Origin of the sequence: Methylobacterium sp. Leaf93 (assembly GCF_001422345.1) — a bacterium.
GTDB lineage: Bacteria > Pseudomonadota > Alphaproteobacteria > Rhizobiales > Beijerinckiaceae > Methylobacterium > Methylobacterium bullatum.
Window position 1 is genome coordinate 1 of the sequence record NZ_LMMS01000026.1, and the last position, 112957, is coordinate 112957.

The 112957-nt window shown below is 67.3% G+C and carries 104 protein-coding genes and 1 pseudogene; 47 read left to right on the plus strand and 58 right to left on the minus strand.

All coding sequences use genetic code 11. The features are described 5' to 3' along the window. Positions 1–142: 142 nt before the first annotated feature. From dxs to ASF26_RS13750, 7 genes are all read left to right on the plus strand, one after another. Positions 143–2082 (plus strand): 1-deoxy-D-xylulose-5-phosphate synthase (gene dxs, locus ASF26_RS13720; protein ID WP_244475935.1); only part of this gene is annotated, 1940 nt, incomplete at its 3' end. A 274-nt stretch (positions 2083–2356) separates the two neighbouring features. Continuing rightward, the gene (gene hpnA, locus ASF26_RS13725) at positions 2357–3397 is read left to right on the plus strand and encodes a hopanoid-associated sugar epimerase (RefSeq protein ID WP_056254956.1); all 1041 of its coding nucleotides are present in this window, start codon (positions 2357–2359) and stop codon (positions 3395–3397) included. Further along, positions 3394–4308: a squalene synthase HpnC gene (gene hpnC / locus ASF26_RS13730; protein ID WP_056254959.1), complete on the plus strand. Its 915-nt coding sequence runs from the start codon at positions 3394–3396 to the stop codon at positions 4306–4308. The genes hpnA and hpnC overlap by 4 nt, the downstream gene beginning before the upstream one ends. After that, positions 4305–5159: a presqualene diphosphate synthase HpnD gene (gene hpnD, locus ASF26_RS13735; protein ID WP_056254962.1), complete on the plus strand. Its 855-nt coding sequence runs from the start codon at positions 4305–4307 to the stop codon at positions 5157–5159. Before hpnC ends, hpnD begins: the two co-directional genes overlap by 4 nt. Beyond that, positions 5159–6475, plus strand: coding sequence for a hydroxysqualene dehydroxylase HpnE (gene hpnE, locus ASF26_RS13740; RefSeq protein WP_056254965.1), 1317 nt, complete (start codon positions 5159–5161; stop codon positions 6473–6475). Before hpnD ends, hpnE begins: the two co-directional genes overlap by 1 nt. A 38-nt stretch (positions 6476–6513) precedes the next feature. Continuing rightward, positions 6514–8511 carry a squalene--hopene cyclase gene (gene shc, locus ASF26_RS13745; protein WP_056146495.1) on the plus strand — a complete coding sequence of 666 codons (1998 nt, stop codon included), beginning with the start codon at positions 6514–6516 and terminating at the stop codon, positions 8509–8511. Positions 8512–8657: 146 nt separating this feature from the next. Continuing rightward, complete coding sequence (locus ASF26_RS13750; RefSeq protein ID WP_056254969.1) at positions 8658–9338, plus strand: phosphorylase; 681 nt, start codon at positions 8658–8660, stop codon at positions 9336–9338. Positions 9339–9433: 95 nt separating this feature from the next. Here ASF26_RS13750 and hpnH read toward each other — a convergent pair whose 3' ends face one another. Beyond that, entirely contained in the window at positions 9434–10597 is a 1164-nt protein-coding gene (gene hpnH, locus ASF26_RS13755; protein ID WP_018044393.1) for an adenosyl-hopene transferase HpnH, read from the minus strand. Positions 10598–11201: 604 nt separating this feature from the next. Here hpnH and ASF26_RS13760 point away from each other — a divergent pair. Then, complete coding sequence (locus ASF26_RS13760) at positions 11202–13868, plus strand: MMPL family transporter (RefSeq protein ID WP_056254973.1); 2667 nt, start codon at positions 11202–11204, stop codon at positions 13866–13868. Between the two features lie 87 nt (positions 13869–13955). On the opposite strand, the gene hpnK is transcribed toward ASF26_RS13760, so the two are convergent. The 6 genes from hpnK to ASF26_RS13790 all read right to left on the minus strand — a co-directional run bounded on the left by hpnK (position 13956) and on the right by ASF26_RS13790 (position 20513). Beyond that, positions 13956–14804, minus strand: coding sequence for a hopanoid biosynthesis-associated protein HpnK (hpnK, locus tag ASF26_RS13765; protein ID WP_056254976.1), 849 nt, complete (start codon positions 14802–14804; stop codon positions 13956–13958). A 2-nt stretch (positions 14805–14806) separates the two neighbouring features. Further along, positions 14807–15598, minus strand: coding sequence for an SPFH domain-containing protein (locus ASF26_RS13770; RefSeq protein WP_056146488.1), 792 nt, complete (start codon positions 15596–15598; stop codon positions 14807–14809). Between the two features lie 336 nt (positions 15599–15934). Then, positions 15935–17368, minus strand: coding sequence for a hopanoid biosynthesis associated radical SAM protein HpnJ (gene hpnJ, locus ASF26_RS13775; RefSeq protein WP_018044397.1), 1434 nt, complete (start codon positions 17366–17368; stop codon positions 15935–15937). A 58-nt stretch (positions 17369–17426) separates the two neighbouring features. Next, positions 17427–18641, minus strand: coding sequence for a bacteriohopanetetrol glucosamine biosynthesis glycosyltransferase HpnI (gene hpnI, locus ASF26_RS13780; RefSeq protein WP_056254980.1), 1215 nt, complete (start codon positions 18639–18641; stop codon positions 17427–17429). Between the two features lie 106 nt (positions 18642–18747). Next, complete coding sequence (locus ASF26_RS13785) at positions 18748–19371, minus strand: ABC transporter substrate-binding protein (protein WP_056254983.1); 624 nt, start codon at positions 19369–19371, stop codon at positions 18748–18750. Next, complete coding sequence (locus ASF26_RS13790; protein WP_056254986.1) at positions 19362–20513, minus strand: flippase-like domain-containing protein; 1152 nt, start codon at positions 20511–20513, stop codon at positions 19362–19364. The genes ASF26_RS13785 and ASF26_RS13790 overlap by 10 nt, the downstream gene beginning before the upstream one ends. A 212-nt stretch (positions 20514–20725) precedes the next feature. Between ASF26_RS13790 and ASF26_RS13795 the strand changes: the two genes are divergently transcribed. Next, positions 20726–21907 carry a hypothetical protein gene (locus tag ASF26_RS13795; RefSeq protein WP_056146623.1) on the plus strand — a complete coding sequence of 394 codons (1182 nt, stop codon included), beginning with the start codon at positions 20726–20728 and terminating at the stop codon, positions 21905–21907. Positions 21908–22088: 181 nt separating this feature from the next. Next, entirely contained in the window at positions 22089–22916 is an 828-nt protein-coding gene (locus ASF26_RS13800; protein ID WP_056254989.1) for a MipA/OmpV family protein, read from the plus strand. Between the two features lie 36 nt (positions 22917–22952). Here ASF26_RS13800 and ASF26_RS13805 read toward each other — a convergent pair whose 3' ends face one another. The 9 genes from ASF26_RS13805 to ASF26_RS13845 form a co-directional block, all read right to left on the minus strand. Beyond that, entirely contained in the window at positions 22953–23186 is a 234-nt protein-coding gene (locus tag ASF26_RS13805; protein ID WP_056254993.1) for a hypothetical protein, read from the minus strand. A gap of 74 nt (positions 23187–23260) precedes the next feature. Next, a complete protein-coding gene (locus tag ASF26_RS13810) occupies positions 23261–23872 on the minus strand; it encodes a glutathione S-transferase family protein (RefSeq protein WP_056254996.1) in 612 nt (203 codons plus the stop codon). 114 nt (positions 23873–23986) lie between these two features. Continuing rightward, positions 23987–25168 carry a hypothetical protein gene (locus ASF26_RS13815; RefSeq protein WP_056255000.1) on the minus strand — a complete coding sequence of 394 codons (1182 nt, stop codon included), beginning with the start codon at positions 25166–25168 and terminating at the stop codon, positions 23987–23989. Positions 25169–25327: 159 nt separating this feature from the next. Next, on the minus strand, positions 25328–25537 hold the full coding sequence (locus ASF26_RS13820) for a hypothetical protein (RefSeq protein ID WP_244475936.1): 210 nt from the start codon (positions 25535–25537) through the stop codon (positions 25328–25330). Between the two features lie 111 nt (positions 25538–25648). Beyond that, positions 25649–26083: a response regulator gene (locus tag ASF26_RS13825; protein ID WP_056255776.1), complete on the minus strand. Its 435-nt coding sequence runs from the start codon at positions 26081–26083 to the stop codon at positions 25649–25651. A gap of 236 nt (positions 26084–26319) precedes the next feature. Next, positions 26320–27219 (minus strand): dienelactone hydrolase family protein, encoded by a 900-nt coding sequence (locus tag ASF26_RS13830; protein WP_056255007.1) that lies wholly within the window; start codon positions 27217–27219, stop codon positions 26320–26322. A gap of 70 nt (positions 27220–27289) precedes the next feature. Then, complete coding sequence (locus ASF26_RS13835) at positions 27290–27751, minus strand: hypothetical protein (protein WP_056255010.1); 462 nt, start codon at positions 27749–27751, stop codon at positions 27290–27292. A 157-nt stretch (positions 27752–27908) separates the two neighbouring features. Continuing rightward, positions 27909–28394 (minus strand): DUF192 domain-containing protein, encoded by a 486-nt coding sequence (locus tag ASF26_RS13840; RefSeq protein ID WP_056255013.1) that lies wholly within the window; start codon positions 28392–28394, stop codon positions 27909–27911. A gap of 12 nt (positions 28395–28406) precedes the next feature. After that, positions 28407–29024, minus strand: a complete 618-nt coding sequence (locus ASF26_RS13845; RefSeq protein ID WP_056255015.1) for a cold-shock protein — start codon at positions 29022–29024, stop codon at positions 28407–28409. A gap of 481 nt (positions 29025–29505) precedes the next feature. Between ASF26_RS13845 and ASF26_RS13850 the strand changes: the two genes are divergently transcribed. Next, positions 29506–30504 carry a heparan-alpha-glucosaminide N-acetyltransferase gene (locus ASF26_RS13850; RefSeq protein WP_056255777.1) on the plus strand — a complete coding sequence of 333 codons (999 nt, stop codon included), beginning with the start codon at positions 29506–29508 and terminating at the stop codon, positions 30502–30504. Positions 30505–30608: 104 nt separating this feature from the next. Here ASF26_RS13850 and efp read toward each other — a convergent pair whose 3' ends face one another. Next, a complete protein-coding gene (gene efp, locus ASF26_RS13855; protein ID WP_056255017.1) occupies positions 30609–31175 on the minus strand; it encodes an elongation factor P in 567 nt (188 codons plus the stop codon). Between the two features lie 166 nt (positions 31176–31341). Between efp and epmA the strand changes: the two genes are divergently transcribed. The 3 genes from epmA to ASF26_RS13870 are packed head-to-tail and all read left to right on the plus strand — an operon-like array spanning position 31342 to position 34347. Beyond that, positions 31342–32415, plus strand: a complete 1074-nt coding sequence (epmA, locus tag ASF26_RS13860) for an EF-P lysine aminoacylase EpmA (protein ID WP_056255020.1) — start codon at positions 31342–31344, stop codon at positions 32413–32415. 8 nt (positions 32416–32423) lie between these two features. Next, on the plus strand, positions 32424–33485 hold the full coding sequence (locus ASF26_RS13865; RefSeq protein ID WP_056255780.1) for a lysine-2,3-aminomutase-like protein: 1062 nt from the start codon (positions 32424–32426) through the stop codon (positions 33483–33485). A 49-nt stretch (positions 33486–33534) separates the two neighbouring features. Further along, positions 33535–34347 carry a YdcF family protein gene (locus ASF26_RS13870; protein WP_056255025.1) on the plus strand — a complete coding sequence of 271 codons (813 nt, stop codon included), beginning with the start codon at positions 33535–33537 and terminating at the stop codon, positions 34345–34347. A 20-nt stretch (positions 34348–34367) separates the two neighbouring features. Here the strand turns inward: ASF26_RS13870 and ASF26_RS13875 are convergent, their stop codons facing one another. The 3 genes from ASF26_RS13875 to ASF26_RS13885 all read right to left on the minus strand — a co-directional run bounded on the left by ASF26_RS13875 (position 34368) and on the right by ASF26_RS13885 (position 35825). Further along, complete coding sequence (locus ASF26_RS13875; RefSeq protein ID WP_056255028.1) at positions 34368–34664, minus strand: DUF3253 domain-containing protein; 297 nt, start codon at positions 34662–34664, stop codon at positions 34368–34370. Beyond that, positions 34661–35398, minus strand: coding sequence for a DUF599 domain-containing protein (locus ASF26_RS13880; RefSeq protein ID WP_056255031.1), 738 nt, complete (start codon positions 35396–35398; stop codon positions 34661–34663). The genes ASF26_RS13875 and ASF26_RS13880 overlap by 4 nt, the downstream gene beginning before the upstream one ends. 169 nt (positions 35399–35567) lie before the next feature. Beyond that, positions 35568–35825 (minus strand): acylphosphatase, encoded by a 258-nt coding sequence (locus tag ASF26_RS13885; protein WP_244475937.1) that lies wholly within the window; start codon positions 35823–35825, stop codon positions 35568–35570. A gap of 319 nt (positions 35826–36144) precedes the next feature. Here ASF26_RS13885 and ASF26_RS13890 point away from each other — a divergent pair, with 319 nt between their 5' ends. Further along, a complete protein-coding gene (locus tag ASF26_RS13890; RefSeq protein WP_056255035.1) occupies positions 36145–37236 on the plus strand; it encodes a DUF4272 domain-containing protein in 1092 nt (363 codons plus the stop codon). A gap of 87 nt (positions 37237–37323) precedes the next feature. Here ASF26_RS13890 and ASF26_RS13895 read toward each other — a convergent pair whose 3' ends face one another. The 4 genes from ASF26_RS13895 to ASF26_RS13910 all read right to left on the minus strand — a co-directional run bounded on the left by ASF26_RS13895 (position 37324) and on the right by ASF26_RS13910 (position 41474). Next, a complete protein-coding gene (locus ASF26_RS13895) occupies positions 37324–37755 on the minus strand; it encodes a gamma-glutamylcyclotransferase (RefSeq protein ID WP_056255038.1) in 432 nt (143 codons plus the stop codon). 124 nt (positions 37756–37879) lie between these two features. Further along, positions 37880–39883, minus strand: a complete 2004-nt coding sequence (locus ASF26_RS13900; protein ID WP_056255041.1) for an acetyl/propionyl/methylcrotonyl-CoA carboxylase subunit alpha — start codon at positions 39881–39883, stop codon at positions 37880–37882. Positions 39884–40133: 250 nt separating this feature from the next. Next, the gene (locus ASF26_RS13905; protein ID WP_056255045.1) at positions 40134–40586 is read right to left on the minus strand and encodes a hypothetical protein; all 453 of its coding nucleotides are present in this window, start codon (positions 40584–40586) and stop codon (positions 40134–40136) included. Positions 40587–40790: 204 nt separating this feature from the next. Beyond that, on the minus strand, positions 40791–41474 hold the full coding sequence (locus ASF26_RS13910; protein ID WP_056255048.1) for a L,D-transpeptidase: 684 nt from the start codon (positions 41472–41474) through the stop codon (positions 40791–40793). Between the two features lie 190 nt (positions 41475–41664). Between ASF26_RS13910 and ASF26_RS13915 the strand changes: the two genes are divergently transcribed. Beyond that, on the plus strand, positions 41665–42594 hold the full coding sequence (locus ASF26_RS13915; RefSeq protein WP_056255784.1) for a histone deacetylase family protein: 930 nt from the start codon (positions 41665–41667) through the stop codon (positions 42592–42594). A gap of 7 nt (positions 42595–42601) precedes the next feature. Here the strand turns inward: ASF26_RS13915 and ribB are convergent, their stop codons facing one another. The 3 genes from ribB to ASF26_RS13930 are packed head-to-tail and all read right to left on the minus strand — an operon-like array spanning position 42602 to position 46019. Next, a complete protein-coding gene (ribB, locus tag ASF26_RS13920) occupies positions 42602–43678 on the minus strand; it encodes a 3,4-dihydroxy-2-butanone-4-phosphate synthase (protein WP_056255051.1) in 1077 nt (358 codons plus the stop codon). A gap of 48 nt (positions 43679–43726) precedes the next feature. Continuing rightward, entirely contained in the window at positions 43727–44830 is a 1104-nt protein-coding gene (aroC, locus tag ASF26_RS13925) for a chorismate synthase (RefSeq protein ID WP_056255054.1), read from the minus strand. A gap of 49 nt (positions 44831–44879) precedes the next feature. Continuing rightward, a complete protein-coding gene (locus ASF26_RS13930) occupies positions 44880–46019 on the minus strand; it encodes an anhydro-N-acetylmuramic acid kinase (protein WP_018044428.1) in 1140 nt (379 codons plus the stop codon). Between the two features lie 123 nt (positions 46020–46142). On the opposite strand from ASF26_RS13930, the gene tyrS reads away from it, so the two are divergent. After that, positions 46143–47432: a tyrosine--tRNA ligase gene (gene tyrS, locus ASF26_RS13935; protein WP_056255057.1), complete on the plus strand. Its 1290-nt coding sequence runs from the start codon at positions 46143–46145 to the stop codon at positions 47430–47432. Between the two features lie 393 nt (positions 47433–47825). Here the strand turns inward: tyrS and ASF26_RS13940 are convergent, their stop codons facing one another. Next, positions 47826–51284 (minus strand): DUF3971 domain-containing protein, encoded by a 3459-nt coding sequence (locus ASF26_RS13940; protein ID WP_056255060.1) that lies wholly within the window; start codon positions 51282–51284, stop codon positions 47826–47828. A 167-nt stretch (positions 51285–51451) separates the two neighbouring features. Between ASF26_RS13940 and ASF26_RS13945 the strand changes: the two genes are divergently transcribed. Both ASF26_RS13945 and ASF26_RS13950 read left to right on the plus strand, forming a co-directional pair. Continuing rightward, on the plus strand, positions 51452–51919 hold the full coding sequence (locus ASF26_RS13945; protein WP_056255063.1) for a peroxiredoxin: 468 nt from the start codon (positions 51452–51454) through the stop codon (positions 51917–51919). A 124-nt stretch (positions 51920–52043) separates the two neighbouring features. Beyond that, a complete protein-coding gene (locus tag ASF26_RS13950; RefSeq protein WP_082477637.1) occupies positions 52044–53279 on the plus strand; it encodes a M23 family metallopeptidase in 1236 nt (411 codons plus the stop codon). Positions 53280–53306: 27 nt separating this feature from the next. On the opposite strand, the gene prfB is transcribed toward ASF26_RS13950, so the two are convergent. Continuing rightward, a protein-coding gene (gene prfB / locus ASF26_RS13955) for a peptide chain release factor 2 (RefSeq protein ID WP_156462995.1) occupies positions 53307–54435 on the minus strand; the annotation gives its coding sequence in 2 pieces (ribosomal slippage) (positions 53307–54365 and positions 54367–54435; 1128 coding nt in all). Between the two features lie 126 nt (positions 54436–54561). Between prfB and ASF26_RS13965 the strand changes: the two genes are divergently transcribed. Beyond that, positions 54562–54987 carry a DUF2809 domain-containing protein gene (locus ASF26_RS13965; RefSeq protein WP_056255077.1) on the plus strand — a complete coding sequence of 142 codons (426 nt, stop codon included), beginning with the start codon at positions 54562–54564 and terminating at the stop codon, positions 54985–54987. 3 nt (positions 54988–54990) lie between these two features. Here ASF26_RS13965 and ASF26_RS13970 read toward each other — a convergent pair whose 3' ends face one another. Beyond that, positions 54991–55311, minus strand: a complete 321-nt coding sequence (locus tag ASF26_RS13970) for a hypothetical protein (RefSeq protein WP_244475938.1) — start codon at positions 55309–55311, stop codon at positions 54991–54993. Between the two features lie 227 nt (positions 55312–55538). Between ASF26_RS13970 and ASF26_RS13975 the strand changes: the two genes are divergently transcribed. Beyond that, complete coding sequence (locus ASF26_RS13975) at positions 55539–55832, plus strand: hypothetical protein (protein ID WP_056146442.1); 294 nt, start codon at positions 55539–55541, stop codon at positions 55830–55832. An 86-nt stretch (positions 55833–55918) separates the two neighbouring features. On the opposite strand, the gene ASF26_RS13980 is transcribed toward ASF26_RS13975, so the two are convergent. After that, a complete protein-coding gene (locus ASF26_RS13980; protein WP_056146439.1) occupies positions 55919–56131 on the minus strand; it encodes a hypothetical protein in 213 nt (70 codons plus the stop codon). 336 nt (positions 56132–56467) lie between these two features. Here ASF26_RS13980 and ASF26_RS13985 point away from each other — a divergent pair, with 336 nt between their 5' ends. Beyond that, positions 56468–57571, plus strand: a complete 1104-nt coding sequence (locus tag ASF26_RS13985; protein WP_056255085.1) for an RNA ligase RtcB family protein — start codon at positions 56468–56470, stop codon at positions 57569–57571. Beyond that, positions 57571–58182 carry a peptide chain release factor H gene (gene prfH, locus ASF26_RS13990; RefSeq protein ID WP_056255089.1) on the plus strand — a complete coding sequence of 204 codons (612 nt, stop codon included), beginning with the start codon at positions 57571–57573 and terminating at the stop codon, positions 58180–58182. Before ASF26_RS13985 ends, prfH begins: the two co-directional genes overlap by 1 nt. A 21-nt stretch (positions 58183–58203) precedes the next feature. Here the strand turns inward: prfH and ASF26_RS13995 are convergent, their stop codons facing one another. Continuing rightward, a complete protein-coding gene (locus tag ASF26_RS13995; RefSeq protein ID WP_056255092.1) occupies positions 58204–59421 on the minus strand; it encodes an LL-diaminopimelate aminotransferase in 1218 nt (405 codons plus the stop codon). 107 nt (positions 59422–59528) lie between these two features. After that, entirely contained in the window at positions 59529–59900 is a 372-nt protein-coding gene (locus tag ASF26_RS14000; protein ID WP_056255096.1) for a hypothetical protein, read from the minus strand. A gap of 115 nt (positions 59901–60015) precedes the next feature. Between ASF26_RS14000 and phaC the strand changes: the two genes are divergently transcribed. Beyond that, positions 60016–61818 (plus strand): class I poly(R)-hydroxyalkanoic acid synthase, encoded by a 1803-nt coding sequence (gene phaC / locus ASF26_RS14005; protein WP_056255100.1) that lies wholly within the window; start codon positions 60016–60018, stop codon positions 61816–61818. A gap of 50 nt (positions 61819–61868) precedes the next feature. Then, a complete protein-coding gene (locus ASF26_RS14010) occupies positions 61869–62276 on the plus strand; it encodes a GNAT family N-acetyltransferase (protein ID WP_056255103.1) in 408 nt (135 codons plus the stop codon). Between the two features lie 20 nt (positions 62277–62296). Here ASF26_RS14010 and ASF26_RS14015 read toward each other — a convergent pair whose 3' ends face one another. Continuing rightward, a complete protein-coding gene (locus ASF26_RS14015) occupies positions 62297–63616 on the minus strand; it encodes an outer membrane protein transport protein (RefSeq protein ID WP_056255786.1) in 1320 nt (439 codons plus the stop codon). Between the two features lie 389 nt (positions 63617–64005). Here ASF26_RS14015 and ASF26_RS14020 point away from each other — a divergent pair, with 389 nt between their 5' ends. From ASF26_RS14020 to bioB, 3 genes are all read left to right on the plus strand, one after another. Beyond that, positions 64006–64890, plus strand: coding sequence for a fumarylacetoacetate hydrolase family protein (locus ASF26_RS14020; RefSeq protein WP_056255107.1), 885 nt, complete (start codon positions 64006–64008; stop codon positions 64888–64890). Between the two features lie 109 nt (positions 64891–64999). Then, positions 65000–65992: a DUF808 domain-containing protein gene (locus ASF26_RS14025; protein WP_056255111.1), complete on the plus strand. Its 993-nt coding sequence runs from the start codon at positions 65000–65002 to the stop codon at positions 65990–65992. Between the two features lie 91 nt (positions 65993–66083). Beyond that, positions 66084–67103: a biotin synthase BioB gene (gene bioB / locus ASF26_RS14030; protein ID WP_056255115.1), complete on the plus strand. Its 1020-nt coding sequence runs from the start codon at positions 66084–66086 to the stop codon at positions 67101–67103. Between the two features lie 2 nt (positions 67104–67105). On the opposite strand, the gene ASF26_RS14035 is transcribed toward bioB, so the two are convergent. The 4 genes from ASF26_RS14035 to mnmA all read right to left on the minus strand — a co-directional run bounded on the left by ASF26_RS14035 (position 67106) and on the right by mnmA (position 71445). After that, on the minus strand, positions 67106–68566 hold the full coding sequence (locus ASF26_RS14035) for a HAMP domain-containing sensor histidine kinase (RefSeq protein ID WP_056255788.1): 1461 nt from the start codon (positions 68564–68566) through the stop codon (positions 67106–67108). A 134-nt stretch (positions 68567–68700) separates the two neighbouring features. Beyond that, positions 68701–69552: a VTT domain-containing protein gene (locus tag ASF26_RS14040; protein ID WP_056255119.1), complete on the minus strand. Its 852-nt coding sequence runs from the start codon at positions 69550–69552 to the stop codon at positions 68701–68703. A 36-nt stretch (positions 69553–69588) separates the two neighbouring features. Next, complete coding sequence (locus ASF26_RS14045) at positions 69589–70239, minus strand: class I SAM-dependent methyltransferase (RefSeq protein ID WP_018044448.1); 651 nt, start codon at positions 70237–70239, stop codon at positions 69589–69591. A 48-nt stretch (positions 70240–70287) separates the two neighbouring features. Then, positions 70288–71445 (minus strand): tRNA 2-thiouridine(34) synthase MnmA, encoded by a 1158-nt coding sequence (mnmA, locus tag ASF26_RS14050; RefSeq protein ID WP_056255123.1) that lies wholly within the window; start codon positions 71443–71445, stop codon positions 70288–70290. Positions 71446–71660: 215 nt separating this feature from the next. Between mnmA and ASF26_RS23460 the strand changes: the two genes are divergently transcribed. The 10 genes from ASF26_RS23460 (at position 71661) to ASF26_RS14100 (ending at position 81923) form a co-directional block, all read left to right on the plus strand. Then, positions 71661–73763, plus strand: coding sequence for a flagellar hook-length control protein FliK (locus ASF26_RS23460; protein WP_244475952.1), 2103 nt, complete (start codon positions 71661–71663; stop codon positions 73761–73763). A gap of 10 nt (positions 73764–73773) precedes the next feature. Beyond that, a complete protein-coding gene (locus ASF26_RS14060) occupies positions 73774–74454 on the plus strand; it encodes a flagellar hook capping FlgD N-terminal domain-containing protein (RefSeq protein WP_056255131.1) in 681 nt (226 codons plus the stop codon). A 104-nt stretch (positions 74455–74558) separates the two neighbouring features. Further along, positions 74559–74834 (plus strand): DUF1153 domain-containing protein, encoded by a 276-nt coding sequence (locus ASF26_RS14065; protein ID WP_018044452.1) that lies wholly within the window; start codon positions 74559–74561, stop codon positions 74832–74834. A gap of 253 nt (positions 74835–75087) precedes the next feature. Beyond that, entirely contained in the window at positions 75088–76701 is a 1614-nt protein-coding gene (fliF, locus tag ASF26_RS14070; RefSeq protein WP_056255135.1) for a flagellar basal-body MS-ring/collar protein FliF, read from the plus strand. 55 nt (positions 76702–76756) lie between these two features. Then, positions 76757–77806, plus strand: a complete 1050-nt coding sequence (gene fliG / locus ASF26_RS14075) for a flagellar motor switch protein FliG (RefSeq protein WP_056255138.1) — start codon at positions 76757–76759, stop codon at positions 77804–77806. Then, positions 77803–78396 carry a FliH/SctL family protein gene (locus ASF26_RS14080; RefSeq protein WP_056255142.1) on the plus strand — a complete coding sequence of 198 codons (594 nt, stop codon included), beginning with the start codon at positions 77803–77805 and terminating at the stop codon, positions 78394–78396. Before fliG ends, ASF26_RS14080 begins: the two co-directional genes overlap by 4 nt. Positions 78397–78443: 47 nt before the next feature. Next, positions 78444–78788, plus strand: coding sequence for a flagellar motor switch protein FliN (gene fliN / locus ASF26_RS14085; RefSeq protein WP_056255146.1), 345 nt, complete (start codon positions 78444–78446; stop codon positions 78786–78788). 53 nt (positions 78789–78841) lie between these two features. Next, a complete protein-coding gene (locus ASF26_RS14090) occupies positions 78842–80206 on the plus strand; it encodes a sigma-54 dependent transcriptional regulator (RefSeq protein WP_056255149.1) in 1365 nt (454 codons plus the stop codon). Positions 80207–80323: 117 nt separating this feature from the next. Continuing rightward, entirely contained in the window at positions 80324–80650 is a 327-nt protein-coding gene (locus tag ASF26_RS14095; protein WP_018044458.1) for a (2Fe-2S) ferredoxin domain-containing protein, read from the plus strand. Positions 80651–80846: 196 nt separating this feature from the next. Continuing rightward, positions 80847–81923, plus strand: coding sequence for a lysylphosphatidylglycerol synthase domain-containing protein (locus ASF26_RS14100; protein WP_056255152.1), 1077 nt, complete (start codon positions 80847–80849; stop codon positions 81921–81923). A 7-nt stretch (positions 81924–81930) separates the two neighbouring features. Here the strand turns inward: ASF26_RS14100 and ASF26_RS14105 are convergent, their stop codons facing one another. From ASF26_RS14105 to ASF26_RS14150, 11 genes and pseudogenes are all read right to left on the minus strand, one after another. Continuing rightward, a complete protein-coding gene (locus ASF26_RS14105) occupies positions 81931–82737 on the minus strand; it encodes an SDR family oxidoreductase (protein ID WP_056255155.1) in 807 nt (268 codons plus the stop codon). Positions 82738–82880: 143 nt separating this feature from the next. Further along, a pseudogene (locus ASF26_RS14110) lies at positions 82881–83270 on the minus strand (glyoxalase superfamily protein). A gap of 13 nt (positions 83271–83283) precedes the next feature. Then, on the minus strand, positions 83284–83937 hold the full coding sequence (gene gmk, locus ASF26_RS14115; protein WP_056255159.1) for a guanylate kinase: 654 nt from the start codon (positions 83935–83937) through the stop codon (positions 83284–83286). A gap of 11 nt (positions 83938–83948) precedes the next feature. Beyond that, positions 83949–84827: a YicC/YloC family endoribonuclease gene (locus ASF26_RS14120; RefSeq protein WP_056255162.1), complete on the minus strand. Its 879-nt coding sequence runs from the start codon at positions 84825–84827 to the stop codon at positions 83949–83951. Positions 84828–84985: 158 nt separating this feature from the next. Then, the gene (mltG, locus tag ASF26_RS14125) at positions 84986–86362 is read right to left on the minus strand and encodes an endolytic transglycosylase MltG (protein WP_056255790.1); all 1377 of its coding nucleotides are present in this window, start codon (positions 86360–86362) and stop codon (positions 84986–84988) included. A gap of 305 nt (positions 86363–86667) precedes the next feature. Beyond that, positions 86668–86835 carry a hypothetical protein gene (locus ASF26_RS22745; protein ID WP_156462996.1) on the minus strand — a complete coding sequence of 56 codons (168 nt, stop codon included), beginning with the start codon at positions 86833–86835 and terminating at the stop codon, positions 86668–86670. Positions 86836–86966: 131 nt separating this feature from the next. Further along, positions 86967–88226: a beta-ketoacyl-ACP synthase II gene (gene fabF / locus ASF26_RS14130; RefSeq protein WP_056255167.1), complete on the minus strand. Its 1260-nt coding sequence runs from the start codon at positions 88224–88226 to the stop codon at positions 86967–86969. A 92-nt stretch (positions 88227–88318) separates the two neighbouring features. Then, positions 88319–88555: an acyl carrier protein gene (locus ASF26_RS14135; RefSeq protein WP_018044468.1), complete on the minus strand. Its 237-nt coding sequence runs from the start codon at positions 88553–88555 to the stop codon at positions 88319–88321. 269 nt (positions 88556–88824) lie between these two features. Continuing rightward, positions 88825–89565, minus strand: coding sequence for a 3-oxoacyl-[acyl-carrier-protein] reductase (gene fabG, locus ASF26_RS14140; RefSeq protein WP_056255171.1), 741 nt, complete (start codon positions 89563–89565; stop codon positions 88825–88827). A 14-nt stretch (positions 89566–89579) separates the two neighbouring features. Next, positions 89580–90521 carry an ACP S-malonyltransferase gene (fabD, locus tag ASF26_RS14145; RefSeq protein ID WP_056255793.1) on the minus strand — a complete coding sequence of 314 codons (942 nt, stop codon included), beginning with the start codon at positions 90519–90521 and terminating at the stop codon, positions 89580–89582. Between the two features lie 84 nt (positions 90522–90605). Then, complete coding sequence (locus tag ASF26_RS14150) at positions 90606–91328, minus strand: carbonic anhydrase (RefSeq protein ID WP_018044471.1); 723 nt, start codon at positions 91326–91328, stop codon at positions 90606–90608. A 255-nt stretch (positions 91329–91583) separates the two neighbouring features. On the opposite strand from ASF26_RS14150, the gene rpoZ reads away from it, so the two are divergent. The 4 genes from rpoZ to ASF26_RS14170 all read left to right on the plus strand — a co-directional run bounded on the left by rpoZ (position 91584) and on the right by ASF26_RS14170 (position 96231). Further along, positions 91584–91994 carry a DNA-directed RNA polymerase subunit omega gene (gene rpoZ, locus ASF26_RS14155; RefSeq protein WP_018044472.1) on the plus strand — a complete coding sequence of 137 codons (411 nt, stop codon included), beginning with the start codon at positions 91584–91586 and terminating at the stop codon, positions 91992–91994. Between the two features lie 196 nt (positions 91995–92190). After that, positions 92191–94428, plus strand: a complete 2238-nt coding sequence (locus ASF26_RS14160; protein ID WP_056255177.1) for a bifunctional (p)ppGpp synthetase/guanosine-3',5'-bis(diphosphate) 3'-pyrophosphohydrolase — start codon at positions 92191–92193, stop codon at positions 94426–94428. A 165-nt stretch (positions 94429–94593) separates the two neighbouring features. Beyond that, a complete protein-coding gene (gene pyrE / locus ASF26_RS14165; protein ID WP_056255180.1) occupies positions 94594–95184 on the plus strand; it encodes an orotate phosphoribosyltransferase in 591 nt (196 codons plus the stop codon). A 348-nt stretch (positions 95185–95532) separates the two neighbouring features. Continuing rightward, the gene (locus ASF26_RS14170; RefSeq protein ID WP_056255183.1) at positions 95533–96231 is read left to right on the plus strand and encodes an NYN domain-containing protein; all 699 of its coding nucleotides are present in this window, start codon (positions 95533–95535) and stop codon (positions 96229–96231) included. Positions 96232–96294: 63 nt separating this feature from the next. Here ASF26_RS14170 and ASF26_RS14175 read toward each other — a convergent pair whose 3' ends face one another. After that, the gene (locus tag ASF26_RS14175; protein ID WP_280136358.1) at positions 96295–97119 is read right to left on the minus strand and encodes a prephenate dehydrogenase/arogenate dehydrogenase family protein; all 825 of its coding nucleotides are present in this window, start codon (positions 97117–97119) and stop codon (positions 96295–96297) included. 45 nt (positions 97120–97164) lie between these two features. Between ASF26_RS14175 and ASF26_RS22750 the strand changes: the two genes are divergently transcribed. Further along, positions 97165–97305 (plus strand): hypothetical protein, encoded by a 141-nt coding sequence (locus ASF26_RS22750; protein ID WP_156462997.1) that lies wholly within the window; start codon positions 97165–97167, stop codon positions 97303–97305. A 223-nt stretch (positions 97306–97528) separates the two neighbouring features. On the opposite strand, the gene smpB is transcribed toward ASF26_RS22750, so the two are convergent. Beyond that, on the minus strand, positions 97529–98002 hold the full coding sequence (gene smpB, locus ASF26_RS14180; protein WP_056255191.1) for an SsrA-binding protein SmpB: 474 nt from the start codon (positions 98000–98002) through the stop codon (positions 97529–97531). Between the two features lie 137 nt (positions 98003–98139). Further along, positions 98140–99039, minus strand: coding sequence for a 4-hydroxy-tetrahydrodipicolinate synthase (gene dapA / locus ASF26_RS14185; protein WP_056255194.1), 900 nt, complete (start codon positions 99037–99039; stop codon positions 98140–98142). A gap of 185 nt (positions 99040–99224) precedes the next feature. On the opposite strand from dapA, the gene ASF26_RS14190 reads away from it, so the two are divergent. Continuing rightward, complete coding sequence (locus ASF26_RS14190; RefSeq protein WP_056255198.1) at positions 99225–101531, plus strand: lytic transglycosylase domain-containing protein; 2307 nt, start codon at positions 99225–99227, stop codon at positions 101529–101531. A gap of 29 nt (positions 101532–101560) precedes the next feature. Here the strand turns inward: ASF26_RS14190 and ASF26_RS14195 are convergent, their stop codons facing one another. From ASF26_RS14195 to ASF26_RS14215, 5 genes are all read right to left on the minus strand, one after another. Next, entirely contained in the window at positions 101561–101947 is a 387-nt protein-coding gene (locus tag ASF26_RS14195; protein ID WP_056255201.1) for a hypothetical protein, read from the minus strand. A 12-nt stretch (positions 101948–101959) separates the two neighbouring features. Beyond that, positions 101960–103972 (minus strand): BON domain-containing protein, encoded by a 2013-nt coding sequence (locus tag ASF26_RS14200; RefSeq protein ID WP_056255204.1) that lies wholly within the window; start codon positions 103970–103972, stop codon positions 101960–101962. A 1142-nt stretch (positions 103973–105114) separates the two neighbouring features. Beyond that, positions 105115–106929 carry an ATP-binding cassette domain-containing protein gene (locus ASF26_RS14205; protein ID WP_056255207.1) on the minus strand — a complete coding sequence of 605 codons (1815 nt, stop codon included), beginning with the start codon at positions 106927–106929 and terminating at the stop codon, positions 105115–105117. A 370-nt stretch (positions 106930–107299) separates the two neighbouring features. Next, positions 107300–107617 carry a polyhydroxyalkanoic acid system family protein gene (locus tag ASF26_RS14210; RefSeq protein ID WP_018044484.1) on the minus strand — a complete coding sequence of 106 codons (318 nt, stop codon included), beginning with the start codon at positions 107615–107617 and terminating at the stop codon, positions 107300–107302. A 213-nt stretch (positions 107618–107830) separates the two neighbouring features. Beyond that, complete coding sequence (locus ASF26_RS14215; protein ID WP_018044485.1) at positions 107831–108136, minus strand: septal ring lytic transglycosylase RlpA family protein; 306 nt, start codon at positions 108134–108136, stop codon at positions 107831–107833. Positions 108137–108782: 646 nt separating this feature from the next. Between ASF26_RS14215 and ASF26_RS14220 the strand changes: the two genes are divergently transcribed. After that, positions 108783–109976, plus strand: coding sequence for a site-specific DNA-methyltransferase (locus ASF26_RS14220; RefSeq protein WP_274534496.1), 1194 nt, complete (start codon positions 108783–108785; stop codon positions 109974–109976). Positions 109977–110039: 63 nt separating this feature from the next. On the opposite strand, the gene mutY is transcribed toward ASF26_RS14220, so the two are convergent. Continuing rightward, positions 110040–111365, minus strand: coding sequence for an A/G-specific adenine glycosylase (gene mutY / locus ASF26_RS14225; protein ID WP_056255795.1), 1326 nt, complete (start codon positions 111363–111365; stop codon positions 110040–110042). Between the two features lie 136 nt (positions 111366–111501). Between mutY and ASF26_RS14230 the strand changes: the two genes are divergently transcribed. Continuing rightward, the gene (locus tag ASF26_RS14230; RefSeq protein WP_056255210.1) at positions 111502–111993 is read left to right on the plus strand and encodes a DciA family protein; all 492 of its coding nucleotides are present in this window, start codon (positions 111502–111504) and stop codon (positions 111991–111993) included. A gap of 130 nt (positions 111994–112123) precedes the next feature. Further along, positions 112124–112777 carry a DsbA family protein gene (locus tag ASF26_RS14235; RefSeq protein WP_026176049.1) on the plus strand — a complete coding sequence of 218 codons (654 nt, stop codon included), beginning with the start codon at positions 112124–112126 and terminating at the stop codon, positions 112775–112777. The last annotated feature ends 180 nt before the right edge of the window (positions 112778–112957 follow it).

The window sequence follows — 112957 nt, forward strand, 5'->3', positions numbered from 1 at the left end:
CGATAGTGGCGTTATAGTGCGCGACGACCTCGCGGCGCGGAACGTTGTCATCACCAGGATCGTCGGCCCCTGCCCGAAGCCGATAGCGGCAGGTGGGGCGCCCTGTCGATCCGATATCAGATTCAAAGAAGTGAGTGAGCCATTGTCACGGATAGAAACCTCGATCCTCGACGGGCTTGACGAGACGTCTGCTCTTCGCGCGCTTCCCGAGAGCCAGCTTCAGGCGGTGGCGGACGCTGTGCGTCAGGAGATGATCGACGCGGTGTCGGTGACGGGCGGTCACCTCGGGTCGGGCCTGGGTGTGGTCGAGCTGACGGTGGCGCTGCATCACGTGTTCGAGACGCCCGACGACCGGATTGTGTGGGATGTCGGTCACCAGGCCTATCCGCACAAGATCCTCACGGGGCGGCGCGACCGGATCCGGACGCTGCGCCAGCCCGGCGGGCTGTCGGGCTTCACCAAGCGGTCGGAGAGCGTCTACGACCCGTTCGGGGCGGCGCATTCCTCCACCTCGATCTCGGCGGCGCTCGGCATGGCGGTGGCGCGCGACCTCGACGAGGCGTCGGCCAAGGCCAAGGGCGCGCCCGCGCCCAGGCGCCGCAACATGATCGCGGTGATCGGCGACGGCTCGATGTCGGCGGGCATGGCCTACGAGGCGATGAACAATGCCGGGGCGCTGCATTCGCGCCTGATCGTGATCCTGAACGACAACGACATGTCGATCGCCCCGCCGGTGGGGGCGATGTCGGCCTATTTCGCCAGGCTCGCCTCGGGCGGGACCTATCGCGGCCTGCGCGAGACCGCCAAGCAGCTCGGCAAGCTCTTGCCGAAGGCGATCTACCAGCGTGCGGCGGCGGCGGAAGAGTACGCCCGCTCCCTGGTGGTGGGCGGCGGCACGATGTTCGAGGAGATGGGCTTCCACTATGTCGGCCCGGTCGATGGCCATAACCTCGACCATCTCCTGCCGATCCTGAAGAACGTGCGCGATTCGGACCAGGGCCCGATCCTGCTCCATGTCGTGACCCAGAAGGGCAAGGGCTACGCCCCGGCCGAGGCGTCGGCCGACCGCTACCACGGGGTGGTGAAGTTCGACGTGCTGTCGGGCGTCCAGGCCAAGGCCAAGCCGAACGCACCGGCCTATACCCGCGTCTTCGGCGAGAGCCTGATCAAGGCGGCGGATGCCGACGACAAGGTGGTGGCGATCACGGCGGCGATGCCGGGCGGCACCGGGATCGACCTGTTCGGCAAGGCGCATCCGGACCGGACCTTCGATGTGGGCATCGCCGAGCAGCATGCGGTGACGTTCGCGGGCGGCCTGGCGACGGAGGGCTACAAGCCGTTCGTGGCGATCTACTCGACCTTCCTGCAGCGGGCCTACGATCAGGTCGTGCACGACGTGGCGCTGCAGAACTTGGCCGTTCGGTTCTGCCTTGACCGGGCGGGCCTGGTGGGTGCGGACGGGGCGACCCATGCGGGCGCGTTCGATCTGGCTTATCTCTGCTGCCTGCCGAACATGGTGGTGATGGCGGCCTCCGACGAGGCCGAGCTGGTCCACATGGTGGCGACCCAGCACGCCCATGACAGCGGCCCGATCGCCCTGCGCTACCCGCGCGGCGAGGGGGTGGGCGTCGACCTGCCCGAGCGCGGCGTGCCGCTTCCCATCGGCAAGGGCCGGATCGTCAAGCGCCCCGAGGGGGCGCGGGTGGCGCTGCTGAGCCTCGGCACGCGTCTGTCGGAGGCGCTGAAGGCGGCCGACCTGCTGGAGAGCGCCGGGATCGCCGTGAGCGTGGCGGATGCGCGCTTCGCCAAGCCGCTGGACGAGGCGATGATCCTGGATCTGGCGGCGAGCCACGAGGTCCTGGTCACCCTGGAAGAGGGTTCGGTGGGCGGGTTCGGCGCAATGGTGCTGCATCTCCTGTCGGAGAAGGGCGCTCTCGACACGGGCCGGGTGCGGGTTCGGACGCTGACGCTGCCGGACACCTACCAGGACCATAACAGCCCGGAAGCGATGTACGCCGAGGCCGGCCTCGACGCCGACGGCATCGTCAGGACCGTCCAAGCCGCTCTGCCTGAGCAGAAGGCNCCAGGACCATAACAGCCCGGAAGCGATGTACGCCGAGGCCGGCCTCGACGCCGACGGCATCGTCAGGACCGTCCAAGCCGCTCTGCCTGAGCAGAAGGCCGGACGCCTGCGTCTCGCCTGACCTGAGGCCCCCGGCGTGTGGCCGCGCACGGAAGTCTCCGTGTGTGGCCGCGCTGCGCTTGTTCGCCCCGCCTAACGATGAGAAAAGGCCGGGCGTGATGCCGGTTCGCCCCGGCGCGTCTCCCTGTCCAATCCCCTGACCCTACGAGAGAAATGACAGAGGCCACCTCCTCCGGCAGGTTCGACGAGAGCCGTTACGATGCCGGCCCGGTTCTCATTACCGGAGCGAGTGGGTTCCTCGGTGCCGCCCTCGTGGACGTGTTCCGCAAGGCCGGCTTCTCCGTGCGGATCATGGTGCGGGCCTCGTCCCCGCGCACCAACCTCGTCTGGAACGACGTCGAGATCGTCGAGGGCGACATGCGCGACCGCGCATCGGTCGCCGCCGCGCTCGCCGGCCAGCGCTACCTCGTCCATGCCGCCGCCGATTACCGGCTCTGGGCGCCGGACCCGGAAGAGATCGTCCGCACCAACCGCGACGGTGCCGTCATCCTCATGGAGGAAGCCCTCCGGGCCGGTATCGAGCGGATCGTCTACACGTCGAGCGTCGCGACCATCAAACCGCATGACGACGGCACGCCTGCCGACGAGATGCGGCCCCTCACCCCCGGCACGGCCATCGGCGCCTACAAGCGCAGCAAGGTCGTCTCCGAGCGCGTGGTCGAGGAGATGGCGGCCCGCAACGGCCTGCCCGTGGTCATCGTCAACCCGTCGACGCCCATCGGCCCCCGCGACGTCAAGCCGACCCCGACGGGCCGGATTATCGTGGAAGCGGCCCTCGGCCGGATGCCCGCCTTCGTCGATACCGGCCTCAACCTCGCCCATGTGGACGACGTCGCCTACGGCCATCTCCTGGCCCTGCGCCATGGCCGCACCGGCGAGCGCTACATCCTGGGCGGCGAGAACGTCCTGCTGTCGCAGATGCTCGCCGACATCGCCGGCATGGTCGGCCGCAAGGCGCCGACCATCAACCTGCCGCGCGCCGTGGTCTACCCGATCGCGTTCATCTCCGAACAGATGGCCCGGATCACCGGGAAGACGCCCTTCGCGACCATCGACGGCATCAGGATGTCGCGCTACCGCATGTTCTTCACCGATGCCAAGGCACGGGCCGAACTCGGCTATTCCGCGCGGCCCTACCGCGAGGGGCTGTCGGACGCCCTCGGCTGGTTCCGCCAATCGGGGTATCTGAAGTGACCGCAACCCTCGACAGCGCGACGGACGCGCGTTCGGGCAAGGGGCACAAGGACGAGAACTTTCCCGTCGCCTCCCACCTGATCCATCCGAAGAATCGCGGCGCGATCCTGGCGTTCTACGATTTCGTGCGTGCGGGCGACGACGTCGCCGACCATGCCGAGCTGTCGCCCGAGCGCAAGGTCGAGCTCCTCGACGACCTCGCCGATGCCTTGACCGGCAAGGGGCCCTCCGACCGCGAGGCGGAGCCGCTGAAGCGGGAACTCGCCGCGCGCGGCCTTCCGGCGACGCATGCTCTCGAACTCCTCGATGCCTTCCGCCTCGATGCGCGGAAGAACCGGTATGAGGATTGGGACGACCTCATCGCCTATTGCCGTCTGTCCGCGATGCCCGTGGGCCGCTTCGTCCTCGACATCCACGGCGAGGACCCGGCCGTGGTCTGGGGACCGTCGGACGCGATCTGCGCCGCGCTCCAGATCATCAACCACCTGCAGGATTGCGCGAAGGACTATCGCCGCAACGACCGGGTCTACCTGCCGCGGGACGTGCTGGAGCGCCACGGCGTCTCCGTGGAAGCGCTCGCCGCCGACAAGGCCTCCCCTGCCCTGCGCGCGGTCATCCGTGAACTCGCCGAGCGGACCATGGTCCTTCTCGACGAGGGCGCGGTGCTGCCCGACCTGATCGACGACCTGCGCCTGAGCCTCGAGATCGCGGCGATCCACCGCCTCGCCGTGGTGCTCACGAAGGGGTTGCTCACGCGCGACCCGCTTTCCGAGAAGGTCCATCACGGCAAGGCGGGCTTCGCCCTGACGGCTCTGGGCGGAATCGCCTCGACCCTGGCGCGGCGTCCGTTCCGCTCGCGCATCCTGCGCCGACAGTCCACGCGTGTCGCGAGTCAGGGAGCGCAGTCATGAGCGCCACCGCATCACCCGCCCAGGAACCCGCGATGACGCAGGACGCCGCCCTGCCGGCCGCCGGGTCCTCGTTCTACACCGCCATGCGGCTGCTGCCGAAGGATCGCCGCGAGGCGATGTACGCGGTCTACGCCTTCTGCCGTTCGGTGGACGATGTCGCCGACGACGGTGGCCCGGCGCCCGTCCGCGCGGCCGAACTCGACCGCTGGCGCGCCGATATCGATGCCCTCTATGCCGGCAATCCGGCTCCGCGCGTGCGCGACCTCGTGGTGCCCGTCCGCCGCTACGGATTGCTGCGCGAGGATTTCCAGGCGGTCATCGACGGCATGGCGATGGATGCGTTCGAGGACATCGTCGCCCCCGACGAGGCGACACTCGATCTCTATTGCGACCGCGTCGCCAGCGCGGTCGGGCGATTGTCCGTGCGCATCTTCGGCCTGCCGGATGCCGACGGCATCCGCCTCGCCCATCACGAGGGCCGCGCACTTCAGCTCACCAACATCCTGCGCGACATCGACGAGGATGCCGAGCGCGGCCGCCTCTACCTGCCGCGCGAGAAGCTCGCCGCCATCGGCCTCGCCGATCCGACGCCCCAGGCCGCTATCGCTCATCCCCGCATCGGTGAAGTCTGCATCGCCGTGGCGAGGGAGGCGGAGGCCCATTACCGCGACACCTGGACGATCATCGACCGCAATCCCCGCAAGGAGACGAAGGCCCCTCGCCTGATGGCGGGGGCCTACCGGCTCTATCTCGACGCGGTGCTGAAGCGCGGCTGGGCCATGCCCCGCGCGCGCGTGAAACCCTCGAAGCTCGCCCTGCTGGGCGTCGCGCTTCGTCACGGGATCCTGTGATGACGGGACAACAGACCGGAACGGTTCACGTCGTCGGCGCGGGGCTGGCGGGCCTTTCGGCCGCCGTGTCGCTCGCCGAGCAGGGGCGCCGCGTCATCGTGCACGAGGCCGCCAAGCAGGCGGGCGGCCGCTGTCGCTCCTATTTCGATTCGACGCTGGGCCTGACCATCGATAACGGCAACCACCTGCTGCTGTCGGGCAACCGCTCGTCCCTCGACTTCCTGAAGCTGGTGGGCGCCCCCGCCGATGCCCTGACCGGGCCGGACGAGGCCGAGTTTCCCTTCGCCGACCTGAAGACCGGCGAGCGCTGGACCCTGCGGCCGAATGCCGGCCGTGTGCCGTGGTGGGTGCTGCAGGCCTCGCGCCGCGTGCCCGGCAGCCGCGCCATGGATTACCTCGCGCCCTTGAGCATCCTCCGAGCCGCCTCGGGCAAGGCCCCCGGCCGGGCGGGCACGATCGGCGAGCGCATGGAATGTTCCGGACCGCTCTACGAGCGCCTCTGGCATCCGGTGCTGCTCGCCGCCCTCAACACCGATCCGCAGGAAAGCGATGTCGGCCTCGCCGCCACGATCCTGCGCGAGACCCTGGGCGCGGGCGGCGCCGCCTGCCGGCCGCTCATCGCCGTGGGCGGTCTCTCTGTCGCTTTCATCGACCCCGCTTTGGCCTATCTGGCCAAGCACGGCGCCGAGATGCGATTCGGCCGTCGCCTGCGCGGACTCGGTGCCGATGCGGGCCGCGTCGATACGCTGCTGTTCAGCGACGAATCGATCACGCTCGGTCCCGACGATTCGGTGGTTCTAGCCCTGCCGCCTTGGGTGGCGTCCGATCTCCTGCCGGGCCTGGCCGTTCCGCAATCCTACCGCTCGATCGTCAATGCTCACTTCGCGATCCTTCCTCCACAGGGCTCGCCATTATTGCTCGGCGTGGTGAATGGTCTGACGGAATGGCTGTTCGCCTATCCGGACCGACTGTCGGTGACCATCAGCGGGGCCGACCGCCTGCTGGATGTGCCGCGCGAAGACTTGGCGAAGCAGATCTGGGCCGAGATCTCGACTTTGACCGGACTTGCACCGGAACTGCCAAGCTGGCAGATCGTCAAGGAGAAACGGGCGACCTTTGCGGCGACGCCCAAAGAGGCCGCACGGCGCGCGAGCGCCGTGACGGCCCACGACAATCTCGTCCTGGCAGGCGACTGGACCGCGACCGGCCTGCCATCGACGATCGAGGGAGCGATCCGTTCGGGAACGACGGCCGCACAGGCGCTTCTCAAGGGAGCGCGTGGACGCGGTGAAGCTATGACGCGCGGCGCGGCGTGAGAGAGGGGCCGCGTCAGGCGGCGCTTGAGGCGAGGACGATGCGAGAGGCATTCAAGAAGGTCGAGACGCTCCAGCGTCCCAAGACCCAGGAGATTTCCCTGGACGACGTCGAACATGGAGTCATGCGGGCGACGCAGGCCCTGACGAATCTCGTCCATGCGGACGGGCATCTTTGCTTCGAACTCGAAGCGGATGCGACGATCCCGTCCGAATACATCATGTTCCACCAGTTCCGGGCGACGACCATTCCGCCCGACCTGATGGCCAAGATCGGAAACTATCTGCGCCGCACGCAGGGCAAGCATGGTGGCTGGTCGCTGGTCCACGATGGGCCGTTCGACATGAGCGCCAGCGTGAAGGCCTATTACGCGCTGAAGTTCGTCGGCGACTCGATCGAGGCCCCGCATATGCGGCGTGCCCGCGAGGCCATCCTGTCGCGCGGCGGTGCGGCCAATTCCAACGTGTTCACGCGATTCCTGCTGGCTCTGTTCGGCGAGGTGCCGTGGCGCGCCGTGCCGGTGATGCCCGTCGAGATCATGCATCTGCCGAAGTGGTTTCCCTTCCACCTCGACAAGATTTCCTATTGGGCGCGCTGCGTGATCGTGCCCCTGCTGGTGCTGCAGGCCAAGAAGCCGCTGGCCAAGAACCCCCTCGGTCTCGGCGTCTCCGAATTGTTCGTGACGCCGCCCGACCACGTCCGGTCCTGGCCCGGCAGCCCGCACGCGACCTGGCCGTGGACGCCGATCTTCGGCGCCATCGACCGCCTGCTGCAGGTCACGCAGGATTATTTCCCGAAGAAGCGGCGTCAGCGCGGCATCGACAAGGCCGTGGCCTGGACCAGCGAGCGCCTCAACGGCGAGGACGGTCTCGGCGCCATCTTCCCGGCCATGGTCAACACCGTGCTCATGTACGAGGTGCTCGGCTATCCGGCCGATCACCCGCAGGTTCGGATCGCCTGCGAGGCGGTCGAGAAGCTCGTGGTGGTTAAGGAGCACGAAGCCTACGTCCAGCCCTGCCTCTCGCCGGTCTGGGACACGGCCCTTGCCGGCCATGCCCTGCTGGAAGCCGGCGGACCCGATGCCGAGCATCAGGCACGGCGCGGGCTCGACTGGCTGCGTCCGCTCCAGGTGCTCGACATCAAGGGCGATTGGGCGGCCGGCCGCCCCAATGTCCGCCCCGGCGGCTGGGCATTCCAATACGCCAACCCGCACTTCCCCGACCTCGACGACACCGCAGTGGTGGTGATGGCGATGGACCGGGCGACGCGCCAGCACGGTCTCGTCGCCGACGTGCCGGATTACGCCGTCTCCATCGCCCGCGCCCGCGAATGGGTCGAGGGTCTGCAATCGAGCGATGGCGGCTGGGCGGCGTTCGACGCCGACAACAACCACCATTACCTCAACAACATCCCGTTCTCGGATCACGGCGCCCTGCTCGATCCGCCCACCGCCGACGTCACGGCGCGCGTCGTCTCGATGCTCTCGCAGCTGGGCGAGACCCGTGAGACCTCGAAGGCACTCGATCGCGGCGTGAAATACCTCCTCGACGATCAGGAGGAGGACGGCTCCTGGTACGGTCGCTGGGGCATGAACTTCATCTACGGCACCTGGTCGGTGCTGTGCGCCCTCAACGCCGCCGGTGTCGACCCGGCCTCGCCGGAGATCCGCCGGTCGGTGGCGTGGCTCATCCGTATCCAGAACCCGGATGGCGGCTGGGGCGAGGACGCCTCGTCCTACAAGATCGATCCGGCCTTCGAGCCCGGCTACTCCACCGCCTCCCAGACCGCCTGGGCGTTGCTGGCGCTGATGGCGGCGGGTGAGGCCGACGATCCGGCCGTGACGCGGGGCATCAACTACCTCACGCGCACGCAGGGAGCCGACGGCTTCTGGTCGGAGGAGCGCTACACGGCGACCGGATTCCCGCGGGTCTTCTACCTGCGCTACCACGGCTACCCGAAGTTCTTCCCACTCTGGGCCATGGCGCGCTACCGCAACCTCAAGCGCAGCAACACGCGGTCCGTCGCCTACGGGATGTAGGTTCTCCTCGACCCTCTCCCCTCTGCGGGAGAGGGTGCCTGCAGAGCAGCGGGAGGGGGCGACCTCTCCAGAGATCTCCCGACCCTCGCTGACGCGAGGGCCACCCTCCCCCGCAGAGGGGGGAGGGTGTGCTGGCTGGACATCCCATGCTTCCCATTCTCGCCGTCACCGGCCTCTCCAAGGAGGCCCGGCTCGCCGCCGGTCCCGGAATCGAAGCCGTGGGGGCCGGCGGGTCGCCCGCGCGCCTGCGTGCGCTGCTCGACGCGCGCGTGACGGCAGGCTGCCGGGCCGTGGTGAGTTTCGGCATCGGGGGAGGACTCGATCCATCCCTGCTCCCCGGCGACGTGGTGATCGCCACCGGCATCGTAGGTGACACGGGACGCCGCGAGACCGATGTCGTCTTGCGCGACGCGATTCACTCCGCCCTGTCGAGAGCCGATCTGACGACGCACTCCGCCGACCTCGCCGGCGTCGACGCGGCGGTTCTGAGCGTGGCCGCGAAAGTGGAACTTCATGGCCGCACCGGCGCAGCGGCGGTCGATATGGAATCTCACGTCGCGGCGGATTTCGCGGCCCGCCATGGCCTTCCGTTCGCGGCGATCCGCGTGGTCTGCGACCCGGCCGGGCGCGCTCTGCCCGCCTTCGTCGCCACCGCATTGAAGCCGAACGGCGATCCCGACATTCCGGCCGTTCTCACGGCGCTCGCCCGGCGACCCGCGCATCTGCTGGCGCTGATCCGCCTCGCCCGTGATTCGGGGCGGGCCTTCGCCGCGCTCTCCCAGTGTCGGGCCAGTCTCGGCCCCAACCTTGGCCTGCCGAGCCCCTGACGCTGCCCGACTTCACGTCGGCACACACAAAAAAGCCCCGCGCTGCATCGGCAGCGCGGGGCTTTCGTTTCAAGCACGCATCGCGTGCGGCGGGTTCAGGCCGCCGTGCGGTTGCGCGCCTCGCGCTTGGTGTCGACGCCCGAAGCTTTGATCTCGGACAGCTTCTGCGCGACGTTGCGCGAGAATACGAACTCGGCGGGGCGCTGGTTCTCGAGGCTGACCTCGGGAGCCATCTCGCCCTCGGTCTTGATGCCGCGGATGGCGTGGATCAGCGGCTTCCAGGGCTTCTTCACGGAATCGACCACCGAGGACGCTTCGTAGCCCGAATGGACCATGCAGTCGGCGCACTTCTCGTAGTTGCCGGTGCCGTAGGAATCCCAGTCGGTCTCCTCCATTAATTCCTTGAAGGTCGCCGCATAGCCCTCGCCGAGCAGGTAGCAGGGCTTCTGCCAGCCGAACACGGTGCGGGTCGGGTTGCCCCACGGGGTGCAATGGTAGGTCTGGTTGCCGGCCAGGAAGTCGAGGAACAGGCCCGACTGCTGGAAGGTCCAGTTCTGGCGGCCCTTCTCCTTGCCGTGCCGGAACACGCCGCGGAACAGGTCCTTCGTCGCCTTGCGGTTGAGGAAGTGCTGCTGGTCGGGCGCGCGCTCGTAGGCGTAGCCGGGCGAGACGGTGATGCCGTCGATCCCGAGCTTCGTCACGGTGTCGAAGAAGTCGGCGATCTTGTCCGCCGAGGAATTGTTGAAGAAGGTGCAGTTGATGGTGACGCGGAAGCCCATCTCCTTGGCCTTCGCGATGGCGGAGACGGCCTTGTCGTAGACGCCGCGCTGGCACACCGACTGGTCGTGCATCTCCTTGTCGCCATCGAGATGGATCGACCAAGTGAAGTACGGGCTGGGCTTGTAGTCCTTGATCTTCTTCTCGAGCAGCAGCGCGTTCGTGCACACGATCGCGAACTTCTTCTGCGCGATGATGCCTTCGACGATCTGCGGCAGATCCTTGTGCAGAAGCGGCTCGCCGCCGGCGATCACGACCATGGGTGCGCCGCACTCACGCACGGATTCCAGAGCGTCGGCCACCGGCAGGCGCTTGTTCAGGATCTCGTCCGGATAGTCGATCTTCCCGCAGCCGGCGCAGGCGAGATTGCAGCGGAACAGCGGCTCCATCATCATCACGAGCGGGTAGCGCTTGCGACCGGTGAGGTGCTGCTTGAGAATGTAGCCGCCAATCTTCGCGACGTAACGGAGGGGAATACCCAAGACGCGGCTCCTTGTTTTTGGCCCCGATATGAACCGGTGCATTACCGCGAAAAGCGGCGAAATTCCAGCGCACTAGGCTGGAACCGATCTTGATCCGCCCGCGCGGCCAGCGCACGATGCGTGTTTGAGCGGTGATGGGGCAATACGGCCACAGGGGAGGCGCATGTCGTCGCGCTTCCGATACTGGCGATATCCTGTCCTTATGCCGAACCGTGGTGCTTTTTCCTATTCGGCCAGCGAATGTCAGAACTGCGCGCCCTTGCAACGACGGGTGTCCCGCCCACGGCCTTGGACAACGTTCCGTCGCGGCGTCGACAGGGTGCGGTGCGCAGGCGCACATGACTTCGACCGCAGGACGAGAGGATGGGGCCGCGTTGCATTTCCGCCTGCCGATGAGTACGGACACCCTCGTTCGAGGCTGGCCGTCGCGGAGGCATGACACGTCTCGATATACCGCCGGGACTCGTGGATTGCCTCGACAGGTGGTAACCGACCCTTGGACCAAGACCGGTTCCGCGCCGAGATCGTCGCCTGTCCCTCGCATCCGCGACACCGGCCGCTCTCGTCCATGTGGGGCCCGCGTCGCTAGTCAGGCAGGATACTTGTGATCGAACGTCTCGTTGCGTTTTCCGTCCAACGCCGCTGGTTGGTCATCGGCCTGGTGGCGCTCCTCACTGTCGGAAGCGCGGCGCTCGCTGCCCATCTCTTCCGGATCAACACCGACGTCGAGCGGCTCATCGACACGGATGTGCCCTGGCGCCAGGACGAGATCAACTACGAGAAGGCGTTTCCGCAACGGACGGGCACCCTCGTCGCCGTCATCGACGGCAAGACGCCCGAGGTCGCCGAGCAGGCCGCGGCCACGTTGGCCCAGGCCCTCCTCGACCATCCGAATCAGATCGAGACGGTCTACCGCCCGGATGGCGGTCCGTTCTACGACAAGAACGGCTTCCTGCTGATGCCGCAGGAAGAGCTCACCAAGACCATGGATCAGCTCGACCAGCAGCAGGGGCTGCTTGGTCCGCTCGCCGCCGACCCGTCCCTCCGCGGCCTCATGCGGGTGCTCGGCCTCGGTGCCCGGGGCATCAAAAGCGGTGACGCCAAGCTCGAGGATCTCGACGGTCCGATGACGCGGATCAACGAGGTGCTGCGCAAGGTGCTGGCGGGAGAGCCGGCCCGCCTCTCCTGGCAGCTGCTCCTCTCCAACGGCAAGGCCCAGGGTACGGAACTCCGCAAGTTCATCATGATCCAGCCCAAGCTGGATTACGCGGCGCTCCAGCCGGGCGCCGAAGCCTCCGCCCTGGTCCGGCGCATCGCCACCGACCTGAAGATCAACACCCTCGGCGGCCTCGACGCGGCGGACAACCCGCGCATGCGCCTCACCGGCCCGGTGGCCGTGGCGGATGACGAATTCGCCACCCTCGCCGAGGACGCGTTCCTCAACTACAGCGTCACGGCCGGCGCCATCATCCTGTTCGTCTGGCTGGCCCTGCGTTCGGCCTCCCTCGTCGGCGCCGTCCTGATCACCACCTTCGCCGGCCTCATCGTCACTGCGGCCCTCGGCCTGCTGATGGTGGGCGAGCTGAACCCGATCTCCGTGGCCTTCGCCGCCCTGTTCGTGGGGCTCGGGATCGATTTCGGGATCCAGTTCGCGGTGCGATACCGGGCCGACCGGTTCGAGCAACCGGATCTGGCGAACGCCATCCGTGCCGCCGCGCGGGGCGTCGGCTGGTCCTTGAGTCTCGCCGCCATCTCCCTTGTGGCGGGGTTCTTCGCGTTCCTGCCCACGGCGTTCCGCGGCGTGTCCGAGCTCGGCCTCATCGCCGGCGTCGGTATGATCGTCGCCTATCTCTTCTCGCTCACCCTGCTCCCTGCCCTCATCGCGGTGTTCAAGCCGAAGGGCGAGGCGCGGGCCGTGGAGACGACATGGCTCGCCGGCGTCGACCACTGGATCATCCAGAACCGCAAGATCGTGCTCATCATCGTCGGCGTGATCACGGTGGCGGGTATCCCGCTGCTGTTCAAGCTGCCCTTCGATTCCAACCCGATGCACCTGCGCAGCACCAAGGTAGAATCGATCTCGACCTATCTCGACCTGATCAAGGACCCGGAGACGAGCCCCAACCTCATCGACGTGATCGCGCCGAACGTACAGGCGGTGCCCGAGCTCGCGGCCAAGCTGAAGGCCCTGCCCTCGGTCGCCCGGGTGATCGACATCGACACGTTCGTCCCCCCGGATCAGGATCAGAAGCTCGCGACCATCGCCGAGACGGCCGAACTCCTCGGCCCCATCCTCAACCCGGCGAGGAAGCCGCCGCCGCCCACCGACGCCGACACGGTGAAGGCGCTGAAGGAAGCGGCCACCGCCCTCAAGGGCATCGCCACCGGTGACGCCGCCGGAGCCAAGGCCGCGGGTGCTCTCTCCGGCACCCTCGATTCCCTCGCTTCGGCCACGCAGCAGCTGCGTCAGGCCGCCAACGTGGCGGTCACCACCGATCTCGCCACCTTGCTCAACCGCCTGCGCGGCATGCTGGCCCCCGAGAAGGTCACCCTCGCCAACATTCCGCCGAAGCTGAAGGCCGAGTGGATCGCCGCCGACGGCCGCGCCCGAATCGAGGTGCATCCGAGTGGTGACGCCAACGACAATGTCGTATTGCGCCGTTTCGCCAAGGAGGTGCAGACCGTGGCCCCGCACGCGACCGGCGCGCCAGTGGCGACGACCTCGTCGAGCTACACCATCCTGGGCGCCTTCGTGCAGGCGGCGCTGACGGCGCTGGTGGCGATCTTCATCATCCTGTCGGTGGCCCTGCGGAAGCCCTGGGACGTAGCGATGACCCTCGGCCCGCTGGTGCTCGCCACGCTATGGACGCTGATGGCGCTGCATGTGGTCGGCATGCCGCTCAACTTCGCCAACATCATCGCCCTGCCGCTGATGCTCGCCGTGGGTGTGGCCTTCCACATCTACTACGTCATCGCCTGGCGGGCGGGCGTCACCGACATGCTGGCCTCCAGCCTGACGCGGGCGATCTTCTTCTCCGCCCTGACCACCGGCACGGCCTTCGGCTCCCTGGTCCTGTCGAGTCATCCCGGCACGGCCAGCATGGGCAAGCTCCTCGCCCTGTCGCTGTTCTTCACCCTCATCGCCGCGTTCTTCGTGGTCCCGGCCTTCCTCGGCCCGCCGCCGAAAAAGCCGGACCCGAAGCGCCCCGAGGGCGAGGACGCCGTGGCCGGGTTCAGGGCGGCGAAGCCCGAGCCCGTGGCCGTGAAGTAGGGCCAGGGACCGGTCCGTAAAAAAGCGGCCGTCGCGTGAAGCGACGGCCGCTTTTTCTTTGATGGGGATCCTGTCGCAGTCGACCGGCTACGCGAAATCGGAAAACCCGCCCCTCACCGCCCCGGATGCCGCCAGGGCCGCGATCGTCTCCGGCGCGATCAGGGCGTCGCGCTCGGCGCCATAAGCATAGCCGGGTGCCTCGCCCGGAAAGCCGCCGCCGGTGGCGGGATGGGTATAGAGCTCGGTCAGGCCGTCGGGCAGTTGGCCGAGGAGCCCCGCCACGCGCCGCAGTGTCATCGCGCCGGACCATGCCAGCCCCAACGTGCGATCGGGGATCAGCAGGCCCGCCTGACGGGCGCGGACGGCGAGGAGGCCGGCCCAGGGGGCGATGTCGAGGGCGGGTTTCGGATTGGCCCCCGGCTCGGCGGCGCGCAGCACGGCGCGAGGCTCGCGCGGCACCCGGATCGCCCGCATGCCGTAGCCGCGGCCGATCGCCAGGACGCGCCCGGCGATGAGGGGATGCACGTGGAAATGCTTGTGGGCGTTGACGTGGTCGAGGGGGAGGCCCGTCGCCTTGTACGCCTCGAACTGCGCCGTGATCTCCGCCGAGAGCTGACGGCGCGCCGATGGCTTCACCGCGAGGTCGAGGCCGAGGCGGCCCATGTCGCTGCGGATCAGGCCGTCCGGTCCGACGAGGTCGGGCAGGTCGGCGGCGGGCAGGGTCGGCCACGCCTCCACCATGACGAGGTGGAGGCCGACGCGCAGGGATGGCAGGCGCCGTGCGCGCGCCACGGCGTCCGCCGCGGCGGGCGCGCCCACCATCAGGCTGGCGGCCGTGAGGATGCCCTCTCGATGGGCCTGCTCCACCGCCTCGTTGACCGCCAGGCTCAGGCCGAAATCGTCGGCGGTGACGATCAGGCGTTTCTTATGGGCCACGCTCAGTCCTCGTCAGAGTAAGCTGCTCCGCCACCGGGCGCCGATGCGGCGAAGGCCTCGCGGCCGAGCACCAGGGTCGCTCCGCCCTTGCCGCCCGACGTCGAGAGCGCCTGGAGCAGGCGCAGGTTCATGAGTTCCGGATTGCCCTTCAGCATCCGGGCCGAATTGGCCAGGGAGCGAAGGGCGGCCTGCTCGGCGCGCGCCCGCTCCAGGGAGGCCTGGCCCTCGAGCCGCGCCCGTTCGACCTCGGCATAAAGCCGGCGAACCTCGGGTGGCAGGGTCACGGCGCTGACGGTCACACCGGTGATCCGGCAACCGGCGACGGGCCTGTCGAGGAAGGCGAGAAGTGCGGCGTCGAGGGTGGGGCGCTCGGACAGCAGGGTTTCGAGCGTACGGGCCGCCGCGAGCCGGATCAGGGCATCGGTTCCTGCGCGCTGCAGGCTGTCCCGGTAGCGGTTTTCATGGGCGACGCGCGGTTCCATCACCTCGAAGACCAGCGTGGCCGACAGGCGGAAGGAAAGCCGGTCCCCGCTGGTGACCTCGACGCCGTGCAGGCCTTCGAACGTTGGGACGTTCGGCAAGGTCACCACGAGACGGTCGCCCCACCCGAGGGTCCGGTAGCGCCCGGGCGGCAGATCTCCGGCAAAGCGCCCGTCGCGATAGAGCAGCCCGTGCTCCCATTCGTGCACGATGCGGGACAGGGGGCCGCGGAACGCGCGGTGCGTCCGCGTGATCGCGAGGCCGCCCACGAAGGCGAACGCGCCGACGACGAAAAGGATGGACAATTCGGACATCGCACCCTTCCCCTTGGCCGGTCACCCTCCGGCGCCGCGGGGACGGGGCGGAGGCGCGTGGCCTGCAGGGCCCGATCCCGGCTGCCCGAGGGCCGGCGCCGGAGAGCTTTCGAGGCTGCCGAAACAGCGGAACGACGAATCCTCTCATCGCTGACCGCGCCGGAAGGCGTCGCGCGACCGGTTCCGTCGGGGGAAGCGTCTAGAGCATGATGCGGAAAGGGGGAACCGGCTTTTTCGCCTCTCGCCCGCGGCTCTGCGACCGACCGGGTCCCTGCCGGAAACGAAAACGGCCGGGCAGCGAGCCCGGCCGTCATGCGTCGATGCGAGAGCCGAGGCTCAGGCGGCCTTGGCGGTGCCCTGGCGCTCCTTGAGGAAGCGGTAGAACTCCACGCCTTCGCGCAGGCGGCGCTTCATCATGTCGGGCGAACGGACCATTTCGGAGACGATGGAGGCGATCTTCGGAGCGCGGAAATAGAACTTCCGGTAGAACTCCTCCACCGCCGCGAAGATCTCGGAATGCGACAGGTGCGGGTAATGCAGCGGCGCGATCTGCACGCCGTTCTCGTCGACGAGCTCGGCGTTCGCGATGTCGAGCCAGCCGTTCTCCACCGCCTGCTTGTAGAGGAAGGTGCCCGGATAGGGGGCTGCCAGCGATGCCTGGATCGTGTGCGGGTTGATGCGCTTGGCGAAGGCGATCGTCTCCTGGATCGTCTCACGGGTCTCGCCGGGCAGGCCGACGATGAAGGTGCCGTGGATGGCGATGCCGAGGTCGTGGCAATCCTTGGTGAACCGCTCGGCCACCTCGACGCGCATGCCCTTCTTGATGTTGTTGAGGATCTGCTGGTTGCCGGATTCGTAGCCGACGAGAAGCAGGCGCAGGCCGTTCTCCTTGAGCACCTTCAGGGTGTCGCGCGGAACGTTCGCCTTGGCGTTGCACGACCAGGTGACGCCGAGCTTGCCGAGTTCGCGGGCGATTTCCTCGGCGCGCGGCAGGTTGTCGGTGAAGGTGTCGTCGTCGAAGAAGAACTCCTTCGTCTGCGGGAACTCCTTCAGGCAGTACTTGATCTCTTCGATCACGTGCGCGACCGAGCGGGTGCGGTAGGTGTGGCCGCCCACCGTCTGGGGCCAGAGGCAGAAGGTGCAGCGGCTCTTGCAGCCGCGGCCGGAATAGAACGAGATGTAGGGGTGCTTGAGGTACCCGATGAAGTACTTCTCCATCTGGAGATCGCGCTTGTAGACGCTCGTGACGAACGGAAGCTGGTCCATGTCGGTCATGATCTCGCGGTCCACGTTGTGGATCACGACACCGTTGGCGTCCCGGTAGGACAGGCCTTTGATCTCGGACATCGGAGTGCCGTCGGCGACTTCCTTGACGGTGAAGTCGAACTCGTTGCGGGCGCAGAAATCGATGCACGGGGCCTGGGCCATGGCGCCGGCCGCGTCGACCGCGACCTTGGCGCCGATGAGCCCGGCGATGAGCTTCGGGTTGGCGGCCTTGAGCGCCTCGACGGTCTTCACGTCGGACTTGAACGACGGCACCGAGGTGTGGAGCACCACGAGGTCGAAATCATTAGCCTGAGCCACGATCTCGGGAAGCTTGATGTTGTGCGGCGGCGCGTCGATCAGCTTCGAGTTCGGCACCAGGGCCGCCGGCTGGGCGAGCCAGGTCGGGTACCAGAACGACTTGATCTCGCGCTTGGCCTGGTAGCGGGAGCCCGCGCCGCCGTCGAAACCGTCGAAGGTGGGAGCCTGGAGGAAAAGCGTGCGCATGGGGTTCAAGGCCTCAGCGAGAAAGGAAAAAGGGCGGACGGGACGCTAAAAGCGAAGATCAGAGCGAGGATGCACCAGCATCGTGGCCGAGGCTTCGCTCGGGGATCAGTGTGCCATCTGCAACCACCCGATAATCGTGACCTTTCCATGTCACCGCCCCCGAGACGAAGCTCCAGGAGAAGTTCATGAAGGAGAGGATGTCGCGAATCGGCAACAGCCAGTAGGGGTGCGGAGCGAGGCCGAAGGCGCGCTCCAGGCGGACGCAGAGGATGATGCGGCAGGCGAGCGCCAGGGCCGCCACCACGAGGCCGCTCGTATCGGCGCCGGGGATCAGGGCACCGATGAGGGCCAGCGGGAAGGCGTGGGTGACGATGGAGCCGGCATAGCCGGCCGGATCGACGTTGCGGATGGTCCGGTTCCAGCGCAGCTCGTGCTTCCACAGGCCGGCGAGATCGGTGTCGACGCAGGTATGCCCGATGGTGAAGGTCGGGATCGCCACGAGGCCGCCCCTGGCGCGGAGGGCCTCGCCCACGGCGTAGTCGTCGGCGAGATCGTCGCGGAAGGCCTCGAAGCCGCCCATCTCGGCCAAGGCCATGGTGGTGAAGGCGATGGTCGAGCCGAAGCAGGGCTTGGCGAGGCCGAGCGAGGTGCCCATCACGACGTTGGGCAGGAACTGCACGTCGATGGCCAGCGCCGAGAGATGCGCCCAGATTCCGCGATGGGCCGGCACGCCGTGATAGAGGCAGGTGACCCCGTTCACGCCCGGCTGCCCGAGTTCGGCGACGATCCGTTCGAGATAGTCGGGCCTTGCCACCATGTCGCTGTCGGCCAGCACGATCACGTCATGGGCGATCTGAGCCGACATGTTGATGAGGTTGGAGACCTTGCGGTTCGAACCGTGCTGGCGCGCATCGATGACGAGATCGAGCTTCAGGTCGGGATAGATTTCCGCGAGGCGGCGCACCACGGCTATCGCCGGATCCGTGGCGTTCTGGACGCCGAACACCACCTGGACCGGCCCGGCGTAATCCTGACGGACGAAGGTCTCGAGGTTTTCGTAGAGATTGGGCTCCATGCCGCAGAGCGGCTTCAGGATGGTGACCGAGGGGCGCGTGGCGTTCGCCGCCAGGACCGGGACGGGGCGGCGTGCGTAGCGGCCCGCCAGGAAGGCCGCCGCCAGCCCGTAGACGCAGCCGGCCAGGGCCATGAGCTGGAACACGAGCGAGAGCCAGCTCAGGCTCGCCGAAGGCAGATCCGTCAAGGTGAGGTCCATGATGGGCGAAGCTCGGTCACGGTTTGGATGAGGGTGCCGCTGGGTCGGGAAGACGGCACGGGTGGGATCGTTGGGCCAGGCCCGGCGAGGGGCGTCTGGCCTGCGTCTAAGGCTTTGGTTTGGCGGCGAGCATCGCCGCCGTCCGATCGCGAAGGAATTTCAGCAGGCTTTCCGCCCCGCCCGCCTTCAGCGGGTCGGCGAAGCTGCCGCGCATGGCGGCGATCTCGCTGACGTTGCCGTTGAGGTAGACGTCCTGGATGCGGTTGCCCGAGCCGACGAGGTAATCGATCTGCGAGGCGTCGCCATCCGCATTGGCGACCTCGGTCTGGACCACGCGGTTCTGCCCGCGCGCCTCGCTCTCGGGCTTGATGTCGAACTTGCCGCCGGCAGCCTGGGACAGGCGGGTGGCATAGGTCGCGGTGAAATACTGTTTGAAGGCTTCCGTCAGGGCGCCCTGCTGCTCGGGTGTGAAGCCCTTCCACTTCGCACCCACGGCGACCCGCGCCATGGTGGCGAAATCCATGCTCTGGTCGAGGGCCGGGCCGATGACGAGCGCCCGGCTCTTCACGTCGGTCTCGGGCGCCTTGAGCGCGCCCTCGAAGCTGGCATAGAGCCCGCGCACGGTCTGCACCGCCGCGTCCTCGGCGGCGCGGGCAACCGTTCCCGACAGGAGGGTGACGGCGAGGAGGGTCGAGGCGGTGAGCCCCGATGCGAAGCCGCTCACGCGCATTTCCGCAGCGTCCCCATATCGCTCTCCATCGACCGCAACACGGTGTGGTTTCCCACGAGGTTGGCGGGCACCCGCGACACCGGCATAGCGTCCAGGTTCACCGCCCGGGCGATGTCACCCCCGGCTTTCACCGTTCCCTGCTCCACGGATACCGGCTCCGGAGACGTCCGGTCTTCCGTGTCCGGCGCGCCCGTCTTGCCTTCCATGAAGTGCCAGGCCACCAGGCCGGGCACGCCGACCATGAGATCGGCCAGGCGCTTCACCAGGGAGAGCGCCAGGGCTGCCTCGGCGGGGATGTCGAAGATCGCGCAGAGGGCGATGAGGCCGCCCTCCTGCGCGCCCAGCGCCCCCGGCACCGCGAAGGCCGCGCCGCGGACCGCCTGGGCCAGGCTCTCGATCACGATGGCCTCGGCCACGGTCACCGGATAGCCCATGAAATGCAGCGCCACGTAGACCTCGGCCGCGCCGATGATCCATCCGATCATGTGCACGCCCATGGCGCCGATGACCCGCTTGGGCGAGGAATAAAGTCTGCGCAGGCCGTCATAGAGCACGTCAACCGCGCCGAGCGCCCGCCATTCGCGGGCGGCAGCGAAGCGGTTCAGCATGGCCTGAATGATGCGGTGGCCGCTGCGACGCTGGATCAGGAAGAAGGCGCCGAGGGCCGGGGCGGCGATGGCGAGACCGCCGGCGACGGTGCGCACTACGGGGCCGTCGCCATGCAGCCAAGCGAGCAGGGCGACGCCGCCGACCGTGAAGAGGAACTGGGTGACCGCCTGCGTCATCAGGTCGACGAACATGCTGGCGCCGGCGAGCCCCCCGGAGACGCCGCGCTGCGCCAGGAGTCGGGCGCCGACGAAATCGCCGCCGACGGTGGCTACGGGAAGAAGCGTGTTGATGCCCTCGCGGACGAAGCGCAGGGAGACGCAGTTCCACAGGCTCGGGCGGTCGGCCCGCGGGAACACGGCGAACCAGCCGAGCCCGGCCCAGCCCACAGCGACGGCGCGTACCACCACGACGATGGCGGCGCCCCAGCCGGCGCTCACCAAAGCGGCGGCGACATCATCCAGTCCCGAGGACAAGAACAGGCCTGCAACCGTGCAGAGGCCGACGATGAGGGCCAATGTCGTCAGACGCTTCATGATCCCCCTTCGACCGTCGGCGCGGACGATTTTTTAGAGAAATTCACCGACCCCCCGGACGAAAAACCTTCCGGAAAACGTTGGCATCATCGGAAGTTGCAGCTTTGGATTTCGTTGTCTATCACCCGATAGACACAGTGCGGGCCAAAGCGGCGATGGGGCCTGAGCCTCGAAGAAACCGCCGCATTTAAGGCGCGACCAAGGGACGAATGATGGACCGCGAAGCTTTCACCACGGCCCGGGACGCCGTGCTCGCCGACGCGCAGATCGATGCTTACGACACCGCCCCGGCCGACTATCGCGGCACCCCCGCCCCGAAATCGCCGGTCATGGCATGGAACGAGTGGGACCCTCTTGAGGAGGTGATCGTCGGCAGCCTCGACGGCGCGACCATTCCGTCCCACCACCTCACGGTGATCTTCAACCTGCCGCGTGCCGCGCAGCCGTTCTACCGGTTCGCCGCGGGCTTCCGCTATCCGAAGTTCATGAAGAAGCTCGCCCAGGCCGAGCTCGACAACTTCATCACGATCCTCGCCGGCGAGGGCGTGAAGGTGCGCCGTCCCGATACGGTGGACTTTTCGCGCAAGTACAACGCACCGCGCTGGTCGTCCCGCGGCTTCTGCGTCGCCTGCCCGCGCGACCCTTACCTCGTCATCGGCGACGAGATCATCGAGAGCCCGATGTGCTGGCGCTCGCGCTATTTCGAGGGCGATGCCTATCGCTCGCTGTTCAAGGAATATTTTCGCAACGGCGCACGATGGACCTCGGCGCCCCGGCCGCAATTGACGGACGAGCTCTACAATTACGATTACCGCGTGCCGAACCTGAAGGCCGGCGAGCCGATGCAGTTCACGGTCAACGAGTTCGAGCCGGTCTTCGACGCGGCCGATTTCGTCCGCTGCGGCCGCGACCTCTTCGTCACCCGCTCCAACGTGACCAACCTCATGGGCATCGAGTGGCTGCGCCGCCACCTCGGCTCGGGCTTCCGCGTCCACGAGATCGAGAGCCGCTGCCCGCAGCCGATGCATATCGACTCGTCCTTCATGCCGCTGGCACCGGGCAAGGTGCTGGTGAACCCGGACTATATCGACGTCGAGAAGCTGCCCGCCGTGCTCAAGAAGTGGGACGTGCTGATCGCGCCCCGCCCCGACCCGGTCGAGGGCTTCATGAGCAAGATCTCGATGTGCTCGCCCTGGACCTCGATCAACGTGCTCGCCATCGACGAGAAGAAAATCGTCGTGGACGCCAGCCAGCCGACCTTGATCAAGGCCCTGAAAGATTGGGGTTTCGATCCGATCCCGGCGCCGTTCCTGTCCTACGGGCCGTTCGGCGGCTCGTTCCACTGCGCGACCCTCGATGTGCGCCGTCGCGGTGCTCTGAAGTCCTACTTCTAGCCTCGAGATCGCTTCGGCGCGCCTGTCGTGCCGAAGCGTCTATCCGACAGTGCCAACATAGGTCTGTCGTCACGTCGGGTTTGTCGTGATGCGTTAGGGATTTGTGTCTATGACATCGCTCATGGACACGATGTTTCCCAACCCATCCTCGCGCCCTACTCGACGGACGGGGCTTGCCGTCATGCCGGCCCTGGCTCTCGCGGGCTCGTTCATGGCGGTAAGCGGCGCTGGGGCCGCCGACCTCATGGAGATTCAGCGGCCACCGACCTTCCTCGCCCTCGACCAGAACCTCTGGGTCGTGACGGTGACGGCGACGGTACAGGCGACCCCGAGTTTTCCGGGGTCGAACGAGTATACCGCCATCGGCTACCCGTCGATCAGCATCGCCAAGGCCGGTACGCCACGCCGGTTCTCGTCGCCCGATGACGGGATCAGCTTTACGCTCTACGATTCGCCGCTCTTCAATGCCGGCCTGACGGCGGAGTACGTGCCCGGCCGCTATTACGGCGACAACCGGCGGGACCTGTTCGGTCTGCGCGATGCCCAGTTCGCCATCGAGCCGGGTGTCTTCGTCGAGTATTACCCCACGCAATGGCTACGCGCCCGGGCTGAGTTGCGCCATGGGATCTTCGGGCATCACGGCTTCGTGGGCTCGCTCGGCGCGGACGTGATCCAGCCCTTCGACCGCTGGCAGGTCTCGGTGGGCCCGCGCTTCAACTTCGGCGATGCCAGCTTCGCCCGCCGCTATTTCGGTGTCCAGCCATTCGAGGCGGCGCTCAACGGGACGCTGACCCCGTTCCGGCCCGACAGCTACGTCACGGTCGGCGCCTTGGGCGCTGCGACCTACACGTTCGACGAGCGGTGGGCCGCGACGGGATATGTCGGCTATAACCGCATCGTCGGTTCATCCGCCGACAGCCCGCTGGTACGCCGCCAGTTCGGATCGCAGAACCAGTACACGTTCGGTGTGAAGGTGAATTACAGCTTCACCACGCAGCCCTGGTTCTAGAAAACACCGTCCGAGGCGGGCCGTACGCAACCTGTTTTACCCGGCGACCCGGGTCCGGACTCTTCTGCTCGGCACCGGCGGCGTCGCGAGGGCCCGTCGCCACGTGATTCCGGCGAGGGCGATGGCGAGTCCGTATTGAAGCAACCCGTTCTCGGCGAGGTCTACCGGCGCGATCTGTGCCTGGATCGCCCAGCGCGTCAGGACGTTGAGCAGGATGAGGCCGGCGCAGAAGGCGGCGGCGGTGATCAGGGCGGCGACGAAATCGGGCATGGCACGACCTCCGGAGAACCGGATTTTCAACTAGCAAGGCGCGCGCCAGCCTTTCCCCACGAGCGATGTCCGGTTCAGGCCGCCGACGGCTTCGTCGCCTCCATGGCGGGGTGGGCGGCAAAGCCCGTGAACCAGGCCGCCAGATCCGGGTACTCCTGCTTCCAGCCGAGCTCGGCGAAGCGCAGATCGAGATATCCGAGGGCGCAGGCGATGCTGATCGTCCCGATATCGACCCGGTCGGCAAAGCCTCCCGCCTGGTCGTCGAGGGCCGCCAGTGCGCTTCGTATCTTGGCCTCCTGGCCGCCCATCCAGACGACGGAGCGTTCCGAGGCGTCGCGGGCCGTGAGTTCGTAGCGGATCAGCAGGGCCGCATCGAGGATGCCGTCGGCGATGGATTGCTCGTTGAGCGCCGCCCAACGGGCGGGGCCGGCCGGGGGGAACAGCCCTCCCCCGGCGCGGGCGTCGAGATATTCGCAGATCACCCGACTGTCGGCCAAGGCGTGGCCCTCATCGTCGAGGAGTGTCGGAACCTGCGCCATCGGGTGATGGGCGAGGATGGTGCCGTCGCGCTTCACCGGATGCGCGGCGCTCGGCAGCAACTCGATACGGTCGACGATGCCCAGGACATGAGCGCAGGCCATGACCTTCCGCGCGAAGGGCGAGAAGTGCGAGTGGAACAGCTTCATCGGGACCTTCCGGGCTCGGATCGTCGGTGTAAGGGGGAAACGGCCCGCTTTCGGCAGAAGCCGCCGCGAAGGCAAGCCCCGGCGACCTGCCGATCGTGCGCGAAGGGGCTGGGATCAGGGCCGGCGCGTGGGCTTCGGCTTGGGCTGTGCGACGGAAGCAGGGACCGGGGCCACCGGCGCGGCCACTCGCGCGGGGCGGGGCGTTTCCACGGCGAGGCGCTTCACCGGCCAGCCGTCGCTCCAGCGCTCCATGTCGCTGAGACGCGGATTGGCCTTGAGGCTCGCCGGATCCCCGCCGAACGCCGCGGCCGCTGCCAGATCGAACGTCTTCCAGTAGGCGAGATAGTCGAGGCTGTCCGCCCGGGAATTGTTGAGCTGAGCCAGCAGCGTCGTCTGTTCGCCGGTCAACGACATGTCGGCCGACCATTTGAACGGGGCCGGCGGCTGCTTGGGATCCTTCGGGGGCTCCGGCGGCAGCTTGATGGCACCCCCATCATAGGCAGTGTCCACGGCGCCCGGCGAGGTCAATGTCGCGGTGAGCGAAGGGAAGCCGTGATCGTCGGAGAGCGCGCGGATGAAGAGCTTGCGCTCGGGCGCGACGGCACTCGCTTCGCGCAGGAGGCGTCTGGCGGCGAGGTCGGCGGCGCGGGCATCCCTGTCTCCGATGACGGTGATGACCAGGGTCTCGGGATCGATCTTCGACAGGTCGCGCAAAACGACCCCCCGGGATTTGGCATCGCTCGCGATCCCGCCCGGCATGATCGCGAAGACGAGGCGAGGCACCGGCAGGCCCGCATCGCCGGCATCGGCGGCGAGGTTGGCGGCGATCGGTGCGCCCGCGAGGTGGCCGATCAAAGCGACGCGCTTCAGGTCGGGCTTGGCATCCGGGTCGGTCTCGAGATCCGCGAGGGCGGCCTTCACGAGTTTCTCGGCATTGCCGGTGGCATCCGCCGGCCTCGTCCGGTTGATCTCCTGGAAGCGGGGAAACACGACGAGATACCCGGCTCTGGCGAGGTGATCGATCCATGCCCCATAAGGCTGCGGGTTGGGCGAACCCCAGGCGTGGAGGAAAACGACGACGGGTCGCCCTTCCGCCGGTGCCGCGCCGGCCGCGTGGAAGACGAAGGTTGCCGCACTGGGTCGCCCGAGCGCCCGTTTCACAATGGAAACGGAGCGGTCTCCGACCCCGCCTGGGCCTTCGGCGGGCTGATTGGGCGGTGTCGCGCCGAGGACCGGTTCGCACAACGACGCGACGACGAGCGAGGCGCCGAGAACGAGGCAGGCTTTCAAACGCATGACGGGCTCGTCAGATCGATCCGGAGGGGCGCGTCCGGAATATCAGGTTTTCAGCGATGAAGGCCAGGCGATACCGGTCTCTCGCCAAGTCCTGAGGGGTTGCGTCATTCAGGCCGCACCAATGGTAGGATCAGGATCACGACAAAAGAGACATCGCCCTTATCGCGTCTCCGCTCCCGGATTGCATCTGTCGTCGATGAGTTTCGCCAGACGAAGCAATTCCTCGGGCACGGAATGGTCGATGATCTCACTGTAAAGAGTGCGCAGATTGTCGCCGACATTCTGCATCATCCTCGACTCCGAGTAGACGGTATACGATTGTCCGGATCGACTGATATTGGCCATGGTCATCGTGGCAGTGGTGCTCATTTGAAGCTCGTGCAGTCTGGTTCCATCAATCATGAACCCATGGACCAACGGCTGGAGCCGAAGAAGTTTCCTTTTAAACTAGGATAATTGTGGCTACCGGCCGAACGACCTTCAGGGGGTGTTGCCGCCGATCCTGTCGATGCCCGGCCCTTGCTCGTGCGTGCGGCCTGAAGCCTCTTCGACCCAGGCCAGGATATCTGACGCTCGCCACGGCTTCGGGATGAAGGTCGCAGAAACCCGCAGATCGCTCGGCTGATCGCCGGCATCGCCGGAGGTCAGCAGGACCCGCACACGGGGCCAGGTGACGCCGATGATCCGGGCGAGTTCGAAGCCTCCGATGGGACCGGGGGTGCGCACATCGGAGAAGACGACGCTCACCGCACCGTCCTTCTCGTTCAGGATCGCCAAGGCTCGCTCGGCGGTTTCCGCCTCGATGACGCTGAAGCCGGTCTCTTCCAGTAAAGCGGCCGCGAGAAATCGCTCGTCGGGCTCGTCCTCGACGACGAGGATCACCGGTTTCGCGCCCGATGGATTCACAGCACTCATGGGTCCGGAACGCTCTTCAGGGCTGACGGCCGCATCGGCCGCCATCCCAGCAACGCTATGTAGTCCTGCCCGTCAATGTGTCGATCCAGCGCTCGGATCATGAATTTCGGCGGGTTCGCGCCGCAAAATCATCATCAAGGTGCCGGTTTCTCAATTCTAGCAGAGGGAACGCTCTCGCGGGAGATGCCGGATCGCCCCGCCGAGCCATTCTTCGCGCCGGCGCAATGCCGTACGATTTACCCGACCCCGTGGCTTTTGAGAAACGCCAGAGCGCGAGCCCAACCCTGCTCGGCGCTGTCCTTACGATAGCTCGGCCGGTAATCGGCGTGAAACCCGTGCGGCGCCTCCGGGAAGACGACGAGCTCGACGCTGCGCCCCGCGGCGTTCGCCCGGTCGCGGGCGTCCTCGACGCTGGCTACGGGGATGCCCGTATCGGCGCCGCCGTAGATCGCGAGGAGCGGTGCATGGAGATCGGTCGCCACGTCCCCCGCCGTTTTAGGCTGAAGCTCCGTGCGATCGCCGCCTAGCGGACCGTACCATGCGACCGCTGCCTTCAGGTCGCGTCTGTGTGCCGCGTAGAGCCATGCTCCGCGTCCTCCGCGACACCATCCCATCGTGCCGATCCGACCCGCATCGGCCTTCGAATCGGCGATGGCCCAGGATGCGGCGGCGTCGAGATCCGCGATCCACTGGGCGTCCGGGGTCTTCAGGATGACGTCGCGGACGATCGTCTTCACGTCCGTCATCGTCGAGAGGTCGCCTTGCCGCGCGTAGAGTTCTGGCGCGACCGCGCAATAGCCGACCTTGGCCAGACGGCGGCAGACGTCCTTGATGTATTCGTGAACCCCGAAAATCTCTTCGATCACGAGAATCAGGGGAAACGGACCCGCCCCTTCGGGCATTGCCCGATAACCCGGCATCGGCCCGTCGGCCGCCGGAATCTTTACTTCGCCGGCGACGAGATCGGCTGAATCCGTCGTGACCACCTGCGCCTGCGCATTCGCCTCGGCCAGGGTGAACCCGGCGATGAGGCTCGTCATGACGAAGCCCCGCCGCGAGAAGGGCGGGACCACGAGCCCGTCGAGGCCGCCCAGTCCCTGGCTCCGCTGGTCCTTGTCCGTCCCGTGATCGTCCATGGGATGCTCTCCTGCCCGGCGCCATACGGCGCGTCTTCAGACAACTAGAGCATCCCCCGGAGAGGTCACGTCAGGACAGGGCCGCGCGTACCGTCTCGACCTCGTCCTTGCGACCGGCACCATTGCGATTCGGGGACGGACGGTTATCCGTCGCGGCGGGCCGCCGCCGGGCTATGGATTTCGGACGCACCAGTTCCGCCAGCTTGGTGAAGCCTTCGCTGCCGGGCTGACCGCCCTGCCCCATCCGGAGACCGAAGCCGGTGACGAAGGACTGCGCCAGTGCCTCGTCGCGCACCACGTCGAACAGATCGGCGGCCGCCTGGAACGCTTCACGGAAGGGGCGCAGGGAGCACCAGCTCTTCTCCGCGAGATGGAGCGGCCATTCCCAAAGACCCGTCTCGGAGCGCCGACCCAAACCGTCGCGCGCGATGAAATATCCGGTCCCGCGATGCTCCAGACCATCCGCGATCACGCGCCAGTCGGCGTTCTCGAACAGGACTGCCTCTTCGCTCGAAGCCTCGAGATCGATCATCGCGTTCCCCTGCCATCGTCGAGGAGCGCGCTGACGAAAGCTCACTCACTCATGGAACAATGAGTGAACATTGGTGGGAAACCGAACGGGCGTCAAGACGCTTGTTCCCGCTGCGTTCGCGTGAGGCCACCGATCGAGGATGACCTATACTCTGTGTTCAGCGCGATCCGAACATCGCGTGCTCGACCCGGTCGCCCGCCTTGATGCCGAGCTTCGCCGTCGTGCCGGCATTGAGTTCCAGCACCGCCAGAACGGGTTCGCCCGATGGGATGACCTTGGTCGACAAGGGCTCGGTATTCGTAGCGATCCGGGCGATGCTTCCGTCGGGCCGGATGAAGAGCATGTCGAGGGGCAGGTAGGTGTTCTTCATCCACATGGCGACGCGTTCGACTTTCCGGAAGTCGAACAGCATGCCGTGCTCGGGCGGCATCGAACGGCGGAACATCAGGCCGCGCGAGCGCGATTCGTCGTCGCGCATCACCTCGACGGAAAAGCTGTGCCGCGTACCCTTGCTGGCGATTTCCAGAGGCTCCGTCGCCGCGACCTCCTGAGCGGTGGCGGCGCCGAGGCCCGCCAGGATAGCGACGAGGATCAGGAGCGCGCGCAAGGGCGCGAACGAGCGGGCGTCGTTGAACGGTGTCACGTGGTCATTCCGTCAGTGGGAGGCGGGCAGCGCGCCGTCCAGAAGCCGAACCTCGGCCGCCATCTTGCCCTTCGAACCGTCGCCATACCGAACGAGAACGGTCTCGCCTGGCTTCAGTTCGGCGATTCCATAGCGACGCAACGTTTCCATATGGACGAAGATGTCGGGAGAGCCGTCGCCACGGCTCAGGAAGCCGAATCCGCGCAGACGGTTGAACCACTTTACCACCGCCGTCTCGAGTCCGCTCGTCGCCGTCACGCTCACATGGGTGCGGGGCATGGGGAGTTCGGACGGATGCGTGGCCGTCGACTGATCGAGGGATATCACCCGGAAAGCCTGCCAGCCACGCGGCCGCTCGGTGGCTTCCACCACGATCCGTGCGCCTTCGCTCGCCGCCTGATGTCCATCGCGGCGAAGGCAGGTGATGTGAACCAGCACATCGGCGGAGCCGTCGTCCGGCAGGATGAAGCCGAACCCTTTCGACACGTCGAACCACTTGATGCGGCCTGACACCTCGACGAGGTCGAGGGGGCGCAGCACCTCTCCGTCGGCGAGCTCGGTACTGCGCCCGTTGGCCGATTCCCCCGAGGCGTGAAGCCCATGCGGGCCTGATCCGACATCGTCCGACATGTAAGCAACCCACACCGAATCACGCGTCGCGATCCGCACCATAGATTAACAAAGTCGCAACCCGGCGGAAGCCTGTTTGACCGACATCGACTGCGGCGATTGATACATTCTTCATCATATCGGCTCGGGCGCAACAAACCGTCCGGGACGCGGCACTGGCGCCGAATCCTCTCCGGGGCCTCTATCGCGGATCCTTTCTGCCGGAGTGCGGATCGTGTTCCGGCCGATCATGATCGGTCGCCATCATCTCGGGAGAAGCCTTGCATTTGTTCATCGCGCCGGAGCGAACGGGCGATCCGGCGATGGCGGTGCCCTTGCGTCGGGCTCACCACCGGCGATAGCCAACGCGGATGATCCAGACCTTCCCTTCCGGTTTCGGGCCTTCGCCCCGCCCGCCCTCCTCGCACCTCTCCGAACGGCACCGCCATCCGAGGCCGGGCGCATGAGCGCTTCGACGGCGAGCCCCGTCGCCGGTTCCGAAGTGCCATCGTCCTCCACGCGGTTCCGCGAGACCCGGCGGTTCGATCTCATCGACGCAGCGCGCGGCATCGCTCTGCTGGCGATGGCCGCCTACCACACCACGTGGGATCTCGGATATCTGGCGCTCACGCCGGAGAACGACGCCCTGGCGCCGCTGGGCAAGGTCGCGGCCCATCTCATCGCCGGCACGTTCCTCGTGCTCGTCGGCATCGGTCTCGTCCTGATGAACCGGGACGGTCTCCGGCCCCGCGCGTTCCTCCTACGGCTCGCGCGGATCGGCATCGCCGCCCTCCTCATCACGGCGGCGACATTCTACGCTTTTCCCGACAGCTACATCTTCTTCGGCATCCTGCACTGCATCGCCGTATCGAGCGTGCTCGCCGTGCCGTTCCTGCGGGTTTCGCCGGTGGTCTCACTGGTCGTGGGGATCGTCGTTCTTGCGACGCCGGCGGTCATGGCGAACCCGGATTATCACCTCGCCGTCTTCGACGATCCGATCCTGAGTTTCCTCGGCCTCGGCATGCTGCCGCCCCGCACCAACGATTACGTGCCGCTGTTTCCCTGGTTCGGGCTGGTTCTCCTGGGGCTCGCGCTGGCCCGGCTCGGGCTGCCGGCCTTCATGCGCAGTGGCCTGTCGCGGTGGCGGCCGGGATCGCTCCTCTCGCGGGGGCTGGCGCTGGCCGGGCGTCACAGCCTCGCGGTGTATCTCGTGCACCAGCCGCTTCTGCTCGCCCTGCTGACGGGCGTCGTGACCGTGACCGGTCCGCATTCGAAGGCCGGTCTCGCCGCCTTCCGTCAGGATTACCGCACGCAGTGCGAGGCGACCGGGGGCAACGCGCAGACATGCCGAGTGGCCGCCCGCTGCGTCGCCGACGCCCTCCAGCGCGAGAATCTGTGGGCGATCAAAGGGCGGAGTTTCAATGTCGAGGAGCGGGCGAAGGCTCAGGCTCTGTCCCAATCCTGTTACGAAACGGCCGATGGTCCAGCGGTATCGCCGTGAGTCCGTCTTGAACGAAAGGCACCCGCCTCACGAGGGAGGCGGGTGCCGAAGCCTTCGATGAACATGAGCCTCGAGGATCCACGGTGATCGGGGATCCTTGATCCTCAATCTTTGGCGCGTTCCACGTAGGAACCGTCTTCCGTCAGGATCACCACGCGAGTGCCCACAGCCACATGCGGCGGCACGGCGGTGCGCACGCCGTTGGATAGGATCGCCGGCTTGTAGGAGGAAGAGGCCGTCTGGCCCTTCATCGCCGGCTCGGTCTCGGTGATCTCGAGGGTGACGCGCTGGGGCAGTTCGATCGTGAGCGGCACATCGTTGTGCAGGGCCAGCATCACCTTCATGCCCTCCTGAAGGTAAGGCGCGGCGCTGCCGACGACGTCCTTGGGCACCGCCACCTGATCGTAGTTCTCAGGGTTCATGAAGTGGTAGCCCTCGCCATCCTCGTACAGGAAGGTGTGCTCGCGGTCCTCCACGAAGGCGCGTTCCACCGATTCGGTGGTGCGGTAGCGCTCGGACACCTTCACCCCGTCGGTGATGCGGCGCATGTCGAGCTGCGTCACGGGAGTGCCCTTGCCGGGATGGATGTTCTCCACCGTCAAGATGACGTAGAGCTTGCCGTCCTTGTCGACGACGTTGCCCTTGCGGAGCGTAGAGGCGATCACCTTCACGGGGTCAGATCCTGTTCGAGACAATAACAATATATGCGATGCCCCGGCGCGGATTCGGCCCACGGGAGCGACATCTGTGCCCCGCCACTAACCTATCCGGCGGCCTGTTGCCAGCAGCACGGCGCCGGCATGCGCTTTTGACGTGCCGGCTACGGGACGCGCGGGCGTGACCAGTTCTCCCTCGCCCTGGTGGGCACCGCACCGGCATACCGACCGCCGACCGGCGCTTCTGGCGCGAAACCGCATCGTCGCGGCCCTGCGCGGGCACTTCGCGGCCCGCGACTTCGTCGAGGTCGAAGCCGCCGCCCTCCAGGTCTCGCCGGGCAACGAGGCCCATCTCTCGGCCTTCGCCACCTCGGCCATGGGCCATGACGGAGCCGCCTCCCCGCTCTATCTCCACACATCGCCGGAATTCGCCTGCAAGAAGCTGCTGGCGGCGGGAGAGACGCGGCTGTTCAGTCTGGCGCGGGTGTTCCGCAACCGCGAGCGCGGTCCCCTGCACCATCCGGAATTCACCATGCTCGAATGGTACCGGGCCGGCGAGGACTACGAAGTCTTGATGCGCGACTGCGCCGAGATCCTGGCGCTGGCGGCCGACGAGGCGAAGGTCCGCTCCTTCCGCTTTCGCGGCCGGGAATCAGATCCCTTCGCGGCCTTCGAGCGCCTCACCCTCGCCGAGGCGTTCTGGCGCCATGCCGGCATCGACCTCCTGGCGACGATCGAGCCCGGCGGGGGCACGGACAGGGACGGCCTCGCCGCCGCAATGGCCGCCTGCGGCCTGCGGGTGGCGGAAGACGATTCCTGGGCCGACCTGTTCAGCCGCGTCCTCGTCGCCCTGATCGAGCCGAAGCTCGGCGACGGACGGCCGACCCTGCTCTACGAGTATCCCGTGAGCGAGGCGGCCCTGGCCCGTCCCAGCCCCTGCGACCCCCGCGTGGCGGAGCGGTTCGAGCTCTACGCCTGCGGTGTCGAGCTCGCCAACGCCTTCGGCGAACTCACCGACCCGCACGAGCAGCGGCGGCGGTTCGAGATCGAGATGGCGGAGAAGGCGCGGATCTACGGCGAGACCTACCCGATCGACGAGGATTTCCTCTCGGCCCTGGCCATCATGCCGGAGGCGAGCGGCATCGCGCTGGGCCTCGACAGGCTGGTCATGCTCGCGGTGGGCGCGCCGCGCATCGACGACGTGATCTGGACGCCGGTTGCGGAGACAGCGGTGGGAATGGGGGAGGGAGCGTGAACAGGCCCCTGCCCCGCTCCCTTCGCACCCCCGCGCAGCTCGTCGAAGCCGGGCTCGTCGCTACGTCCGATCTTCCCGCGCTCGAATCAGTGGCGGCGCGATACGCGGTTTCGCTGACGCCCGACATGGCCGAACTCATCGACCCCACCGACCCCGCCGATCCCATGGCCCGCCAGTTCCTGCCCCGCGCGGAGGAACTGGTGACGCGCCCGGAGGAGGATTCGGACCCGATCGGCGATGCCGCGCATTCGCCGCTTCCGGGCCTCGTCCACCGCTATCCCGACCGGGTGCTGCTGAAGCCGCTCCATGTCTGTCCGGTCTATTGCCGCTTCTGCTTCCGCCGCGAGATGGTGGGGCCGGACGGGCTCGGCACCCTGAGCGAGGACGAACTCGCCGCTGCTTTCGCCTACATCGCAGACCGGCCCGACATCTGGGAGGTGATCCTCACCGGCGGCGACCCCTTCGCCCTCTCGGCCCGCCGGCTCGGGCAGATCGCCGAGGCCCTTGCCGTCATCCCGCACGTCAAGGTCCTGCGTATCCATACCCGCGTGCCGGTGGTCGAGCCCGCCCGCGTGGACGACGATCTCGTCGCTGCCCTGAAGCGCTTCGGCGGCGCGGTCTATGTCGCGCTCCACGCCAATCATCCGCGCGAATTCACGCCGGCCGCGACAGCCGCCATCGCCCGTCTCGTCGATGCCGGCATCCCGATGGTGAGCCAGACGGTGCTCCTCGCCGGAGTCAACGACGACCCGGAGACCCTCGCGCGCTTGATGCGGAGCTTCGTCGAGAACCGGGTGAAACCCTATTATCTCCATCACGGCGATCTCGCGCCGGGCACCGGCCATCTGCGCACCGGATTGGCGGCTGGGCGCGATCTCATGGGGCGCCTGCGCGGGCGCCTGTCCGGCCTCGCCCAGCCGCTCTACGTCCTCGATATCCCCGGCGGACACGGCAAGGTGCCGGTGGGGCCGTCCTATCTTGGGGCCGACGAATCCGGCTGGCGGGTCACCGACCCGCAGGGACATGAGCACCCCTACCCGCCGGATGCGGACGGACCGGACCGGGCTTGACCCACACACGCCGAATCGTCCGGCAGATACGAGGCTTCAGGGTCCAGACATGTTCTTTCCGCTCTCGAAACTGATCTATTTCGTCATCACGCCGTCGAATTTCTTCATCCTGATCGGGCTCCTCGGCTGCGTCCTGATGTTCGGCGGCTGGACGCCGCGCCTCGGGCGCGGGCTGGCCCTCCTCGGCTTCGCCGGGCTCTTCCTCGGCGGTCTCCTGCCCCTCTCCGCCTGGATCGCCCTGCCCCTCGAAGACCGCTTTCCGCGCTTCGCGGAGGACGGCGCATCGGTCACGGGCGTGATCGTGCTGGGTGGCGCGGTGGAGACCCAGACGACGCTGGCGCGCGGCCAGCTTTCGGTGAACGATGCCGGCGAGCGGCCGATCGCCTTGGCGGATCTCGCCCGCCGCTACCCGCAAGCGCGGCTCCTCTTCTCGGGAGGCAGCGGATTGCTCGGCACCGACGGAACGTCGGAAGCCGAGATCGTCAGCCGCTTCGCCGATACGCTCGGGCTGCCGCGCACGCGCCTGATCCTGGAGGACCGCTCGCGCAACACCCATGAGAACGCGCGCTTCTCGGCCGATCTGGTCAAGCCGGTTGCGGGCGAACGCTGGCTGTTGGTCACCTCCGCCTGGCACATGCCGCGCGCCATCGGCTGCTTCCGCCAGGCCGGTTTCGATGTGACGGCCTATCCGGTCGATTACCGCACTGTGGGATGGAGCGACGCCTGGAAGCCGAAGAGCTTCGCCTCCGACGGGCTGCTGGTCCTCGATCTCGTGGTCAAGGAATGGATCGGGCTGATCGTCTACCGGCTCGCCGGTTATACCGACGCGTTGCTGCCGGCGCCGCGGGCGAAGTCCGACTGACCCTTTCGCTGCGGCTCGGCTCAGCCCTCCCCGGTCTCCGGGGCGGGCATTCCAAGGCGGTAGATCCCGCGAAAGTCGTCAGGGTCGGCCACGGGCTTGCCCTTGCGCAGGATGGCGATACGGCCTTCCTTGGTGAGGCGCACGGCCATGCGGCGAACCGGCTGCATCAGCGGGCTCCAGCCATCCGGATGTGGCCCGCCGAGATGACGCGCCACTTCCGAGGGGCAGACGGTCTTGCCTTCGCCTCGTTCGGCGACGAGGCGAAGGATCGATTCGCCGATCTCCTCCTCGCTCACGGATTTGCGCTCTGTACTCATGCGTCGGTGTCCTGCAGGGTGGCCTCGTCGTCCTCGGTGAGGAGGATGGCGCGGATGTCGGAGGTGAATTGCCGGCGCCACATGACGCAGATGACGGCCGTCGTGGCGATCATCAGGAACCAGGCATTCACGAACCAGCCGAGATAGGCCAGCGCGAAGAGAAACGCGCGCTGCCCTTTCGCGAAATGGCTGCCGGCGGCGATGTTCATGGCGGCGGCCCGTCTGGCGGCGCGGTCCATGTCGGCTTTCGGGGCGCCTGTGCCCTTGGGAGGCACCGCGCCGATGAGGATCGCGCCGTAATTGAACAGGCGGTAGGCCCAGGCGAATTTGAAGAACGCGTAGACGAAGACCATGGCGAGGCCCGCCACCTTGATCTCCCAGGTGACGCGGGTGGCGATGGCGCCGAAGGGCAGCGCGCCGAACAGGGTGAGCACGTCGTCGCCGGAGCGGGACAGGGTCAGCACGCCGCCAAGAGCGATGAGGGAGGTCGAGGCGAAGAAGGCCGTCCCGTTCTGGAGAGAGGCGTTGATCGTGGTGTCGACCACCCGGTTGTCGCGGACGGTGAGCTGGCGCGACCATTCCTCCCGCTGGCGGTTCATGATCTGACTCAGACTCGTGCGCCGCCCGCGCATCCGCGCCACGGCTATGCCGTAGCCGGCCCATGCGGTGACGAAGTAGAGGAGGCCGGCAATGTCGAGCGGCGAGAAATCCGCGAGGGTGAACGGGTGCTGCATGGGCTCTGATCGCTTCCCGGCTTGTGGCCGACCGGAACCCGGTCTCACCGGTCCGGGCCCGCTCCGCTTGCGGCGCGGACCATAGGGCATCGGCCCGATCCGTGGGAAACGAATCTCTCACGGTGAAGGATCGGAGTAACCCGCTGCCACGGATGGCGGCGGAGAGAGATCAGGCTCGCAGGATGCGAAATCCCGCATCGGGAGGATCGGCCGAGTCGATCGCCTCGACCGAGGACACGACGGCATCGGCGGGCCCGCTTCGGCAGGCATCCAGCATGGCGGCGACCGCATCGGACGGTCCGCTGAACCTGGCTTCCACACCGCCATCCGCACGGTTGCGAACATGCCCGTTCAGGCCGCGACGTTCCGCTTCGCGCGAGGTCCAGTACCGGTAGCCGACGCCCTGCACCCGGCCGCGGATCACCACGTCGACGGTTCTGATCGTAGCCAGGGTAACGCTCCTCTCAGGTCCGCGCGCCCGAACCGGGGCGATCTCGTGGCCGGAAACTCGGCTCGACTCAACAAGCAAATGGTGTTGCGATGACTTTCGTCCGAACATGATGGGTGCGGGACATCAGGCAAGCACGTCCTGCCGGGTCCGCCATCGACGGCATCGCGGTGGGCGCTTGAGTCGACGATGGACGCGAGATATCCGGCCACCGTCATGGGGCGATCGCGGCGACGCGAGGGGCCCGGCTCCCTCCGGCGCGGTCGGGACACGCGCGAATAGTCGATAAGGAGCGACGATGGACATTCTCAGGCGACTGTTCGGGCGAAGCCGGGAGCGGTCCGAGGCAGCCCCGGTCGAGCCGCTCATCGTCAATGCCTATGCCACCGTCCGCGACCTACCGCCGCTCAATTTTCCGCATGAATTGTTCGGACTGCGCGATCTGTCCGATCCCGAACTCGCGCCGCATCTCGAAGGGTTCATCGGCTACGTGATGGGACGCGGAGACGGCCAGATGACGGCGTCTCGCTACCATCTCTGGCGTCATCTGCAACGCGTTCGAAACCATGTGAGTTTCGAGGTAGTGACCGTTGATCTCGACGACGTGCAAGCCTGGGCGAACGCTGCCAATGCGGTCCTGTTCCTCCCGGACGGGTCCGTGCGAGCGCCCGACATGAAGGTCGTCATCTCGGCCGAGGGTGAATCCGACCCGGCCGCCGTCCTGCCCTATCTGCCCGACGCCGTCGCGCGCCGCGCGCGGACCCTCGACCGCCTTAGAGGGATGGAGCCGAAACCACCGGCCGCCATGCCGCCCACCATCGGGGAGGCCGAGCTCGTCCTGCGACGCCCGGAAGACGTGCTCCGGCGTGCCCTCGCGCTGCTGTATGTCGCCGCCCACGGCCAGGCGCACGCGACCGGCGGCGAGCCGATCGCGGCGGGGCAGCCGGCCTGCAATCCGGTGGGCCTCGATGCCCTGACGCCCCGCGAGGCGGGTCAGGTACGAGCCGTCGCGGCTGAGGACGCCTTCGCCATGACGTGGCGCTACGAGGCCGCCAACACCCTGTTCTGGGCTTTGGGCATCGATGCCGCCCGGATCGCCGAAAGCGATCGGCTGATCGATGTCGACGCCCTCTGGCGGTCCGTCGCGGCTCTCGCCAGCGACGGAAGCGCTTCGCGGGAATTGCGTCTTCGCCCGTCCGGAGAGATTCTCGACGCCCTCGACCGAGTGTGGCGGGAGCATTGGATCGTGCGGCAGGCCCGGCAGAAGGACCTCCGCCTCGAGAGCCTCAATGGCGACGTCGTCGCGGAACGCCACGTCGCCCTGAACTGGCTCACCGGGTTCCAGAACGGGCACGAGACCGCGTGGGACGACATCGACACCCCGACGTAGTGGTAGGCGCCGGCGCGCGGGTGCGGGGCGATCTGCTTCGCGAAGGCCGGATCGTCTGCCGCCGCAGAGGCTTGGTATGGGGTTTCCTCAGCCGCGCGGCGCCCGCAGCCAGCGGCGCATCTCCGCGATATAGGCGGGCGGGAGCGAGGCGGCTTCGGCGGCGGCCAGGACCGGCTGAAGATAATCGGGTCTCGGAGCTCCCGGAACGCCACTGCATCCGAGATAGATCAGAGCGCGTTTCACCCCGGTCGAGGTCGTCACCGGCTGATAGGCTTTGGTGTAGAGCCGCCCGGCGACACCCTCGTAGCGGTCGAGGGCCGGCACGTCGGCCAAGGCCAGATCCCAGAGGACGCCCCAGACGGTGGATGCGGGGGCCCGCACCACCGAGGCGTAGCCCTCCCGCATGATGATGAAGCGGTGCCGGTTCAGCCGTGCGGTGCCGAGGGAGGTCGAGCCGGGGCAGCGCGCCGCCATGGCTGCGGCATCCATGTTGGCGCCGTAGGAAAAATAGAGGGGCATGGGCTGGGTGACCGGGTGGGTGTTGTCGAGCGTCCCTCCTCCAGTCCGCTGTCCCGGAACGGTGAAGCGCACGGACCGGCTGGGTGAGACGATGCCCAACCCGCCGGTCCGGAGGAAGTCGCCCTCAGGCGAATTCGATGATGACCGCGTCGACCGCCAGGCTGTCGCCTTCCTTCGCGGCGATCTTGGAGATGGTGGCGTCGCGCTCGGCGCGCAGGACGTTCTCCATCTTCATCGCCTCGACGATGGCGAGGGGTTCGCCGTTCTTCACTTCCTGGCCTTCCTTCACCAGAATGGCCTTCACCAGACCGGGCATCGGGCAGAGCACCTGCTTGCCGGAACCGGCATTCTCCTTGACCGGCATCAGGGCGGCGAGCTCCGCCTCGCGCCGGGTGAAGACCCGAGCCTCGGCCGCCGCGCCGCCGTGCTGGAGCGCCACGCCGTTGAGGAGGCCGCGGACCTGAATGGCGACGCGGGTGCCGCCGATCTCGCCCGACCAGACCGGCTCGCCCGGACGCCAGTCGCTCTCCACGGTCCAGGTCTTGCCGTCCTCGGCCGTGACGACGATCTGGTCGCCGAGATCGTCCACCGTCACCGGGTAGGATTGACCGGCGAGGATCACGACGCGGTCGCGCTCGAAATGGAGCAAGGCCGGATCGCGCATCTGGCCGGAGATGCCGCGCTTGCGGGTGTTGAGCTTGTGGTCGATCGCGGCGGCGGCGGCGGCCATGCGCTGGGCGATCTCGCCCGTCGGCTCGGGCGCCGAGAAGCCCTCCGGGAACTCCTCGGCGATGAAGCCGGTGGAGATGTTGCCCGAGCGCCAGCGCGGATGCGCCATGAGGGCCGACAGGAACGGGATGTTGTGGCGGATGCCGTCGATGGCGAAGGAATCCAGCGCTTCGCCCTGCGATTCGATCGCCTCGGCGCGGGTCGGCGCCCAGGTTACCAGCTTGGCGATCATCGGATCGTAGTGGATCGCGATCTCGCCGCCCTCCTCCACGCCGGTATCGTTGCGCACGATGGCCGAGCCGAACGGCCCTTCTTCCGGCGGCCGGTAGGTGGTCAGGCGGCCGATGGAGGGCAGGAAGTTGCGGGTCGGGTCCTCGGCATAGACGCGGCTCTCCACGGCCCAGCCGTTGAGCTTCACCTGATCCTGCGTCAGCGGCAGCGCCTCGCCATAGGCCGAGCGGATCATCATCTCCACAAGATCGAGGCCGGTGATCATCTCGGTGACCGGATGTTCGACCTGGAGACGGGTGTTCATCTCGAGGAAGTAGAACGACTTGTCCTGGCCGGCGACGAACTCGACGGTACCGGCGGAATCGTAGGAGACGGCCTTGGCGAGCGCCACGGCCTGCTCGCCCATCTTCTTCCGGGTCGCCTCGTCGAGGAGCGGCGACGGCGCCTCCTCGATGACCTTCTGGTTGCGGCGCTGGATCGAGCATTCGCGCTCGCCGAGATAGATGACGTTGCCGTGCTTGTCGCCGATCACCTGGATCTCGATGTGGCGCGGGTCGGTGATGAACTTCTCCACGAACACCCGGTCGTCGCCAAAGGACGAGGCGGCCTCGGACTTGGCGCGGGCGAAGCCCTCCGCGACCTCGTCGGAGGAATAGGCGATGCGCATGCCCTTGCCGCCACCGCCGGCGGAGGCCTTGATCATCACCGGATAGCCGATCTCGTCGGCGATGGTGACGGCGTGTTCGGGGCTCTCAATGACGCCGAGGAAGCCCGGCACGGTGGAGACGTTGGCAGCCGAGGCCGCCTTCTTGGATTCGATCTTGTCGCCCATGGCGGCGATGGCGCCGGGATTGGGGCCGATGAAGACGATGCCGGCCTCGGCCAGCGCGCGCGGGAACGCCTCGCGCTCGGACAGGAAGCCATAGCCGGGGTGGACCGCCTGGGCGCCGGTCTGCTTGCAGGCCTCGATGATCTTGTCGATGATCAGGTAGGACTGCGCGGCCGGAGCGGGGCCGATATGGACCGCCTCGTCGGCCATCGCCACGTGCACGGCGTCCCTGTCGGCATCGGAATAGACGGCGACCGTCTTGATGCCCATCCTGCGCGCGGTCTTGATGATGCGGCACGCAATCTCGCCGCGGTTCGCAATCAGGATTTTCTCGAACATCTGTCCAGGCACTCTGGTGAAGCAGGAAAGGTCACGAGCGCCGTCGCGCTCAAGCTCGTTCCCGTTAAAGCAGTTGTGCGGCTTCGCAAAGCTGGGCCAATGAAGGATTGTTCATGCGCTGCGCCGGGGCGCGTGTGTATTCAAAATCACAGGGGATGGCGACCACACGGCCGCGCAGCGGTTGCGCCCCTCCTCTTTGGCCCGATAGAGCGCGTCGTCGGCCTGGCGGACCCGTTCCGAAAGTCTCATTTCAGGCCGCGTCGAGGAGTTCGGCGACAGGGGCCGAGTCGGAATCCTCCGTTTGGACGCGACGGTGTGCGCTGCCGATGGCGAAGGCCACGAGGATCTCGTGGCTGGACTCGGCTTCACGCACGATCTCGAAGGCGATGCGGGCGGCGAGCGGAGTCGGGCCGGCATCGCTACGCAGGGAGCCGACGAGCCAGCGGGCGATCTCGACATCGACGTAGCCGGTGGGACGCTCGCCCCAGACGGCGAAATTCACCACCGCGGCGCTGACCAGGTCGGCGTAGGAGGCGTCGCTCCGCGGGACCGCCCGGTCGAGGGCGATGAGCATGTCGGCCTCGTCCGCATGCGAGATGCCGTCCGGGAGCACGTCGCGGCCGAGGACCTGGACGTCGGGGGCGGTGATACGGCCGGCGGCGACGACACGGTTACAGAAGAGCTGAAGCGAATGGTTGATCATTGGTTGGTGCCTCCCCGGCTTTATTTGCGCCGGTCTGTGTTTCTGCATGTCGATGACTATGCAGGAGGCACCCGTTCAAGAAGTTAACGGCCAAATCTGAATCAACGTTCAGGTTAAAGGCTACTCACGAATGAGCCTTTCCGAATCGTATCATTGGAGCTCGGCTCCGCCGCCTCGGCGACGAAGCCGGTTTCCGTCTTCGCCTTAGCGCACCACCACCTTCGCGCCGATCGGCACGCGCTCGTAGAGATCGACCACGTCTGCGTTGAGCATGCGGATGCAGCCGGATGACACGGCTTGACCGATCTTCTCCGGCTCGTTGGTGCCGTGGATGCGGAACAGCGTGTCCTTCTTGCCTTCGGCGAGGTAAAGCGCGCGGGCTCCTATGGGGCTGGTGGGGCCGCCCTCAAGGCGCTTGGGCAGTTCCGGGCGGCGGGCGATCATCTCTGGCGGCGGGTTCCAATCCGGCCACTCGCCCTTGCGGTCGACATTAGCGGTCCCGGCCCAGGCCATGCCCGCATGGCCCACGGCCACGGGATAGCGCACGGCCTTGCCGTCCGGCAGCACGTAATAGAGACGGCGCTCCTTGGTCACGACGATGACGGTGCCGGGGGGCTCGTTCGTCTTGTAGTCGACGGTGGTGCGGGCGATCTTGGGATCGACATTGCCCTGCGGCGCCTGTTTCAGCCATTCCTTGTCGCGGGCCTCGCCGGTCAGTGCCGGGGGCTGGGCCAGGGCCGTATGCGCGGTGGGCGGGCTGAGAGGAGCGGTCGCCGTCTGCGTGTTGCAGGCGCCGAGAGCGAGGGCGGACAGGATCATCGCGGCGCCGAGCGAGCGTCGCAGGACGCCGTGACGGGATGGGATGGGCGACCGGGTCGTGGGCGACATGTGAGAGTGAGCCTGTCCCGAAGCCAAAGGGCTTCGAAGAATGTGGTTGATGGATTATGTCGCCATCTAACTCGCAGACTCATCGACGCGTAATCTCGCTACTCTGAACCGTGGCGCATTTGCATCGTATGTTGTGCGTAAAGCACAGTCGGGTCGGGTGGGACGACGAGGACGGTTCGGAGGGATGAGCGTGACGACCCTGTACGTAAGCCACCCCGCCGCGCTGGATCACCAGATGCCCGAGGGGCACCCGGAACGATCGGACCGGATCCGCGCGGTGGAGGCCGCCCTGGAGAAGGAGCGGTTCTCGGGTCTGCTGCGCGAATCGGCGCCCCGCGCTGAGACGGAGACGGTCGCTCTCGCCCATCCCGTTCCCTATGTGGAGGCGATCATCGCGGCCTCCCCGCGGTCGGGCTACGTCCAGATCGATTCGGATACGCTGATGTCGCCGGGCACCCTCGACGCGGCCCTGCGCGGCGTCGGCGGCGCCGTCCATGCCGTGGATGCGGTGATGAGCGGGGCCTGTTCGAACGCGTTCGTCGCCATGCGGCCGCCGGGCCACCATGCCGAGCGCATGCAGGCGATGGGCTTCTGCCTGTTCAATTCCGCCGCCATCGCCGTCCGCCATGCGCGCGAGCGCCACGGGGCAAGCCGCGTGGCGCTGGTGGATTGGGACGTCCATCACGGCAACGGCTCGCAGGATATCTTCTGGGACGATGCGGCGGTGATGTACGCCTCGACCCATGAGATGCCGCTGTTCCCCGGCACGGGCGCCGTGGGCGAGCGGGGCACCCACGACACGATCGTCAACGTGCCGTTGCGGGCCGGCGACGACAGCGGGATTTTTCGCGAGAAATTCGAGAAGGGGGTCCTCGCCCGCCTCTCCACTTTCGCCCCCGACCTGATTGTGATCTCGGCAGGGTTCGACGCCCACCGCCTCGATCCACTGGCCAGCGTCGAACTCGACGAGGCCGATTTCGGCTGGGCCACGCGGAAGCTCATGGAACTCGCCGACAAGCATGCCGGCGGCCGGATCGTGTCGGTGCTGGAGGGCGGCTACAGCCTGGACGGTCTCGCCCGGTCCGTCACCGCCCATATGGATGCGCTGATGGGACGATGAGGACCCCTCACCCCTCCAGCGGCACCTCGCCCAGCAGGTCGATGCCAAAGCCCGAAAGGCCCACATAGGAGCGGGACGAGGTGGCGAGGTTGCGGATCGAGACGATGCCGAGGTCGCGCAGGATCTGGGCGCCGAGACCGACCTCGCGCCATTGCCGCACGCGCTGGGCCTCCGCCCCCTCCTCCGCATAGGAGGAGAGCGGCACGCCGGCGGTGCCGTCGCGCAGATAGACGAGGACGCCGCGTCCCTCCTTGGCGAAACGGCGCAGGACGCAATCGATCGACTTGCCGCCTCCGATCACGTCGGCCACCACGTTGGAGCGATGCAGACGCACCAGCACGTCGCGTCCGTCGCCGATATCCCCCTGGACGAAGGCGAATTGCTGAACCGTCTCGAACGGGGTCGTGTAGGCGAAGCCGGTGAGCTCACCGAATTCCGACTTCACCGGGAAGGTCCCAACGCGCTCGACCAGCTTCTCGCGCGCCTGCCGGTAGGCGATGAGATCGGCCACCGACACGCGCTTGAGGTTGTGCAACTCCGAGAAGGCCGTGATCTGCGGCCCCTTCATCACCGTGCCGTCATCGTTGGCCAGTTCGCAGATGACGCCCACCGGCGGCAGCCCGGCGAGCTTGCAGAGGTCCACCGCCGCCTCCGTGTGGCCGGAGCGCATGAGGACGCCGCCGTCCTTGGCGATGAGCGGGAAGACGTGGCCGGGGCGGACGAAGTCGGATTCGCCCATATTGCCATTGGCGAGCGCGCGCACCGTGTTGCAGCGCTGCTCGGCCGAGATGCCGGTTGTGAGTCCGTGCTTCACATCCACCGTAACGGTGAAGGCGGTGCCGAGCGGCGCATCGTTGGAGGCCACCATCGGGTCGAGCCGCAGACGCCGTGCCTCGGCGCGGGTGAGAGGCGCGCAGACGATGCCGCAGGTGTTGCGGACGATGAAGGCCATCTTCTCCGGCGTGCAGAGCGAGGCCGCAACGACGAGGTCGCCCTCGTTCTCGCGATCGTCGTCATCGGTAACGACGACGATCTCGCCGCGGGCATAGGCCTCGATGGCCTGCGTGACGTGGGTATGGGGCACGGGATATCTCTTGGAATTCGCTGGGCGGATGGGCTGCGGCGCGCCGGGTCACCCCCGCGTCCCGACCTGCCCCCGGTGACGCAGATAGTGATCGGCCAGCACGCACGCCATCATCGCCTCGGCGACGGGGACGGCGCGGATGCCGACGCAGGGGTCGTGGCGGCCCTTGGTGATAAGGTCCACGTCGCGGTTGTTGGTCGTCACGCTCATGCGCGGCGTCAGAATCGACGAGGTCGGCTTGACCGCGAAGCGGCAGATCAGCGGCTGGCCGGTGGAAATGCCGCCAAGGACGCCGCCCGCATGATTGGCGAGGAAGGTCGGCGCGCCGGCATTGCCGGAGCGCATCTCGTCGGCATTCTCCTCGCCGCGCAAAGCCGCCGAGGCGAAGCCGTCGCCGATCTCGACGCCCTTGACCGCGTTGATCGACATCATCGCGGCGGCGAGATCCGCGTCAAGCTTGCCGTAGACCGGCGCTCCGAGGCCGGGCGGCACGCCTTCGGCGACGACTTCGATGACGGCGCCGATGGACGAGCCGTCCTTGCGGATACCGTCGAGATACTCTTCGTAGAATTTGGCCGTCTCGGCATCGGGGCAGAAGAACGGGTTGCGGGCCACCTCGTCCCAATCCCACCGCGACCGGTCGACCGCATGCGGTCCCATCTGCACCAGCGCGGCCCGGATGACGATGTCGGCCGGCAGGACCCGCCGCGCGATGGCCCCGGCCGCCACGCGGGCGGCGGTCTCGCGGGCCGACGAGCGCCCGCCTCCCCGATAATCGCGGATACCGTATTTGGCGTCGTAGGCGTAGTCGGCGTGGCCCGGCCGATAGCTGTCGCGGATCTCGGAGTAATCCTTCGAGCGCTGGTCGGTGTTCTCGATCTCCAGGGCGATCGGCGTGCCGGTGGTCAGCTGGACGCCGCCGGTGCGGTCGTCGGCGAAGACGCCCGACAGGATTCGGACCTGATCGGGCTCGCGGCGCTGGGTCGTGAAGCGCGACTGGCCGGGCTTGCGCCGGTCGAGCTCCGCCTGGATGTCCGCAGCCTCGATGGCAATCCCGGGCGGGCACCCGTCCACCACGCAGCCGAGGGCCACCCCGTGGCTCTCGCCGAAGGTGGTCACGCGGAAGAGATGGCCGAAAGTGTTGTGCGACATGGTGGGAGACGCTCTAGCGCGGGTTTCGGCTGAGGGCAAAGCGCCGGGCTCATGCCTCCGGCCGCGCCAGCACCCCGCCGGTCATCGCCTCCCGCACGCCGGTGGTCGACGGGAAGGTGATCGGCAGGCCCTTCAGCGAGCGCACGGCGAGATGCGCGAAGGCCTGGGCTTCGAGATAGGCCGAGGACCAGCCGATGGCGTCCGCCGTCGTGATCTCGGCGCGCAGGTGGTAGTTCAGGAGCCGCACCAGCTCGCCGTTGCGGGCGCCGCCGCCGGCGACGATCCAGCGCGTGGGGATCTCGGGCGCGTGGTCGAGGGCGCGTGCCACGGCGCGGGCGGTGAAGGCGGTGAGCGTCGCCGCCCCGTCCTCGGTGGAAAGCTGGCCGGCGAGCTTGTGCGAGAACCAGTTGCGGTCCAGCGATTTCGGCGGCCGGCGGAAGAAGAACGGATGGGTCAGGAGCCAGGCGAGGAGCGGCTCGTCCGGCCGTCCCCGCGCCGCCGTGCGCCCGCCATCGTCCAGGGGCCGGCCGGTGCGCTCGCGCATCCAGTCATCGATGAGGGCATTCCCGGGGCCGGTGTCGAAGGCGATCACGTCGCCGTTGGAGGCGATGAGAGTGGCATTGGCGACCCCGCCGATATTGAGGATGCCGAGCGCACCCTCGAACCCGGCGGCCTTGGCCAGCGCCTTGTGGAAGACCGGCACCAGCGGCGCCCCCTGCCCTCCCGCGGCGATGTCCGCGTGACGCAGGTCCGACACCACCGGAATCCCGAGACGGCGGCTCAGCGCGGCGCCATCGCCGATCTGCACGCTCATGCGCTGATCGGGGCGATGGACCACGGTCTGGCCGTGGAAGCCGATCACGTCGATATCGCTGGCGCTCAGGCCGTTCGCGGAGAGGAAGGCCTCCACCGCCTCCGCATGGGCCGCGGTGACGAAGGCCTCCGCCTCCGCGAGGCAGCCGGGCCGATCCTCGCGGGCGACCACCGCTTCGGAATCGGACAGCGCCCGGCGGAGCAACTCGCGATCCTCATCGGTGTAGCCGCGATAGCCGGTGGGGCCGAGGGGTTCGAGATAGCCGTTATGGCTACGGACCACCTTCACGTCCTCGCCGTCGGTCTCGATCAGCGCCACGTCGACGCCGTCGAGGGAGGTGCCGCTCATCAGGCCGATCGCCCGCATCATGGTCATGCCGTTTACGCCCCGTGCCTTCCGCGGTGAGCCCTGCTAAGAGCCGCGCATCACTTGACCTGCTGCTATCACGCTGGCGTTTCTCCTGTCCCGCGCCGCGACCAGTCGAATCCGGAATCCCGCATGTCCACCGCCACGCCGAACCAGCCCGAGACCTTCGCGCCGAAATCCGACTTCCTGCGGGTTCTGTCCGAGCGCGGCTACATCCACCAGGGATCGGACCTCGCCGGGATCGACGCGGCGGCCCTGGAAGGCCGACTGACGACCTATGTCGGCTACGATTGCACGGCGGCCTCCCTCCATGTGGGGCATCTGCTCTCGATCATGATGCTGCACTGGCTGCAGGCGACGGGAGGCACCCCGATCACCCTGATGGGCGGCGGCACCACCCGGGTCGGCGACCCGTCCGGTCGGGACGAGTCGCGAAAGATCCTGACGCTGGAGCAGATCGAGGAGAACAAGGCCGGGATCCAGAAGACCTTCTCGCGGTTCCTGACCTTCGGTGGCGGCGGCAATTCTGCCACCATGGTCGACAACGCCGAGTGGCTGACCAAGCTCAACTACATCGAGATGCTGCGCGATATCGGCCGGCACTTCTCGGTCAACCGCATGATGTCCATGGACAGCGTGCGGATGCGTCTGGAGCGCGACCAGGAACTGTCGTTCCTGGAGTTCAACTACATGATCCTGCAATCCTACGACTTCGTCGAGCTCAACCGCCGCTATGGCTGCGTGCTGCAGATGGGTGGATCGGACCAGTGGGGGAACATCGTCAACGGCATCGATCTCGGCCGCCGCATGGGCACGCCGCAGCTCTACGGGCTGACGTGCCCGCTGCTCACCACGGCGTCCGGCGCGAAAATGGGCAAGACGGCGGCGGGCGCAGTCTGGCTCGATGCCGGGATGCTGAGCCCCTACGATTACTGGCAGTTCTGGCGCAACACCGAGGATGCCGACGTGGCGCGGTTCCTCAAGCTGTTCACCCTTTTGCCGATGGACGAGATCGCCCGGCTTCAGGCGCTGCAGGGCGCCGAGATCAACGAGGCGAAGAAGGTGCTCGCTACCGAGGCGACGGCCCTGATGCACGGACGCGAGGCGGCCGACGCCGCTTCCGAGACCGCGCGCAAGACCTTCGTGGAAGGCGCCGTGGCGCAGGACCTGCCGAGCGTCACCGTCGCCCGCTCCGTTTTGGAAGCCGGTCTCGGCGTGCTCTCGGCCTTCGGTCCCGACCACGCCAAGCTCGTCCCCTCCACCAGCGAGGCGAGGCGCCAGATCAAGAGCGGCGGGTTGCGTGTCAACGACGTCCAGATCACCGACGAGAAGGCAGTGCTGACCATGGCCGATCTCGGTCAGGACGGCGTGGTGAAGCTCTCTTTCGGCCGCAAGAAGCACGTGCTCCTCCGGGTTGAGTGAGGCGACGGGGGTAGAACCTCGGTTGGGGCTTTCGAAAGTGTGGCGCATCTCCTTCCCCCTTCGGCGGGGAAAGGTGGCCCGCGAAGCGGGTCGGATGAGGGGAGCGCGTTGTTCGGAGAAGTCGCCCCCTCTCCCGCCGGCTCGGCGGGCACCATCCCAAGCCGGCGGCGCTACGGCATTCACAGATTTCGCGGGATGCTCCACCCTGCCCTCCTCCCCCTTGTGGGGAGGAGTTGGAGGTGGGGGTGGTCGGGTGCCCCTCCTGTTCTGCGGAGGCTGGCGGAGCCACCCCCACTCCTAACCTCTCCCCACGGGGCAGAGGGACGCGCTCTGCCGAAAAGAGCAGCTGTGTGAATCCAGTAACCCGCAGAGTGAATGGGGTACCCGGCTATCTCAGCGTTCGGTCTCTCCGGCAGACGTCGCGCCGGGAAAGCCGTCATTCCCTCCGGCGCTGAACAGACGGCGCAGGATGCCGGGCGCTAGGGCGGAGAGCGGGTTCACACTCACATCCGGCTTGGACAGGCGGCCCGAGACCCGGAAATTGAGGGCGAACAGCCCCTCGTTGTTCCCACCGCCGAGAAGTTGTCCAAACAGGGGCAGGCGTGAGACGACGTTGTTCAGCCCGTAGAGCGGGACGAAGGTGCCGTTGATGTCGGTACGTTCCTTGGCGGTGTCGAGATAGCCGCTCATGGTGAAGCCCATCGCCGCGTTGGAGATGGCGGCGTCGGTAAAGTCGACGCGGCTGCCGGTGCGGGTGAAGTTCGCTCGCAGGCGGTCGAAGCTCACGTCGTTGCCGGCGTTCTGGATGATCTGCTTGCGGCCCTTGGCATCGACGACTTCGCTGGTCGCCGGCCCCTGCGCCATGATGCTCGACAGGGCCGGTTCGTTGCGCAACATGAAGTCGCGGATCTGGACCACGCCGGTTTGCGGCCCATCACCGAGGGTGCTGCCGAGGACGAGTCGCCCGCCATACATGCGCTTGTAGATATCGACGAAGCGCAGGGTCGCACCGGCGTCGGTGGTCTCGATATTGATCGAGGGTTCGCCGCGGCCCGAGCGGGACACCACCGCCGAGAAGCCGGCTCCGTTGAAGCGGCCCTGAAGGCGTCCCGAGCGGAAATCCTTGCCCTTCATCGAGAGCTTCGCGGTGGCGCCGGTCAGCGCCTCGCCGTTGAAACCGGTGATGATGCCTAGGCTGATATCGGCCTCGATTTCCTTGGACTGGTCGCGGCCGCTCTCCTTCAACGCCTTGCCCTCCGGTCCTCCGAGCGATTTCATGAAGGGCCGGGCATCGGCCACGGCCCCCTTCACGCCCACCTTGTAGAGGTTGCCGCTGCGGTCGATCTGAATGCGCATGTCGTCGCCGGGCGAGAGCTTGAAGCTCGAGAGGTCGGCCCGGTCGAATTGCCCATCGCCATTGATTGCCGCCGTGCCGCGCGCGCTGGCGCTGCCGGCATCGAGGACGATGTCGCGCAGGTCCATGGCCCCGCCCGGGCTGACCTCTGTCATGACGAAGCTGACGCGCCCCGGCTTGCCGGCGGGTTTGACGAAGCCCGGAATCAAGCCGTCGATGGAGGCGCGGGACAGATCCGCTTCCATGCGGATGGGCGAGCGCGCCGTGCTGCCCTTTCCGATGGCGAGGTTGATCTTCAACGGGATCGGCCCGGCGAGTTGCGGCGCCACAGGGAGGCCTCGCCTCGCCCGCAGGGCCTCGTCGAGGAGGAGCGTCGCGTTGACCTCGCCCGGTGCGCCCGCCTTCGGTTGGCGCAGGTCGAGGGTGAGCGGCGAGCCGAGCACCCGGCCGTCGCCCTTCAGGGCGAAGCCGCCCCGTTCGTAGGTGACGGCGAAGCGGCCGTTCTCCAGCTTCTCCTTGCCGAACGCCTTCTCCACGGCGAGATCACTGAGAGTTCCGGTGAGACTCACCGGCAGGTCGGGCAGTTCTGGGATACGCTTGAGGTTGAGCGGGAAGTCGATGCGCAGGTCGGCATTGCCCTTGACCGTGGCCGGGTCGATCTCGACCCCGGTGAGGTTCTTGAACATCTTGGTCTGAAGCAGGGCGACGAGGGCGTCCGCGCCGCCTCCGAGCTTGAGGCCGATCTGGGCGGTGACGGTGTCCGGCGTGATCTTCGGGATCACGAACGAGCCGTCCGTGATGAAGAGCGTCCGGTCGTCCGGCATCTTGATGTCGGCGGTGACGCCACGGATGTTCGTGGTGAGGCCGGTGATGGTTCCCGTCACACGGCCGCGGCTCAAAGGGGGAGCGCCCTCGCTCACCGCCAGCGTCGCGTTGGAGACGGCGAAGTCGATATGGATGGCGCTGTCCGGCATCGGCTCGCCGCGCGTGGCGGCGGCGAGTTCGTTCCCGCTCATATCCACGGTGATATCGACCTTGTCCACGAGCCCGCCCTGGAGGTTGTCCACCAGGTACTCCCGGGCGGGCGGAGCGATATGCTCCGGCCACAGGCGCAGGGCCATGCGCCCGTCGGTATGGGCGGCGCTGATCTTTAGTGTCAGACCGCCTTCATCCGCGCTCGTATCGATCGTTCCAGTGACCCGGCCGGTGGCTCCCCCGGCACCCGCCACGGTGAACTCGTCGATGGACATGCCGCCGTCCCGCCCCGTGACATGGGCCGAAAGGGCGTCGAGCTTGACCGGTTTATCGGTCCGGGCGGCACCGCGCAGGATCGCGTCCTTGCCCGCCAGGGCCAGGGTCCATGCCGTGGGACCACCCACCGGGCTCGCCGTCCAGACACCGGCGAGATGCACCGCGTTGCCGGCACCGAGATAATCGATGCTGTCGAGGTTCAGAACCCGCTTTGCCTCATCCCAACTGACCGAGGCGGTCAGGCTTTCGATGGTGACCGGGTTGAAGTCCTTCTCCTCAATGAGGAAATTGCCGTCGCTGGTCTTCACCGTCGCTTTCAGGGTTTCGATCCGGCCGTTGTTGAGGCCGGCCTCCGCCTTGGCCGAGACCTTCAGGTCGGTCTCGATCGGCAGTTTCGATTGCCCCGAGAGGAGGAGCAGGTCGGTGACCGGCAGGTCGTCCAGGGTGATGATGCCGTTGCGCTTCCCGTCGCCGCCCTCGTGCAGGTCGCCGCCGAAGCGCCACTCGCCGTGTGGACCATCGATGCGCAGCTCGAACACCCGCGAATCTCGCACCGCGTCGCGTCGGAACAGTCCGTTCACATGCTCGAACACCCCGCGCTGGCGCGCGTCGTCGTCGATCAGGGTCAGGCGGCCATTGGTGATCCGTGCCCGGTCGAGGGCTCCGACCACACCGGCGGGATCGAGGACGATGCCGAAGATCGAGGCGATGGCGGCCGAGATCGGCGACGAGTTTCCCCGGGCACTATCGACGCTGGGCAGCGTATGAGGCTCCGCTGCGGCATGGGCCGGATCGGAACCGGCAAAGGCGATGGACCCGTCGCGGTGGACCAGGGCCGTCATCTGCAGGTCGCGGAACTCGATGGCCCTTGGCTGGACCGCGAGGCGCAGCAAACCCCAGGTATCCAGGCTCACCACCGCCATGGGAGCGCGCAGGACGAGGGCGCCGTCCGGGTTGTGGATGTCGAGGCCGGCGACCTGAAGCGCCAGGGAATTCTCGGAATCGAGCTCGATGGTGCTGTCGCGCAGGTCCACTCGCCAACCGGGGCCGATACTGCCCGCGATGGCCGAGGCCACGCGCTCGGACATGCCGTCGATGCGCAGGGGACCGTTGGTCAGACGCCAGAACGCCCCGGAAACGGCGAGCGTGAGGGCGGCCACGAGAACGAGCGAAAGCCATAGCAGCGGCCGCCGCCGCCGCCGAGGCGACCTACCCCGTCGCAAAGCTGTGGCGGTGTCGTGGTTCATCGATCCTTGAGCCGCTGGATCGGACGGGCCGCTCACGCTATCGAGCAGGTGTCCGGGATTCGGGGTTGCCTTGACCCGGCAATCTTTTGGTCCTCAGCCGAGGGGTCATGTGCCCCTCGATCAACGTCTCTTGTGGCACACTATCAATCGGCCGAAAGGAAGGCATCATGCCTCTCGACACCGGAGATCACGCTCCCGCCTTCACATTACCGGGCGCGGGCGGCGAGGAAATCAGCCTCGCCGCGTTCAAGGGTCGCAAGGTCGCACTCTACTTCTACCCGAAGGACGACACCAGCGGTTGCACCCTGGAGGCACAAGGCTTCAACGCCCTCGGCGCCGCCTTCGGGGAAGCGAATACCGTGGTGGTGGGCGTCTCCCCCGATACGGTGAAGAGCCACGATAAGTTCCGGGCGAAGTACGATCTGACCTTCCCCCTCGCTTCCGACGAGAGCAAGTCGATGCTCGAAGCCTACGGCGTCTGGGTGGAAAAGAGCATGTACGGCCGCAAGTACATGGGGGTGGAGCGCACCACCGTGCTCATCGACGGCGAGGGGCGCATCGCGCGCGTCTGGTCGAAGGTGAAGGTGCCCGGCCATGCGGAGGAGGTTCTCGCCGCGGCGCGCGCGCTGGCCTGAAGCCACTGCCGCGCGCGTCTCGACGTCGACGTCTCGCGCGTGGGATTTTGCGCTTCGTTAACCCTGATCCCCTCCAATGGCGGGAGTTGGAGTGGGGTTGGCCCGGATGCGTTTTTCGTTTCCCATGATCGGTAAGATACGCCTGCCGAACGCGGGACGACGCCTCGTGCCGGCCCTCGTCTGTGGCCTCGCCATCGCCACGCTCTGGGCCGGTGCCGCCACATGGTACCTCGTGTTCCACGACGAGATCCTGGCCCGCTTCGTATCCCAGCAGACCGCCCTGCAATATGCCTACGAGGAGCGGATCGGAGCCCTCAGGCTTCAGCTCGACCGGGCGACGATGGAGCATCTCGCCACGCGCGAGGGATTGGCCGCGCGGGTGGCCGATCTGTCCCAGCGCCAAGCCGCGATGGAAAAGCGTCAGGCCCAGCTTTCGCTGCTCGCGAGCGAGGCCGGGCACCCCATCGCGAGTGCCGGCTGGAGTGCGGCGGACGATCCCGCCGAGACCGGGGCGCTCGGTTACGCGGCCACGATCACCGACCCTGTCGCCAAAACTCCGGCCAAGCCTGCGCCAAAACCCTTTCCGACGCCCGACGCCTTCGAGTTGCGCTCACGGGACGGCGCGCCCGGCCGGCAGTCCCTGCGAGAGACCGAGCAGGTTCTGGCGGGGCTGGATCGGCGCCTCAATGGTCTGGGCGCGCAACAGATCCGAACCCTTGATGCGCTCGGCGTGCGCGCGATCCGCGGCTCCAAGCGTCTGCGTGACATCGTCATCCGTGTCGGCCTCGACCCTCAGCGTTTCGAGCGCCAGCGCGAAGCGGGTCTCGGCGGGCCGCTCGTGCCGCTCGCCACCGATCCGTTCGGCATCGCGGTCGGGCAGGTCCAGCGGGCTCTGGGAGAGGAAGACCGCCTCCGCCGCATCGCATCCGCCCTCCCCGTGCGGCAGCCCCTGGCCGGCAAGTACAGCCTGTCGAGCGGTTTCGGACCCCGTCTCGATCCGTTCACGCGCGGGCTCGCCCTGCATACCGGCCTCGACATGAAAGCCGAGTTAGGGGAAAGCGCGCGCGCGACGGCGGCCGGCCGGGTGACGGTCGCCGATTACAATGGCGGCTACGGCAACATGGTGGAGGTCGATCACGGCAGCGGGCTCGTGACGCGCTACGCCCATCTGTCATCCATCGCGGTAGGCGCGGGAGAATGGGTCGAGGCCGGAGCCGCCATCGGCCGTGTCGGCTCCACCGGCCGCTCGACGGGCAGCCATCTGCACTACGAGACGAGGATCGACGGCGAGCCCGTGGACCCGCAGCGCTTCCTGCGCGTCCTCGGCGGATCGGACGCGCAGTTCCTCGCCGCTAGATAGGAAAGCCCAACTGAAGGGAAGCGAGGACTAATCGATGTCCTCGACTTCGCCGGCCCCGCCATAGACGCGCTGGGCCAGGGACGCTTCCATGAAGGGATCGAGTGCACCGTCCAGCACTTCGTCGGGATCGGTGGACTGGGTGCCCGTGCGCAGGTCCTTCACCAGCTGGTAGGGCTGCAGCACGTAGGACCGGATCTGGTGGCCCCAGCCGATATCGGTCTTGGCCGCGTTCTCGGCATTGGCCTTCTCTTCGCGCTTCTTGAGCTCGGCCTCGTACATCCGGGCGCGCAGCATGTTCCAGGCCGTGGCCCGGTTCTTGTGCTGGGATCGCTCCTGCTGGCACGCCACCACGATCCCGGTGGGATTGTGGGTGATGCGCACCGCCGAATCGGTGGTGTTCACGTGCTGGCCACCGGCGCCCGACGACCGATAGGTGTCGATGCGGCAATCCGATTCCTTGATCTCGATGACGATGCGGTCGTCGATCACCGGATAGACCCGGACGCTGGCGAAGCTGGTATGGCGCCGCGCGCTCGAATCGTAGGGAGAGATGCGCACGAGGCGGTGGACGCCGGATTCCGTCTTGAGCCAGCCATAGGCGTTGTGGCCCTTGACCATGAGCGTGGCGCCCTTGATCCCGGCCTCGTCGCCATCAGACCACTCGACGATGTCGACCTTGTACTTCCGGCGCTCGGCCCAACGGCCGTACATGCGCTGGAGCATGTTCGCCCAGTCCTGGCTCTCGGTGCCGCCGGCCCCGGCATGGACTTCGACATAGGTGTCGAGCCCGTCGGCCTCGCCGGACAGGAGCGTCTCGATCTGGCGGCGCGCGGCCTCCTTCTCGACGGCGCGAACTCCGTTCTCGCCCTCGAGAACGATGTCGGCGTCACCTTCCATCTCGCCGAGTTCGATCAGCGTGACGGCATCGTCCAGATCCTGGTCGAGCTTCCGGATCGCACCCACGGCCTCTTCGAGGGCGCCGCGATCGCGCATGACCTTCTGCGCCGCCTCGGCGTCGTTCCAGAGGTCGGGATCCTCCGAAGCCGCGTTCAGCTCCGCGAGGCGTTTCTCGACGGTATCCCAGTCAAAGATGCCTCCTCAGCAGTCCGATCGACTGCTTGGCGGCATCCGAGAGTTGTTCGATCTCGGCGCGCATCTGGTGTTTCGGCTCGTGGTGAAGGTACAGGGGTCGGCGTGTGAGCGCGGGTGATACCGAGACGCCTGCCCGGTGTAAACGGCGGCGCCCGTCTTCCTCTCCCTCAGGTCCGGGACGGTCACCCGCATGACGCCAGCCACTACCTCCCGACCCACCCGCCGCATTCGGTCGCGAGGGGGCTGTCTCGCAGCGAGTCTCGCCATCATCGTCGAGGGGCTGAGCCTGCGCTTCGTGCCCCTCGGTCTGCCGATTGGGATCGTCGAATACGGCGGTTCGGCCCTGTGGGCGGCAATGGTCTACGCCTTGGTCGCGGCGTTGCTGCCACACCGGAATGGGCGGACTATCCTCCTCGTCGCCGGTGCGATCGCCCTGGTGGTGGAGCTCTCCCGCCTCGTCCATACGCCGTGGCTCGACGCGTTCAGACTGACGCTCCCCGGCGCCCTGCTGCTCGGGCGGATCTTCTCGCCCTGGAACCTCGTCGCCTATGCCGCAGGCCTCGCCGCCTCCGCCCTCGTGGATCGGCGGGCCGACCTCCGCGCGAAGGGGGGATAGGTGTCAGCGGCCGTAGGCGGGAGGCGCGACGCGCGCCGGGGCCAGGACGAACTCGTGCGGCCGGCGGCGTCCGTTCAACGGACCTTCCGTCGGCGAATCCTCGAAATAGCTGTTGCCGCTGAGGCCGAACCCGCCGCCATTCATGACGCTCGGCACCGGAATGGCGCGGGCATCGTCAGGGACTGGACGGCCCGTTGCCCGGTCCGTCGGCAGGATGTAGGGGCCGTGCGAGGCCGTATAGGAGGTTTGGGCAACCGCGCCGGTGGCGACGGACATGCTCAGGCCGATCAGGCCGGCGGCGGCGAATGTCGAGAGATGCTGCACGGGTCGCTCCGTCGCGGTGTTCACATGCGGCCGCGGCCGCTCATGCCCTTACCATGCCCCATGAGAGGTTGCCTGTCCGTGTCCTCGCCGCTCCAAGATCCAACTTTTTCGATGCCGGCCGGTCCCGCACGGGGGAGATGCTTCCCGATACAGGGGGCAACCAGCCCGGATTCTCCGCGTTGAACCAGCAAGCGCAACCGATAAGCGCATTCAGCAAGGAGCCCACCATGACCGCCATCAAGATCTCCACCGCCGCCGCCGCATTGGTCGTTGCCCTGTCCGGCGCCGCCTTCGCGCAGACCGGAATGCCCGAGAGCCATGGCACGAATGCCGCCGGTTCGAAGTCGGGCGTGGTCGGCAAGGGGGACAGCATGGAGGCAGGCCCCGCCACCACAGGCACCGCGACCGCGCCGGGCGCCCGCACGGCACCGGGCAGCGCCATGCCTTCCACTCCCGGCATGACCACCAACGATCCGAGCGCAGCGCCGCGGCCCGTCTCCCCGGCACCGGCCGTTCGCTGAGATCGGGCCCCATAGCCCGACAAAAGGAAAAGGCCGGAGCGATGCTCCGGCCTTTTTCTATGGATGGGACGCCGTGTCCGCGCAGCTCAGCCCTTGGCGCGCAGGACGACCTGAGGCTCGCGTTCCACCGGCACGCAATTGGTGCGGATCGCATTCAGGACGAGGGGCTGCGAATCGCAGACATAGCTGAGACCCGGATCCGGTGCGGGAACCGGATCACGCGCGACGATCGGGTTCGGCGCGCAGGCACCGGCCGATCCGGCCAGCAGCAGCGCGACGGTCAGGGTCAATCCGCGCATACGATCCTCGGTGGCAGGCGACATGGCGCGACCCTGACGGCGGCGCCGACCTCTGACAAGCATTGCCGGTGGGGCATGGCCCGTTTGGCGAGTCGTGTCGCTGGAGGGCAACAGATCGGCGGGTTCACCGATCGGCAGCTTGACGCCCGACCGGACTTGGTTTTTCTCAGGGTCGCATCGCTCCGCCTGTCGCGGGGCATCGAAGGCAGGGAGCACGGCCATGACCGCTCACTTCGCCCGCAAGGGTTCCTCGCTCTAGCGACCATCGACCGTTTCGGTCGGTGACCCCTGACGACACGCGCCTGTTCACGGCAGCGTGCCTTCGAGACATGCTTCATGACACATCCTTGTTCGTCGGACGCGCGGCTATGCGTGTTCGCCACCGAATCCTCGTGGATCGAGGGAGCGGCGGTTCGCCAGCTCGAACAGATGCTCACGCGCCGCGGCGTCATCGCCGTAGCGGGGATGCCTGATCTCCACCCTGGCCATAAAGGGCCCGTGGGCTGCGCGGTCCTGACGAACGCCGTCGTCCACCCCGACATCGTCGGTACCGATGTCGGCTGCGGCATGACCGTATGGCGGCTCGGCGGCTCTCTGCGGCGCCTCCGGATCGAGAAGGCCCTCAAGGCTCTCGCTCGCCTCGACGAGGGCTGCGACATCACCGTAGACGATGCGATCCGTATGGGCGTGCCCGAGGCGATCGCTCGGACACACGGCGGATCCCTTGGGACCGTGGGCGGCGGCAACCACTTCGTGGAACTTCAGGCCGTTCACGCCATCTCCGATCCGGACGAGGCGATCCGGCATGGGCTCTCCGTCGGGCAGATCGTGCTTCTCGTCCATTCTGGATCGCGTGGGGTCGGGCCGGAGGTGCTGGCGCGCCATCCCTGCGTCCGTGGCGAAGGCTTGCTCCTCGACGAGGGGGGCAGCGCTTACCTCGCGGATCACGATGCGGGGTTGGCGTTTGCCCGCGTCAACCGGTCGGTGCTGGCGATGCGCGCTGCGGAACTCCTCGGTCTCGCCGCCGAACCCTGGCTCGACGTGCCGCATAATCACGTCGTCGTCGAAGGCCGTCAGGTTCTGCATCGCAAAGGAGCGGCCCAGGCGGATTTCGGCCTTGTTCCGGTGCCCGGCTCCCGGGGAGCCATGACCTACCTCGTCATGCCCGATCCGGAAGTCCCGGGAGCACTTCGCTCCCTCGCTCACGGGGCGGGACGAAAGCGCGATCGTTCCTCGATGCACGAGAGGCGGGATGCGCGCGAAAGGCCTAATCCCGTCGGCAATCGCGTGATCTGCGCCGATGCGCGGCTCGCACGGGAGGAGGCTCCGGAGGCCTACAAGAATATCGCCAGCGTCGTCGGTGACCTCGAACATCATGGATTGGCACGGGTCGTCGCCACTCTCCGACCCCTCGTGACCTACAAGACGGGGAGGCCGTGATGGAAGCGATCGATGTGGTCCTGATGGTCACTGCCGGACGTGGGCCGGCCGAGTGCAAGATAGCGGCAGCACGCGTGGCCCGTCGCCTGGCGGCCGATGCCGATGCCGCAGGCCTCTCCACGGCTCTTGATCTTCCGGACGGATGCCAAGCGGCGGCCTGTATCCTCGTCTCTCTCGGAGGAGCCGGCGTCGAGGCCTTCGCCCAGAGTTGGACGGGAACGATCCTCTGGATCGACGACGCCCTGCGCGGGGCGCGGGCACGCCGGAACTGGTATGTCGGGGTTCATCGGCTGGACCCGCCGAAGACCACGTCGCCTCTTGCCGAGGCGGACGTTCGCTACGAGGCGATGCGGGCGGGCGGTCCTGGTGGACAACACCAGAACGTCACGGAAAGCGCGATCCGCGCCGTGCACGTGCCGACCGGCCTTTCGGCCCTGGCCCGCGATGGCCGCTCCCAGCATCAAAACCGAAAGCGTGCAAACGAGCGCCTGCGGGCTCTGCTCGCCGGTATCGCCGACGCGCAGGCCGCCGGAGCCCGGCGCGTCGAGTGGAGAGACAGGACGGAGGTGGAGCGCGGCAATCCGAAGCGGATCTTTCGATCCGCCCCGTGAGCGACAGCAATGGAAGACCGCTCAGGCGGTCTTAGTCAGCGGCACGACGTTGTGGAGCGTGCGGTCCGACGTCTCGAAGAAGCGGCGGATGTTGCGGGCCGCCTGGCGGATGCGCTGCTCGTTCTCCACCAGCGCGATACGAACGTAATTGTCGCCGTGTTCGCCGAAGCCGATGCCCGGTGCCACCGCCACGTCCGACTTCTCGAGGAGGAGCTTGGAGAATTCGAGGCTGCCGAGGCCCTGATACTTCTCCGGGATCGGCACCCAGGCGAACATCGAAGCCGACGGGCTCGGGATCTTCCAGCCGGTCTTGTCGAACGACTCGATCAGCGCGTCGCGGCGCTTCTTGTAGATCGAGCGCATCTCCACGATGCAATCCTCGGGTCCGTTGAGGGCCGCGGTGGCCGCCACCTGGATCGGCGTGAAGGCACCGTAATCGAGGTAGGATTTCACCCGCGTCAGCGCCGCGAGCAGGCGCTCGTTGCCGACAGCGAAGCCCATGCGCCAGCCGGCCATGGAGAAGGTCTTCGACAGCGAGGTGAACTCCACCGTGCAGTCGATGGCGCCCGGCACCTCCAGCACGGAGGGCGGCGGCTCGCCGTCGAAATAGACCTCCGCATAGGCGAGATCGGACAGGATGATGATCTCGTGGCGCTTGGCGAAAGCGACGAGGTCGCGGTAAAAATCGAGGCTCGCCACGTAGGCCGTGGGGTTCGAGGGGTAGCAGACGACGATCGCCACCGGCTTGGGGATTGAGTGCTGCATCGCCTTCTCGACGGCCGGGAAGAAGGCCGGGGTCGGCTCGGCCGGCACGGAGCGGATCACGCCGCCCGCCATCAGGAAGCCGAAGGCGTGGATCGGGTAGCTCGGGTTCGGCACCAGCACCACGTCGCCCGGCGCGGTGATCGCCTGCGCCATGTTGGCGAAGCCTTCCTTGGAGCCGAGCGTCGCCACCACCTGCGTGTCGGGGTTCAGGCTCACGCCGAAACGACGCTTGTAGTAGTTGGCCTGCGCCCGGCGTAGACCCGCGATGCCCTTCGAGGACGAATAGCGGTCCGTGCGCGGCCGGCCGGCCGTCTCCACCAGCTTGGCGATGACGTGGCGCGGGGCGTCGAGATCGGGATTGCCCATGCCGAGATCGATGATGTCGGCGCCATTGGCGCGCGCCTGGGCCTTGATCCGGTTGACCTGCTCGAACACGTAAGGGGGCAGGCGCTTGATGCGGTGAAAGTCGGTCATGGGCTTCACGGGGTCCGATGCGCCAATCGCATGATTCGCGCGTTCAAAACTGTCATCACTCTGACGTGGTCGGCCTGTCTACCATCTCGGCGGCTGGGAGCCGACCGTTATTGTGCAGGCGGTATCTGGGCTGTGGCGCGGGCGGCGCTCTCGGCGGCGCGGCCCTTGGCCTCGTTACGCCCGCGCGCGCCCATCAGATCGTTCTCGAGACTCCTGGTCCCTTCGGCGGTGCGAGCGCTGATGGGTCTGGCGGGTGCTGCCACGCCGACGGGCAGGTAATCGGCGTCGGTCTTGCGGGACTGCACCACGAAATCGGGGGCCTTCACATCCTTCGGCCCGCCCCCGGCGAGCGTATAGGCGCCGCGCATGGCGTTGAGGTCGCCGGAGCATCCTCCCGCGGCGAGAAGGCCGCCGAGGACGAGGGCCAGACGGGGGACGCAGCCGCACCGCCTGTGATTCCGTGATGAAGGCTCTGACATAATGACCCGAAACGTAAGCCGCGCCCTGGCGGAAAGTCGAGGTGCCGCGTTAATTTGTCGAGAACGAGGACGGTTCGGCCGGGCCGTCCCGCGTAAATAGAGGGGAAATTAACGCGTGACGACCGACAGGACGACACCGCTTCCCGACATCGACGCTTTGTCGCGCAACGCGACGTTGCTGATCGAGGAGTTCAGCCGCACCGCCAGCGCCTACATGAAGCCGATCAGCCAGGCCGATCCGCTCGATCCCGAACTGGCCAAGCCCCCGGAAGAAGTCAACGACGTCGTCAAGACCCTCGGCACCGTCGTCGAGCGCTGGATGGTCGATCCGCAGAAGACCCTCGAGGCCCAGAAGAAGCTCAGCGAGGCGTTCGTCACCCTTTGGGGCTCGACCTGGCATCGACTCCAGGGCGAGGAGGCCCCGCCCGTGGCGCTGCCCGAGGCGAAGGACAACCGCTTCAAACACGCGGAATGGTCCACCAACCCGATCTTCGACTTCATCAAGCAGAGCTACCTCATCACCTCCCGCTGGGCGGAAGAGCTCGTCGACGAGGCCGACGGGATTGACGAACATACGCGCCACAAGGCGCAGTTCTACCTGCGCCAGATTGTCGGCGCACTCTCGCCCTCCAATTTCGTGATGACCAATCCCGAACTGATTCGGCACACGCTGCAGGAGAACGGCGCCAATCTCGTGCGCGGCATGAAGATGCTCGCCGAAGACATCGAGGCCGGAAAGGGCCAGCTGCGCGTCCGCCAGACCGATCCGTCCGGTTTCGAGGTCGGCGTCAACGTGGCGGTGTCCCCCGGCGAGGTGGTGTTCCGCAACGACTTGATGGAGCTCATCCAATATTCGCCGACCACCGAGACGGTGCTCAAGCGCCCGTTCCTCATCGTGCCGCCCTGGATCAATAAGTTCTACATTCTCGATCTCAACCCGTCGAAAAGCCTGATCGGCTGGATGGTGTCGCAGGGCCTCACGGTCTTCTGCATCTCGTGGGTGAATCCCGACGAGCGCCACGCCGACAAGGATTTCGAGAGCTACATGCGCGAGGGCATCGAGGCGGCCATTGACGCGATCGGTGTCGCCACCGGTGAGAGCGAGGTCGCGGCGGCGGGATATTGCGTCGGCGGCACCCTCCTGGCGGTGACCCTGGCGATGCAGGCGGCCACGGGCAACAAGCGGATCAAGAGCGCCACCTTCCTGACGACGCAGGTCGATTTCACCCATGCCGGCGACCTCAAGGTCTTCGCCGACGAGGAGCAGATCCGCGGCATCGAAGCCCGCATGAAGAAACGCGGCTACCTCGAAGGCTCCGGCATGGCGGCCGCCTTCAACATGCTGCGCCCGAACGACCTGATCTGGTCCTACGTGGTCAACAACTACGTGAAGGGGCAGACGCCCTCGGCCTTCGACCTGCTCTACTGGAACGCGGACGCCACGCGGATGCCGGCGGCCAACCATTCCTTCTACCTGCGCAATTGCTACCTCGATAACACCCTCGCTCAAGGGCGTATGATCCTCGGGAACGTGCGTCTCGACCTGAAGAAGGTGAAGGTGCCAATCTTCAACCTCGCCACCCGCGAGGATCACATCGCGCCTGCCATCTCCGTCTTCGAAGGGTCGTCGAAATTCGGCGGCAAGGTCGATTACGTGCTGGCTGGGTCGGGTCACATCGCCGGCGTGGTCAACCCGCCCTCCAAGCCGAAATACGGGTTCTGGACCGGCGGGGCGGCCAAGGGGCGTCTGGAGGACTGGATTTCGGCGGCGACCGAGCACAAGGGATCGTGGTGGCCCTACTGGTTCGAATGGCTGGAAAAGCAGGCCCCCGCCCGCGTGCCTGCTCGGATTCCGGGTGAAGGAGGCCTCGCCTCCCTCGGGCCGGCGCCTGGGACCTATGTCCGCATGAAGGCGTGATGGACGGGACCAAGTCTCTGTCAAGTCAGGGAGCGGGTTGGACGCTGCGGATGGAGCCGCATCCCGATGGTGTCATCCGAGAGGGGATCCTCGCGCCCCTGGTCGCTCACAACGACGGGGCGGCTGGGCCGGGTGATTGGGGGCTTCTCGCCATCACCGTCCGGAATTGCAGGGATGAGATCGTTGGAGGTCTATGGGGCCGCACCGGCTACGGTTTTCTGTTCGTCGAATTGCTGGCCCTTGGTAGCGCGCGCGGCAACGGTCTCGGCCGGCAGGTCATGGCCATGGCGGAAGCGGAAGCCGGCAAGCGTGGCCTGTCCGGCATCTGGCTCGATACCTGGACGTTCCAGGCGCCGGAATTCTACCGGGGTCTCGGTTTCGAGGAATGCGGCCGCATCCGGGACTATCCACCGGGACACGACCGCATCTTTTTCGTGAAGCGCCTTACCCCACCCTGAACGGGCGGTCCGCCAACGGCTCAGAACTTCCGCACCAGCGGCCCGGGAGCGACCGGCGCCGCTGGCATTCCAAAGACGTAGCGAAAGCCCACCGAGACGATGTCCGCGCTGCCGCTCGTATCGGCGGCGAAGGGAATGTTGCGGAAATTGTAGTCGCGGCCCGGCCCGGCGAGGAGCTTCGAATCGCCTACCAGGAAGAGGTGAGAATAGGCGATGTTCAGGGTCAGCTTCTCGCTCCAGCGATAGCTGCCGCCGAGCGAGACGTTGAAGCGGTCGCTGTCGGGCAGCCGCACGGAGCGGTTCGAGAAATCGATGGGCGATTGCTCGTAGGCGAGGCCGGCCCGGACGGTCAGGGCGGGCGACCAATCGTACTCGCCGCCGACGGAATAGGTGTAGCCGTCCTTGTAGTTCAGGGGCAGCGTGGTCGCGATGCCGCCGGTGGTGCGGCCGACGATGCCGATATCGCCGAGTCTCGACCAATTATCCCACTCGAAACCGAGATTGACGCGGGCGACCGGGCTGACGGCCTGGGTCAGGCCGACGCTCAGCTTCTCGGGCGTATTGAGGTTGGCGGTGACCTGCTGGCTCAGGAAGGCCGCCGGCCCCGGCAATAGGAAGGCGCCTTCGATGTCGTGATGCACCGAGGAGCGATAGCCGACACCCAACGCCGTGCCGGCCCAGGGGGTGATGAGCACGCCCGCCGTGAAGCCCACGCCCCAGGATTCTCCCTTAAGCGAGGCGTTGGGGGCAATGAGCGGGCTGAACGAGAGCGGGAAGGCCTGGCGAAGGGTTAGCCGGAAATACTCGATGTTCGGCCCGGCGGCGATCGAGAGCCACTCGTTGACCTTGAAGCCGATGGTCGGGTTGAACGAAAGCGAGAAGATGCGGCTCGACCGTCCGTAGACTTCGCCGGCCCAGTCGTCGCGAGGCTTGGTCACGAGGCCGAAGGGAGCGCCGGTCTGGATGCCGATCCAGAGCCGGTCGGTGAGCTGGTAGGAGGTGGCGCCGGCCGGGATCACGGCGCCCTGGCCGATATCGCCGCTGCCGCCCAGCGGCGCGAATAACGGCGAGGTGCCGTCGGTCGGGGTGATCTTGGATGAGAGGTTGATGAAGCTGAGATTCTGCTCGCTGACCCAGCCGGGGTTCATGGTGATCGTGGCCGGGTTCCAGAACATCGAGGAGACGCCGCCGGAGCCGGACGCGGCGCCCGCGAAAGCCTGACCCTGCGCGAGGGTGCTCTGTTCGCGGATGCCGAACGCGCCGGCCATGGCGTCCCCTGCCGTCAGGGTCAGGACGGCGGAGAGTCCCGCCAGAGCCGTGTTGCGAATCGTCATGGCCATGTCCTGCTCCCGACTCTTGCTTGCGATGCTCGGATTTACCGCGGCGTGATCCCCGGCCCGCATCTTGAGCAGAAGAGTGCCGTTCTTGGCCGGTCTATGCAATCCATGTGCGTCAAAGTGTTAATCGTTTCATAAGCTGCGATTTACTTTGGCTATGCCTTCGCCGACATCGTCGCCCGTGTCACCGAAAGGCATCGCAACGAATCGTTCACATCTAAACTGTCCAATTTACGTATCTCGTATTCTGCAGAAAAATGCGTATCGCGCGGGATTTTCAAAGGGGAGTATGAATTATGCAACATGTCCCTGTCTGATCTCGACACCTTGCCAGGGACGGTTGAGGGACCGATGTCTCGGGCTAACAATGGATCGAAGCGGAGCGAGAACCGATGAAACTTGTGCGTCATGGCGATGTGGGTGACGAGAAGCCCGGCTTGATCGATGCCGAGGGTGGGTTGCGCGATCTGTCGGGCATCCTGCGCGATATTTCCGGCGCGGCTCTCGCCACGACGTCATTGGAGCGCCTGCGCGCCATCGATCCCGAGACACTGCCGCTCCTCCCCGCCGAGACGCGGCTCGGCCCCTGCATCGGCGGCACCCGGAACTTCATCGCGATCGGGCTGAACTATACGGATCACGCGGCGGAGATCGGTGCCGACATCCCGGCCGAGCCCATCGTCTTCAACAAGGCGCCCTCCTGCATCTCCGGCCCCAACGACCGGGTCATTCTGCCGAAGGGGTCGGCCAAGACGGATTGGGAGGTGGAACTCGCCATCGTCATCGGCGCGCGCGCATCCTACGTCCATGCCAACGAGGCCATGTCCTATGTGGCGGGCCTGTGCCTCTGCAATGACGTCTCCGAGCGCGAGTTTCAAATGCAGCGCGGCGGGACCTGGACCAAAGGCAAGGGGTGCCCGACCTTTGGCCCCCTCGGGCCGTGGCTGGTGACCCTGGACGAGATCCCCGACCCGTCCGCCCTGGACTTGTGGCTCGACGTGAATGGCGAGCGGATGCAGTCGGGCTCGACGTCGACGATGATCTTCGGCGTCGCCCAGATCGTCGCCTATCTCTCGCATTTCATGATGCTGGAGCCAGGCGACGTCATCACCACGGGCACGCCCCCCGGTGTCGGGATGGCACGCAAGCCCCCCCGCTTCCTCAAGAACGGTGACGTCGTGACCCTCGGCATCACCGGCCTCGGCGAGCAGCGCCAGGAAATCGTCGCCTTCGACGACTGGACCGCGAAAGTCGCGGCCGGTGAGCCGACTCATTGAATCGGGGCGGGGATCGAAATCCCCGCTCGCTCGTCTCCTCTGCTAGAGGCAGCTTGGCCGATAAACCGCGTCGTACGGCTCGGCCCATGGCAGTTGGAAGGACCTAACCTTGAGCATCGGACTGATCGCCCTCCTCGACGACATCGCGGGGCTCGCTAAGGTCGCGGCCGCTTCCCTCGACGACGTCGCGGGGCAAGCCGCCAAGGCCGGTGCGAAGGCGGCAGGCGTCGTCATCGACGATGCCGCCGTGACGCCGCGCTACGTCGTGGGCTTTGCGGCCGAGCGCGAATTGCCGATCGTGGGCAAGATCGCCATCGGTTCGCTGCGCAACAAGATGCTGTTCCTGCTGCCGGCGGCCCTGCTGCTCCAGGCCTTCGCCCCCTGGGCGATCACTCCGCTGCTCATGCTCGGCGGGGCCTATCTCTGCTACGAGGGCACCGAGAAGGTCTACGAGGCGCTGTTCCCGCACAAGGCGCATGCGCATGAGGCCAAGCTCGATGCCGATGCCGGGGACGGCGCGGCTCTGGAAGCGCGCAAGGTCTCCAGCGCGATCAAGACGGATTTCATCCTGTCGGCCGAGATCATGGCGATCTCCCTGGCCTCGCTTCCCGAAGGCAGCATCTGGACGAAGGCGATCGTGCTCGCGGTCGTCGCCATCGGCATCACGGTCTTCGTCTATGGCGGCGTGGCGCTCATCGTGAAGGCGGACGATGCCGGGGTCGCGATGGCGAAGAACACTTCTGCGTCCGTGTTCGGCAGCGCGATCCGCGGCTTCGGCCGTGCCCTGGTCAAGGGCATGCCGGTCTTCCTGCAGCTTCTGGCCATCATCGGTACCGCCGCGATGATCTGGGTCGGCGGCGGCATCCTCGTCCATGGTCTCGAAGGTTACGGCCTGCCCCAGGTCGCCCACGTGATCCACGACGCCGCTGCCAGCAGCGCGAAGATGGTGTCGCCGGTCGGACCCGTCGTCGAATGGATCGTCACCGCCATCGGCTCCGGCATTGTGGGTCTCGTCGTCGGGGCCGCGCTGATTCCGATCACGAGTTACCTCATCGCGCCGCTCTGGTCGGGCCTGTCGGGGTTGCGCGGCAAGACGGCGTGAGGGGGCGATCCTGGCCGGCCTGAAGCCAAATGCATCGGGGCATGCGGCCGGCCCGGCTTGATTTTCCGGCGAAGATTCGCCTCATGGGGCCATGACCGAGACCGTGTCCCCCCTCACCCCTTTCCCCGCCACCGAGATCCCCGCGATCCGGCACGATTGGACCGTGGCGGAGATCCAGGCGATCCACGACCTGCCGCTCCTCGACCTCGTGTTCCGGGCGGCTCAGGTTCACCGCGCGCATAACGACCCGGCCGATATCCAGCGCGCCGCCTTGCTGTCGATCAAGACCGGCGCCTGTCCCGAGGATTGCGCCTATTGCCCGCAATCGGCGCATCACAAGGGCACTGGCCTGCCGCGTGAGCGCCTGATGCCGGTGGACAAGGTGCTGAAGGAGGCCGCCGCTGCGAAAGCCGCCGGCGCCCACCGTTTCTGCATGGGCGCCGCCTGGCGCCAGCCCAAGGACGGGCCGGAATTCGATGCGGTTCTCTCGATGGTGCGCGGCGTCCGCGGCCTCGGGATGGAGGCCTGCGTCACGCTCGGCATGCTGACCCCGTCCCAGGCGGGCCGCCTCGCCGAGGCCGGGCTGACCTCCTACAACCACAATCTCGATACCGGCCCGGATTTCTACGGCGACATCATCTCGACGCGGACCTACGAGGATCGCCTCAACACCCTTCAGAACGTGCGCGATGCCGGGATCGGCGTCTGCTGCGGCGGCATCGTCGGGATGGGCGAAGAGGTGAAGGACCGCGCAGCGATGCTCCAGGTGCTCGCCAACCACGCCCCCCATCCCGAGAGCGTGCCGATCAACGCCCTGGTGGCCGTGGAGGGTACCCCCCTCGAAGACCGGCCTCCCGTGGACCCGCTCGATCTCGTCCGGATGTGCGCCACCGCTCGCATCGTGATGCCGAAGGCGCGCGTGCGTCTCAGCGCCGGCCGCAAGGGTCTCACCCGCGAAGCGCAGATCCTGTGCTTTATGGCCGGTGCAAACTCGATCTTCTACGGCGAGCGCCTGCTCACCACGGCCAACAACGAGACCGATGCTGATGCGGAGCTGCTTCGCGACATCGGCATCACCGTGCCGGGGCTGACCCTGGCGGCCGCCGAATAGGCTCAGAGCGAGGGCGGCGCCCGGTCCGGGATCTCGATCCGGAAGCGGGCGCCCTCCCCATCCGCCGTCGGGTCGAGGGTGAGAGTGCCGCCCTGAAGCTGGATCAGTTCGGCGGCGATCGGAAGCCCGAGCCCCGTTCCCCCCGCGCGCATCGAGCCCTCGAACGGCGAGAACAGGTTCGCCCTCGCCCGTTCGGGAAGCCCCGGCCCGTTATCCGCGATGAGGATCGTCACCCCGCCTGCCCCGGGCCGACCGTGGCGCGTGGCCTCGATCTCGACCACCGGATCGAGCAACCGGGCTTTGTCCGAGCCGATGGCCTGAACGGCGTTGCGCACGATGTTGGTGAGCGCCCGCGAGAATTGATCGGGATCGACCTCCACCTCGATATCCTCGTCGCAGGCCACGCGAATCGTCACCCGTGACGCGCCGTCGAGCCTGGACAGGTCGGATTGCTCGGCCAGGATCGACGCGAGCTCGACCTTCCGCCGTTGCGGCACGGCCTCGCTCGCCCGGCCATACGCCAGCGTCTCCTCGCAGAAGCGGATTGCCCGGCCGAGGGTAGCGAGCAGGCGGGGGGCGATGCGCTCCACCGCCGGGTCGGCCACGGATTCCAGCCGGTCGCCGAGGAGCTGCGCCGTGGTCAGGAGGTTGCGCAGTTCGTGGTTGATCTTACTCACAGACAGACCGAGCTCGGCGAGGCGGCGCTTCTGGCGCAGCTCGCCGGCCAGCGCCGTCTCCATGCGGGCGAGCGCCACCTCCGCGTGACCGATCTCGTCGGTCCGGCGCGACGGCGTGATGATGCGGTCGCTGCCCTGGGGATCGTCGGCGAACTCCGTGATGTTGCGGGCGAGGCGCCGGACCGGACGCACGATGATCCGTTGCAGCATCAGGAAGACGAGGCCGGCCACCGCCGCGGCGATCGCCAGCGACGAGAGCAGCAGCCTGTCGGCGAAATCGATCAGCGCCTCGCGCAGGGGCGCCTCGTCGAGGAGGATCTCGACGAGGTCGAACCCGTCCCGGCCGTGGCCGATGACCCGGATCGGGCCGTTGCTCTCGGAGAAGACGGTGCGCCATGCCCCCCCGATGGAGGCGATCCAGTCATGGGAGCGCAGGTCGACGAGGCCGGAGACCTCCGAGGGGATCGTATCCACCGCGAGGAGGCGGCGCGTTCCGTCGCCGCGCACCGCGATGGCGCTGGCGCCGACCCCCTTCAGGAGATGCCGCGCGAGCTCTTCCGAGACGTGCTGATCGGGCGAGGCTTCGAGGACGAGGGCGGCAATCTGGGCGGCGGCGATACGGTCCGACAGCCACATGCGCCGATAGTTCGCCACCGTCGGCACGTAGATCAGGATTTCCACGAGAGCGACGAAGGCGATGGTCACGAGGAACAGCCGGCCCGACAGGCCGAGATGACGGCCGATTCCTGCCCGCGCCTCCGCCTCGGCGGGGACAGGCAGTTCCATGCCGGCGCGTGGCGTCGCGTCCATCACGGGTTTCCGATCATCCCTCATCCCGGGCTTCTTCGCTCGTCCCGGTCTCTCCCGCGCAGTGCCTCCTGCGGCGGTCATTCCGATCTCTCGGCGTCGAACTATACGTCTTAATGCGATGAATTTACATCACGGTTACGCTCCGGCCGCCGCGCCGTCGAGTGGCCGGCCACGGGGATCTGCGACGTGACGCTACGCTTGCGGGCGAACCGGCGCCTCAGCCCGATGGAGAGCATTGCGAAGGCCGCGAGGCCGCCGAGGCCGGCGAGGGTCTTGACGGTGACGAGAGACCGCAGGGACAGGGCCTCGTCGCAGGCGTCGGCACCGCTCGCCAGACACGCCGCCTTGGCCGCCTCGTTGGCGGCGACGACATCCTCGATCGCCGATCCGGCTGCCGCATAGGCGAAGGCGCCGGGAGCCAGACCGAGAAAGGTGGCGAGCACGAAGGTGCGCAGGGGAACGCCGAAGGCCGCCGGGGCGAGGTTCGTCATCCAGAACGGAAAGATCGGCAGGAGCCTCAGGACGAGGATGTAGCCGAAGGCATCGTCGCGGAACCCCGCCGCGAGGCAGCCGAGGCGTGGCCCGGCGCGGTTCAGGAGAAGCTCCGACACCGGTCCGCGGCCGATGGAGAAGACGATGGCCGCCCCCGTCGTCGCCGAGACGAGGGCGATGCCCGCGCCGGTGGCGGCCCCGAACAGGAAACCGGAGAGGATCGTCAGGACCAGCGAGGCCGGCACGGAGACGATCACGCAGCCGATATAGACCAGGCAGGCGATGCCGATGGCGCGCAGGCGATCCTCGGCCACCGCCTCGATCAGCCATGCGCGATAGGAGAGCAGACGGTCGAGGCTGAGGAGGTGCGGGGCGCCGGAGATGAGGACGCCGAGCGAGATGGCCACCAGGGCGAGGATGGGCAGCCACCGCAGGGCGCGGCGCAGGGAGCCTTTCGACGGGCGTGTCATGGCTCCGGTTCCGTGGTCGCGTCTTGCCGCGCCGGATCAGCCGGGCTTCCGCATCCTCAGGATCTTGAAAAAACCACCGGGGAAGGTCGGCGAGACGCCGATGAACTCGACGCCGTTGCGCCGCGCCCAGGCCTCGATCCGCGTCGACTTGAAGGCCGAGGACCAGCCGATCTTGGTGCAGAGCGGCGCCACGATCTCCTCGACCTTGGCGACCGCCCCCTTGGTCTGGCCGAAATGGTTGGCGAGCACGATCTCGCCGCCCGGCCGCACCACGCGGAGGAACTCCGACAACGCGGCTTCGGGGTCCGGCACCAGCGTGATGAGGAACTGCGCCACCACCGCGTCGAAGCTGGCATCGGCATAGCCGAGCCGGCACACATCCATCACCTGGAGGCCACGGACATGGGTGAGACGGCGGCGAAGCACCTTGGCGCGGGCGCGCTTCAGCATGTCCTCGGACAGGTCGACGCCGCAGACGAAGCTGCCCGCCGGATAATAGCCGAGGGACAGCCCGGTGCCGACGCCGGCCTCCAGGATACGCGGCCCGCATGCGGTGGCGGCCATCACCGCGTCGCGCGCGGCAGGCTCGGTGAGCTTGTCGTAGACGACATCGTAGACCGGTGCCCAGCGGGCATAGGCCTTGCGCATCAGGGCCGTGCTCGGACCGGCCTGCGGCTCGCTCAGCATGTCGTCTCTCAGTCCTACGGATGGGGAAAGTTTTGGCTCAGGTCGGCGTCAGGCGGCTTGCGCCGCTCCGGCTGCCAACGCGTCGATGCGGCGAATGGTGCCGCCGCCGAGTACGCGCGCACGCGGGCCGTCATCGGCGTAGATGACGCAGGCCTGGCCCGGGGAGACGCCGTCCTCCGGTGTGGCCAGAACGATCTCGGCAGCTGCTCCACCGGGATCGACCGTCAGATGCGCGGCACGCGGTTCGCGGGTCGAGCGGACACGCACTGCCACCGGCATGTCGACGACCCCGCCTTGCGGCAGGATTCCGAGCCAGTTCAGGTCGTCCAGGCGGATGCGGCTGGTGGCCAGGGCGGAACGCGGGCCGACCACCACGCGGGCGGTGGCCGGATCCAGGCGGATCACGTAGAGCGGCTCGCTGACGGCGAGGCGAAGGCCCTTCCGCTGCCCGACCGTGTAATGGATGATGCCCTCATGCCGGCCGAGCACACGGCCGTCGAGCGCGACGATGTCGCCGGCACGCGCCGCATCCGGCCGCAGCTTGGCGATGACGTCGGCGTAGCGGCCCTGGGGCACGAAGCAGATGTCCTGGCTGTCGGCCTTCTCGGCGATGGCGAGGCCGAGCTCGCGGGCGAGGCGGCGGGTCTCGTCCTTTGGCAGTTCGCCCAAGGGAAAGCGCAGGAAATCGAGCTGCTCGGCCGTGGTGGCGTAGAGGAAGTAGCTCTGGTCGCGGGCCGGATCCAGGGCGCGGTAGAGGCCCCGGCCGCCGGTCTCCACGGGCCGGCTCGCCACGTAATGGCCGGTGGCCAGCACGTCGGCATCAAGGTCGCGCGCGGTGGCGAGGAGATCCCGGAACTTGATCGAGCGGTTGCACTCGACGCAAGGGATCGGCGTCTCGCCGGCCAGATAGCTCTCGGCGAAACGGTCGATCACCGATTCCCGGAAGCGGTCCTCGTAATCGAGGACGTAATGCGGGATGCCGAGGGTTTCGGCGACGCGGCGCGCATCGTGGATGTCCTGGCCGGCGCAGCAGGCGCCCTTGCGATGGACCGCCGCCCCATGGTCGTAGAGCTGTAGCGTGATCCCGACGACGTCGTAGCCCTGTTGGCTGAGCAGCCCGGCCACCACGGAGGAATCCACGCCGCCGGACATGGCGACGACGACACGCGTCTCGTGCGGGGCCTTGGGAAGGTCGAGGGAGTTCATCACGTCACGGGTTCGCGGGCAGGCAGCAGCGCCCGCACATGCGGAGTCTATAGCGATCCTGAGGTGGAACTTCCAGGCCGGCCGGGGGCAGGTCTCGCATGCCGATGCGCCGGACCCGGCAAATCCTGCCTGGACAGGGACGATTTCGCCGGGTCGCACCGGGTCGATTCGTGGGCGGCAAAAATTCTGCCTGTTGAAACAACGGGTTGCCGGTCGTGGTTCGTGGCTCGGAGCTTGCGCGGTGGGGGGCGAGGAGATTGCGCCGAATGGCCACCACGTCGATCAACGGAGACCCGGCGGTGCGGTTCGCGAGCGCGGTCGCCGCGCGTCCCGCCCCGATTCTCGCCACTGATGTGGCAGGCGTCGAACGTTTCAGCATCCCTGCGGACGAGCCGGCATCGGCGTCGTCCCCAATGCCAGCTTCACTGGCTTCGCCGGTCTCGGATCTCATCCGCTTGGGTACGACGACGATCCCATCGTCGCCATCATCGCCATCATCGAAAGGCGATTTCGCCGGCCCGGCGGCGCAAGTCCAGCGGCCGGCTTTTCTCGGGCCGGTCTTGGTCGATGCCGGAGGGGTGGTCTCGGCCGAGGCGGCACGACAGGAACAGAATCCGGGTTCAGCGTGGACCGGGGACGTCGATCAGACACGGTCGCTGCGAGCTGGTAGGGACGAGGATCAGGCAACGCCGTCGAACGAGGCCGGGGTCGGAAGCTTCACGTGGCTGCCTCAGCAACCGGTCATGGGGGCCGCCATGTCGATAGCCGGGGGCGCTCGGGAACAGCAGGTCGCATCCGATCAGGCGGGAATTCGCAATCCCTCAGCGGGCCTGACAGACGCGGCGCCGCTTCCGGGTTTGTCGATGCGGCGTCACGCTCCGTCTCTTCCTCCATTGGCGGAGGGTGGCGGGTCGCAGGTTGCCCTGTCGCCCCAGGAGCCGGTCCGGGCTTTCGTTTCGGCGACGAAGGGCAGCGAGATGCAGGCCACCCTGTCGCGACAGGGTGGAGATCAAGCGATGTCGGGGCCGCTGGGGGGCACTGACGCGACGCCGAGTTTCTCGCAGCAACCGGCGCGCGAGGCCTTCGTGACCATGGCCGACGGGGCCGGACCATCGCCCGCCCTTACCGTCGAGCCAGGACGTGAGAGCCCAGGAACGGCCGAAGCCGCCGGAACGCCGTCAGGGCCGACGTTGCAACAAACGACCCAGGCCACCCTGCCGATGCCTCCGAGCGGCGGCATCTCGCCCGTGAAGGATCGGCAGGAGCAGATTTCGGCCGGCCTGACTGGCCAAGCCTCGCTGACCATCGCCGGGAATGGCGGCCTGTCCGCCGCGCCGCCTCAAGCTGGCAAGGCCCTGTCGCCCTCAATGGCTGAACAAAGTGCGGTACCCGCTCCGGCTCAGGCGATCGCGTCCGCGGCCGTTGCTGCCGAGCCGGTCGCGACGACCGGGGAGTGGAACGACGAGGCGGCGCTTCCGGCGGACGGCGTGGTCGCGGACCCTGCCGCGACGGCGATGTCCGCCCTCGTCCCGCCCGAACTCCTCGCGCCTCCGCCCCCGGCCAACGCTCCGGCGATGAGGATTCAGGCCGGTGCCGCATCGTCTGCGAACGCGGGCGCAATCGTCTCACTCGGTACAGGCAGCTCGCAAGCTGCCGCCGGTCGTCCGGTCGCCTTACCCGCATCCGGTACCGATCGCGCGGCCGCCTCCCAGCGCGAGACCTCATCGGCCAAGGCTTTCGACGAGCTCGCCCCCGGTTCGACCGTGACCCCCGACGATCTCGCTCCCGCCCCCACGGCGCCGTTCAGTCCTGTGCCGGCAGCCCACATTTCCGCACCGGCGCCCGAACCCGCCGGCGCCCTCCCCCAGGCCCAGACGGCGCCGGTGCCCCTCGGGGCGGTGCCGATGACCATCGGGCTCCGGTCGCTGGCCGGTTCAAACCGTTTCGAGATCAGCCTCGATCCGAAGGATCTTGGGCGGATTGACGTGAATCTCGACATCGACAAGGAAAGCGGTACCGTCACCGCGCACCTCACGGTCGACCGGCCGGAGACCCTAGCCCTGCTCCAGCGCGATGTCGGCAACCTGCAGCAGGCCTTGTCGCAGGCCGGCTTCGATGCGGGTGAGGCCGCCATTAACCTGTCTCTGCGCAGCGACACTGGCTCCGATGGGGGCAACGGCGCCGAGCGGGATGGCGGGGGCGCCCGTGAGGGCCGTTCCGGTACCCCTGATTCCGACCTGAAAGACCCGCGCCTTTCCAATGACGCCGTGCCGCTGCGAATGCTGCGCGGTCTCGGCGGCTTCGACATCCGAATCTGAGGATACTGCCATGACATCGGGCATCACCGGAGCATCGAGCAGCTCCTCCATCACGAACCCGAAGACCGCCACCGGCGCTTCGCAGGAGATCGCCGGCAATTTCCAGCAGTTCCTGACCCTGCTGACGACACAGCTCAAGAACCAGAACCCGATGGACCCGCTGGACACCAACCAGTTCACGCAGCAGCTCGTGCAATATGCCGGCGTCGAGCAGCAGCTGAAGTCGAACGACCGGCTGGACTCGATCCTCAACAACGCGAAGGCGTCCAGCGCCGCCGCGGCGACGGGTTTCATTGGCCAGAGCGTCACGGCGGACGGGCGGGTCGCCAATCTCAAGGATGGTTCGGCGGTGTGGACGCTGACCCCGGCGCGGGCCGCCAAGCAGGCGACGATGACGATCAGCGATGCCAAGGGGAACGTGGTGGCGACACAGTCGAAGGCCCTGACCGCCGGGGCGCAGACCTTCGCCTGGGACGGACGGTCCACCTCCGGCTTCACCTCCGCCAACGGCAGCTACTCGATCAAGATCGACGCCTTCGACGCCACTGGTGCACAGGTTAGCGTCGACACGCAGGTCGCCGGAAAAGTCGACGGCGTCGATCTTAGCGGCAGCGAGCCGGTGCTGCTGATCGGCAAATCGCGGCTGCCGATATCGGGCGTGCAGAACATCGGATCCGGGTTGTCCACATGATCCTGGAGAAAACGAATCAGATGCAATCGATCCGCTTCAACATATCTTAAGCGGGCGCAAGTAGCTTCCAACCTCGACAGGTCAGTCGAGTTGTAGAGCGTATCATGACCGAACCAAGCCGCCCGAGAGTCAAATACGTCATCGGGCCAGATGGAAGCCCGCTGACGATCGCGGATCTTCCGCCGACCACGACCAGACGATGGGTCATCCGCCGCAAGGCCGAAGTCGTCGCAGCCGTCCGCGGCGGTCTTCTCAGTCTTGAGGAAGCCTGCCAGCGTTATACCCTTACTACCGAGGAATTCCTGAGCTGGCAGTTCTCCATCGACCAGCATGGCTTGGCCGGATTGCGGACCACCCGTATTCAGCACTACCGCCATTGAGATCGAGGAGGGTCGGCATTCGGGCCGGGTTCCGGAAGTCCCCTTCGAGCAACGATCGCCTTGAAAAAGAACCGCGCCCTCCCCGGGGCGCGGTTCTTTCTGTTTCCGGGTAGGCTCGTCACGGACGAGCGCCGACCGACCTTTTTTCCCGCGTTAAGGAAATCGTTAACCAGACGCTAACCACGACCTGGGCAAATTTTGCCGAGCGAGCGCGGCCCTTCCGCCGCTCCGGTTCGGTTGGGTACGTCGCGTCGTGAAGTCCGTTCTCGAAGTGGTGACGAAGTTGGGACCGGCGCGGCTCGCGGCCATGGCGGCCGTGACTTTGACGTTGATTGGCTTCTTTGCCTTCGTGATCCTTCGCGTGTCGAAGCCCGATATGGGCGTCCTGTTCGCCGACCTGTCGATGCAGGATTCGGGCGCCGTCATCCGGGACCTCGATGCGCGCGGCATTAAGTACGAGACGCGCGGCGATGCCGGCCAGACCATCATGGCGCCTCGCGCCGACCTACCCCGCCTGCGGATGGACCTCGCCGGCAAGGGCCTGCCCAGCGCCACGGGAGTCGGCTACGAGATCTTCGACAAGGGCGATGCGTTCTCGTCCACCAACTTCGTCCAGAACGTCAATCACTTGCGCGCCCTGGAGGGCGAACTCGCGCGCTCCATCCGGGCCATCGGACGGGTCCAGGCTGCGCGCGTCCACCTCGTCATTCCGGAGCGCCGTCTGTTCGAGCGCGACCGCGAGTTGCCCAGCGCCGCCATCGTGCTCAAGCTCGTCGGTGACATGGACCCCTCCCAGGTTCGCGCCATCCGCCATCTCGCCGCTTCCGCGGTGGAGGGTCTGAAGCCGGAGCGGATCTCCATCGTCGACGAGCGCGGCCGCCTGCTGGCGGACGGGGCTCGGGGCGCGGAGGCCGAGACCGGCGCCGGCATGGAGGAGAAGCAGGTCGGCCTCGAGCGCCGCTTGCGGTCTCAGATCGAGGAGATCGTGGCCGGCATCGTCGGCGCGGGCCGCTCGCGGGTGCAGGTCACCGCGGAACTCGACCGGAACCGCATCGAGAGCCGTTCCGAGACCTTCGATCCGGAGAGCAAGGTCGTGCGCTCGACGCAGACCCGCAGCGAAAGCGCGCTCACGGGGGGCACAGAGGGCGCCGTGACGGTCGGCAACGAGTTGCCGGGCGCCAACCAGCCGAACCCGAACCCCAATTCGAAGGATTCTTCGAAGAAGGACGAGGAGACCACGAATTACGAGATCTCCCGCGTCACCAAGACGGTGGTCGAGGAAGGCGGACGTCTGAAGCGCCTGTCGGTGGCGGTCCTCGTCGACGGCGCCTACGTTCCGGGAGCGGATGGCCGCCCCGTCTATCAGCCGCGCCCGGCCAACGACATCGAGCGGATCGCCACCCTGGTTCGCACCGCCATCGGCTTCGACAAGGATCGTGGCGATCAGGTCGAAGTGGTCAACCTGCGTTTCGCCGAGACGCCCGCGCCCGTCGAGTTCACCGAGCCTTCGCTGCTCCAGTCGCTCATGGCTCCGTCGAAGGAGGACGTGATGCGCATGGTCGAACTGTCGGTGCTCCTTCTCCTGACGGTTATCGTTCTCCTCGCCGTGGTCCGTCCCCTCGTGCGCCGCGTCCTCACCGCCGAACCGACCCAGGCCATCCTGGTCTCGGGGCCGGCACTGGCCGGCGGCGATCCCGGCGCCGATCAGATGCTGCCGGCTCGCGACAACCCTACCGCCCGCCTCGTCGACTTCGCGCAGTTGAACGGCAAGGTGCAGGCGGAGACCGTCCAGCGGGTGGTGGACATGGTCCGCGGCAGCCCGAGCGAGACGGTGGAGGTCCTGCGCAACTGGATCCACGACAGTTGAGCGGGACGGCGACGGCATTCGAAACAGCAACGGCAACGGCGAAGAGGAGTGAGGCATGGCCTCGGGGTTGAGCGTCATCCCGGATCAGGATCTCGGCAAGGCGGGCTTGAACGCCATGACCGGTGCGCAGCGCGCGGCTGCGCTTCTCCTGCTCCTCGGCGAGACGGAGGGCGCACCAATCTGGCAGATGCTCGACGAGGAAGAGGTCAAGATGGTTTCCCACGCCATGGTCCAGCTCGGATCGCTGGAGGCGGAGACCGTCGAGAGGCTGATCGTGGACTTCGTCTCGCGGCTCTCCTCGGGCGGCGGCATCACCTCCAACTACGAGCGGACGGAAGCGCTGCTTCTCAAGATCTTTCCCACCGAGCAGGTCTCGGCGATCATGGCGGAGATCAAGGGCGCCTCGGGCAAGCGGGTTTGGGCGAGCCTGACGCAGATCGATCCGGAGATCCTCGCTTCGTTCCTGCGCAACGAATATCCGCAGACGGTTTCCGTGGTGCTGTCGAAGGTGCGTCCCGACTACGCGGCGAAGGTCCTGACGATCCTGCCCGAGGATTTCGCCATCGACGTCCTCAACCGCATGCTGCGGATGGAGACGGTGCAGAAGGAGGCCCTGCGCCACATCGAGGAGACCCTCCGCGTGGAGTTCGTCTCTACCATCGCGCAGACCACACGGCGGGACGCCCACGAGCTGATGGCGGACGTGTTCAACGCCTTCGACCGCCAGACCGAAGGCCGTTTCCTCGCGGCCCTGGACCAGGCCAATCGCGGCTCGGCCAAGAAGATCCGGCAGCTCATGTTCACCTTCGAGGACCTGCTGAAGCTCGATGCGGGCAGCGTGCAGACCCTCCTGCGGAAAGTCGACAACGACACCTTGTGCCGCGCGCTCAAGGGCGCCGACGAGCGCGTGCGCAACTTCTTCCTCAAGAACATGTCCACCCGCGCGGCCAAGAACATCACCGACGAGATGGGCTCGCTCGGCCCGATCCGCCTTAAGGACGTCGATGAGGCGCAGGCCAAGATGACCGAGCTCGCCAAGGAACTGGCCGAGAAGGGCGAGATCATGATCGCCAAGTCCAGCGGCGAAGAGGAGCTGGTCTATTGAACGCCCGCCGTTTCCTCTTCGACACCGATTTCCGGCCGCGCGAGGGCGCGACCGTCCCGCCCAAGGAGGCGGCGGCCCTGGCCGAGGCCGTGGCCCAGGCCCATGCCCGCGGCGTCCAGGAAGGGCGCGCCCAGGCCGAGGCCCAGGCTCAGGCTCGCATGGCCGATGCCCTCACCCGCGTCGGCCTCGCCGCGGCCGGCCTCATCGGTCAGGCGGACGCGCGGGATGCGGCGCGCGAGGAGGAGGCCCTGGCGTTCGCCGTCTCCCTTGCGCGACGCATCGCCGGCGATGCCCTCGACACCCAGCCGCTCGCGGCCATCGGCGACGCGGCCCGCGCGGCCCTGCAGCATCTGCGCGGCGTGCCGCATCTGGTGGTGCGTGTGAACGACAGGCTGGTGGACGAGGCCGAGGCGCTGGTGAAGAGCCTCGCCCGCGAGCGCGGCTTCGAGGGTCGCCTCATCGTCCTCGGCGAGCCCGACCTCGCCCCCGGCGATGCCCGGATGGAATGGGCCGATGGCGGGGTCGTGCGCGACCGCGCCCGTATCGAGGCCGCCGCGCTCGAAGCCATCGGCCACCCTCTCGACTCCTGATCCGTCGCCCCTCGACCCCGCAACGCCTTCGACTTCGAAAGCCCGTGATGTCCGACAATTTCAGCCTGCCGCAGCTCAATGGCGTCGACTCGTCCTTCGACGGGCTCGGCTCCGAATCGATCCGCGAGGCGCCCACGACCCCCAAGAGCGCCTCCGACCTCGAACAGGTCTTCGATGTCCCCGTGGTGGTCTCGGCCGTGCTCGGCTCGTCGCGCATGCCCATCGGTGACCTGCTGCGGCTGCAGGCGGGCGCGGTGCTGGAGCTCGACCGGAAGGTCGGCGAGGCGATCGACATCTTCGTTAACAACCGCCTCGTCGCCCGCGGCGAGGTCGTCCTCGTCGAGGATCGCCTCGGGGTGACGATGACCGAGATCATCAAGAGCGACCACTGATCCCGCCCGCCGCGCTGCTGCGCGAGGCTTCCACCGACACAGGATACTAGACCATGCGGCTCCTCATCATCGGACGCTTGAGCGGCGAACTCGTCACCGCTTCCAAGATCGCCATGAACCGCGGCGCGGCCGTGACCCATGCGGACGGGGTGCCGCAGGGCCTCGCCGTGCTGCGCGCCAAGGGCGCCGACCTCGTCATGATCGATGTGGGCCAGCCGATCCGCGAACTCGTGACGGCGCTCGCCGACGAACGTATCCGCACTCCGGTGGTCGCCTGCGGTGTCGCCACCGATGCCAAGGCGGCCGTGGCCGCGATCCAGGCCGGCGCCCGCGAATACATCCCCCTGCCGCCCGACCCCGAACTGATCGCCGCCGTACTGCAGGCTGTCTCCGAGGACGGGCGCGCCTTCGTCTGGCGCGACGCTTCCATGGAGAAGGTGGTGAAGCTCGCCGAGCAGGTGGCGCGGTCCGAGGCCTCGGTGCTGATCACCGGCGAGAGCGGCACCGGCAAGGAGGTGCTGGCCCGCCACGTCCACTTGAAGTCCACCCGCTCCAGCCGGCCCTTCGTCTCGGTCAACTGCGCCGCGATCCCGGAAGCTCTGCTCGAATCCGAACTGTTCGGCCACGAGAAGGGCGCCTTCACCGGCGCCGTCGCCCGCCGGATCGGCCGGTTCGAGGAGGCCAATGGCGGCACGCTGCTCCTCGACGAAATCTCCGAGATGGATGTCCGCCTCCAGTCGAAGCTGCTACGCGCCCTGCAGGAGCGGGTGATCGACCGGGTCGGCGGCACCGCTCCCGTGAAGGTCGATATCCGGGTGCTCGCCACCTCCAATCGCAACCTCATCGACGAGGTCCGCAAGGGCACCTTCCGCGAGGATCTGTTCTACCGCCTCAACGTCGTGCATCTGCGCCTTCCGCCGCTGCGCGAGCGCCCGGCCGACATCCTCGAACTCGCCACGCATTTCGCCAAGAAATATGCCGAGGTGAACGGCGTGCCGGTCCGCATCCTGAGCCGCGAGGCGCAAGCGATCATCCGCGAGAATCCCTGGCGCGGGAACGTGCGCGAACTGGAAAACACCCTCCACAGGGCGGTCCTGCTGGCGACGGGAGCGGAGATCGACGCCGACGCGATCTCCACCCCGGAGGGCGAATCCTTCGCCCGCTCCGCCGGGCCGGTGGAACGCGCGGCCCAGGTTGCCGAGGCCGCCACCCGCGGTCTCGTGGGGCGGACGGTGGCGCAGGTGGAATGCGAGCTGATCCTCGACACGCTCGACCATTGCCTCGGCAACCGCACCCATGCCGCCAAGATTCTTGGCATCTCGATCCGCACCCTGCGCAACAAGCTCAACGAATATGTCGATGCCGGCATCAGCGTCGCCGAGCCCGGCAGCGTCCGGGCCGTGGCGGCCTATGGCTGAGGGACGCGGGCCGGCGGGGCATCACGCCCCGTTGCCGCCCCTCCCCCCTTTGAATTAGGTGTGGCCCGGATGGCGTCCCGGTCCCCGGCTCGCCGGGCACGGAACGGGCACCCGGATTTGGCAAAACACGAGAAGGACACGACCGTTCGCACGGCGAAGTCCGGCTATTCGGACATCGTCCTGGTCTGCGCGAAATGCACCAAGCGTGTCGGCCTGAAGAAAGACGAGATCCGGGGGCGGCTGAAGCGGGAGGTCAAGAGGCGCGGCCTCGGCGGGATGACCCGCGTGGTGTCCACGGGCTGCCTCGGCCCCTGCCCGAAGCGGTTCGTGGCGGTGGCGACCTCCTTCAGCCTGTCGCGCAACCGCATCGTCCTGATCGACCCGGAGGGCAATGCCGAGCAGGCCCTCGACACGGTCTATCCGCCCGCCCGCCGGTCCGAGTGAGGCGGTCTCCGATTTCAGCCCCAATGCCGCGATAGGACCGGTCCAAGTTCGATTGTGCGTGACAGTCCGAGCGCCGGATGCGCTGGCCCTTTGATGTGTCGCAGATTGTCGTCGCAGAACCGGGGTCCATGTCTGCGAAACCTGCATAGAGAGGATCGTCTCCGTTGGCGCTCGTCCATTTCAGAAGTCCGGCCCTTTGACCCGCCGCGTCGTGACGCCAACGCCCGCCCGAGCGGGCCTCGGAAGACAGGCCCTGCGCTACCTGCCCGTCCTGGGGACGGTGCTGGGCCTCGGCCTCGCCATCTGGCTGGTGGCGACCCACGATCTCGCCTCGGTGGCCGATGCCTTCGGACGGATCGGAATCGTCGGGCTCGCCGGCATCGTGCTAGTGCGCGTCGTCGTCCTGTCCCTCTGTGGTCTCGCCTGGGAGCGGGTGCTGCACCGGCTCTCCACCACCGCCGAGGCGGGTGCCTTCTTCATCCTCCGCTTCGTGCGGGACGGGATCAACGTGCTCCTCCCGGTGGCCTCCGTCGGGGGCGACGTCGTCGGCGGGCGTCTCCTCACCTTCTGGGGCGTGACAGGCACGTTCGCCGCGGCCTCGATCCTGGTGGACATGCTGATCCAGGTCGGCACCCAGGCCCTGTTCGTCCTCATCGGCGTCACCCTGCTGATGCAGATGGAGGGCGAGTCCGCCGCGTCCCTCGCGGCCTGGGCCCTGCGGGCGCTCGGCGTCACCGCCATCGTGCTCGCCGCCTTCTTCGTCTTCCAGCGCAGCCCCCTCATCCGGGGTGTAGAGCGCCGCATCGCCGAACTCGGACGGCGCTTCCTGCGCGATCAGGACGAGGCAATCCCCGGCTCGTCGCCTGCCGATGCGGGCGTGCACGGCGCCCTCGACACGGTCTGGGCTCCGAAGCGCTGGCCTTTGCTGGTCCAGGGCGCCGCCCTCCACCTCCTCGCCTGGATGCTCGGCGCCGTGGAGATCTGGATCGCGTTGACCTGCATGGGTGTGGAAGGCGTTGGCCTCGCCGAAGTCGTCATCATCGAGGCCCTGAGTCAGGCCATCAAATCGGCGGCCTTCCCGGTGCCGAGCGGATTAGGGGTTCAGGAAGGCGGGTTCGTTTTGGTTGGTGGCCTGTTCGGCATCGATCCCGGCACCGCCATAGCGCTGTCGCTGGCCAAGCGCGTACCGGACGTGGTGCTCGGCCTGCCCTCCCTGATCCTGTGGCAGACCCTTGAGGCCCGCCGGGCGACGATCCTGCCGACGCGCGGCTGAATCCTCTTTAGGTCGAGATCGTCGCCACCGATCCGCCATCGACGCGCAGATTGGCGCCGGTGACGAAACCCGCCCGTTCGGAGCAGAGGAAGGCCACGGCCGCCGCCACTTCCTCAGCCCGTCCCCGGCGCTTGGCCACCATGCCGGGGCGCTCCTCGTCGAGGAAGCTCGCGATCGCCTCGTCGAAGGAGGTCCCCTTCTCCTCGGCGCGCTTCTTCATCATCGCGTCGGTCATCGGTGTGGCGATGAAGGCGGGGGCGACGGTGTTCACCAAAACGCCATCCGGCCCGTAGGCCTTGGAGAGACCTTTGGCAAGGCTGAGGATTCCGGCTTTGGCGGCGCAATAGGGGAGCTCCTCGACATAGGGCTGCACCGCGTCTTCGGAGGCGAACAGGACGATCCGCCCCCATCCGGCATCGCGCATGCCGGGGATGAAGGCGCGTGTCACTCGCACCGCGGCCATCAGGTCGGTTTGGATCGTCTCCAGCCAATCCTCGTCGGTCAGGTCGAGGAAATCGCCCGTGGCCCCGGTGATGCCGGCGGCATTCACCAGGATCGTCGGGGCCGCACCGAAGGCCTCGCGCGCCTTGATTGCCAGCGCTTCGACATCGGCCCGCTGTGTGAGATCGGCGACCCCCGCCACAATGATACCGAGGCCGGAAAGTGCGGTGGCCGCTTTCTCCAACGCCTCCGGGACCTTGTCGCTGAGGATGACCTTTGCACCCTCCTTCAGTAGCAGCTCGGCCGTGGCGTAGCCGATGCCGGAATCGCCCCCGGTGACCACGGCGACTCGTCCCTCGATCCCGAAATCCATTGTTCGCTCCGCTAGCCGCGTGGGTCCGACCGGGGCGACACGTTCTCCGGCCGGTCATGTGCGGGCCAACCCGGACCGGGTCGGGGGTGTTCCGGGCTGCGCGCCTATGACAAACCGGGCGAGTGTTCGGCCCCCGTGGCAACCTACGGCTCCGCAGAACCCTTGCAGAAATGCAGGGTGTTGCCGAACCGGTCGGTCACCGTCATCACGAGCCCCCAGGGCAGGCTCTCGATGCCTGGCTTGGCATGCACATAGTTCTAGGCGCCGAGTTCCGCCTGGAAAGCGTGAATGCCCGCCATCCGCACGAAGGTCGTGGAGCCCGGCGTCGCATCGCCGTGATGGCCGCTGAGATGCAGGACGAGGCCGGCGCGCGAGACCTGGGCGTACAGCGGAAAGTCGTCGCCGAAGTGATGCTCCCAATCGAGGCTGAAGCCGAGGAAGTCGACATAGAACTCGCGCGCCTTCGCTTCGTCGAAGATGCGCAGGACCGGGCAGGTCTGGTCGAAGCGGATGGTCCGGTCGGGTGTCGACATCGGGCTCGGCTCCTCAGGCGATCCTATCGGGCTCGGCCAGAAGCCCGTCGACGAAATCCGACAGGCCGGTGTTGCGGGCGCGCTTGAGGCGCTCGGCGACGAGGATGCCCTGGAGCTTTGCGAAGGCTTCGTTCAGGTCGTCGTTGACGAGGACGTAATCGTACTCGTTCCAGCGCTGGATCTCGACGCGGGAATTGGCGAGGCGCTTTTCGATAGTATCGGGCGAATCCTCGGCCCGGCGTTCGAGGCGGTGTCGCAGTTCGGCAAGGCTCGGCGGCAGGATGAAGACCGTCACCACGTCCTCGGCAAGCTTCGCCCGCACCTGCCGCGTGCCCTGGTAGTCGATGTCGAAGATCATGTCGCGGCCCGCACCGAGCACCTTCTCCACCGGACGGCGGGGCGTGCCGTAGAAATTGCCGTGGACCTCCGCCCATTCGAGGAGGTTGTCGGCGCCGCGCAGGGCGTCGAACGCCTCGCGGTCGATGAAATTGTAGTGCTTGCCGTCGATCTCGGACGGCCGGCGCTGCCGCGTCGTCACCGAGATCGAGAGGTCGAGCCCCCATTTGGGGTCGCTGGCGACTGCGCGCGTGAGCGTGGTCTTCCCCGCTCCCGAGGGCGAGGATAGGATGAGGATGAACCCGCGCCGCCCGATCGTCGTGGCCTGCATGTCCGAAAAACCTACTCGACGTTCTGAACCTGCTCGCGGAATTGCTCCACCACGGCCTTCAAGTCGAGTCCGATCCGCGACAACGCTATGTCTCCGGCCTTCGCACAGAGGGTATTCGCCTCGCGGCCGAGCTCCTGGGCTAGGAAATCGAGCTTGCGGCCGATGGCGCCACCGTTGGCCAGCAACTCGCCGACACTGTCGAGATGGGCGCTCAGACGGTCGAGTTCCTCGCGCACGTCGGCTTTCGCGGCGATGAGGACGGCTTCCTGGTGCAGGCGGTCGGGATCGAGCCCGCCGGCCTCCATCAAGGTGGCGATGCTCGCGGCGAGGCGCGCCTTCACCGCCTCGGGCTGGCGGCCGGGGCAGGCCTCGGCGCCTTGGCGGAGGCGGGACATGGCGACGAGCTGTCCCTCGATGATAGCGCGCAACTGGCGACCTTCGGCGCGGCGCGCCTCCACGAGGTCGGCCACGAGCCGGACCACGCCCTCGGCGAGGTCATGGGCAAGGCTATCGGATTCCGCCGCCGGCTCCTCATCGGATTCGATAACGCCGCGGATGCCGAGCAGGCCATCGAGGGAGGCCGGGGCGAGGCCTTCGGGGCGTGGAACGCGCGCCGTGGCGGCGGCGAGCTCGGCCAGCAGTGTCTCGTTGATCCGCACCCGCGCCTTGGTCTCGGGCCGGGTGAGGTTGAGCGAAAGCTGGCACTGGCCCCGCGTCAGGGTCTTCTGCAGGGCGGTACGGGCAACCTCGCCCACCGCCTCTAGGCCGTTGGGCACGCGCAGGCGCACGTCGAGCCCGCGCCCGTTCACGCTGCGGACCTCCCAGGCCCATTGCAACGGGCCGGTGGTGCCGGTGGCGCGGGCAAAGCCCGTCATGCTGGAGAGGATCATGATGTCTAAACTTTAGTCGGTCGTGCGAACCTCCCTCCCCCTTGTGGGGAGGGATTAAGGGTGGGGGTGGTTGGGCGACCTTTAGGCAGCGGAGGCCACCGCCACCCCCCCCACCGTCAATTCCTCCTCTCAAGGGGGAGGAGAGTGACGGCAGTGCCCTATTGCGCCTTCAGCGCAGGGACGCTTTTGGCCGAGTTGAGGTCGAAGGTCTTGTTACGCAGCGGGTCGAGCTTGGTGCCTTCCGACGCGTCGAAGGCTTTCGGGCGCGGGGCCGACGGGTCCGGGGCGCTGCTGGCGAAGTTCGTGCCCTCCGGCGCGTAAGCGGAGGCCCGGCCCGGGACCGCCGAAGGATCGGAGGGCGGTTCGGCCTTGTCCACGGGGGCGGCGTCGGTGGGCGTCTCCTTGCGGGCGCGTTCCACCTGACGCCAGCGGGCGACATTGCGGGAATGGCCCTCCAGGCTGTCGGCGAAGGCGTGGCCGCCGGTGCCGTCGGCAACGAAGTAGAGGTCCTTGGTGCGCGACGGGTTGGCGACGGCTTCCAGCGCGGCGCGGCCCGGATTGGCGATGGGGCCCGGCGGCAGGCCCTCGATGACGTAGGTGTTGTAGGGGGTCGCCCGGTCGATCTCCGAGCGCTGGATGCCGCGCCCCAGGGTGCCGCGCCCGCCCACCAGCCCGTAGACGATGGTGGGGTCCGATTGCAGCTTCATCCGCTTGTTGAGACGGTTGACGAAGACGCCGGCCACGCGCGGTCGCTCGTCGGCCCGGCCGGTCTCCTTCTCGACGATGGAGGCCAGGGTCACCATCTCGGCCGGGGTCTTCACCGGGATCTCGGCCGAGCGTCGCAGCCAGATCTGGTTCAGCACCTCGCGCTGCTTGGTGCGCATCAGGTTGACGATCTGCTGGCGGGTAGCGCCGCGCTCGAACTTGTAGGTGTCGGGCAGGAGCGAGCCCTCGGGCGGGATCTCGTTGATGTCGCCCGTGAGGATGTCGTTGTCGTTGAGGCGCACCACGATCTGCTCGGAGGTCAGGCCCTCGGGGAAGGTGATGGCGTGCTGCACCTGCCGGCCGGTGGACAGGGTCTCGATCGTGTCGCTGATGCTGGCATGGGCCTTGAATGTGTACTCGCCGGCCTTCAGGGCCTTGCCGGAGAAGCGAGAGGCCCATTCGAACAGGGCGGTATGAGCGATGACGCCTTCGCGGCTGAGGGCGTCGGCGATCTCGGAGGTGCCGCTGCGGGGCGGGATGACCACGACCTTGTCGGCGGCGAGCGGGCCGGGTTCGCGGATCTGCCGGTCGAACAGCGTCACGCCGATCATCGCCGCGATGGCGAGGACCACGGCGGCGGTGAGCAGGCCGCTGATCGTGCTCAGCAACCCGCCGCGCTCGCGCACCGGGCGGTCCGGCGGGGGCGGCGCGGCCGTGGGCTTGATCGCCTCGCTGGGGCTGCGCGGGGACACCCGGTGCGGCATGGACGGCTCGTCGGACGGGACCGCGATCGCCGCCTGCTCCGGGTCTTTGCGCTTGCGGAAGAACATGGACATCCTGTTCGGGCCTCGCCTCTCGCCAACCTTGTCTCGGCCCGACGATGCGACCGTCGTGTCGTCCTGGCCGACCGGGGCACGAGACTCAGGCCAAGAGACTCGAGGCAATAGGTGCCGACGCATGGATGGGCTTCTCGCCAAGAAGCTTCGGGATCCTTGCGTCAAACCTGACTACACCCGGGCGGGCGGGTTGTGCGAGCCGGATTGAACCGGTTTTGTGGCAAAAAGGCGTATTATCGCTCCACCGTCCCGCCCGCTCGATGGCCAGCGCGCCGCAGACGGTGAACACGGCCGGACACCTAGGTGAGCAGGCGGTCATGCTGGTCGTAGATGCCGAGGCGAGCGAGCCCTCCGGCCCAGATCACGCCGATACCGAGCATCACCAAGCCCCTGCCGGTGCCTGAGGGCCGAATCCAGCGGCGAGCGCGAGCCCGGCGGCGAATTCCAACAGCAGCGGCGTCGTTCATTGACGGAGGATCGCGTCCGCCGGCTGGAAGACCACGCCCGCTAGCGCCAAAAGGGCGAGATGGTCGTTCCCGGTGAGGTCCCGGCCAATATCCGGGCGATCCTGATGGGAAGGTTGGGCCGGGCCGTGTCTTCAGACCCGCCGCATCACCAATGATGCGTTCGTCCCGCCAAATCCGAAAGAATTCGACAGCACGACATCCACCTGTTTGCGCTTGGCTTCATGCGGCACGAGGTCGATGGCGGTTTCCACCGAGGGGGTGTCGAGATTGAGCGTCGGCGGCATCACGCCATCGCGGATGGTCAGGATCGAGAAGATCGCCTCGATGGCACCGGCCGCGCCCAGCAGGTGGCCCACGGCCGACTTGGTGGAGGACATGGCGGCCTTGGCGGCGTGCTCGCCGAGCAGCCGCTCCACGGCCTTGAGTTCGAGCTCGTCGCCCATCGGCGTCGAGGTGCCGTGGGCGTTGATGTAGTCGATGTCGGAAGGCTGCAGTCCGGCGCGCTTCACCGCGGCGCTCATGCAGCGGAAGGCCCCGTCGCCGTCCGGGGCCGGCGAGGTGATGTGATAGGCGTCGCCGGTGAGGCCGTAGCCGACCACTTCGGCGTAGATCCGGGCACCGCGTGCCTTGGCATGCTCGTACTCTTCGAGCACGACGACGCCGGCGCCCTCGCCCATGACGAAGCCGTCACGGTCCTTGTCGTAGGGGCGCGAAGCCTTGGTGGGCTGGTCGTTGAAGCCGGTGGAGAGGGCGCGGCAGGCGGCGAAGCCCGCGAGCGCTAGGCGGTTCACCGGGGATTCGGCGCCGCCGGCCACCATCACGTCGGCATCGCCGAACTGGATCAGTCGGGCGGCATCGCCGATGGCATGCGCTCCGGTGGAGCAGGCGGTGACCACCGCGTGATTCGGCCCCTTGAGGCCGTGGGCGATGGAGACCTGCCCGGAGGCGAGGTTGATGATTCGCCCGGGAATGAAGAACGGCGAGATCCGTCGCGGCCCCTTGTCGTGCAGGGTCACGGAGGCGTCGTAGATGCCCCCGATCCCGCCGATGCCGGAGCCGATCATCACGCCGGTGGCGCACTGATCCTCGTGGCTCTTGGGATGCCAGTCGGCATCGTCCAGCGCCTGGCCGGCGGCGGCCATGGCGTAGACGATGAACGGATCGACCTTGCGCTGCTCCTTCGTCTCCATCCATTGGTCCGGATTGAAGGTGCCGTCGCTGCCGTCTCCGAACGGGACCGAGCACGCGATGCGGCAGGCGAGATCGGACACGTCGAAGGCTGTCACCTGCGACGCTCCGCTGTCTCCCGCGATCAACCGGCTCCAGGTGGCCTCGACCCCGCTTCCCAGCGGCGTCACCATACCCAAGCCCGTCACCACCACCCGACGCATCGCGTTATCCCGAACCAGTCCCGTCATGTCACTGTCGTTCGGCGCGCGGGGTCACGTGGACCCCGCTCCTCGCGCCTCTCGTCCCGTCGTGCTTACGCGGAGTTCTTCTCGAGGAACTTCACAGCATCGCCGACCGTCTGGATGGTCTCGGCAGCGTCGTCCGGGATTTCGACGTTGAACTCTTCCTCGAAGGCCATCACGAGCTCGACGGTGTCGAGGCTGTCGGCACCGAGGTCATCGATGAAGTTGGCGCCCTCGACCACCTTCTCCGGCTCCACGCCGAGGTGCTCGACAACGATCTTCTTCACGCGCTCAGCGATATCGCTCATCGTTCTTGGTCCTTGGTTATTCGATCGTGATGGTGAAGGTGCCGTGGCCGCCGTCCCGCTGGTGCGGATCTCTGGAAGCGGCCGGTGTCCGATCGCGCGTGGTCTTGAGAACCCGCAACACGCTGAACCGTCAACCCCCCTCGCACGGCAGCCGGGGTGGTAGCACAGGGTTTTGGCGCTGGCGAGGGCCGGTTCACAAACCGTTCATCGCCGTGGCTTTTTCCCGGACAATCGTCGGGTTTTCCCGCCTGCCGTGTCGGGAGACCCTCTCAGTACATCGCCATGCCGCCGTTCACGTGCAGGGTCTGGCCGGTGACGTAAGCGGCCTCGTTCGAGGCGAGATAGACGGCCGCGGCCGCGATCTCCTCGCCGGTGCCGAGGCGGTTCATCGGCACGCGGGTGAGGATACCCTCGCGCTGCTTCTCGTTGAGGGCGTCGGTCATCGGCGAGGTGATGAAGCCCGGCGCGATGCAGTTGACGGTGAGGTTGCGGGTGGCGACCTCGGCCGCCATGGCCTTGGTCATGCCGACGAGGCCGGCCTTGGCGGCGGCGTAGTTCACCTGGCCCGGATTGCCGGTGGCGCCGACCACGGAGCCGATATTGACGATGCGGCCGTGGCGCCGCTTCATCATGCCCTTCACCGCCGCCCGCGAGAGGCGGAACGCGGCCGAGAGGTTCACGGCGATCACCGCGTCCCACTCTTCATCCTTCATCCGCAGCAGGAGGTTGTCGCGGGTGATGCCGGCATTGTTGATGAGGATGTCGAGGCCGCCGAGGGCGGCTTCCGCCGCCGGCACCAGGGCCTCGACGGCGTCCTTGTCGGAGAGGTCGCAGGTCAGGGCATGAACGCGCTCGCCGCCGAGTTCGGCCGAGAGTGCGTCCAGTGCTTCGGCGCGGGTGCCGGAGACGGCGACGGTGGCACCCTGGGCGTGGAGCGCCCGGGCGATGGCGCCGCCGAGGCCGCCGGTCGCGCCGGTGACGAGGGCCTTGCGGCCGGTCAGGTCGAACATGGGCAATCCTGTTGTCAGCTGAGCGTCGGGAAGGCGGCCACGTCGTCGGGCGTGCCCACGGGGGTGGCGGTGGCGCCGGGGGCGATCCGCTTGACGAGGCCGGAGAGCACCTTGCCCGTGCCGATCTCGTGGAACTGATCGATGCCGGAGGCGGCCATGGCGGCGATGCATTCGCGCCAGCGCACGGTGCCCGTCACCTGGGCGACGAGGGCTTGGCGGATGGCCGCCGGCTCCAGCACCGGCGCGGCCAAGACATTGGAATAGACCGGCACCAGGGGAGGCTTCATCGCCACCCGGGTGAGGGCGTCCTGCATCGCCTCGGCCGCCGGCACCATCAGCGAGCAGTGGAACGGCGCCGAGACGTTGAGCATCACCGCGCGCTTGATCCCGCGCGCTTGCGCGATCGCCACCGCGCGCTCCACGGCGGCCTTCGCGCCCGAGAGCACCACCTGCCCCGCGCCGTTGTCGTTGGCGACGTCGCAGACCTCGCCCTCGGAGGCCTCCACGGCGACGGAGCCGGCCAGTTCGGCATCGGCGCCGATGAGGGCCGCCATGGCCCCGGCACCGGGCGCCACCGCGCCCTGCATCGCCTCGCCGCGGATGCGCAGCAGGCGGGCGGTATCGGCCAGGGTGAAGGTCCCGGCGGCGGCGAGCGCCGTGTATTCGCCGAGGGAATGGCCGGCCACCGCCGCCACGTCGCGGACGAGATCGAGACCGCGTGTCGCCTGGAGTACGCGCAGGGTGGCGATGCTGGCCGCCATCAAGGCCGGCTGGGCGTTGGCGGTGAGGGTCAGTTCCTCCACCGGTCCCTCGAACATCAGCGTCGAGAGCGACTGGCCGAGCGCCTCGTCGACCTCGTCGAAGACCGCCCTCGCCTGGGGGAAGGCCTCCGACAGGGCCCGGCCCATGCCCACGGCCTGGCTACCCTGGCCTGGAAAGATGAATGCGCGCGCCATGGTCATGTTCTCGCACGGAAAGGGCGGCGCAGTCGCACCGCCCGCTCCGGGTGTCAACACGAGGCGCCGCCATCGCGGGCCGGGTCAGGCCTCGTTGAAGAAGTCCACCACCCCGGTATCGAGGCTGTAGGAGGCGCCGACGATGCGCAGCTTGCCCGCCTTCAGCGGATCAAGGAGGGCGGGCTCGGAGGCCGTGCGCATACGGGTGACGACCCGGTCGACATTGGCGCGCACGCAATTCTCGATGAAGTCGCCGGGCTTGCCGCGTGCGGACAGCACCGCCGGCACGATCGGCTCGATCATCCGGCCGATGGAGCCGGGATAGACGGTGTTGTTCTCCACCACGTCGGCCGCCGCCAGCACGGCACCGCAGCGGCTGTGGCCCATGACCAGCACCAGCGGAACGCCGAGCTGCGACACGGCGTATTCCACCGACCCGAGGGCGGCGGTATCGGCGGTGTTGCCGGCATTGCGGACGATGAAGAGCTCGCCCAGACCGCGCCCGAACAGGATCTCCGGCGAGACGCGGGAATCCGAACAGCTCACCAGCACGCAGAACGGCGTCTGCCCGAGGGCGATCTCGATCCGGCGGTCGCGGCCCTGCACAGAGCGCACCGGGCTGTCGGTCTTGTAGAGGCGATTGCCTTCCTTCAGCAGCTCGAGGGCCTGGTCGGCCGTCAGGTCCGTCTTCTTCGTGGACGGGCTGGCCGCCAGACCGAGATTCGGCATGGCGGTGGCGGCGAAGGCCGCTGCGCCGAGATGGCAGGCACAGCTGAACAGGCCGCGGCGGCTGAGCGTCTTCGTCATGAGGTTTGGGCCCTCTTCAATCGCCATGCGAAGGCTCGCATGAGCTTGACCAGGGCCACGCATAACCGTGGGGCGCAGTGCTGTCGCCCTGGCGATAAGCAGCGGCCCCGGGCCGGGATGTAACGCCGGTCCCGAACGTGCTGCCCGTGTGGGCGGCGGATGCAATATGCCGGTCGCGCTTGTTGCGCCGCGCGAGGCGGTGTATGGAGCCGGATCAATCTCTACATTCCCGGTCTATGGAAGGAGCCCTCCCGCATGGCTCGCGTCACCGTTGAAGACTGCATCGACAAGGTCGAGAACCGTTTCGAGCTCGTCCTGCTCGCGAGCCACCGCGCCCGTTTGCTGGCCGCCGGAGCGCCGCTGACCATCGACCGCGACCGCGACAAGAACCCGGTCTGTGCGCTGCGCGAGATCGGCGACGCGACGATCACGGCCGACGACCTCAAGGAACAGCTCATCCATTCGATGCAGAAATATGTCGAGGTCGACGAGCCGGAGGCCGAGACGGTGCCGCTGCTGTCGAGCTCGCCCGCCGCCGCCGCCGTGGCGCCGCAATCCTCCAGCGACGACGGCGCCGTCCAGTTCGACCGGATGAGCGAAGAGGATCTGCTGCGCGGCCTCGAGAACCTCGCTCCGCCCACCGAGACGGACGAAGAGGCCGAGTGATCGGACGACCCGTTTTCGACTGACGATCCTGTTTTACTGACAATCTCGCGAAAACCCGGCCATGCGCCGGGTTTTTCGTTGTTCGGCGCGAGAAACCGGTGTCATGCGGCGCCATGGGGCTGGCGTGCCCGGTCGCGATGCGGGACAACATGAGACAGAGGCGGGCAGTGACGATGAGTGAAGGGTGTTGCGGCGGATGATGCGCCAGTACGAGCTCGTGGAGCGGGTGAGGCGTTATAATCCCGCCACCGACGAGGCCCTTCTCAACCGCGCCTATGTCTATGCGATGCGGGCCCACGGGACGCAGAAGCGGGCCTCGGGCGATCCGTTCTTCGCCCATCCCCTCGAAGTCGCCGCGATCCTCACCGATCTCCGGCTCGACGACGCCACCATCGTCGCCGCCGTGCTGCACGATACGGTCGAGGACACGGCAGCCACCCTCGACGAGATCAGCGAGATCTTCAGCCCCGAGATCGGCGCCCTGGTAGACGGGCTGACCAAGCTCAAGCGCCTGGACCTCGTCTCGAAACGCGCGGCGCAGGGCGAGAACTTCCGCAAGCTCCTGCTCGCCGTGGCGGCGGATGTGCGCGTGCTGCTGGTGAAGCTCGCCGACCGCCTGCACAACATGCGCACGCTCCACCACATGAAGCCGGAGAAGCGCGAGCGGATCGCCCAGGAGACGCTGGACATCTACGCGCCGCTCGCCGGCCGCATGGGCATGCAGGAACTGCGCGAGGAACTCGAAGACCTCGCGCTGCGCAACCTCAAGCCCGAGATCTACGCGACGATCGCCCAGCGGCTGGCCGATCTCGCGGTGAAGTCGGAGCGCTTGGTGGAGAGTATCGAGCGGGATCTCACCGCAAAGCTCGCCGCGCAGGGCATCAACGCCGTGGTCACGGGGCGGCAGAAGCGGCCCTTCTCGATCTCCGCCAAGATGGAGCGCAAATCGGTCGCCTTCGAGCAGCTCTCGGACATCTTCGGATTCCGCATCATCGTGGAATCCCTGTCCGAATGTTACGGCGCCCTGGGCGTCGTCCACACCACCTGGCCGATGGTGCCGGGCCGCTACAAGGATTACATCTCCACCCCGAAGCAGAACGATTACCGCTCGATCCACACCACGGTGATCGGGCCGAAGAGCCAGCGCGTCGAGCTGCAGATCCGCACCGCGGCCATGGACGAGATCGCCGAGTACGGCATCGCCGCGCATGCCCATTACAAGGAGAGCGGCGGCAAGGACGAGATCGGCGGCGTCCATCCGCGCCTCGCCACAGAGAGCGGCGCCTATCAATGGCTGCGGCGGACCATCGAGCTCCTGGCCGAGGGCGACAGCCCGGAGGAGTTCCTCGAACACACCAAGCTCGAACTTTTCCAGGACCAGGTGTTCTGCTTCACGCCGAAGGGGCGCCTCATCGCCCTGCCGCGCGGCGCGACGCCCATCGATTTCGCCTATGCGGTCCATACCGATGTGGGCAACACGGCGGTGGGGGCCAAGATCAACGGCCGCATGGCGCCGCTGCTGATCGAGCTCGTCAATGGCGACGAGGTTGAGATCGCGCGGGCCGACGGGCAATCGCCTCCGGCGGCCTGGGAATCCCTCGTGGTCACCGGCAAGGCACGCGCCGCGATTAGGCGGGCGACCCGCTCGGCCGTGCGGCGGCAATATGCCGGCCTCGGCCGCCAGATCCTCGACCGCGCCTTCGAGCGGGCGGCCAAGAGCTTCTCCGAGGACAAGCTGCGGGGCGCGCTTCCCCGTCTGGCGCGCCAGAGCACGGAGGACGTGTTCGCGGCGGTGGGCCGTGGCGAGATGTTCTCGGGCGACGTGGTGCGCGCGGTCTATCCCGACCACAAGGAGGAGCGTCGCACGGGCCCGGCCGCGCTGCAGCAGCCCATGGATGGAGGGGCGGGGCGTCTTAGCCTCGCCAAGGGGCAGGCCATGCGCCTGACCTTCCCCGAAGGCGCCGCCGATATGGGCCGTGCCGACGCCATCCCGATCCGCGGCCTCGACAACGACCTGCCGGTGAGCTTCGCCCCGAATGGCGGCGCGGTGCCGGGTGACCGCATCGTCGGCATCCTGACGCCCGGCGTCGGGGTGACGATCTATCCGATCCAGTCGGCGGCGCTCGCCGATTTCGACAACGAGCCGTCGCGCTGGCTCGACGTGCGCTGGGATGTCGAGGCGGGAGGGAGCGAGCGGTTTCCCGCGCGCCTCGCCCTGCAATCGATCAACGAGCCCGGCGTTCTTGCCCAGATCGCGCAGGTCATCGCCGATCACGACGGCAATATCGACAACGTCTCGATGAAGCGGCGCACCCAGGATTTCACCGAGATCGTCATCGATCTCTCCGTCTGGGACTTAAAGCACCTCAACGCCATCGTCGCCGAGCTGCGCGGCAAGCGCACCGTGAGCAAGGTCGACCGGGTCAACGGCTGAACGGTCGTGCTCCGGCGATGCGTCGTCGGCCATCACCGCCGCGTAACGCTCTGTTTACCAGGCGTTGGTGTGGGAAGGCCCCCGGCGGGTCTGGGCGCCTTGCGCCTCGTGGTCCACGCTGCCACAAACCCCGCTGGACCGTCTCATCCTAGGAACACTTTTCTCATGACGCCAGACGCGGTGCTCGCGGAATTCCGCGAGGCGGGTGCCCTGCTCGAAGGGCATTTCGTCCTTAGTTCCGGGCTCCATTCCGGTGTCTTCCTGCAGAAGATGGCGATCTTCTCCGACCCTGTCCGGACGGAGCGACTGTGCAAGGCCCTGGCGGAGGTCATCGTCGCCCGTTTCGGCCCCATCGACATCGTCGTGTCCCCCGCCATCGGCGGCATCGTGCCCGGCTACGAGACGGCCCGCCATCTCGGGGCGCGCGCCATCTTCGTCGAACGCGATCCCGGTGGGCCATTCTCCCTTCGTCGCGGCTTCAGCATCCCGGCCGGCCAGCGCGCGGTGATCGTGGAGGATATCGTGACCACGGGCCTCTCCGCCCGCGAATGCCTCGCCTCCCTCCATGCCGAGGCCGGAGAAGTCATCGGCGCGGCGTGTCTCATCGACCGCTCGGGCGGGCGCGGCGAGATCGGCCTTCCCATGGTCTCCCTGGTCACCCTCGACATTCCGGTCTATCCTGCGGACGCGCTGCCGCCGGAACTCGCCGCGCTGCCTGCCGTCAAGCCCGGCAGCCGAGTGAAAGCACCGGGCTGATCCTAAGCAAGATTAGAAACTTAAGGTAGTCGTTTTTCTGGTATGCAATTAGGCATATCAGTTGTGCAAAGCGGAATATTGCAGGCAGACCTAGCTTTCATTCGATTTCTCTGGTGATTGCATACAGGTCATGGTTGACAAGCGCCGCGCTCGGACAATAACAAAGGATATGATAAGCGGGTAGCTCCGGTGACCTGCTAATTCTTGGTTTTATTTATGATTTGATTATTAGGATCAAATTCTTTGCGTTATCAAGCATTCGAATTTGCAAGTCTTCTTGTGAAGCGCTGAGCTTTCGGACTTTCTTGCTTTACATGTGAAAAATCTGATGAGAAAATGGATCATTCAATGAGCGCACAACCGCGCAGCGCCCTGTTCATAGACGGGGCAAATCTTTATGCGGCAACGAAGGCACTCGGTTTCGATATCGACTATCGCCGGCTGCTTAAGGAATTCCAGGCTCGCGATAATTTGATACGAGCTTTCTACTACACCGCGATGGTGGAAGATCAGGAATATTCATCGATCCGTCCGCTGATCGATTGGCTCGACTATAACGGTTACCGGGTCGTGACGAAGCCGGCCAAGGAATTCACCGATTCCGCCGGCCGTCGCAAGATCAAGGGCAACATGGACATTGAGCTGGCCATCGATGCCCTCGAGCTCGCGCCCCGCATCGACCACATGGTACTGTTCTCCGGCGACGGCGATTTCCGCTCCCTGGTGGAAGCGATGCAGCGGCGCGGCGTCCGCGTCACCGTAGTCTCGACGATCCAGACACAGCCGGCCATGATTGCCGACGACCTTCGTCGGCAGGCCGACGAGTTCGTCGACCTCGTCCATCTCATTCCCCGGGTCGGTCGCGACCCCGGCGAGCGTGGCGTCCGAAGCCTGGGCGACGGTCCGGCGCGCGGTCCGCGCGAGTTGCCGCGAGACATTCCGCGAGACCTGCCGCGCGACGTGGCCGAACGGCCGGCGGCGCGTCCCAATCCCGGTCTGGAAACCCGCTACGGTATCCGCCAGGGCGACGACGCGACCGAACAGTAACGACATCTGTCACCGGGGAAGCGCGGCAGACCGCCTCCTCGGCACCGATCCGGAGCATCGCTCTCAGCCCGTGGCGTCCGCGCCCTGAGCCGACAGCTCCGCTTCCAACCGCGAGGCGTGCGCGAAGAACCGGCGGCGGACATCCGCCGCATAGGGGTTCGCGCGCTCGATCGCATCGAAGACTTCCGGCGCATCGTGCCTGACCATGCCGACCGCCTGCATCAGCAGGTCGAAGCTCTTCGTCGTCATGCGGGTCGGCAGCGGCTCCATCTCGACGAAGACCTTTGCGATGAGATGGGTCAGCCCCTGGACCGAGGCGGCGGCCCTGTCATGTGCCTCCGGGTCCGTGAGGATGATGTCGAGGCCGAGCTGCTTGCGCAGGAAAGCCGCGGTACGCCGGCCTCCCCTCCCCCGGATCGGACATACGGCGATCTTCAGCCCCTTCACGCCCGAACGCGCGCTCTGCGGTCCGAAGAGCGGATGCGTCGCGACGATCTCGACGTGATCGGGCAACCCGTCTGCCATGATCCTCGCGGCGACCATCTTCACCGAACCGACATCGAGGACGAGGGCGCCCGGCCGCAGGTGAGGTCCGATGGCGGAGACCACCTCGGCGAGTTTGGAGACTGGAGCGGCCAGGACGACGACGCGACAGGTGGCCGTCTTGGCGAGCGAGGCGAGCCGCACCCCGGCTTTCCTCGCCCCTTTCTGCGTACTGGATTCACATATTTGGTCGCCGGTCGTTCTCCCTTCCCAGGCGGGTTCGACATGAGGCGCGACGGGCTCCCTCTCCTGGAAGGAGAGGGCTGGGGTGAGGTGTGGTCCGCCTCCGAAAAGGTCACACACCTCACCCTGTCCCTCTCCTTCTAAGAGACGGGACCCGCGCATCCCGCGAGATGTGTGAACGCCGTAGTCTTCCAGGAGACGGGACTCGTGCTGCCCGTGAGATGCCTGAATATCGTCGCCTTGCGGCAGGGCGGGATCGTAGGCGCGCAGCGGGAAATACCGCCCGAGATGTTGGGCGATCAGCTGGCCGAACGCGCCGAATCCGATGATCCCGACGGTGATGCGTGATAAAGGGGACGTAGCCAAAGACACGGAACTGACCTCTATGGAGCCGAGGGGCCAGCGGTGCTTGGAAGAGGGTCAACCGCCGACGACCGGGGCGGTTGAGACGTGACAAAGCACCTCGCCGCTAGGGGAGCGGCGCGTAATACAATCCGGAGAGGATCGGGCTCGTCGTCATGGGCGGTGTCTTGGCGGGACGGGCATCGCCCGTCAACGGAGCGTTCGTCGGTCAGCCCTTGTCGCGCATGATCCGGGCGCGGTCGCGCTCCCAATCCCGCTCCTTGGCGCTCTCGCGCTTGTCGTGGAGCTTCTTGCCCCGTCCGAGACCGAGTTCGATCTTCGCGCGGCCCTGCTCGTTGAAGTAGATCTTCAGCGGCACCACCGTGTAGCCCTCGCGCTTCGTCGCGCCGATGAGCTTGTTGATCTGCTTGCGGTGGAGCAGCAAGCGGCGCGGGCGCTTGGTCTCGTGGTTGAACCGGTTGGCTTCGAGATATTCCGGGATGTAGGCGTTGAACAGGAACAGCTCATCGCCCGACGGCCCGGCATAGGCCTCGCCGATGGCCGCCTTGCCCTTGCGCAGGGATTTGACCTCCGTCCCGGTCAGGGCGATGCCCGCCTCGAGGATGTCCGAGATCTCGTAGTGGAAGCGGGCGGCGCGGTTGTCGGCGACGACGCGGCGGGTGTCTTGCGGTTTGGGAGCCATCACATCGTCGGTTCTGGGGCATCGGCCTGTCCGCGCCGATACCCCTTGTCTGGAAGGAAGCTGGTGCCGTCATCGGCCGCGCGATGCGGCCGATCGACATTCATATGGTTCGCCGGCATTTCGCCTGCGAGGGGTGATCAGCCGTCGATCAGGCCGGCATGGCGCAGGGCGGAATCGACGATGCCCTTGGTGGCATCGCTGACCGTGAGGAGCGGCAGGCGCACCTCGTCGCTCATATGGCCGAGCCGCGACAGGGCATATTTCACCGGCGACGGGTTTGATTCCGCAAACAAGCCCACATGCAGCGGCAGCAACTGGTCCTGAAACCGCAGGGCCGTGGCGTAATCGCCCGACAGGGTCGCTTCCTGCAATTTGGCGCAAAGGCGCGGTGCGACGTTCGAGACCACCGAGATGCAGCCGACGCCGCCCTGCGCATTGAATCCGATCGCCGTCGCATCTTCGCCCGAAAGCTGGATGAAGTCTTCACCCATGGCTTGACGTTGCAGGCTGACACGGTCGAGCTTGGCCGTGGCGTCCTTCACGCCGGCGATATTCTTGAGCTCATACAGCCGCGCCATGGTGTCGACGCTCATGTCGACCACGGAACGCGGGGGAATATTGTAGATGATGATCGGGATGCCGATGGCGTCGTTGACGGCCTTGAAATGCGCGTAGAGCCCCGCCTGCGTCGGCTTGTTGTAGTAGGGCGTCACCACGAGCACGGCATCCGCGCCGGCCTTCTCCGCATTGACGGCGCGCTCCACGGCCTCGGCCGTGGAATTGGAGCCCGCCCCCGCGATGACCGGCACACGGCCGGCGGTCTCGGCGATGCAGGCGGCCACGACACGGTCGTGCTCGTCATGGCTCAGGGTCGGCGTCTCGCCGGTGGTGCCCACGGGCACGAGGCCATGGATGCCTTGCTCGATCTGCCAGACCACGAGTTTGCGGAAGGCGTCCTCGTCGAAGGCACCGTCGCGAAAGGGCGTGGCGAGGGCGGTCATGGCGCCCTTGAGGCGTTGGGTCGTGGTGTCGGTCATCCTGGCGTTCCCGGCCGTCGATCTTTCGGTGGGCCGGTGTGCCGGCCGCGTCACCGCTCTCGCGGACGGGCAGACATAGGGCCTCGCTTGCACGCGCGCAAACGGTCCGTCGGCGCAGTTAATGACTTCTTAATGCCCTCTGGGACAGCTTAAGCATGTCCGCATCCGACGGGACTGGAAGAACCATGGCGTTCTGGACGCGCTCCTATCGTGCCGCCCTCCCCGTGTCCCTCGCCGTCGCCTTGGCGGGGACGACGATGTGGATCGGGCCGGCCTCGGTTTTCCCCGTGGCGGCCGGCCAGGGGGACGACATCGTCACCCGGCCGTCGAGCGATGCCGTCGCCCCGTCCGTCCTCGTGCCGGACAGCCGGGCCGCCGCCACCGATGCGGTCGCGGCCGACGCCTTGAAGCTGGACGATCGCAGCGCCGAGACCGCGCCGAGCAAGGCCCTGCCCGCCGCTGCCAAGGCCTATGCCTCCGCCGATCCTGAAGCGCCGATCGCCTTCCCGCTTCCCGACGCGGCGATGACTCCGGCCGCGCCCGTTCCGGAGGTGCCCGATCCCGCCCGCGCGGCCCAGGTGGCGCCGGATGTCGATCTCCCCGCTCTGCGCCAGGCCATCGACGCCTATCGGCGCGGCAAGGTGTCCGAGGGTGACCGCCTGCGCGACGGCTTCACCGATCCCGCCGCCCTCGCGCTTCTCGAATGGGTGGCGATCCGCGCCGGCTCCGGCATCGGCTTCGAGCGCACGGTCTCCTTCACCCGGACGAACCCGGAATGGCCGGCGGGTCCGCTCCTGCGCCGCCGCGCCGAGGAGGCGCTTCTCACCGAGCGCAAGAACCCGGCGACCGTGCGCGCCTTCTTCGCCGGCACCCGCCCGTCGAGCGCTCCGGGCAAGTTCGCCCTTGCCCTCGCCTTCCGGGCGGAGGCCCTCGACGAGGACGCCGCCTCTCTGGTCCGCGACCTGTGGCGCTCCGAGACCTTCGGGCGCGCCCTCGAGACCAAGGTGATGGACGCCTTTCCGGGTGTCCTCACCCGCGTCGATCACCGCTTCCGCATGGAGCGCGCCCTCCTGAAGGAGGATTACGAGTCGGCCGGCCGGGCCGCTGCCTATGCCGGCGGCGGCTATGCCAGTCTGGTGCGGGCTCGCCGGGCCGTGGAGGACAAGAGTTCGTCGGCCGCTTCCGCGCTCAACGCCGTGCCGCCGTCGCTCCGCAGCGATCCGTCCTACATCCTGTCGCGGGCGCAGTATCTCCGCCGGGCCGACAAGCCTGTGGAGGCCGCCGCGATCCTCGCCACCGCCCCGACCAACGGCGACGTCCTCGTGGATGGCGACGAATGGTGGGTCGAGCGCCGGATCGTCGCCCGCAAGCTCATCGATATCGGCAATCCGAGCCTCGCCTACGAGGTCGCCGCCGGCCATAGCGGCCGCACGGTGGAGAAGCGGATCGAAGCCGAGTTCCATGCCGGCTGGATCGCCCTGCGCTTCCTCGACGATCCGGCCAAGGCCTCCAGCCATTTCGCCAAGGCCGCGACCATCGCCGAGACGCCGATCTCCCTCGCCCGCGTCGCCTATTGGCAGGGCCGCGCCGCCGAGGCGGCGGGCGATGCCGGCCTCGCCAAGACCTTCTACGAGCGCGCGGCGCTCCAGCCGATCGCCTATTACGGGCAACTCGCCCGGGCGAAGCTCGGACAGGCGAGCCTGCCGCTGCGCGTCGTCTCGGAACTCGAGCCCGCCGCCGCGACGGCGTTCGAGAACCGCCTGACCACGCGGGCCCTGCGCATGCTCGAGGCGGCTTCGCTCAAGGATCTGGCGCTGCCGCTCTACATCGACACGGCGAACCGTCTGACCAACCCGGCCGAAATCAGCGCGCTCGGCAACCTCGCCGTCGATGTGAGAAATTCCCGCGCCCTCGTGGCCATCGGCAAGCTCGCGGTCCAACGCGGACTGCCCCTCGACGCCCATGCCTACCCGACCATCGGCATTCCCGATTACGAGGCCTCCGCCGCCGTTCCCCTGGTGGAAAAGGCCATGGTCTTCGCCATCGCCCGCCAGGAAAGCCAGTTCGATCCCCGCGCCCAATCCAGCGTCGGCGCCCGCGGGTTGATGCAGATGATGCCGGCCACCGCCCAGCGCACGGCCCGGCGGGTCAGCGCCTCCTACGACCAGGACCGCCTCACCAGCGATCCCGCCTACAATGCCCGCCTCGGCCAGGCTCATCTCGGCGAGCTGATGGAGGATTGGCGCGGCTCCTACATCCTCGCCTTCGCCTCCTACAATGCCGGCGGCGGCAACGTGAAGAAGTGGATCGACGCCTATGGCGATCCGCGCCGGACCGGGGTCGATCCCATCGACTGGGTCGAGCGCATTCCCTTCACCGAGACCCGCAACTACGTCCAGCGCGTGATGGAGAATCTGCAGGTCTATCGCAGCCGCCTGGAAGGCAAGAGCGCGCTGCTGATCGAAGGTGACCTTCAGCGCGGGGCGCGGTGAGCGGAGGGGTTGTCCTCCCCCGACCCCTCTCATCCCGAAGCTTTCCCTCGAAGCCTCCGCTCGGCACCGGCAGCGGGTCTGGGCGATGAAGCGAGGCGGTCAGGAGAGCCGCTGACGCTGGCGATGCCCGACGCCCTCGGCGGCGATGGACGGGCCAGTCTCGCCAGCGATCCAATTCCGGCGCCGACGATATAGGCCGCCAGGTTCAGCGCCGCGCTCTCCACCCAGAAGCCGGGGCGGCCCGGTACGAGCCCGCTGAAAGCGAGCCCAGCGAGCGCAACGGCCCCGAATCCGAGTCCGAGCCCGATGGTGGTCGAAAGCCGGTCGCGTGGCGGTCCGAAGTGCCATCCGATGGCGGTGCCCAGCGCGAGGCTGGCGGCGAGCGCGGGCCAGAGAATCGTCAAAAGCAGGAGCATCGGGACGATCTCTCAGGAGCGCAGGGCGAGGCCGACGCCCTGCCCCGAGGCATTGGTGCGACCGGCGGGCGCGGCGACGATCCTGTCCGCCGGGATGCCGGCTTGAAGCAGATACTCGACGATCACAAGCGCTCGCTGTCGAGCGATGTCGGGTTCCGGCTCCGCCGGTTTCGCCTCTTTCGGGGCCTCCGCCTTGGCGTCCTTCTCCTTCGCCGCCTTATCCACGGTCGCCTTGTCCTTGCCGTCCTTCGCCGATGCCGGTTTGGGATCGGCGGGCTTCGCGTGAGGCTTGTCGGCCTTCGCGACCACCGGCTTCGAAGCCTTGTCGGCGTCCCGAGGCTTCCCCGATTCTGCCGAAGAGGTGTTCTCCACGCCTGCGTCGAGGGCGGGTTTCGGTGCGCTTGCGGCACCGGCCGGGTCGGCATGCCCCGTCACCTCGATGCGCAGACCGGGGCAGGCTTTCGCCGCCGAGGCCACTGCGTCGAGGGTCGGATAGAACTCCGCCCTCAGGGTGACGCCGCCGGGTGCGAAGACGAGGCGGCTCCCATTCATCGCGCGGTCGAACGAGTTCCGGCAGGCCGCCGGGTCGTCCAAGGTCGTGCCGGGCGGCGGCTTCACCTCGGCCTGAGCCTGCCAGCCGGCCGGCATCCGCCGGGCGAGATCGGCCTCGAACCGACCGGCACTCTCGCGGTAGAGGCTGTCGCCGGTCAGCGCGAGGCTCCTGTCCGAGAGGCGGATGTCGCCGGTGGCGAGCATGGCGAGGCTGGTGATGCCGGCCTCGACGGCGCCGGCGAGGTTGGGCGGTGCGCCCTCGGCGATCCGGCTCTTGTCGACGATGCGTTCGCGAAAGAAGCGCGGTCGCAGCGTCGCCAGGATACGGTCGCGCGTAGCGCCGTCGGGAAGGTGTCCGGTCAGCGTCACCGCATCGCTCTCACGCCGGACCATGAAGCGATAGGGCGAGAGCGGCATGGCGGCGAGATCGACCGGCCCGGCTCTGGTGCCGGATGGTCGCCCGTCGCGCAGCAGCGCGTCGATCTCGCCGATGGCCTGCCCGTCGAGGGCGGTCCCCGAGACCGATAGGCGCGAATCGGCATAGGTGACGCTGCCGTCCTGCAACAGGGACGAAAGCTGGAAAGCGAAGCGGCCGAGCGTGGTCGGATCGATTCCATCCGCAAGACCGCGAGCGGTCTGCATCCGGTCGTCCACCGTGGCGCCATCGGCGGCGTCGTCGGCCAGGGCGCGAATCTCCTCGCGGGCCGTCTCCGAGACGACATTGCCCGAAAGGACGAGGTTGCCGCCGCGCTCGCGGGTCACCGCAAACCGGAAATCGGGGGTCACCGCCGGCCGGAGGTCGACCTTGCCCATGGTGAAGCCCGTCGGAGGATGGGCCAAGGCCTCCCTGACGGCCTCGTAATCGGCCACCGTCGATGCCTCGCCGCTGAGCGACACGGTGGTGTCGGCAATGGTGGCGCTGGCGCCAGGAGCCAGCGGCTTCAGTTGTTCGAGCGCAAAGGCAGAGGCGGCGGAAAAGTCCGGCGGTGCCCCGCGCGCGGCTTTCGCCTGATCGACGATCCTGGTCTCGGAGGGAAGTTCCGGGGCGAGCTTCGCGGCAAGCGCTCTCGGGCCGATCTCGACAGGCCGGTTGCCGGTCAGTTCGATCCGTTCCGGGCTCGTGCGTGTCGCCGTCCAGACGAAGGGCGAGGCATCCTCGACGATACCGATCCGCCCGACCACGTGGCGCAAGCCGGGCAGGCGCTTGAGCCTGTCGAGGGCAGCGACGCGCCCGGCCTCGTTCGGCGCCTCTCCGGTGGCGATGAGGTCACGGCCCCGCACGTTCAGGCGCAGCCAGGGCTCCAACCCCGTCTCGGCCGTTGCACGCACGACCGGGCCGGCGGTCTCGTCGAGCCGCCGCTCCGTACGGCTGGCGAGGAACGGCGTCGCGACGCCGACGATGAGCGCCAGTCCGGGCAGGCCGACGGCCCAGCCGAATTTCCGGAGCGAGTGGGTGGACGGGAGGGCGGGCAATGCGAACCTCGGGGATCGGCCGCCACCAGACACCCGCTTCGCGGCATCTTGAAGACGCCGCCGGCTCATTCCCATCGATCGCCGCCCCTTCCTTGTCCACACACCTTCACCCCCGCGCACGACAGCGCCGGGGGCATGGCCAAAGAGAAAACCCAAGAGCACCGCAAGAGGGGACGCGGGACGCCGCGGAACCCATTGAGCGCTATAAGTATTTGCCGGTCCCCCGGCGTCCCGTCAGGCTCCGGCGTTCCCGCCGGGGCCTGTTTTTGCGTCGCGGTGTCTCCAGCGGTCCTCGCGTTGCGTCGCGCCTGAGGTGGTCGTGTTGCATCCCAGCCCGGCTGTTCGNTTCCCGCCGGGGCCTGTTTTTGCGTCGCGGTGTCTCCAGCGGTCCTCGCGTTGCGTCGCGCCTGAGGTGGTCGTGTTGCATCCCAGCCCGGCTGTTCGAACGGACTTTGCCCCGCACGCCCTCTCGTATTGGAGGGGCCGCAAACCTCATCATGGCAGCCGAGATCAGGGTCAGTGCCGGGGCATTTAACTCCCGACCTACCGCGCCCTCCCCGCACGCCCTCTCGTATTGGAGGGGCCGCAAACCTCATCATGGCAGCCGAGATCAGGGTCAGTGCCGGGGCATTTAACTCCCGACCTACCGCGCCCTCATCCGAGCCCCCAGACTATCGAGCCGCCGCCCGGGGCGATGGCGACCGACACCACCGACGCAGGCACCGCCCCGCCGCCCCTTTCGGCCCACCCGGTCGGTCACCGGACAGGCCCCCTTCGCTGGGCGGCAGGTGTGGGTATATAGGCATGGAATAGGAATTTTGTCAAGAAGATTTCATGTCGGGGGGAACGGTCTCGGCCATGGGGCCGCTATCGGGAAGCCTCGGCGATCTCAGGTGTCCCATCGGGGGCGGAGGTCTCGTGAACGCTCCGTGCCCTCTGTCTCGGCAGGAGCGTTCTCGCCCCTCCGCGAGGTGCCATGACCCTGGCGGAGGGACCGGGATTCTCGTCCTTCTCCTCAATGCGGACAGTTCGGGGTCGGAAATGGTCCCGCTGGCTTCCCCCGGTCGGGGGGGCGCGTCACCGAGCGGGGGAGCCCGAGCCGATGCGCTCTGCCGGGCGTCCGGGGCGGATGGCGACCCACCTCACCCTTCCCGCTGCATCTCCAGTTCCAGCCAGCGGTCCTCGGCCGTCGAGAGGTCGGCCTCCGCCGCCGCGAGGGTCGCCGAGGCCTTCTGGAACAGGGCCGGATTGCGGCTGTAGAGCTGGGGATCGGCGAGGACGGCGCGGTGCTTGGCGATCTCGGTCTGCAGCTTCGCGATTCGCTCCGGCAGGGTCTTCAGCTCGTGCTGGTCCTTGAACCCCATCTTCGTCTTTGGCGCCGGGGCCGCGGACGTGCTGGCGAGGCGTCCCGGCTTGACCTTGCCGTCGGGGCGAGGCGCCGTGGCGCTCTTGCGCGCCTCGACGCCCTGGCCGCGCTGCGTCACCATGTCGGTATAGCCGCCGGCATACTCGACCCAGCGCCCCTCCCCCTCGCTGACGAGGACGCTGCCGACGACGCGGTCGAGGAAGTCGCGGTCGTGGCTCACCAGGATCAGCGTGCCGGAATAATCCGACAGCATCTCCTGCAGGAGGTCGAGGGTTTCGAGATCGAGGTCGTTGGTGGGCTCGTCGAGGACCAGGAGGTTGGCGGGCTGGGCCAGGGCCCGGGCGATGAGAAGGCGGTTGCGCTCGCCGCCGGAGAGCACCCTCACCGGGGTCCGGGCCTGTTCCGGGGCGAACAGGAAATCCTTGAGGTAGCCGATGACGTGACGGCTCACGCCGCCGACGACCACGCTGTCGCCGCTGCCGCCGGTGAGCACCTCGGTGACCGTCATCGACGGGTCCAGCACGGCCCGGGCCTGATCGAGCAGCATCATCTTGAGGTTCGTGCCCAGGGCGACGGTGCCGGAATCCGGTGCCGATTGTCCCGTGAGCAGGTTGATGAGGGTGGTTTTGCCGGCGCCGTTGGCGCCGACGATGCCGAGCCGGTCGCCACGCATCACCCGGATCGAGAGATCGTCCACGATGCGGCGCTCACCATAGGCCTTGGCGGCATTCTTGGCCTCGATCACCAGGGCGCCGGAACTCTCCGCCTCGGTGGAGGTCATCGTCGCGGTGCCGACGGGGCGGCGGTCCTCGCGGCGGTCCTTGCGCAGGGCGTGGAGGTTGCCGAGCCGCCGGACGTTGCGCTTGCGGCGCGCGGTGACGCCGTAGCGCAGCCAATGCTCCTCGTCGGCGATCTTGCGATCGAGCTTGTGCCGGTCGCGCTCCTCTTCCTCGAAGAACGCGTCGCGCCAGGCCTCGAAGGTGGAAAAGCCCTGCTCGATCCGTCTCGTGATGCCACGATCGAGCCAGACGGTGGTTTTCGACAGGGCCGAGAGGAAGCGCCGGTCGTGGCTGATGAGGACGAGCGCGCCGCGCACGGATTTCAATTCCGCCTCCAACCATTCGATGGCCGGCAGGTCGAGATGGTTGGTGGGCTCGTCGAGCAGCAGGATGTCGGGCTCGGGTGCCAGTGCCTGAGCCAGGGCCACGCGCCGCCCCTCCCCGCCCGACAGGCTCGCCGGGTTCTCGGCGCCGGTCAGGCCCAGGCTCTCCAGCAGGTAACGGGCGCGGTAGGCGTCGTCGCCATGGGTGAGGCCGTGTTCGACGAAGTCCAGGGTGGTGGAAAAGCCCGAGAAATCCGGTTCCTGTGAGAGGTAGCGGATGGTGGTGCCGGGCTGGACGAAGCGCACGCCCTTGTCGGGCTCGATGAGCCCGCAGGCGATCTTCATGAGCGTCGACTTGCCCGAGCCATTTCGGCCGACGAGGCAAGTCCGTTCACCGGGGGAAATCGCAAGGTCGGCCTGTTCGATCAGCGGAGTGCCGCCGAAAGTGAGCGCGACGTTCTGGAGGGTGAGAAGCGGGGGAGCAGCCATGATGCGGGCTTATGGCAGCGCAGCCGCTCCCGAACAAATGCGGTTTTGCCTGTGAGGCTACATCGTCGGGTTAGCCGGGCCGGTTGGCGACGGATCGGGCGAGACGGGAGCGGGGCTCGGATCGATCACGGGGATCTCCGTCGGGCTCTCGGTGGGCGACTCGGCCGGCGTCGACGCGGGGATATCGGGCCCGGGCGCCGGCGGCGGCGTCTGGGGGGCCTCGTAGGGCGTATCGGGAACCGGAGCTTCCGGGATGGGCGCGGGATCTATGGGGCCGGGATTCGACATGGGCGACGCCACCTGCTCGCGAGGTTTCGGGAGAGGGCTGGAAACGGGCGAGTGCCCGTTGCCGTTCCCCCGATGACCCTCCTCAGCCCTTCTTGATCAGGAGCTGGTTGCCTTCCTTGCCGATGATCTTCTTCATCCGCTCGGCGAACAGGGCCAGCAGCATCGGCAGGCGCACTTCGATACGGACCGTCTCGGGAAGGACGTCGACCTCGCCGTCCACCTTCTGGCCCATGGCCGACATGGCGAAGTTCAGACGGTCGTCCGTCCAAGTCATGTGCTCGACATTGATTCCGGCCTTGGCACAGGCCGCCTTCGCCTTGTCCAGCCCGTTCGAGATCCGCCGTTTCGCCTCGACGGGACCGATCTCGTGGGGAATCTCGACGATCAGGGGCTTTGCCATGGGGGAACCATCCTCAAACACGCATCCAGCCGTCAAGATGGGGCCGATCGCCATCCATGCAACGGCAACCGGCCCCTTAGTCGATCAAGCGCGGCAGTGAAACTCGCCTCGCGCGGAATCACCATGCGGCGTCAGGAAGATGGGACATGCCGCACGTCGTCGCGACCCGGCACCGCCATCCTCTGGCATGCCCATGATGTCACGGGTTCCGTATCAGTTCACGACCTTGAGCGAGACGTAGGTCGTGCCGCCCATGCCGAGCGCTCGGGCAGAGCCCTTGGCGAGATCGATGATCCGGCCGCGCACGAAAGGCCCGCGATCGTTGATGCGCACCACCACCGAGCGGCCGTTGCGCTTGTTCTCCACCCGGACACGGGTGCCGAACGGCAGGCTGCGATGGGCGGCGGTCATCCCATTCGGATTGAAGCGCTCGCCATTCGCCGTCTTGCGGCCGCTGCCGTACCAGGAGGCCGCGCCGGATTGGGCTGCGGCCGGTGCACTGAGCGCGGCGAGAGACATGGCGGTTCCAATAGCGGCAGCGGTCCAACGAACAGGCTTCATATTCATCCGCATTCCCTTTGCTGTTGCAGAGGCCGCGGAACATAGAGCCAATGAAGGCTGAAATGAGATCAGTAGAATGTGGCAGAGGCTGCCTTCTTTAGCCTCCGACGGTCTCAGAATGTGTGAATAAAATCTAAATATCTTGCAAATCAGACGTGTGCTGAAATTCTATAGTGAGAGCAAAGGGAGGCGGTCGTCGACAGGTTTGGTCCCGTTCTCCAACGCCGTCACGGCCCCCGCCACATCGATGGCGAGACATCGCCGTAACCCGGCGCGCCGTGCATGGGAGATGCGCGTCGCCCGTGACCCCGACCATTCCGGACGCGCTGCCGATGGATTGCGTGTGGGCTGAAGGCATCCGCGACGGACTCGGACGAACCTCCAAGTCGAACTCGAAATCAACTGCTTGATCTACGTTCGATCGTAGTTTCAGGGTGAACAGATAGTTAAATCGATGAAGCAAGAGATGGAAATTCGTCAGTATCGGAGCGGGTAGGCAAAATCTGCAGCCCCAAATCGAGACGCATTGTCTACACCCCGGCAACCCGCCCTTTACGTTAACGGCCCCATGGTCTGCCGGTCAGTCGCGTAACCGGTGTTTGCCATGGCTTCCCTGCGTACCGCGGTTGCCGACACCGTCGCCCGGAAAAGTGTCTCGCGTACCGGGCGACTCGTGTCGGCGCCGCGGATGGGTCTCGTACCCGCCGCCCAGCGTCTCCCCCTCGACGAAATCCTCGTCGGGGATTGCATCGCCGCCATGAACGCCCTCCCGGCGGCAAGCGTCGACTGCGTCTTTGCCGACCCGCCCTACAATCTCCAACTCGGGGACGGCTCGCTGTTGCGGCCCGACCAGAGCCGGGTCGACGCCGTCGACGATGCCTGGGACCAGTTCTCGAGCTTCGCTGCCTACGACGAGTTCACCCGTGCCTGGCTCACCGCCGCCCGCAGGGTGATGAAGCCGAACGCCACCCTCTGGGTCATCGGCTCCTACCACAACATTTTTCGCGTCGGCTCGGTGCTTCAGGACCTCGGGTTCTGGATCCTCAACGACATCGTCTGGCGGAAAGCCAACCCGATGCCGAACTTCCGCGGCAAGCGCTTCACCAATGCCCATGAAACCCTGATCTGGGCGTCCCGCTCGGCGGAATCGAAGGGCTACACCTTCCATTACGAGGCGCTGAAGGGCGGTAACGACGACGTCCAGATGCGTTCGGACTGGTTCATCCCGCTCTGCACCGGCGACGAGCGCCTCAAGGGCGCCGACGGCCAGAAGGTCCACCCGACCCAGAAGCCCGAAGCCCTGCTCGCCCGGACCCTGCTCTCGGCGACGAATGCCGGCGACGTGGTCCTCGACCCGTTCTTCGGCACGGGCACCACCGGGGCCGTCGCCAAGCGGCTCGGCCGGCGCTTCATCGGCATCGAGCGGGAGACGGTCTACGCCGAGGCGGCCCGCGCCCGGATCGACGCCGTGGAGCCCCTGTCCAAGGCCGCCCTCCTCGTCGCACCGACCAAGCGCGCCGAGCCCCGTGTCGCCTTCCTCAGCGTGATCGAGGCCGGCCATATCCGTGCGGGTGAAATCCTCACCGATGCGCGCGGTCGCCACGAAGCCGTGGTGCGTCCCGACGGGACGCTGATGGTCGGGCCGGCCATGGGCTCGATCCACAAGATCGGCGCCCTCGTCCAGGGCTTCCCCTCCTGCAACGGTTGGGATTTCTGGCACGCCAAGCGTGACGGGAAACTGGTTCTGATCGACGTGTTCCGGGGCCGGATGCGGGCCGCGATGGGCTCGGCCGCCTAGTTCTTCCGAAGCTGAGAGGATCGGACGCGAGCCGACTTCTCCCGCAGGGGGGGCGCGCTTGTCCTATTGAGGACGCGTTTTCGGCCTGCCGCGCTTGCGCGGCGCCACGGGCGGGGGCGCTTCCTCGGGCTCGTTGAAGAACCCCTCCCCGTCCTCGATCGGCGGCTTTGCCACCGCTCGCGGCACCGGCTTGGGCACCGGGCGAAAGCTCGGTCGCGGCTCGGGCGGCGGAGCCTCGACGTCTGCGAAGAGTGGCGTGTCCTGGACCGCCCGCATGGCCTTCGGCCGTCCGCGCTTCACGGCCTCGGGCTTCGGATCGAACGCATGGGCCAGCACCTTTTTCATGACGCCGGGCAACGGTTCCTCCTCGAGGTCGCGCCTGGGGGTGAAGCGCATGCCGGCCGGTGCCTTCGTGGCGAGGCCGACGCGGGCGACGAAGACGGTCAGTGCCAACGGGAAATGCGTGAAGACGTGGCGCACTACGCCCGGCAGCCGCTTCCATCGCGCGTCCAACGGAGCGTCGAGCAGGGCTTGGGCGACGTCGTAACTGCTCTCCCATGCGCTGGTCGGAGGCTCCGCCATGGCACCGAGCAGCCCCTCGGGGGGGCGGGTCCGCAGCAAGACGGCCTCGTCGCCGCTCCGGATCGCCACGAAGGCGGCGCCATAGCGCTCGACGCCCTTGGTTTTCTTGATCTTGCGGGGAAACGTTTCCTGCAGCCCCAGGGTGCGGGCCTCGCAGGGGGCCATCCAGGGGCAGAGGGCGCAGGCCGGTCGCTTCGGCGTGCAGATGGTCGAGCCGAGATCCATCAGGCTCTGGGCGAAGTCACCGGGCCGCTGTGCCGGCACGAGGCTCTGCGTCAGCAGTCGGATCTCGGGGCGCGCGGCGGGGATCGGCGTCTCGATGGCGAAGAGCCGGGTCACCACCCGCTCGACATTGCCGTCCACTGCCGCTTCCTGCCTGTCGAAAGCGATCGCCGCGATAGCGCCGGCCGTATAGGCGCCGATGCCGGGCAGCTTGCGCAAGCCGTCGAGCGTGTCGGGAAAGACGCCGGCTTCCGCGACCGCCTTGGCGCAGGCATGGAGGTTGCGGGCGCGGGAGTAATAGCCGAGGCCGGCCCAAGCAGCCATGACGCTCTCCTCCGGCGCCGCCGCGAGGGCCTCCACAGAGGGGAAGCGTTCGAGAAAGCGCAGGAAGTAGGGTTTGACCGCTGCGATCGTGGTCTGTTGCAGCATCACCTCGGACAACCAGACCCGATAGGGGTCGGGCGCCTCGCCCGGCAAAGCACGCCACGGCAGCACGCGGCGATGCCTGTCGTACCAGGCGAGGAGGTCGGTGGCTCGCGGGCCTCGGGCGGATGCCCCCTGCGCTGCCGTGAAGTCCGGTGACATGAAATCCCGCGACATGAGATCCGGCGTGTTGGGCGCCCGTCCATACAGGGTGGCCGCGAACGATCAAAGCATTCGAAAGCCGGTGCCGTTCACGCTATCATGCGGCGTCCGCCCGCATCGGAATCTCTCGGAGCTCATGGCCCGCATCAAACCCCTCGCCGAGCTGATCGAGACCTGCATCGGACCGGCTTTCGCCGCGCAGGGGTTCGCCTCCACCGATATCCTCGCGGCCTGGCCCGATATCGTCGGGGAGCGCCTCGCCCGTTACTGCCAGCCTTCTAAGCTCGAATGGCCCCGCCGCGCCCGCCGCGAGGAGCAGGGTCGGCCGGATCCGGGCACGCTCGTGGTGCGGGTGGAGGGCGTCTTCGCCCTGGAATTGCAGCATCTGGCTCCCGTGGTGATCCAGCGCATCAACGCGCATTACGGCTGGGCCTGCATCGGCAAGCTCGTCCTCAAGCAGGGGCGCGTTCATCAAGCCGTTCGCAAGCGGGTCGTGCCGCCCCTTGATCCGGTGAAGCGGGGCGAAGTCGCGTTGGCGGTCTCCTCCATCGACGACGACGCGCTGCGCGATGCGCTCGACAGGCTCGGCGTGGCGATCGTCGCCTCTGCACCGCCGCGATCCGGCTGAATCCCACCTTCGGCCCGTCGCAGGTCGCGGCGCATGGAAGCGGAGCCGCCTGTCGCGTCTTGTCAGATTGTCCGCGGGTCTCTACCGCAAGCCGCATGGATCGGATCTGCGAGCGGAGCCCGTCGACATCATGATCACCCGTCGCGACACCTTGAAACTCACCGGCATGGCGATCGGCGCGGCCGCGCTCCTGCCCCGGCTGACCCTCGACGCCTTCGCCCAGGATGCGAACCTCGCTTCCTTGATGGAGCCGGGCCCCCTCGGCGACGTCTGGCTGGGGCCGAAGGACGCCAAGGTGACGATCATCGAATATGCTTCGATGACCTGCTCCCACTGCGCCGCGTTCCACAAGAACACGTGGCCGGCGTTGAAGGAGCGCTACATCGACACCGGCAAGGTGCGCTTTACCTTGCGGGAATTCCCCCTCGATCCGCTGGCGACCGCAGCCTTCATGCTGGCCCGCTGCGATGGCGACGCGAAATACTATCCCATCACCGATCTGCTGTTCGACCAGCAGCAGGGCTGGGCCTACGTGCAGAAGCCGCAATCGCCGGTGGATGCCCTGGAGCAGATGTTGCGGCAGGCCGGATTCTCAAAGGAGAAATTCGAGACCTGTCTCAAGGATCAGAAGCTCTACGCCGCCGTGAACGCGGTGAAGCAGAAGGGGCTCGACACCTTCAAGGTCGACTCGACGCCCACCTTCTTCATTAACGGTGAGCGCTTCAAGGGCGAGATGACGATCGACGGCATGGAAAAGGTCATCAAGCCGATTCTGGGCGCATGAGGCGCAAGCTTGGCCGCCGATTGCCCTTCATGCACAGGGCGCATCGTCCAAGATCGCCGCAAGGGCCGGTTTATCGTTATTTTACAGTGACTTAAAGCCTGTTCGGCGCGCCTTGACACTCAAGATGGGCGAAACTATGGTGCGCCGCGCTTGACGGGGTTTCAGGCCGGTTCCCTCCAC

Excerpts from the sequence above, each read along its gene's own strand:
- hpnA (WP_056254956.1), top strand. The coding sequence starts at position 2,357 with ATGACAGAGGCCACCTCCTCCGGCAGGTTCGACGAGAGCCGTTACGAT.
- hpnD (WP_056254962.1), top strand. The coding sequence starts at position 4,305 with ATGAGCGCCACCGCATCACCCGCCCAGGAACCCGCGATGACGCAGGAC.
- hpnE (WP_056254965.1), top strand. The coding sequence starts at position 5,159 with ATGACGGGACAACAGACCGGAACGGTTCACGTCGTCGGCGCGGGGCTG.
- shc (WP_056146495.1), top strand. The coding sequence starts at position 6,514 with ATGCGAGAGGCATTCAAGAAGGTCGAGACGCTCCAGCGTCCCAAGACC.
- ASF26_RS13750 (WP_056254969.1), top strand. The coding sequence starts at position 8,658 with ATGCTTCCCATTCTCGCCGTCACCGGCCTCTCCAAGGAGGCCCGGCTC.
- ASF26_RS13770 (WP_056146488.1), bottom strand. The coding sequence starts at position 15,598 with ATGTCCGAATTGTCCATCCTTTTCGTCGTCGGCGCGTTCGCCTTCGTG.
- hpnJ (WP_018044397.1), bottom strand. The coding sequence starts at position 17,368 with ATGCGCACGCTTTTCCTCCAGGCTCCCACCTTCGACGGTTTCGACGGC.
- hpnI (WP_056254980.1), bottom strand. The coding sequence starts at position 18,641 with ATGGACCTCACCTTGACGGATCTGCCTTCGGCGAGCCTGAGCTGGCTC.
- ASF26_RS13785 (WP_056254983.1), bottom strand. The coding sequence starts at position 19,371 with ATGCGCGTGAGCGGCTTCGCATCGGGGCTCACCGCCTCGACCCTCCTC.
- ASF26_RS13790 (WP_056254986.1), bottom strand. The coding sequence starts at position 20,513 with ATGAAGCGTCTGACGACATTGGCCCTCATCGTCGGCCTCTGCACGGTT.
- ASF26_RS13795 (WP_056146623.1), top strand. The coding sequence starts at position 20,726 with ATGGACCGCGAAGCTTTCACCACGGCCCGGGACGCCGTGCTCGCCGAC.
- ASF26_RS13800 (WP_056254989.1), top strand. The coding sequence starts at position 22,089 with ATGCCGGCCCTGGCTCTCGCGGGCTCGTTCATGGCGGTAAGCGGCGCT.
- ASF26_RS13805 (WP_056254993.1), bottom strand. The coding sequence starts at position 23,186 with ATGCCCGATTTCGTCGCCGCCCTGATCACCGCCGCCGCCTTCTGCGCC.
- ASF26_RS13810 (WP_056254996.1), bottom strand. The coding sequence starts at position 23,872 with ATGAAGCTGTTCCACTCGCACTTCTCGCCCTTCGCGCGGAAGGTCATG.
- ASF26_RS13815 (WP_056255000.1), bottom strand. The coding sequence starts at position 25,168 with ATGCGTTTGAAAGCCTGCCTCGTTCTCGGCGCCTCGCTCGTCGTCGCG.
- ASF26_RS13820 (WP_244475936.1), bottom strand. The coding sequence starts at position 25,537 with ATGAGCACCACTGCCACGATGACCATGGCCAATATCAGTCGATCCGGA.
- ASF26_RS13825 (WP_056255776.1), bottom strand. The coding sequence starts at position 26,083 with ATGAGTGCTGTGAATCCATCGGGCGCGAAACCGGTGATCCTCGTCGTC.
- ASF26_RS13830 (WP_056255007.1), bottom strand. The coding sequence starts at position 27,219 with ATGGACGATCACGGGACGGACAAGGACCAGCGGAGCCAGGGACTGGGC.
- ASF26_RS13835 (WP_056255010.1), bottom strand. The coding sequence starts at position 27,751 with ATGATCGATCTCGAGGCTTCGAGCGAAGAGGCAGTCCTGTTCGAGAAC.
- ASF26_RS13845 (WP_056255015.1), bottom strand. The coding sequence starts at position 29,024 with ATGTCGGACGATGTCGGATCAGGCCCGCATGGGCTTCACGCCTCGGGG.
- ASF26_RS13870 (WP_056255025.1), top strand. The coding sequence starts at position 33,535 with ATGTTCTTTCCGCTCTCGAAACTGATCTATTTCGTCATCACGCCGTCG.
- ASF26_RS13875 (WP_056255028.1), bottom strand. The coding sequence starts at position 34,664 with ATGAGTACAGAGCGCAAATCCGTGAGCGAGGAGGAGATCGGCGAATCG.
- ASF26_RS13880 (WP_056255031.1), bottom strand. The coding sequence starts at position 35,398 with ATGCAGCACCCGTTCACCCTCGCGGATTTCTCGCCGCTCGACATTGCC.
- ASF26_RS13890 (WP_056255035.1), top strand. The coding sequence starts at position 36,145 with ATGGACATTCTCAGGCGACTGTTCGGGCGAAGCCGGGAGCGGTCCGAG.
- ASF26_RS13895 (WP_056255038.1), bottom strand. The coding sequence starts at position 37,755 with ATGCCCCTCTATTTTTCCTACGGCGCCAACATGGATGCCGCAGCCATG.
- ASF26_RS13900 (WP_056255041.1), bottom strand. The coding sequence starts at position 39,883 with ATGTTCGAGAAAATCCTGATTGCGAACCGCGGCGAGATTGCGTGCCGC.
- ASF26_RS13905 (WP_056255045.1), bottom strand. The coding sequence starts at position 40,586 with ATGATCAACCATTCGCTTCAGCTCTTCTGTAACCGTGTCGTCGCCGCC.
- ASF26_RS13910 (WP_056255048.1), bottom strand. The coding sequence starts at position 41,474 with ATGTCGCCCACGACCCGGTCGCCCATCCCATCCCGTCACGGCGTCCTG.
- aroC (WP_056255054.1), bottom strand. The coding sequence starts at position 44,830 with ATGTCGCACAACACTTTCGGCCATCTCTTCCGCGTGACCACCTTCGGC.
- ASF26_RS13930 (WP_018044428.1), bottom strand. The coding sequence starts at position 46,019 with ATGACCATGATGCGGGCGATCGGCCTGATGAGCGGCACCTCCCTCGAC.
- tyrS (WP_056255057.1), top strand. The coding sequence starts at position 46,143 with ATGTCCACCGCCACGCCGAACCAGCCCGAGACCTTCGCGCCGAAATCC.
- ASF26_RS13940 (WP_056255060.1), bottom strand. The coding sequence starts at position 51,284 with ATGAACCACGACACCGCCACAGCTTTGCGACGGGGTAGGTCGCCTCGG.
- ASF26_RS13945 (WP_056255063.1), top strand. The coding sequence starts at position 51,452 with ATGCCTCTCGACACCGGAGATCACGCTCCCGCCTTCACATTACCGGGC.
- ASF26_RS13950 (WP_082477637.1), top strand. The coding sequence starts at position 52,044 with ATGATCGGTAAGATACGCCTGCCGAACGCGGGACGACGCCTCGTGCCG.
- ASF26_RS13965 (WP_056255077.1), top strand. The coding sequence starts at position 54,562 with ATGACGCCAGCCACTACCTCCCGACCCACCCGCCGCATTCGGTCGCGA.
- ASF26_RS13975 (WP_056146442.1), top strand. The coding sequence starts at position 55,539 with ATGACCGCCATCAAGATCTCCACCGCCGCCGCCGCATTGGTCGTTGCC.
- ASF26_RS13980 (WP_056146439.1), bottom strand. The coding sequence starts at position 56,131 with ATGCGCGGATTGACCCTGACCGTCGCGCTGCTGCTGGCCGGATCGGCC.
- ASF26_RS13985 (WP_056255085.1), top strand. The coding sequence starts at position 56,468 with ATGACACATCCTTGTTCGTCGGACGCGCGGCTATGCGTGTTCGCCACC.
- prfH (WP_056255089.1), top strand. The coding sequence starts at position 57,571 with ATGGAAGCGATCGATGTGGTCCTGATGGTCACTGCCGGACGTGGGCCG.
- ASF26_RS13995 (WP_056255092.1), bottom strand. The coding sequence starts at position 59,421 with ATGACCGACTTTCACCGCATCAAGCGCCTGCCCCCTTACGTGTTCGAG.
- ASF26_RS14000 (WP_056255096.1), bottom strand. The coding sequence starts at position 59,900 with ATGTCAGAGCCTTCATCACGGAATCACAGGCGGTGCGGCTGCGTCCCC.
- ASF26_RS14010 (WP_056255103.1), top strand. The coding sequence starts at position 61,869 with ATGGAGCCGCATCCCGATGGTGTCATCCGAGAGGGGATCCTCGCGCCC.
- ASF26_RS14015 (WP_056255786.1), bottom strand. The coding sequence starts at position 63,616 with ATGGCCATGACGATTCGCAACACGGCTCTGGCGGGACTCTCCGCCGTC.
- ASF26_RS14020 (WP_056255107.1), top strand. The coding sequence starts at position 64,006 with ATGAAACTTGTGCGTCATGGCGATGTGGGTGACGAGAAGCCCGGCTTG.
- bioB (WP_056255115.1), top strand. The coding sequence starts at position 66,084 with ATGACCGAGACCGTGTCCCCCCTCACCCCTTTCCCCGCCACCGAGATC.
- ASF26_RS14035 (WP_056255788.1), bottom strand. The coding sequence starts at position 68,566 with ATGGAACTGCCTGTCCCCGCCGAGGCGGAGGCGCGGGCAGGAATCGGC.
- ASF26_RS14040 (WP_056255119.1), bottom strand. The coding sequence starts at position 69,552 with ATGACACGCCCGTCGAAAGGCTCCCTGCGCCGCGCCCTGCGGTGGCTG.
- ASF26_RS14045 (WP_018044448.1), bottom strand. The coding sequence starts at position 70,239 with ATGCTGAGCGAGCCGCAGGCCGGTCCGAGCACGGCCCTGATGCGCAAG.
- mnmA (WP_056255123.1), bottom strand. The coding sequence starts at position 71,445 with ATGAACTCCCTCGACCTTCCCAAGGCCCCGCACGAGACGCGTGTCGTC.
- ASF26_RS14060 (WP_056255131.1), top strand. The coding sequence starts at position 73,774 with ATGACATCGGGCATCACCGGAGCATCGAGCAGCTCCTCCATCACGAAC.
- ASF26_RS14065 (WP_018044452.1), top strand. The coding sequence starts at position 74,559 with ATGACCGAACCAAGCCGCCCGAGAGTCAAATACGTCATCGGGCCAGAT.
- fliG (WP_056255138.1), top strand. The coding sequence starts at position 76,757 with ATGGCCTCGGGGTTGAGCGTCATCCCGGATCAGGATCTCGGCAAGGCG.
- fliN (WP_056255146.1), top strand. The coding sequence starts at position 78,444 with ATGTCCGACAATTTCAGCCTGCCGCAGCTCAATGGCGTCGACTCGTCC.
- ASF26_RS14090 (WP_056255149.1), top strand. The coding sequence starts at position 78,842 with ATGCGGCTCCTCATCATCGGACGCTTGAGCGGCGAACTCGTCACCGCT.
- ASF26_RS14105 (WP_056255155.1), bottom strand. The coding sequence starts at position 82,737 with ATGGATTTCGGGATCGAGGGACGAGTCGCCGTGGTCACCGGGGGCGAT.
- gmk (WP_056255159.1), bottom strand. The coding sequence starts at position 83,937 with ATGCAGGCCACGACGATCGGGCGGCGCGGGTTCATCCTCATCCTATCC.
- ASF26_RS14120 (WP_056255162.1), bottom strand. The coding sequence starts at position 84,827 with ATGATCCTCTCCAGCATGACGGGCTTTGCCCGCGCCACCGGCACCACC.
- mltG (WP_056255790.1), bottom strand. The coding sequence starts at position 86,362 with ATGTTCTTCCGCAAGCGCAAAGACCCGGAGCAGGCGGCGATCGCGGTC.
- ASF26_RS22745 (WP_156462996.1), bottom strand. The coding sequence starts at position 86,835 with ATGAACGACGCCGCTGCTGTTGGAATTCGCCGCCGGGCTCGCGCTCGC.
- fabF (WP_056255167.1), bottom strand. The coding sequence starts at position 88,226 with ATGCGTCGGGTGGTGGTGACGGGCTTGGGTATGGTGACGCCGCTGGGA.
- ASF26_RS14135 (WP_018044468.1), bottom strand. The coding sequence starts at position 88,555 with ATGAGCGATATCGCTGAGCGCGTGAAGAAGATCGTTGTCGAGCACCTC.
- fabG (WP_056255171.1), bottom strand. The coding sequence starts at position 89,565 with ATGTTCGACCTGACCGGCCGCAAGGCCCTCGTCACCGGCGCGACCGGC.
- fabD (WP_056255793.1), bottom strand. The coding sequence starts at position 90,521 with ATGGCGCGCGCATTCATCTTTCCAGGCCAGGGTAGCCAGGCCGTGGGC.
- ASF26_RS14150 (WP_018044471.1), bottom strand. The coding sequence starts at position 91,328 with ATGACGAAGACGCTCAGCCGCCGCGGCCTGTTCAGCTGTGCCTGCCAT.
- rpoZ (WP_018044472.1), top strand. The coding sequence starts at position 91,584 with ATGGCTCGCGTCACCGTTGAAGACTGCATCGACAAGGTCGAGAACCGT.
- ASF26_RS14160 (WP_056255177.1), top strand. The coding sequence starts at position 92,191 with ATGATGCGCCAGTACGAGCTCGTGGAGCGGGTGAGGCGTTATAATCCC.
- pyrE (WP_056255180.1), top strand. The coding sequence starts at position 94,594 with ATGACGCCAGACGCGGTGCTCGCGGAATTCCGCGAGGCGGGTGCCCTG.
- ASF26_RS14170 (WP_056255183.1), top strand. The coding sequence starts at position 95,533 with ATGAGCGCACAACCGCGCAGCGCCCTGTTCATAGACGGGGCAAATCTT.
- ASF26_RS14175 (WP_280136358.1), bottom strand. The coding sequence starts at position 97,119 with ATGCGCGGGTCCCGTCTCTTAGAAGGAGAGGGACAGGGTGAGGTGTGT.
- smpB (WP_056255191.1), bottom strand. The coding sequence starts at position 98,002 with ATGGCTCCCAAACCGCAAGACACCCGCCGCGTCGTCGCCGACAACCGC.
- dapA (WP_056255194.1), bottom strand. The coding sequence starts at position 99,039 with ATGACCGACACCACGACCCAACGCCTCAAGGGCGCCATGACCGCCCTC.
- ASF26_RS14190 (WP_056255198.1), top strand. The coding sequence starts at position 99,225 with ATGGCGTTCTGGACGCGCTCCTATCGTGCCGCCCTCCCCGTGTCCCTC.
- ASF26_RS14195 (WP_056255201.1), bottom strand. The coding sequence starts at position 101,947 with ATGCTCCTGCTTTTGACGATTCTCTGGCCCGCGCTCGCCGCCAGCCTC.
- ASF26_RS14205 (WP_056255207.1), bottom strand. The coding sequence starts at position 106,929 with ATGGCTGCTCCCCCGCTTCTCACCCTCCAGAACGTCGCGCTCACTTTC.
- ASF26_RS14210 (WP_018044484.1), bottom strand. The coding sequence starts at position 107,617 with ATGGCAAAGCCCCTGATCGTCGAGATTCCCCACGAGATCGGTCCCGTC.
- ASF26_RS14215 (WP_018044485.1), bottom strand. The coding sequence starts at position 108,136 with ATGTCTCTCGCCGCGCTCAGTGCACCGGCCGCAGCCCAATCCGGCGCG.
- ASF26_RS14220 (WP_274534496.1), top strand. The coding sequence starts at position 108,783 with ATGGCTTCCCTGCGTACCGCGGTTGCCGACACCGTCGCCCGGAAAAGT.
- mutY (WP_056255795.1), bottom strand. The coding sequence starts at position 111,365 with ATGTCACCGGACTTCACGGCAGCGCAGGGGGCATCCGCCCGAGGCCCG.
- ASF26_RS14230 (WP_056255210.1), top strand. The coding sequence starts at position 111,502 with ATGGCCCGCATCAAACCCCTCGCCGAGCTGATCGAGACCTGCATCGGA.
- ASF26_RS14235 (WP_026176049.1), top strand. The coding sequence starts at position 112,124 with ATGATCACCCGTCGCGACACCTTGAAACTCACCGGCATGGCGATCGGC.